115 protein-coding genes, 2 pseudogenes and 2 riboswitches (2 of these 119 running past the window's edge) are annotated in these 110,347 nt (G+C 71.6%); of the genes and pseudogenes, 69 read left to right on the top strand and 48 right to left on the bottom strand.

The window, feature by feature from the left end; genetic code table 11:
* Both OG349_RS01930 and OG349_RS01925 read left to right on the top strand, forming a co-directional pair.
* Positions 1–121, top strand: partial view of a (R)-mandelonitrile lyase gene (locus OG349_RS01930; RefSeq protein ID WP_327232887.1) — the 3' portion only. 275 nt of this gene lie to the left of the window's left edge; the window shows 121 of its 396 coding nt (coding positions 276–396); its start codon lies beyond the left edge, outside the window; the stop codon is at positions 119–121.
* A gap of 286 nt (positions 122–407) precedes the next feature.
* Complete coding sequence (locus OG349_RS01925; protein ID WP_327232886.1) at positions 408–569, top strand: hypothetical protein; 162 nt, start codon at positions 408–410, stop codon at positions 567–569.
* A gap of 380 nt (positions 570–949) precedes the next feature.
* Here OG349_RS01925 and OG349_RS01920 read toward each other — a convergent pair whose 3' ends face one another.
* From OG349_RS01920 to OG349_RS01910, 3 genes are read right to left on the bottom strand one after another with little or no spacing between them, the layout of a single operon-like run.
* Entirely contained in the window at positions 950–1,741 is a 792-nt protein-coding gene (locus OG349_RS01920; protein ID WP_327232885.1) for an AMP-binding protein, read from the bottom strand.
* Positions 1,738–2,115: a zinc-binding dehydrogenase gene (locus OG349_RS01915; protein ID WP_442806183.1), complete on the bottom strand. Its 378-nt coding sequence runs from the start codon at positions 2,113–2,115 to the stop codon at positions 1,738–1,740. Before OG349_RS01915 ends, OG349_RS01920 begins: the two co-directional genes overlap by 4 nt.
* On the bottom strand, positions 2,031–2,726 hold the full coding sequence (locus tag OG349_RS01910) for an acyl-CoA dehydrogenase family protein (RefSeq protein WP_327232884.1): 696 nt from the start codon (positions 2,724–2,726) through the stop codon (positions 2,031–2,033). Before OG349_RS01910 ends, OG349_RS01915 begins: the two co-directional genes overlap by 85 nt.
* A 537-nt stretch (positions 2,727–3,263) precedes the next feature.
* A riboswitch (SAM riboswitch) is annotated at positions 3,264–3,377 on the top strand.
* Between the two features lie 33 nt (positions 3,378–3,410).
* Between OG349_RS01910 and OG349_RS01905 the strand changes: the two genes are divergently transcribed.
* The 8 genes from OG349_RS01905 (at position 3,411) to OG349_RS01870 (ending at position 10,604) form a co-directional block, all read left to right on the top strand.
* Positions 3,411–3,569, top strand: a complete 159-nt coding sequence (locus OG349_RS01905) for a putative leader peptide (protein ID WP_327232883.1) — start codon at positions 3,411–3,413, stop codon at positions 3,567–3,569.
* A gap of 219 nt (positions 3,570–3,788) precedes the next feature.
* A complete protein-coding gene (locus OG349_RS01900) occupies positions 3,789–4,994 on the top strand; it encodes an LLM class flavin-dependent oxidoreductase (protein ID WP_327232882.1) in 1,206 nt (401 codons plus the stop codon).
* Positions 4,995–5,055: 61 nt separating this feature from the next.
* On the top strand, positions 5,056–6,450 hold the full coding sequence (locus OG349_RS01895) for an NtaA/DmoA family FMN-dependent monooxygenase (RefSeq protein WP_327232881.1): 1,395 nt from the start codon (positions 5,056–5,058) through the stop codon (positions 6,448–6,450).
* Entirely contained in the window at positions 6,447–7,610 is a 1,164-nt protein-coding gene (locus OG349_RS01890; RefSeq protein ID WP_327232880.1) for an LLM class flavin-dependent oxidoreductase, read from the top strand. Before OG349_RS01895 ends, OG349_RS01890 begins: the two co-directional genes overlap by 4 nt.
* 15 nt (positions 7,611–7,625) lie before the next feature.
* Positions 7,626–8,762 carry an LLM class flavin-dependent oxidoreductase gene (locus OG349_RS01885; RefSeq protein WP_327232879.1) on the top strand — a complete coding sequence of 379 codons (1,137 nt, stop codon included), beginning with the start codon at positions 7,626–7,628 and terminating at the stop codon, positions 8,760–8,762.
* Positions 8,759–9,298, top strand: a complete 540-nt coding sequence (locus OG349_RS01880; protein ID WP_327232878.1) for a flavin reductase family protein — start codon at positions 8,759–8,761, stop codon at positions 9,296–9,298. Before OG349_RS01885 ends, OG349_RS01880 begins: the two co-directional genes overlap by 4 nt.
* Positions 9,295–10,125, top strand: a complete 831-nt coding sequence (locus tag OG349_RS01875) for a DUF1684 domain-containing protein (protein ID WP_327232877.1) — start codon at positions 9,295–9,297, stop codon at positions 10,123–10,125. The genes OG349_RS01880 and OG349_RS01875 overlap by 4 nt, the downstream gene beginning before the upstream one ends.
* A 209-nt stretch (positions 10,126–10,334) precedes the next feature.
* Positions 10,335–10,604 carry a DUF6059 family protein gene (locus OG349_RS01870; protein ID WP_327232876.1) on the top strand — a complete coding sequence of 90 codons (270 nt, stop codon included), beginning with the start codon at positions 10,335–10,337 and terminating at the stop codon, positions 10,602–10,604.
* A gap of 18 nt (positions 10,605–10,622) precedes the next feature.
* On the opposite strand, the gene OG349_RS01865 is transcribed toward OG349_RS01870, so the two are convergent.
* Positions 10,623–11,015 (bottom strand): hypothetical protein, encoded by a 393-nt coding sequence (locus OG349_RS01865; protein WP_327232875.1) that lies wholly within the window; start codon positions 11,013–11,015, stop codon positions 10,623–10,625.
* On the opposite strand from OG349_RS01865, the gene OG349_RS01860 reads away from it, so the two are divergent.
* From OG349_RS01860 to OG349_RS01850, 3 genes are read left to right on the top strand one after another with little or no spacing between them, the layout of a single operon-like run.
* Complete coding sequence (locus tag OG349_RS01860; protein WP_327232874.1) at positions 11,001–11,480, top strand: TetR/AcrR family transcriptional regulator; 480 nt, start codon at positions 11,001–11,003, stop codon at positions 11,478–11,480. The two genes, OG349_RS01865 and OG349_RS01860, sit on opposite strands and share 15 nt — an antisense overlap.
* Positions 11,481–11,525: 45 nt before the next feature.
* A complete protein-coding gene (locus OG349_RS01855; RefSeq protein WP_327232873.1) occupies positions 11,526–11,990 on the top strand; it encodes a MarR family winged helix-turn-helix transcriptional regulator in 465 nt (154 codons plus the stop codon).
* 24 nt (positions 11,991–12,014) lie between these two features.
* Complete coding sequence (locus OG349_RS01850; RefSeq protein WP_327232872.1) at positions 12,015–12,881, top strand: haloalkane dehalogenase; 867 nt, start codon at positions 12,015–12,017, stop codon at positions 12,879–12,881.
* A 38-nt stretch (positions 12,882–12,919) separates the two neighbouring features.
* Here the strand turns inward: OG349_RS01850 and OG349_RS01845 are convergent, their stop codons facing one another.
* From OG349_RS01845 to OG349_RS01830, 4 genes are read right to left on the bottom strand one after another with little or no spacing between them, the layout of a single operon-like run.
* The gene (locus tag OG349_RS01845; protein ID WP_327232871.1) at positions 12,920–13,729 is read right to left on the bottom strand and encodes a succinate dehydrogenase/fumarate reductase iron-sulfur subunit; all 810 of its coding nucleotides are present in this window, start codon (positions 13,727–13,729) and stop codon (positions 12,920–12,922) included.
* A complete protein-coding gene (locus OG349_RS01840) occupies positions 13,726–15,651 on the bottom strand; it encodes a fumarate reductase/succinate dehydrogenase flavoprotein subunit (RefSeq protein WP_327232870.1) in 1,926 nt (641 codons plus the stop codon). The genes OG349_RS01845 and OG349_RS01840 overlap by 4 nt, the downstream gene beginning before the upstream one ends.
* Positions 15,652–15,682: 31 nt before the next feature.
* Positions 15,683–16,504: a hypothetical protein gene (locus tag OG349_RS01835; RefSeq protein ID WP_327232869.1), complete on the bottom strand. Its 822-nt coding sequence runs from the start codon at positions 16,502–16,504 to the stop codon at positions 15,683–15,685.
* A 52-nt stretch (positions 16,505–16,556) separates the two neighbouring features.
* Complete coding sequence (locus tag OG349_RS01830; RefSeq protein ID WP_327232868.1) at positions 16,557–16,787, bottom strand: hypothetical protein; 231 nt, start codon at positions 16,785–16,787, stop codon at positions 16,557–16,559.
* 210 nt (positions 16,788–16,997) lie between these two features.
* Between OG349_RS01830 and OG349_RS01825 the strand changes: the two genes are divergently transcribed.
* The gene (locus OG349_RS01825; protein WP_327232867.1) at positions 16,998–17,729 is read left to right on the top strand and encodes a GNAT family N-acetyltransferase; all 732 of its coding nucleotides are present in this window, start codon (positions 16,998–17,000) and stop codon (positions 17,727–17,729) included.
* Here OG349_RS01825 and OG349_RS01820 read toward each other — a convergent pair.
* The 3 genes from OG349_RS01820 to OG349_RS01810 form a co-directional block, all read right to left on the bottom strand.
* Positions 17,674–18,558: an ABC transporter permease gene (locus OG349_RS01820; protein ID WP_327232866.1), complete on the bottom strand. Its 885-nt coding sequence runs from the start codon at positions 18,556–18,558 to the stop codon at positions 17,674–17,676. The two genes, OG349_RS01825 and OG349_RS01820, sit on opposite strands and share 56 nt — an antisense overlap.
* An 86-nt stretch (positions 18,559–18,644) precedes the next feature.
* The gene (locus OG349_RS01815) at positions 18,645–19,571 is read right to left on the bottom strand and encodes a M56 family metallopeptidase (RefSeq protein WP_327232865.1); all 927 of its coding nucleotides are present in this window, start codon (positions 19,569–19,571) and stop codon (positions 18,645–18,647) included.
* Positions 19,572–19,638: 67 nt separating this feature from the next.
* On the bottom strand, positions 19,639–20,610 hold the full coding sequence (locus tag OG349_RS01810) for an acetylxylan esterase (RefSeq protein ID WP_327232864.1): 972 nt from the start codon (positions 20,608–20,610) through the stop codon (positions 19,639–19,641).
* 208 nt (positions 20,611–20,818) lie between these two features.
* On the opposite strand from OG349_RS01810, the gene OG349_RS01805 reads away from it, so the two are divergent.
* Entirely contained in the window at positions 20,819–22,120 is a 1,302-nt protein-coding gene (locus tag OG349_RS01805; protein WP_327232863.1) for an alpha/beta fold hydrolase, read from the top strand.
* A 33-nt stretch (positions 22,121–22,153) separates the two neighbouring features.
* On the opposite strand, the gene OG349_RS01800 is transcribed toward OG349_RS01805, so the two are convergent.
* Positions 22,154–22,852 carry an NADPH-dependent F420 reductase gene (locus OG349_RS01800; protein WP_327232862.1) on the bottom strand — a complete coding sequence of 233 codons (699 nt, stop codon included), beginning with the start codon at positions 22,850–22,852 and terminating at the stop codon, positions 22,154–22,156.
* Positions 22,853–23,054: 202 nt separating this feature from the next.
* Here OG349_RS01800 and OG349_RS01795 point away from each other — a divergent pair, with 202 nt between their 5' ends.
* From OG349_RS01795 to OG349_RS01765, 7 genes are all read left to right on the top strand, one after another.
* Positions 23,055–23,312: a DUF5133 domain-containing protein gene (locus OG349_RS01795; RefSeq protein WP_327232861.1), complete on the top strand. Its 258-nt coding sequence runs from the start codon at positions 23,055–23,057 to the stop codon at positions 23,310–23,312.
* 66 nt (positions 23,313–23,378) lie between these two features.
* Positions 23,379–23,963, top strand: a complete 585-nt coding sequence (locus OG349_RS01790; protein WP_327232860.1) for a helix-turn-helix domain-containing protein — start codon at positions 23,379–23,381, stop codon at positions 23,961–23,963.
* A 104-nt stretch (positions 23,964–24,067) separates the two neighbouring features.
* The gene (locus OG349_RS01785; RefSeq protein WP_327232859.1) at positions 24,068–25,111 is read left to right on the top strand and encodes an NADPH:quinone oxidoreductase family protein; all 1,044 of its coding nucleotides are present in this window, start codon (positions 24,068–24,070) and stop codon (positions 25,109–25,111) included.
* On the top strand, positions 25,108–26,292 hold the full coding sequence (locus tag OG349_RS01780) for an acyl-CoA dehydrogenase family protein (protein ID WP_327232858.1): 1,185 nt from the start codon (positions 25,108–25,110) through the stop codon (positions 26,290–26,292). The genes OG349_RS01785 and OG349_RS01780 overlap by 4 nt, the downstream gene beginning before the upstream one ends.
* Positions 26,289–27,422: an acyl-CoA dehydrogenase family protein gene (locus OG349_RS01775; RefSeq protein ID WP_327232857.1), complete on the top strand. Its 1,134-nt coding sequence runs from the start codon at positions 26,289–26,291 to the stop codon at positions 27,420–27,422. Before OG349_RS01780 ends, OG349_RS01775 begins: the two co-directional genes overlap by 4 nt.
* Positions 27,423–27,608: 186 nt before the next feature.
* On the top strand, positions 27,609–28,493 hold the full coding sequence (locus tag OG349_RS01770; RefSeq protein ID WP_327232856.1) for a phosphatidylinositol-specific phospholipase C/glycerophosphodiester phosphodiesterase family protein: 885 nt from the start codon (positions 27,609–27,611) through the stop codon (positions 28,491–28,493).
* Positions 28,494–28,613: 120 nt separating this feature from the next.
* Entirely contained in the window at positions 28,614–28,808 is a 195-nt protein-coding gene (locus OG349_RS01765; protein ID WP_161312375.1) for a hypothetical protein, read from the top strand.
* Positions 28,809–28,903: 95 nt separating this feature from the next.
* Here the strand turns inward: OG349_RS01765 and OG349_RS01760 are convergent, their stop codons facing one another.
* Together OG349_RS01760 and OG349_RS01755 are read right to left on the bottom strand one after the other, a co-directional pair.
* Positions 28,904–30,373, bottom strand: a complete 1,470-nt coding sequence (locus OG349_RS01760; protein WP_327232855.1) for an aldehyde dehydrogenase family protein — start codon at positions 30,371–30,373, stop codon at positions 28,904–28,906.
* Between the two features lie 145 nt (positions 30,374–30,518).
* The gene (locus tag OG349_RS01755) at positions 30,519–31,535 is read right to left on the bottom strand and encodes an acetamidase/formamidase family protein (RefSeq protein WP_327232854.1); all 1,017 of its coding nucleotides are present in this window, start codon (positions 31,533–31,535) and stop codon (positions 30,519–30,521) included.
* A 193-nt stretch (positions 31,536–31,728) separates the two neighbouring features.
* Between OG349_RS01755 and OG349_RS01750 the strand changes: the two genes are divergently transcribed.
* The 3 genes from OG349_RS01750 to OG349_RS01740 are packed head-to-tail and all read left to right on the top strand — an operon-like array spanning position 31,729 to position 33,989.
* On the top strand, positions 31,729–32,187 hold the full coding sequence (locus OG349_RS01750) for a MarR family winged helix-turn-helix transcriptional regulator (protein WP_327232853.1): 459 nt from the start codon (positions 31,729–31,731) through the stop codon (positions 32,185–32,187).
* Positions 32,184–33,668, top strand: a complete 1,485-nt coding sequence (locus tag OG349_RS01745; RefSeq protein WP_327232852.1) for an MFS transporter — start codon at positions 32,184–32,186, stop codon at positions 33,666–33,668. The genes OG349_RS01750 and OG349_RS01745 overlap by 4 nt, the downstream gene beginning before the upstream one ends.
* Before the next feature lie 27 nt (positions 33,669–33,695).
* Complete coding sequence (locus tag OG349_RS01740; protein WP_327232851.1) at positions 33,696–33,989, top strand: DUF1330 domain-containing protein; 294 nt, start codon at positions 33,696–33,698, stop codon at positions 33,987–33,989.
* Between the two features lie 258 nt (positions 33,990–34,247).
* On the opposite strand, the gene OG349_RS01735 is transcribed toward OG349_RS01740, so the two are convergent.
* On the bottom strand, positions 34,248–36,320 hold the full coding sequence (locus OG349_RS01735) for a HelD family protein (protein WP_327232850.1): 2,073 nt from the start codon (positions 36,318–36,320) through the stop codon (positions 34,248–34,250).
* A 633-nt stretch (positions 36,321–36,953) separates the two neighbouring features.
* Between OG349_RS01735 and OG349_RS34750 the strand changes: the two genes are divergently transcribed.
* From OG349_RS34750 to OG349_RS01720, 3 genes are all read left to right on the top strand, one after another.
* On the top strand, positions 36,954–37,343 hold the full coding sequence (locus OG349_RS34750; RefSeq protein WP_442806182.1) for a hypothetical protein: 390 nt from the start codon (positions 36,954–36,956) through the stop codon (positions 37,341–37,343).
* 537 nt (positions 37,344–37,880) lie between these two features.
* Positions 37,881–38,966, top strand: a complete 1,086-nt coding sequence (locus tag OG349_RS01725) for a fatty acid desaturase family protein (RefSeq protein ID WP_327232849.1) — start codon at positions 37,881–37,883, stop codon at positions 38,964–38,966.
* Between the two features lie 70 nt (positions 38,967–39,036).
* The gene (locus OG349_RS01720; protein WP_167022577.1) at positions 39,037–39,219 is read left to right on the top strand and encodes a hypothetical protein; all 183 of its coding nucleotides are present in this window, start codon (positions 39,037–39,039) and stop codon (positions 39,217–39,219) included.
* Between the two features lie 102 nt (positions 39,220–39,321).
* Here the strand turns inward: OG349_RS01720 and OG349_RS01715 are convergent, their stop codons facing one another.
* From OG349_RS01715 to OG349_RS01705, 3 genes are all read right to left on the bottom strand, one after another.
* On the bottom strand, positions 39,322–40,164 hold the full coding sequence (locus tag OG349_RS01715; RefSeq protein WP_327232848.1) for a hypothetical protein: 843 nt from the start codon (positions 40,162–40,164) through the stop codon (positions 39,322–39,324).
* Between the two features lie 166 nt (positions 40,165–40,330).
* Positions 40,331–40,621, bottom strand: a complete 291-nt coding sequence (locus tag OG349_RS01710; protein WP_401764784.1) for a hypothetical protein — start codon at positions 40,619–40,621, stop codon at positions 40,331–40,333.
* A 101-nt stretch (positions 40,622–40,722) separates the two neighbouring features.
* Positions 40,723–41,322: a class I SAM-dependent methyltransferase gene (locus tag OG349_RS01705; RefSeq protein WP_327232847.1), complete on the bottom strand. Its 600-nt coding sequence runs from the start codon at positions 41,320–41,322 to the stop codon at positions 40,723–40,725.
* A 128-nt stretch (positions 41,323–41,450) separates the two neighbouring features.
* Here OG349_RS01705 and OG349_RS01700 point away from each other — a divergent pair, with 128 nt between their 5' ends.
* The gene (locus OG349_RS01700) at positions 41,451–42,284 is read left to right on the top strand and encodes a 4'-phosphopantetheinyl transferase family protein (RefSeq protein WP_327232846.1); all 834 of its coding nucleotides are present in this window, start codon (positions 41,451–41,453) and stop codon (positions 42,282–42,284) included.
* Between the two features lie 12 nt (positions 42,285–42,296).
* Here OG349_RS01700 and OG349_RS01695 read toward each other — a convergent pair whose 3' ends face one another.
* Positions 42,297–42,725: a PPOX class F420-dependent oxidoreductase gene (locus OG349_RS01695; protein WP_327232845.1), complete on the bottom strand. Its 429-nt coding sequence runs from the start codon at positions 42,723–42,725 to the stop codon at positions 42,297–42,299.
* A gap of 142 nt (positions 42,726–42,867) precedes the next feature.
* Here OG349_RS01695 and OG349_RS01690 point away from each other — a divergent pair, with 142 nt between their 5' ends.
* Together OG349_RS01690 and OG349_RS01685 are read left to right on the top strand one after the other, a co-directional pair.
* Positions 42,868–43,281, top strand: coding sequence for a roadblock/LC7 domain-containing protein (locus OG349_RS01690; protein WP_327232844.1), 414 nt, complete (start codon positions 42,868–42,870; stop codon positions 43,279–43,281).
* Positions 43,282–43,378: 97 nt separating this feature from the next.
* Positions 43,379–44,512, top strand: coding sequence for a DUF6397 family protein (locus OG349_RS01685; protein ID WP_327232843.1), 1,134 nt, complete (start codon positions 43,379–43,381; stop codon positions 44,510–44,512).
* 66 nt (positions 44,513–44,578) lie between these two features.
* On the opposite strand, the gene OG349_RS01680 is transcribed toward OG349_RS01685, so the two are convergent.
* Both OG349_RS01680 and OG349_RS01675 read right to left on the bottom strand, forming a co-directional pair.
* The gene (locus OG349_RS01680; protein WP_327232842.1) at positions 44,579–45,550 is read right to left on the bottom strand and encodes an NADP-dependent oxidoreductase; all 972 of its coding nucleotides are present in this window, start codon (positions 45,548–45,550) and stop codon (positions 44,579–44,581) included.
* A 180-nt stretch (positions 45,551–45,730) separates the two neighbouring features.
* The gene (locus OG349_RS01675; RefSeq protein ID WP_327232841.1) at positions 45,731–46,708 is read right to left on the bottom strand and encodes a fibronectin type III domain-containing protein; all 978 of its coding nucleotides are present in this window, start codon (positions 46,706–46,708) and stop codon (positions 45,731–45,733) included.
* 210 nt (positions 46,709–46,918) lie between these two features.
* Here OG349_RS01675 and OG349_RS01670 point away from each other — a divergent pair, with 210 nt between their 5' ends.
* Positions 46,919–47,713, top strand: coding sequence for an SDR family NAD(P)-dependent oxidoreductase (locus OG349_RS01670; protein ID WP_327232840.1), 795 nt, complete (start codon positions 46,919–46,921; stop codon positions 47,711–47,713).
* Positions 47,714–47,776: 63 nt separating this feature from the next.
* Here OG349_RS01670 and OG349_RS01665 read toward each other — a convergent pair whose 3' ends face one another.
* Entirely contained in the window at positions 47,777–48,526 is a 750-nt protein-coding gene (locus tag OG349_RS01665; protein ID WP_327238407.1) for a carbonic anhydrase, read from the bottom strand.
* A 255-nt stretch (positions 48,527–48,781) separates the two neighbouring features.
* Between OG349_RS01665 and OG349_RS01660 the strand changes: the two genes are divergently transcribed.
* Entirely contained in the window at positions 48,782–49,636 is an 855-nt protein-coding gene (locus OG349_RS01660) for a glycoside hydrolase family 19 protein (protein ID WP_401764969.1), read from the top strand.
* Here OG349_RS01660 and OG349_RS01655 read toward each other — a convergent pair.
* Positions 49,579–50,574 (bottom strand): YihY/virulence factor BrkB family protein, encoded by a 996-nt coding sequence (locus OG349_RS01655; RefSeq protein WP_327232839.1) that lies wholly within the window; start codon positions 50,572–50,574, stop codon positions 49,579–49,581. The genes OG349_RS01660 and OG349_RS01655 overlap by 58 nt on opposite strands.
* 349 nt (positions 50,575–50,923) lie before the next feature.
* Here OG349_RS01655 and OG349_RS01650 point away from each other — a divergent pair, with 349 nt between their 5' ends.
* Positions 50,924–51,451 carry a tyrosinase family oxidase copper chaperone gene (locus OG349_RS01650; protein WP_327232838.1) on the top strand — a complete coding sequence of 176 codons (528 nt, stop codon included), beginning with the start codon at positions 50,924–50,926 and terminating at the stop codon, positions 51,449–51,451.
* A 54-nt stretch (positions 51,452–51,505) separates the two neighbouring features.
* The gene (locus OG349_RS01645; RefSeq protein WP_327232837.1) at positions 51,506–52,369 is read left to right on the top strand and encodes a tyrosinase family protein; all 864 of its coding nucleotides are present in this window, start codon (positions 51,506–51,508) and stop codon (positions 52,367–52,369) included.
* A 141-nt stretch (positions 52,370–52,510) separates the two neighbouring features.
* Here OG349_RS01645 and OG349_RS01640 read toward each other — a convergent pair whose 3' ends face one another.
* Together OG349_RS01640 and OG349_RS01635 are read right to left on the bottom strand one after the other, a co-directional pair.
* A complete protein-coding gene (locus tag OG349_RS01640) occupies positions 52,511–52,780 on the bottom strand; it encodes a chaplin (protein ID WP_327232836.1) in 270 nt (89 codons plus the stop codon).
* 130 nt (positions 52,781–52,910) lie between these two features.
* The gene (locus tag OG349_RS01635; protein WP_327232835.1) at positions 52,911–53,375 is read right to left on the bottom strand and encodes a DUF2000 domain-containing protein; all 465 of its coding nucleotides are present in this window, start codon (positions 53,373–53,375) and stop codon (positions 52,911–52,913) included.
* Between the two features lie 103 nt (positions 53,376–53,478).
* On the opposite strand from OG349_RS01635, the gene OG349_RS01630 reads away from it, so the two are divergent.
* From OG349_RS01630 to OG349_RS01620, 3 genes are all read left to right on the top strand, one after another.
* Positions 53,479–53,994: an Lrp/AsnC family transcriptional regulator gene (locus tag OG349_RS01630; RefSeq protein ID WP_327232834.1), complete on the top strand. Its 516-nt coding sequence runs from the start codon at positions 53,479–53,481 to the stop codon at positions 53,992–53,994.
* 100 nt (positions 53,995–54,094) lie between these two features.
* On the top strand, positions 54,095–54,946 hold the full coding sequence (locus tag OG349_RS01625; RefSeq protein ID WP_327232833.1) for an oxidoreductase: 852 nt from the start codon (positions 54,095–54,097) through the stop codon (positions 54,944–54,946).
* Complete coding sequence (locus tag OG349_RS01620; protein WP_327232832.1) at positions 54,943–55,632, top strand: TetR/AcrR family transcriptional regulator; 690 nt, start codon at positions 54,943–54,945, stop codon at positions 55,630–55,632. Before OG349_RS01625 ends, OG349_RS01620 begins: the two co-directional genes overlap by 4 nt.
* A 37-nt stretch (positions 55,633–55,669) precedes the next feature.
* Here the strand turns inward: OG349_RS01620 and OG349_RS01615 are convergent, their stop codons facing one another.
* Positions 55,670–57,457, bottom strand: a complete 1,788-nt coding sequence (locus OG349_RS01615) for an ABC transporter ATP-binding protein (RefSeq protein ID WP_327232831.1) — start codon at positions 57,455–57,457, stop codon at positions 55,670–55,672.
* Between the two features lie 198 nt (positions 57,458–57,655).
* Between OG349_RS01615 and OG349_RS01610 the strand changes: the two genes are divergently transcribed.
* Positions 57,656–59,377 (top strand): SpoIIE family protein phosphatase, encoded by a 1,722-nt coding sequence (locus tag OG349_RS01610; RefSeq protein WP_442806181.1) that lies wholly within the window; start codon positions 57,656–57,658, stop codon positions 59,375–59,377.
* 48 nt (positions 59,378–59,425) lie between these two features.
* Here the strand turns inward: OG349_RS01610 and OG349_RS01605 are convergent, their stop codons facing one another.
* Positions 59,426–59,782 (bottom strand): YciI family protein, encoded by a 357-nt coding sequence (locus OG349_RS01605; protein ID WP_327232830.1) that lies wholly within the window; start codon positions 59,780–59,782, stop codon positions 59,426–59,428.
* Positions 59,783–60,078: 296 nt separating this feature from the next.
* Here OG349_RS01605 and OG349_RS01600 point away from each other — a divergent pair, with 296 nt between their 5' ends.
* Together OG349_RS01600 and OG349_RS01595 are read left to right on the top strand one after the other, a co-directional pair.
* Positions 60,079–63,648, top strand: coding sequence for a phosphodiester glycosidase family protein (locus tag OG349_RS01600; RefSeq protein WP_327232829.1), 3,570 nt, complete (start codon positions 60,079–60,081; stop codon positions 63,646–63,648).
* Positions 63,649–63,759: 111 nt separating this feature from the next.
* Positions 63,760–64,008: a hypothetical protein gene (locus tag OG349_RS01595; RefSeq protein WP_327232828.1), complete on the top strand. Its 249-nt coding sequence runs from the start codon at positions 63,760–63,762 to the stop codon at positions 64,006–64,008.
* Here the strand turns inward: OG349_RS01595 and OG349_RS01590 are convergent.
* The gene (locus OG349_RS01590) at positions 63,979–64,881 is read right to left on the bottom strand and encodes an oxidoreductase (protein ID WP_327232827.1); all 903 of its coding nucleotides are present in this window, start codon (positions 64,879–64,881) and stop codon (positions 63,979–63,981) included. The two genes, OG349_RS01595 and OG349_RS01590, sit on opposite strands and share 30 nt — an antisense overlap.
* Before the next feature lie 61 nt (positions 64,882–64,942).
* On the opposite strand from OG349_RS01590, the gene OG349_RS01585 reads away from it, so the two are divergent.
* Positions 64,943–65,566, top strand: coding sequence for a TetR/AcrR family transcriptional regulator (locus OG349_RS01585; protein ID WP_327238406.1), 624 nt, complete (start codon positions 64,943–64,945; stop codon positions 65,564–65,566).
* A gap of 65 nt (positions 65,567–65,631) precedes the next feature.
* On the opposite strand, the pseudogene OG349_RS01580 reads toward OG349_RS01585, so the two are convergent.
* Together OG349_RS01580 and OG349_RS01575 are read right to left on the bottom strand one after the other, a co-directional pair.
* A pseudogene (locus OG349_RS01580) lies at positions 65,632–67,032 on the bottom strand (cytochrome P450); the annotation flags it as partial.
* A 116-nt stretch (positions 67,033–67,148) separates the two neighbouring features.
* Positions 67,149–67,754, bottom strand: a complete 606-nt coding sequence (locus OG349_RS01575; protein ID WP_327232826.1) for a DUF1349 domain-containing protein — start codon at positions 67,752–67,754, stop codon at positions 67,149–67,151.
* Between the two features lie 172 nt (positions 67,755–67,926).
* On the opposite strand from OG349_RS01575, the gene OG349_RS01570 reads away from it, so the two are divergent.
* The 10 genes and pseudogenes from OG349_RS01570 (at position 67,927) to OG349_RS01525 (ending at position 78,008) form a co-directional block, all read left to right on the top strand.
* Positions 67,927–69,198: an aldo/keto reductase gene (locus tag OG349_RS01570; RefSeq protein WP_327232825.1), complete on the top strand. Its 1,272-nt coding sequence runs from the start codon at positions 67,927–67,929 to the stop codon at positions 69,196–69,198.
* Positions 69,089–70,369, top strand: coding sequence for an ROK family protein (locus tag OG349_RS01565; protein WP_327232824.1), 1,281 nt, complete (start codon positions 69,089–69,091; stop codon positions 70,367–70,369). Before OG349_RS01570 ends, OG349_RS01565 begins: the two co-directional genes overlap by 110 nt.
* A gap of 315 nt (positions 70,370–70,684) precedes the next feature.
* Positions 70,685–71,971 carry an extracellular solute-binding protein gene (locus OG349_RS01560; protein WP_327232823.1) on the top strand — a complete coding sequence of 429 codons (1,287 nt, stop codon included), beginning with the start codon at positions 70,685–70,687 and terminating at the stop codon, positions 71,969–71,971.
* A complete protein-coding gene (locus OG349_RS01555) occupies positions 71,971–72,942 on the top strand; it encodes a carbohydrate ABC transporter permease (protein ID WP_442806356.1) in 972 nt (323 codons plus the stop codon). The genes OG349_RS01560 and OG349_RS01555 overlap by 1 nt, the downstream gene beginning before the upstream one ends.
* A complete protein-coding gene (locus OG349_RS01550; RefSeq protein ID WP_327232821.1) occupies positions 72,942–73,781 on the top strand; it encodes a carbohydrate ABC transporter permease in 840 nt (279 codons plus the stop codon). Before OG349_RS01555 ends, OG349_RS01550 begins: the two co-directional genes overlap by 1 nt.
* A gap of 92 nt (positions 73,782–73,873) precedes the next feature.
* Positions 73,874–74,845 carry an aldo/keto reductase gene (locus tag OG349_RS01545; protein WP_327238405.1) on the top strand — a complete coding sequence of 324 codons (972 nt, stop codon included), beginning with the start codon at positions 73,874–73,876 and terminating at the stop codon, positions 74,843–74,845.
* 2 nt (positions 74,846–74,847) lie between these two features.
* Positions 74,848–75,483, top strand: coding sequence for a carbohydrate-binding protein (locus OG349_RS01540; protein ID WP_327232820.1), 636 nt, complete (start codon positions 74,848–74,850; stop codon positions 75,481–75,483).
* Between the two features lie 254 nt (positions 75,484–75,737).
* A pseudogene (locus OG349_RS01535) lies at positions 75,738–76,294 on the top strand (transposase family protein); the annotation flags it as partial.
* A 167-nt stretch (positions 76,295–76,461) separates the two neighbouring features.
* The gene (locus OG349_RS01530) at positions 76,462–76,752 is read left to right on the top strand and encodes a hypothetical protein (RefSeq protein ID WP_327232819.1); all 291 of its coding nucleotides are present in this window, start codon (positions 76,462–76,464) and stop codon (positions 76,750–76,752) included.
* 587 nt (positions 76,753–77,339) lie between these two features.
* Positions 77,340–78,008, top strand: a complete 669-nt coding sequence (locus tag OG349_RS01525; protein WP_327232818.1) for a Type 1 glutamine amidotransferase-like domain-containing protein — start codon at positions 77,340–77,342, stop codon at positions 78,006–78,008.
* Positions 78,009–79,107: 1,099 nt separating this feature from the next.
* Here OG349_RS01525 and OG349_RS01520 read toward each other — a convergent pair.
* Entirely contained in the window at positions 79,108–79,386 is a 279-nt protein-coding gene (locus OG349_RS01520; RefSeq protein ID WP_327232817.1) for a hypothetical protein, read from the bottom strand.
* A gap of 679 nt (positions 79,387–80,065) precedes the next feature.
* On the opposite strand from OG349_RS01520, the gene OG349_RS01515 reads away from it, so the two are divergent.
* Together OG349_RS01515 and OG349_RS01510 are read left to right on the top strand one after the other, a co-directional pair.
* Complete coding sequence (locus tag OG349_RS01515; protein ID WP_327232816.1) at positions 80,066–80,656, top strand: LLM class flavin-dependent oxidoreductase; 591 nt, start codon at positions 80,066–80,068, stop codon at positions 80,654–80,656.
* Positions 80,638–80,898, top strand: a complete 261-nt coding sequence (locus OG349_RS01510; RefSeq protein ID WP_327232815.1) for a hypothetical protein — start codon at positions 80,638–80,640, stop codon at positions 80,896–80,898. The genes OG349_RS01515 and OG349_RS01510 overlap by 19 nt, the downstream gene beginning before the upstream one ends.
* On the opposite strand, the gene OG349_RS01505 is transcribed toward OG349_RS01510, so the two are convergent.
* From OG349_RS01505 to OG349_RS01465, 9 genes are all read right to left on the bottom strand, one after another.
* Positions 80,899–81,111 (bottom strand): hypothetical protein, encoded by a 213-nt coding sequence (locus OG349_RS01505; protein ID WP_327232814.1) that lies wholly within the window; start codon positions 81,109–81,111, stop codon positions 80,899–80,901.
* A 69-nt stretch (positions 81,112–81,180) separates the two neighbouring features.
* Positions 81,181–81,441, bottom strand: a complete 261-nt coding sequence (locus OG349_RS01500; RefSeq protein WP_327232813.1) for a hypothetical protein — start codon at positions 81,439–81,441, stop codon at positions 81,181–81,183.
* Positions 81,434–82,093, bottom strand: coding sequence for a GNAT family N-acetyltransferase (locus OG349_RS01495; protein WP_327232812.1), 660 nt, complete (start codon positions 82,091–82,093; stop codon positions 81,434–81,436). The genes OG349_RS01500 and OG349_RS01495 overlap by 8 nt, the downstream gene beginning before the upstream one ends.
* Positions 82,094–82,194: 101 nt before the next feature.
* Positions 82,195–82,572, bottom strand: a complete 378-nt coding sequence (locus tag OG349_RS01490; protein ID WP_327232811.1) for a nuclear transport factor 2 family protein — start codon at positions 82,570–82,572, stop codon at positions 82,195–82,197.
* Positions 82,573–82,715: 143 nt separating this feature from the next.
* Positions 82,716–83,600, bottom strand: coding sequence for a LysR family transcriptional regulator (locus tag OG349_RS01485; protein WP_327232810.1), 885 nt, complete (start codon positions 83,598–83,600; stop codon positions 82,716–82,718).
* A gap of 509 nt (positions 83,601–84,109) precedes the next feature.
* Entirely contained in the window at positions 84,110–84,889 is a 780-nt protein-coding gene (locus OG349_RS01480; protein ID WP_327232809.1) for a CbtA family protein, read from the bottom strand.
* A gap of 21 nt (positions 84,890–84,910) precedes the next feature.
* The gene (locus OG349_RS01475) at positions 84,911–85,129 is read right to left on the bottom strand and encodes a CbtB domain-containing protein (RefSeq protein ID WP_327232808.1); all 219 of its coding nucleotides are present in this window, start codon (positions 85,127–85,129) and stop codon (positions 84,911–84,913) included.
* Between the two features lie 296 nt (positions 85,130–85,425).
* Positions 85,426–87,750: a 5-methyltetrahydropteroyltriglutamate--homocysteine S-methyltransferase gene (gene metE / locus OG349_RS01470; protein ID WP_327232807.1), complete on the bottom strand. Its 2,325-nt coding sequence runs from the start codon at positions 87,748–87,750 to the stop codon at positions 85,426–85,428.
* A gap of 162 nt (positions 87,751–87,912) precedes the next feature.
* A riboswitch (cobalamin riboswitch) is annotated at positions 87,913–88,131 on the bottom strand.
* A 105-nt stretch (positions 88,132–88,236) separates the two neighbouring features.
* Positions 88,237–88,878 (bottom strand): ScbR family autoregulator-binding transcription factor, encoded by a 642-nt coding sequence (locus OG349_RS01465; protein ID WP_327232806.1) that lies wholly within the window; start codon positions 88,876–88,878, stop codon positions 88,237–88,239.
* A 475-nt stretch (positions 88,879–89,353) separates the two neighbouring features.
* On the opposite strand from OG349_RS01465, the gene OG349_RS01460 reads away from it, so the two are divergent.
* From OG349_RS01460 to OG349_RS01440, 5 genes are all read left to right on the top strand, one after another.
* Complete coding sequence (locus tag OG349_RS01460; protein WP_327232805.1) at positions 89,354–90,493, top strand: type III polyketide synthase; 1,140 nt, start codon at positions 89,354–89,356, stop codon at positions 90,491–90,493.
* 1 nt (position 90,494) lies between these two features.
* A complete protein-coding gene (locus OG349_RS01455; RefSeq protein WP_327232804.1) occupies positions 90,495–91,748 on the top strand; it encodes a cytochrome P450 in 1,254 nt (417 codons plus the stop codon).
* 69 nt (positions 91,749–91,817) lie between these two features.
* The gene (locus OG349_RS01450; RefSeq protein ID WP_327232803.1) at positions 91,818–92,381 is read left to right on the top strand and encodes a cupin domain-containing protein; all 564 of its coding nucleotides are present in this window, start codon (positions 91,818–91,820) and stop codon (positions 92,379–92,381) included.
* Positions 92,382–92,407: 26 nt separating this feature from the next.
* A complete protein-coding gene (locus tag OG349_RS01445) occupies positions 92,408–93,016 on the top strand; it encodes a hypothetical protein (RefSeq protein ID WP_327232802.1) in 609 nt (202 codons plus the stop codon).
* 103 nt (positions 93,017–93,119) lie between these two features.
* Positions 93,120–94,172 carry a PrsW family intramembrane metalloprotease gene (locus tag OG349_RS01440; RefSeq protein ID WP_327232801.1) on the top strand — a complete coding sequence of 351 codons (1,053 nt, stop codon included), beginning with the start codon at positions 93,120–93,122 and terminating at the stop codon, positions 94,170–94,172.
* On the opposite strand, the gene OG349_RS01435 is transcribed toward OG349_RS01440, so the two are convergent.
* On the bottom strand, positions 94,141–95,121 hold the full coding sequence (locus OG349_RS01435) for a ScbA/BarX family gamma-butyrolactone biosynthesis protein (protein WP_327232800.1): 981 nt from the start codon (positions 95,119–95,121) through the stop codon (positions 94,141–94,143). The two genes, OG349_RS01440 and OG349_RS01435, sit on opposite strands and share 32 nt — an antisense overlap.
* A gap of 379 nt (positions 95,122–95,500) precedes the next feature.
* Between OG349_RS01435 and OG349_RS01430 the strand changes: the two genes are divergently transcribed.
* The 7 genes from OG349_RS01430 (at position 95,501) to OG349_RS01400 (ending at position 101,690) form a co-directional block, all read left to right on the top strand.
* Positions 95,501–96,160 carry a ScbR family autoregulator-binding transcription factor gene (locus OG349_RS01430; protein WP_327232799.1) on the top strand — a complete coding sequence of 220 codons (660 nt, stop codon included), beginning with the start codon at positions 95,501–95,503 and terminating at the stop codon, positions 96,158–96,160.
* A gap of 197 nt (positions 96,161–96,357) precedes the next feature.
* Positions 96,358–97,182, top strand: coding sequence for an AfsR/SARP family transcriptional regulator (locus tag OG349_RS01425; RefSeq protein WP_327232798.1), 825 nt, complete (start codon positions 96,358–96,360; stop codon positions 97,180–97,182).
* Positions 97,183–97,471: 289 nt separating this feature from the next.
* Complete coding sequence (gene fabG / locus OG349_RS01420; protein ID WP_327238404.1) at positions 97,472–98,257, top strand: 3-oxoacyl-ACP reductase FabG; 786 nt, start codon at positions 97,472–97,474, stop codon at positions 98,255–98,257.
* Between the two features lie 81 nt (positions 98,258–98,338).
* The gene (locus OG349_RS01415; RefSeq protein ID WP_327232797.1) at positions 98,339–99,178 is read left to right on the top strand and encodes an NmrA family NAD(P)-binding protein; all 840 of its coding nucleotides are present in this window, start codon (positions 98,339–98,341) and stop codon (positions 99,176–99,178) included.
* 132 nt (positions 99,179–99,310) lie between these two features.
* Positions 99,311–99,964, top strand: coding sequence for a hemerythrin domain-containing protein (locus tag OG349_RS01410; protein WP_327232796.1), 654 nt, complete (start codon positions 99,311–99,313; stop codon positions 99,962–99,964).
* 11 nt (positions 99,965–99,975) lie between these two features.
* Positions 99,976–100,536 carry an anthrone oxygenase family protein gene (locus tag OG349_RS01405; RefSeq protein WP_327232795.1) on the top strand — a complete coding sequence of 187 codons (561 nt, stop codon included), beginning with the start codon at positions 99,976–99,978 and terminating at the stop codon, positions 100,534–100,536.
* A gap of 161 nt (positions 100,537–100,697) precedes the next feature.
* A complete protein-coding gene (locus OG349_RS01400; protein WP_327232794.1) occupies positions 100,698–101,690 on the top strand; it encodes an AraC family transcriptional regulator in 993 nt (330 codons plus the stop codon).
* Here OG349_RS01400 and OG349_RS01395 read toward each other — a convergent pair.
* From OG349_RS01395 to OG349_RS01370, 6 genes are all read right to left on the bottom strand, one after another.
* On the bottom strand, positions 101,617–102,396 hold the full coding sequence (locus tag OG349_RS01395; RefSeq protein WP_327232793.1) for a 4'-phosphopantetheinyl transferase family protein: 780 nt from the start codon (positions 102,394–102,396) through the stop codon (positions 101,617–101,619). The genes OG349_RS01400 and OG349_RS01395 overlap by 74 nt on opposite strands.
* A complete protein-coding gene (locus OG349_RS01390) occupies positions 102,393–103,259 on the bottom strand; it encodes an alpha/beta fold hydrolase (protein ID WP_327232792.1) in 867 nt (288 codons plus the stop codon). Before OG349_RS01390 ends, OG349_RS01395 begins: the two co-directional genes overlap by 4 nt.
* On the bottom strand, positions 103,256–103,744 hold the full coding sequence (locus OG349_RS01385) for an SRPBCC family protein (protein ID WP_327232791.1): 489 nt from the start codon (positions 103,742–103,744) through the stop codon (positions 103,256–103,258). Before OG349_RS01385 ends, OG349_RS01390 begins: the two co-directional genes overlap by 4 nt.
* A 128-nt stretch (positions 103,745–103,872) precedes the next feature.
* Entirely contained in the window at positions 103,873–105,396 is a 1,524-nt protein-coding gene (locus OG349_RS01380; RefSeq protein WP_327232790.1) for an FAD-binding protein, read from the bottom strand.
* A gap of 20 nt (positions 105,397–105,416) precedes the next feature.
* Entirely contained in the window at positions 105,417–106,979 is a 1,563-nt protein-coding gene (locus OG349_RS01375) for a flavin-containing monooxygenase (RefSeq protein ID WP_327232789.1), read from the bottom strand.
* A 10-nt stretch (positions 106,980–106,989) separates the two neighbouring features.
* On the bottom strand, positions 106,990–107,874 hold the full coding sequence (locus OG349_RS01370) for a class I SAM-dependent methyltransferase (RefSeq protein WP_327232788.1): 885 nt from the start codon (positions 107,872–107,874) through the stop codon (positions 106,990–106,992).
* Positions 107,875–108,114: 240 nt separating this feature from the next.
* On the opposite strand from OG349_RS01370, the gene OG349_RS01365 reads away from it, so the two are divergent.
* Genes OG349_RS01365 through OG349_RS01355 form a run of 3 tightly spaced genes read left to right on the top strand, consistent with a single transcriptional unit; the run spans position 108,115 to position 110,123 of the window.
* A complete protein-coding gene (locus OG349_RS01365; RefSeq protein ID WP_161308102.1) occupies positions 108,115–108,375 on the top strand; it encodes a hypothetical protein in 261 nt (86 codons plus the stop codon).
* A 12-nt stretch (positions 108,376–108,387) separates the two neighbouring features.
* Positions 108,388–109,371, top strand: coding sequence for a 3-oxoacyl-ACP synthase III family protein (locus OG349_RS01360; protein WP_161308101.1), 984 nt, complete (start codon positions 108,388–108,390; stop codon positions 109,369–109,371).
* Positions 109,368–110,123, top strand: coding sequence for an SDR family NAD(P)-dependent oxidoreductase (locus OG349_RS01355; RefSeq protein ID WP_327232787.1), 756 nt, complete (start codon positions 109,368–109,370; stop codon positions 110,121–110,123). Before OG349_RS01360 ends, OG349_RS01355 begins: the two co-directional genes overlap by 4 nt.
* Positions 110,124–110,207: 84 nt before the next feature.
* On the opposite strand, the gene OG349_RS01350 is transcribed toward OG349_RS01355, so the two are convergent.
* On the bottom strand, positions 110,208–110,347 hold the final stretch of the coding sequence (locus OG349_RS01350) for an AfsR/SARP family transcriptional regulator (RefSeq protein WP_327232786.1). It continues 724 nt past the right edge of the window; only the last 140 of its 864 coding nucleotides appear in the window; its start codon lies beyond the right edge, outside the window; the stop codon is at positions 110,208–110,210.

Here is a 110,347-nt window from a genome sequence, read left to right as displayed (position 1 = left end):
TCACTGGCACGGCGCCACCCCCGGGTGCTTCCACACCCAGATCGCCTACCAGGCCGCCGACGAGACCGGAAATCACACCACTTGGGGCTCCCACCTCGCCGAGGACGAGTACCCCAGGTAGATCCCACAGCGGCGCCTTTCCCGTCTTTCTGGCATGGAGATCATCGCGGCCGACCACCGGCTCCCGCCAGAGGACCACAGCCGACGCGCGAGGGCCGCCGGGCGAATCGTCCGGCGCCCCCCGTCCGGCGCCCCCCGTCCGGCACCCAAGGTGCGGCCGAGGCCGTACGGAGCGGGGTTGACACCGTCCGCGGCTCGCACCCAGCCCAACCATCACCGGCTGACCGACCACGCCCCACAACTCCACCACCCCACTGGAGAGCACACCATGGGCCACGAGTTCGTGGGTGTCGACGAGCACACCCGCGTCCCGCAGCGCGCGGCCGTCCGCCTCGACCACCAGCACCAGCCGCTCGGCCGCGCCGTCGTCCACGGAGAACGCCGCCGCGCAGTTCGGTTGCAGGGCAGGGCCCGCGCTCTCCGCCGAGACCTCGATGTCCTGCGGGTAGTAGTTGCGGCCCTTGCGGATGATCACGTCCTTCAGCCGGCCGGTCACGAACAGCTCGTTGTCGTGCAGGAACCTGAGGTCGCCGGTGCGCAGCCAGGTCCCCACCTCCTCCTCACCCGCGAGGCGGGCCCCGAAGGTGCGCAGGCTTTCTTCGGGCCGCCCGTGGTAACCGTCCGCCACGCAGGGGCCGTTGACCCAGATCTCGCCGACCGTGTCCTCAGGGAGCCCGGCCAGGGTCTCGGGATCGGCGATACGGACCGTGGTCGTACCGACGGTCGTTCCGCTGCCGGCGACGGGGACGCCCCGGGGCCCCTCCGCCGGTACGACCCGGCCCTCCCGCAGCGCGTCGGAGGAGACCGCAGCAGCGTGGGGTCGCGGTCCTCACAGCTCCCCGTGGCCTTGAGGGTGTTCTCCGCCAGCCCGTAGCCGGGGGACATCGCCCTCGCTCGGAACCCGGCCGGGGCGTACGTCTCGGTGAAGGCGCGGACCGTGTCCCACCGGACCGGCTCCGCCCCGTTGGCCGCCACCCGCAGCGAGGACCGGTCGGGCCCGTCCGGCAAGCCGTTGTCGGCCGCGTCCCGGACGCACATTTCGTACGCGAAGCTGGGCGCGGCGGTGTGACTGCCCCGGAACCGGGAGATCGCCTCCAGCCGGCGCCCCGGCCGGCGGCGCGTGCGGCGCCTCGGTGTCCACCAGGGTCGGCCCGGCCAACTCCCGTGTGTCGCCGAAGTCCTCCAGGCCGCGCGTGACCGCTGTGGTGGTGAGGACGGTGGACGTGCCCGCGTCGTCGGCGATGCGCCGCAGCCGCTCCAGGCCCCGCCGCCTGCTCGGTACCTGTACGGGAGCGCCCGCGACGCCCGCGTACATGCAGGCGAGCAGGGTCGAGACGAACTCCAGTCCGGACGGGTAGAGCAGCACGGCGGAGCCGCCGCCGAGCCCGGCCGCGTCCAGCGCGGACGCCCGCTCCCGTGCGGCGAGGTCGAGTTGACCGTACGTCAGGCTATCGTCCGGGTGCTCCCCGTTGCGCAGGAAGACATAGGCGAGTTCGTCCGGCTGCGTCCTGCCACGCAGGCGCAGGACCTCGGGCAGGCTGGGCAGCGCGGTGGTCGCGGGGTCCAAGGGTGCCGGGGCCAGGGTGGTGGTCCCGCCCGGCAGGGCGCTCACGGCGCTCATCCGACGAGCGCCGGCTGCGGGGACGACCTCAGCGGACCCAGCTGCTCCTCGCCGATCCTGGCGCGGAATTGATGGTCCGTCACCCCGAAGCCCGGTTCCGGCGCCAGGGCGAGGACACCGACCTTGCCGGTGTGGCTGTTGGTCTGCACGAGGCGGGCCGCCTCACCGACCTCCGACAGCGGGAACACGTCGGACAGTACGGGCGAGACACTGCCGAGCTTCAGCAGCCGCATCATCTCCGCCGCCTCGTGCAGGTTCATGCCGTGACTGCCGACGACGCGCTTGAGGTTCATCCAGAAATAGCAGTTGTCGAAGGAGTGGTCGTACCCCGTGCTCGATCCGCAGGTGACGACCGTGCCCCCCCGGCGGGCCACGATGACCGAGATCCCGAAGGTGGCCCTGCCCTGCTCGCCGAACTGCTGGGCTCACAGCCCGAAACACCGGCGACGCCCGCTCTCGCCGTGGCCGACCGACCGGGGCTGGGACAACGAGGGCCTGTTCGACGCCGCCGCGCGGTGGTCGCGGGCAGGCCGCCCCGGGTGGACGACCCCATCTCGGGCTCTGCGCGGGCGTGGTTGAGCAGGGTCGGACGCAGGGCGGACTCTTCCAGCACCCGGGCGTACAGCTCCTCGGGCCACGGGCTCCGGGTCTGGAGGAGATGGGGGACGATGGTCATCCCGGCGATCAGCGCGGTGGACGGATCGCCCCGGCCGAGCGCCAGCAGGATCTTCGTCACGTCGGTGGAACTCACCCCGGACCCGCCGTACTTCGTGTCCGCCCCGGCGGTCGACAGCCCCGCCTCGTGCACCAGTTGGAGCGGAGCGTGCGGGAAGGACCCGGTGCGGTCGTACTCGGCCGCGGTCGCCGCGAGGGACGCGCTCACCTCGTCCAGCCGGCCGAGATCGGCACGTAACAGCCGGTTCCCGGTGGCGGCGGGTCTCGTGAGTCCCCCCACCGGGACGGGGAGGGAAGAAGCGGTGACCATGGGCGTGTCCTCGCGTCTGGGTGGCTGTCCGGACACCGTCGGTGAGCGGCGGTGGGCGGGCTGAGGGCGCGACCGGGGCGCCGGCCGGACGGAACCGGGCACGGCCCGGTCGGCCGCCGGCCGTGGGGAGGCGGAAGGGAGCGTCAGGAGAAGAGGGTGTTCGTGTGCTGTCCCGCGCCGCTCACCGGAGGCCCGGTGGCGGGGACGTGCTCATCGGCTCAACGACAGCCGGTCGACTTGACCTTGCCGAAGTCCACGACTCGGCACTGAGTCAGACGGGGCGTCAGATGACGGTCGAGTCCGTGGCGGCATGCGAGGGCGCAAGCCGGGTACCGGCCGTACTCCGTCGCGATCGCTGGCCTGAACATGGCACTGAGCATGCAGGACGAGGGCACTCTGCGTCCAATGCCGAATACTGATCGAGATCGATCGTGAGCGCTTATCGGTCGCGCGCCGACCGGTACGGGCCCGGGGGACGGTCTGTGGTCATCGAGTGGGGATTGTGCCGGACACCGATGCGGAGTTACCGTTCACGCAGGTTATGAGTGTCAGCGACAAGCCCTGGTTGGCTGACCGGCAACCCTCCTGACGCGGCGGGGTGCTCCAGGTGACGACCCGGCGGAGCCGAAGACGGCAGCGCAAGCGCGAGAGCTCGGACCGGTACGACCGGTCGAGGCGGAGGTGATGGCAGTGCGAGGACGGAACGGCACGCGCACGGCCTTCGCCGTCAGGAGCCACCCCCGCGCCGTCGGCATGTTCTCCCGGCGCCACATCGATCTCCAGCGTGTCGCCGGCGCCCTGTGTCCGGCGTACGTGAACGCCGCGCCGCGGCACACCCCGTAGCGGCACCTCCTCCGCCGCACGGCCCCGACGTACAGCGCCCTCCGACGCACGTCCGCCGACTTCCGCCCGGGACACGACCCGGAAACGGAAGGCACTCGGCATGTCCAGGAGATCTCCCGGTCCAGGAGAACTCCGCGCCCACGTGATGTTCGAGTCCACGCGATGTTCGAGTCCACATTGTCGAGTCCACGAGATTTCCGAGCGGGAAGCGATACCGCCATGCCTTCAGCACCTTCACCCCTCCATCTGGCCGTCGCCCTCGACGCCGCGGGCTGGCATCCCGCGGCCTGGCGCGAGCCGGGGGCCCGGCCCCGCGAGCTGTTCACCGCGCGGTACTGGACCGACCTGGTGACCGAGGCCGAGCGGGGCCTGCTGGACTTCGTGACCATCGAGGACTCCCTGAGCCTCCAGTCCTCGTCCTTCACCGGGCCCGACGGCCGCACCGATCAGGTGCGGGGCCGGCTCGACGCGGTGCTCGTCGCCGCCCGGGTCGCGCCGCTGACCCGGCACATCGGACTGGTCCCCACCGCCGTCGTCACCCACACCGAGCCGTTCCACGTCTCCAAGGCCGTCGCCACCCTCGACTACGTGAGCACCGGCCGGGCCGGCGTCCAGGTCAAGGTGTCGGGACGCGCCGACGAGGCCCCGCACTTCGGCCGCAGGCCGGCCGTCCCACTGCGCGTCGACGAGCTGGACTCGCCCGCAGGGCTGGCCCTGCTCAAGGAGCTGTTCGACGAGGCGGGCGACTACGTCGAAGTGCTGCGCAGGCTCTGGGACAGCTGGGAGGACGACGCCGAGATCCGCGACGCCGCCACCGGCCGCTTCATCGACCGCGACAAGCTCCACTACATCGACTTCACAGGGGAGCGGTTCAGCGTCAAGGGGCCCTCCATCACCCCGCGCCCGCCGCAGGGACAGCCGGTCGTCGCCGCGCTCGCCCACCGTGCGGAACCGTTCCGCCTCGTCGCCACCTCGGCCGACGTCGGCTTCGTCACGCCGCGCGACACCGAGGACACCCGGGCGATCCTGACCGAGATCCGCGACGCGCAGGCCACCGCCGGCCGTGACGGCGAGACGGTCCACGTCTTCGGCGACCTGGTGGTCTTCCTCGACGACGATCCCGCGGCCGCCGCCGACCGCCGGGCACGCCTGGAGGAGCGCGCGGGCGCCCCGTACACCAGTGACGCCCGGGTCTTCACCGGTACGCCCGCCGAGCTGGCCGACCTGCTCCTCGAAGGCCGGGAGGCCGGTCTGACCGGCTTCCGCCTGCGGCCCGCCGCCCTGCCCCACGACCTGGAGCGGATCACCCGGGGCCTGGTGCCGGAACTCCAGCGGCGCGGTGCCTTCCGTACCGCCTACGAGGCGGCCACCCTGCGCGGCCTGCTCGGTCTGCCCCGCCCCGCGAACCGGTACGCCGCGCTCTGAGCGTGCCCCGGCCTCGCCCGCTCCGAAGAGAGCTCCGAAGACACGTAAGGACGCACCCCGCATGAGCAAGCCCGTCAAGCAGATCCACCTCGCCGCCCACTTCCCCGGCGTGAACAACAGCACGGTGTGGAGCGACCCCGCCGCAGGCAGCCAGATCGACTTCAGCTCCTTCGCGCACCTCGCCAGGACGGCGGAGCGCGCCAAGTTCGACTTCCTCTTCCTGGCGGAGGGGCTGCGGCTGCGCGAGCAGAACGGGGAGATCTACGACCTCGACGTCGTCGGCCGTCCCGACACCTTCACCGTCCTGACCGCGCTGGCCGCCGTCACCGAGAAGCTCGGACTCGCCGGGACGATCAACTCCACCTTCAACGAACCGTACGAAGTGGCCCGGCAGTTCGCCACGCTCGACCACCTGTCCGCGGGCCGGGCCGCCTGGAACGTCGTCACCTCCTGGGACGAGTTCACCGGGCAGAACTTCCGGCGCGGCGGCTTCCTGGCCCAGGAGGACCGCTACCTGCGCGCCCGGCAGTTCCTCGCCGCGACCTGGGAGCTGTTCGACTCCTGGCGCGGCGACGAGATCACGGCCGACCAGGACGCCGGGATCTTCCTCACCGATCCGGCGCCCGGCCGGTTCGACCACCACGTCGACCAGTTCGACATCAGCGGCCACTTCAACGTGCCCCGCAGCCCCCAGGGCCGCCCCGTCATCTTCCAGGCGGGCGACTCCGAGGAGGGCAGGGAGTTCGCGGCCTCGGGCGCGGACGCCATCTTCACCCGCCACGGCACCCTGGAGGACGGCCAGGCGTTCTACACCGACGTCAAGCGGCGCCTCGCCCGGTACGGCCGCACCCACGACGAGCTGAAGATCCTGCCCGGCGTCAGCTTCGTGCTCGGGGACACCGACGCGGACGCCAGGGAGAAGGCGGACGTCATCCGCCACCAGCAGGTCAGCGGCCCCACCGCGATCAAACTGCTCGAACAGCTCTGGAACCGCGACCTCGGCTCGTACGACCCCGACGGACCGCTGCCCACCGTCGACCCGCTCGTCGGCGAGAACACCGTCGCCCGTGGCAGGGCCTCCGTACGGATGCACCGCGACCCGGTGGCCACCGCCGCCCGGTGGCGGGCCCTGGCCGAGGAGAAGGACCTGTCGATCCGTGAGCTGATCATCGCGGTGACCGGACGGCAGTCCTTCATCGGCTCCCCGGCGACCGTCGCGGAAGCGCTCAACCACTTCGTCCAGTCCGACGCCAGCGACGGATTCATCCTCACCCCGCACCTGACCCCCGGCGGTCTGGACGACTTCGCCGACACCGTCGTACCGCTGCTCCAGGAGAGGGGCGTCTTCCGCCGCGAGTACGAAGGCGACACCCTCCGCGAGCACTTGGGGCTCGGCGCGGCCGGCGCGGTGCGGTCCGACCCGGCCGGAGCCGCCAACAGGAAGGCCGCGTCATGAAGTTCCTCGCCATCACCCTGATCGTGCACGCGCCCGACCCGGTCACCGGTGTCAGGAAATCGACCCACGACCGTTTCCGGGAGGTGATCGACAACGTCCTGCTGGCCGAGGAGTTGGGCTTCGACGGCTTCGGCGTGGGCGAGCGCCACGAGCGCCCCTTCATCTCCTCGTCACCGCCGGTCGTGCTGAGCCATCTCGCCGCCCTCACCCGCCGCATCCGGCTGTTCACGGCGGTGACCACCCTGAGCCTGCTCGACCCGGTCCGGGCGTACGAGGACTACGCCACGCTCGACCACCTGTCCGACGGGCGCCTGGAACTGATCATCGGCAAGGGCAACGGAGCCGCCCAGCGCGAGCTGTACCACGTCACCGCCGAGGACCAGTGGGAGCGCAACGCCGAGTCGTACGAACTGTTCCGGCAGATCTGGCGCAACGACAAGGTCACCGCCTCGCCCGCGTTCCGTGGTGAGCTGAAGGACGCCGAGGTCTGGCCCCGGCCGTACCAGCGGCCCGTCCGCGTCTGGCACGGCAGCGCGACCAGCAAGGAGTCGGTGGACCTGGCCGCCCGCTACGGCGACCCGCTGTTCTCCGCCAACGTGACCAACCCGATCGAACCGTACGCCGAACTGGTCCGCCACTACCGCGAGCGGTGGGAGCACTACGGCCACGACCCGGCGCTCGCCACCGTCGGCGCGGGCTCCGCCGGGTTCTACACGGCCCGTACCTCGCAGGAGGCGGTGGCGGCCTACCGGCCCGTCTTCGAGGGGCAGTTGGCGTTCCAGAAGCGGCTCGGACTCGAACCGGTCTTCCCCACCCTGGAGGACTTCGTCGCCCGCAGCTCCGCCCTCATCGGCAGCCCGCAGCAGGTGATCGAGAAGGTGCACCGCTACCACGAACAGTTCGGCCACAGCGTGCTGCACCTCCAGGCCGACGCCTCGGGACTCACGCCCGCCCGACACCGGGCGAGCCTGGAGCTGTTCCAGGCCGAGATCGCCCCCACCCTGCGCCGGGACCTCCCCGATCCGCCCTGGACGTGGGGACCGGTCGCGCCCGCCGACGGGACGGCGGACGACGCCCGTTCCGCCGGATCCCCGGCCCGTACGGACGACCCCTTCACCCGTACGGACGACACCGCCGCGCCCGCACGCACCCCGCGCTGACAAGGAGCGATCATCATGGCCCCCCACCGCACACCCCTGGCGGTCCTGGACCTCGTCCCGATCTCCTCCGGGTCCACCGCGGCCCAGGCGCTGCGCAACAGCGTCGACCTGGCCCAGCACGCCGAACGCCTGGGCTACGCCCGGTACTGGTTCGCCGAGCACCATCTCAACCCCGGGGTCGCGGGCACCTCCCCGGCCGTCGTCCTTGCCCTCACCGCCGCCGCGACCTCCACCATCCGGCTCGGATCAGGCGCCGTCCAGCTGGGACACCGCACCGCCCTGTCCACCGTCGAGGAGTTCGGCCTCCTCGACACCGTGTACCCGGGCCGGTTCGACCTCGGCCTCGGCCGTTCGGGCGGCAGAGGAGCCCTCCCCGCCAAGGACGCCCCACCGGTCGCGTCGACCCCCGTCGTCGACGGCCGCACCCCGAACGGGCTGCGGATCCCGGCCCCGTTCTCCTTCGAACACCTGCTGCGCTCCCCGCTCTTCGCCCTGCACAAGAAGCTGCTCCAGCAGCCGGGCGCCGAATCCCAGCCGTACGACGAGCAGATAGCGGACATCCTCGCCCTGCTCGGCGGCACGTACGCGACCGGCGAGGGCGTCGAGGCCCACGTCGTGCCCGGCGAGGGCGCCGACCTCCAGGTCTGGATCCTCGGTACGAGCGCGGGCATCAGCGCTCAGGTCGCGGGCGCCAACGGCCTGCGGTTCGCGGCGAATTACCACGTCAGCCCGTCCAGTGTGCTGGAGGCCGCCGAGGGGTACCGGGCGGCGTTCAAGCCCTCCGCCGAGCTGGACCGGCCCTACGTCGGTGTCTCCGCCGACGTCGTCGTCGCCGAGGACGAGGCCACGGCCCGGGAACGGGCCACCGGCTACGGCCTGTGGGTGCGCGGCATCCGCAGCGGGGAGGGCGCCATCCCGTTCCCGACGCCCGAGGAGGCCAGGGCCCACGTCTGGTCCGACGCGGACAGGACCCTGGTCGCCGACCGTCTCGAAACCCAGTTCGTCGGTTCGCCGGAACAGGTCGCCGACCAGCTGGAGATCCTCCGGGACGCCACCGGCGCCGACGAGCTGATCGTCACCACCATCACCCACGACCACGCGGACCGGGTCCGCAGCTACGAGCTGCTGGCCGGCGAATGGAACCGACGATGAGCGCCAGCCGCGCACAATGCCTCGAAAAGAGGACCGAACGCCACAGCCTGCACCCGACCGATCTGCGGAAGGTCTTCGGCACCTTCCCCACCGGGGTCACGGCCGTCGCGGCGCTCGTGGACGGGCGGCCGGTGGGCCTCGCCGCCAGCTCCTTCACGTCCGTGTCCCTCGACCCGCCGCTGATCTCGGTGTGCGTCGCCCACAGCTCGACCACCTGGCCCGTGCTGCGCGACCGGGCGCGGCTCGGGGTCTCCGTGCTCGGCGCCCACCAGGAACGGGCCTGCCGGCGGCTCGCCGCCCGCGAGGGCGACCGGTTCGCCGGCCTCGACTGGCGCGCCACGCGCGACGGCGCGGTGCTGATCGAGGACACGAGCGCGTGGTTCGACTGCACCGTGGAGCGGCACATCGAAGCCGGTGACCACGACATCGTCCTGCTGCGGATCCATGAGCTGGACGCCGACCACGGGGTCCCCCCGCTGGTCTTCCATGCCGGAGGTTTCCGGCGCCTCGAAGAGAACGTGAGGGAATCCCTGTGACGGTCCAGGACATCGACCGGGTCGACCGGGCGGGCTTCGCCGAGGAATGGCGGCAGTGGCGTGACGCCCATGAGCGGGTGCTCGCCGATCCGCACGGCTTTCTCGCGGTCACCAGCCTGCGCTGGCTGGACGCCGAGCCGGCCCGGTTCCCCGACGCGCCGGGCGCGTGGTCCAGTACGGCGGACGGTGTACGGGTGGAGCTGGACGAGGGGGAGGAGCTGACCGTCGACGGTACGGCCGTGCGCGGCACGTACAGCTTCGGGATCCTCGCCGAGCGCGCCAGCGTGTACGCCGGGGCGGGCGACGCGGTGATCGAGGTCGCCAAGCGCGGCGGCCACGACATCGTGCGCCCCCGCCATCCCGACAACGCACTGCTCACCGCCCACGTCCCCGCTCCCGCGTACGAGCCCGACCCGCGCTGGGTCCGTACGGGACGCTACGTACCGTACGAGACACCGCGCGCGGTGACGGTGGGCGCGGCCGTCGAAGGGCTCCAGCACGTGTACGACGCCCCGGGCCAGGTCGAGTTCGAGCTGGACGGCGGGACACACCGGCTGACCGCGTTCAACGGCCGTGATCCCGGCAGCCTGTTGGTGCTCTTCACCGACGCCACGTCCGGCGTCACGACGTACGCGGCGAACCGTACGGTCTCCGTCGCGGCCCCCGACGCCGAGGGCGGGGTGCGCATCGACTTCAACCGGGCGACCAACCTGCCCTGCGCGTACACCGACCTGGCCACGTGCCCGCTCCCCCCGGCGGAGAACCGCCTGCCGGTCGCGGTCGAGGCCGGCGAGAAGATCCCCCACGAACGGCTCGGGGGACAGTAGAGCACCGGCTCGCGGATGCCTGATGGACGGCCTCACCCCTCACGCGGGGGTGAGGCCGTCCATCACCAGCGAGAAGAGATGCTCGTGGCGGGCGGCGGGGGACGGCGCCGTCGTATACAAGTCCGTGCGCACGGCCCGGTCCTGAGTGGAACCGGCCAGTCCTGTCAGACCCCTGGCGTGGTATCGGTGACCGGGGGCATCCTCCCCCTATGCGTCTCCTTCTGGCCCGGTGCCTGCGGTCCGCGGTTAACGCGCTGGTCGCTTTCGGGCACCTCTGGGTCTACGTCCCCCCGCTGCCCGCTTCGCCCACCGCACAGACGCTGCCGAGTCCCCCCGCCCCGTCCGGACCGCGAGGGCTGACGGGCCCGGCGCCGGGACATCCCGAGCGGCTGTGCCCCGAAGTCCCGCTCAGCGAGACCGAGATGATGCTGCGCCAACAGCTCCTCGGCGCCCGTGGCGCGGAACTGTCCGGCGATTGACCGCTCGGACCGAACCGCTCAGACCGAACCGCGCAGAGCGGCGAGGAGTTCCAGCGTACGGAGCTGCTCCCGCGCGTCACCGACGACGCTGGCCACCAACTCCGTGGCACCCGCGCGCGCGTAGCGCCGGACCGCCCGCTCGACGGTGGCCTCGTCCCCGGCGACGACGGTCTCGCTGAGCCGTGTGCTGCCCTGGCGCTCCAGCTGCGCCTTGTAGTTGGGCAGTTGGGCCGCGCCGCCGAACCGCTCGTCGACGTCACGCAGGATGCGGTCGGGGTCGGCCGTCACGCTCATCAGGACGGTGACCACGACGCGCGGCCCGGGGCGTCCGGCAGCCGAGGCCGCGTCGGTGACGAGCGGCCGGATCCGCTCGGCGACGTCGCGTCCGCCCTGCGCATGCTGTCCGGGCATGGCGCGGACGTGCCGATGGAGCGCATCGCCCGGGAGGCCGGAGTGGCGGTGGGCACGATCTACCGCCACTTTCCCGACCGCCAGGCGCTGTTGCAGGGCATCGCCACCGACGCGCTGCGGGACCTGCTGGAGTTCAGCCGCGCCGCCACGGACGGCGAGGGCCCGCGCGGACCCGTACTGACCGGCATTGTCGGGCATTGCATGGGCCTGCCCCTGGCCCTGGTCAAGTCCCTCGCGGAGGCGCCGGTCGTCAGCCCCGGACTGAGCGGCCTGCAAGGGGAGTTCGACGATCTCCTCCGGCTGACCGTAACGGCCGCCCAGGAAGAGGGCGCCCTGCGGCGCGACCTCTCCCCGGCCGAGATCGTCGACCTGATACAGGTCATGGTCTGCCGCCCGGGCGCCCGCTTCGACGACCCGATGACACGCGTGATGCTCGACGGCCTCCGCCCCGCCACCGGCCCCTGACCGAAACTGATAGCCAAGGCGATAGTAGCCATGTACGCTATATTCATGAGCGGTGAGGCAGAACACGGACCGACCCCCGGCTATCTGGTCTGGAGGCTTTCCACCAGGTGGCGCGTCGCCGTCGACCGGGCGCTCGCGCCGCTGGGGCTCACGCACGCCCAGTACGCCCTGCTGTCCTCGCTGTACGGGATGCGGCGTGCCGGACTGCACCCCAGCCAGCGCGAGTTGGCCGACCACACCGGCCTGGAGGCCCTGTACGTCTCCAAGCTGGCCCGCGCGCTGGAGGCCGACGGGCTCGTCGAACGGGTCCGGGACACCAGGGACTCCCGCGCGGTGCGGCTCACCCTCACCGGGAGCGGGCGTGAGGCGGTACGTCCGGCCATGGCCACCGTCCAGGTACTGATGGACCGCCTCCTGGCCCCCCTGGGCGGCCGGGACGACTTCCGTACGGCCGCGTTGGTGCGGGACCTGACCGCTCTCCTGGACGCCCCGCTCGAACCTCCGTACTGACAACCGGCGGAAGGACCGACGGACATGCCTTCGATACCCGTGCTCGACTCGACCCTCCACTACGAGGACTCCGGGAGCGGAACGCCCTTCGTGTTCCTCCACGGCAACCCCGGCTCCTCCCACGTCTGGCGCAACGTCCTGCCCCGCACCGGCCAGGGACGGCTCCTCGCGCCCGACCTCATCGGGATGGGCCGCTCCGGCAAACCCGACCTCCCCTACCGCTTCGCCGACCACGCCCGCTACCTCGACGCCTGGTTCGACGCCCTCGGGCTCGACCGCGTTGTCCTGATCGGCCACGACTGGGGCGGGGCGCTCGCCTTCGACTGGGCCGCCGAACACCCGGAGCGGGTCGCCGGCATCGCGTTCCTGGAAGCCGTCGTCAAACCGCTGGCCCGGGAGGAGCTGACCCCGCGGGCGCGCGAGCGCGTGGAGCGACTCCGTACCCCCGGCCTCGGTGAGGAACTGGCGCTCGATCAGGACCTCATGATCCGGCAGGCCTTCACCGGGGGAGTGCTCACCCCGGTGGCCGAGAAGGACCTCGCCGTGTACCTCGCCCCGTACCCCACCCGCGAGAGCCGCCGCCCCCTCCTCGCCTGGGCGCGCCAGATGCCGGTCGGCGGCGAGCCCGCCGAACTGGTCGCCCGTATCGAGGCGTACGACGCCTGGCTCGCGACCAGCACGCACGTACCGAAGCTCCTCATGACCTTCGAGGGCTCGCCCACCCTGCTCATCGGCAAGGAACTGGCCGACTGGTGCGCGACCCACATCGCCGCGCTCGAATCCGTCGCCTGCGGCGAGGCGGGACACCACGCCCCCGAGGACCGCCCTGAGGAGATCGCCGCCGCCCTCTCCGCGTGGGCGGACCGGCACGGGCTGCGCCGCGCGGACTGACGGGGGCGATGCGAAGCCGTACCGCCCCCGTCGTCCCCCTACTCGCCCCGCCGCCTGATCCTGTTGCCCAGCCACACCAGCGGGTCGTACTTCCGGTCCACCGCCCTCTCCTTGAGCGGGATCAGGGCGTTGTCCGTGATCCTGATGTGCTCGGGGCAGACCTCCGTGCAGCACTTGGTGATGTTGCAGTAGCCGAGACCGTGCTCGTCCTGCGCCGTGACACTCCGCTCGACACCCGACTCCCCGGCCGCGTCCAGCGGATGCATGTCCAGCTCCGCCACCCGCATCAGGAACCGCGGGCCCGCGAACGCGGTCTTGTTCTCCTCGTGGTCCCGCACCACATGACAGGTGTCCTGGCAGAGGAAACACTCGATGCACTTACGGAACTCCTGCGAGCGGTTCACATCCACCTGCCGCATCCGGTACTCACCGGCCGCCACCCCCGGCGGCGGCACGAACGACGCGACCTCCCGCGCCTTCGTGTAGTTGAAGGACACGTCCGTCACCAGGTCGCGGATCACCGGGAACGCCCGCAGCGGGGTGATCGTGATCGTCTCCTCGCGCGAGAAGACGGACATCCGCGTCATGCACAGCAGCCGCGGCCGTCCGTTGATCTCCGCGCTGCACGAACCGCACTTCCCCGCCTTGCAGTTCCAGCGCACCGCCAGGTCCGTGGCCTGCGTGGCCTGGATACGGTGGACGATGTCGAGGACCACCTCCCCGTCGTGCACCTCGACGGCGAAGTCCTTCAGCTCCCCGCCCGCCGCGTCGCCCCGCCAGACCCGGAACCTCGCCTCGTACACCGTCGACACCTCGGGATCCGCCTTCCGGCTCACATCCGGGCTCACTCGTGCAACTCCTCTTCGGCCAGGTACTTGACCAGCTCTTCCTTGTCGAACAGGGCGAGCAGGTCGGGACGGATGGGCTCGGTCGTGTGCCGCGTGAGCGTGATCTGCCCCGCCGGGGGGCCGCCGGCCGGATCGCCCGGCGGGCCGGTCAGCCGGCAGTGCAGATTGATCCGGCGCCAGGCGGGGTCCATCCCCGGCCAGTCGTCCCGGGTGTGCCCGCCCCGGCTCTCCGTACGCTCCAGGGCCGCCCGCGCGACACACTCGCTGACCAGGAGCATGTTGCGCAGATCCAGCGCGAGGTGCCAGCCGGGGTTGAACTGCCGGTGCCCCTCGACCCCCGCCCGCCGCGCCCGTACGCGCAGGCCGGCCAGCTTCTCCAGCGCGTCCTCCATCTCGTCCTGGCGCCGGATGATGCCCACCAGGTCGTTCATCGCCTGCTGGAGTTCCTGGTGGAGTGTGTACGGGTTCTCCGGCGGCAGCCCCGGCCCCGCGTCCTCCGGGCTGAACGGGCGCAGCGCCTCGGCCGCCGCCGCGTCGATCTCCGCCTCGTCCACGGCCGGACGCCCGTCGAGCCCCGCGGCGTACGCCGCCGCGTGCAGTCCCGCCCGCCGGCCGAAGACCAGCAGGTCGGAGAGGGAATTGCCGCCGAGCCGGTTGGAGCCGTGCATCCCGCCCGCGACCTCACCTGCGGCGTACAGCCCGGTCACCCCCGGGGCCGCGGCGGTCTCCGAGTCGACCGCGATCCCGCCCATCACGTAGTGGCAGGTGGGGCCGACCTCCATCGCCTCCGTCGTGATGTCCACGTCCGCCAGCTCCTTGAACTGGTGGTACATCGACGGCAGCCGGCGCTTGATCGCCTCCGCGGGCATGCGTGTCGACACGTCGAGGAACACCCCGCCGTGCGGCGAGCCGCGTCCCGCCTTCACCTCGGCGTTGATGGCCCTGGCCACCTCGTCGCGGGGGAGCAGCTCGGGCGGCCGCAGGTTGTGGTCCGGATCGTGGTACCAACGGTCGCCCTCGTCCTCCGAGTTGGCGTACTTCTCCTTGAAGACGTCGGGGATGTAGTCGAACATGAACCGCTTGCCCTCGGCGTTGCGCAGCACCCCGCCGTCCCCGCGCACCGACTCGGTGACGAGCAGCCCCTTGACGGACGGCGGCCAGATCATCCCGGTGGGATGGAACTGCACGAACTCCATGTTCAGCAGCGGCGCCCCCGCCAGCAGCGCCAGCGCGTGGCCGTCGCCGGTGTACTCCCAGGAGTTCGAGGTGACCTTGAACGACTTCCCGATGCCTCCCGTGGCGAGCACCACCGCGGGCGCCTCCAGCACGAAGAAGCGCCCGGTCTCCCGGTCGTAGCAGAAGGTGCCCGCGACCCGCTCGCCGTCCTTGAGGATCCGCGTGACCGTGCACTCCTGATAGACCTTCAGCCGCGACCCGTAGTCGCCGGTCTCCCGGAAGTCCTCCTGCTGGAGCGAGACGATCTTCTGTTGGAGGGTACGGATCAGCTCCAGGCCCGTACGGTCGCCGACGTGCGCGAGCCGGGGGTACTCGTGCCCGCCGAAGTTGCGCTGGGAGATCCTCCCGTCGGGCGTACGGTCGAACAGCGCGCCCCAGGTCTCCAACTCCCAGACCCGGTCCGGTGCTTCCTGGGCGTGCAGCTCGGCCATCCGCCACTGGTTGAGGAACTTGCCGCCGCGCAGCGTGTCGCGGAAGTGCACCTGCCAGTTGTCACCGGAGTTCACATTGCCCATGGAGGCGGCGATGCCGCCCTCGGCCATCACCGTATGGGCCTTGCCGAACAGGGACTTGCAGATGACGGCGGTCCTGGCGCCCCGCTCGCGCGCCTCGACGGCGGCCCGCAGCCCCGCGCCGCCCGCGCCGACCACGACGACGTCCCACTGCAGGCGTTCGAGTTGCGTCATGGGTGAAGGCTCTCCCTGTCCCTAGAAGAAGCTAGAAGAAGCGCGGATCGTCGAAGGCTCCGGAGGCGAGCAGATAGACGTAGAAATCGGCCGCCGCGACACTGATCAACGACGCCCAGGCGAGTTGCATATGACGGTGATTCAGCCTGCCGACCCATCCCCACAGCCGATACCGCACCGGATGTTTCGAGAAATTCCGCAGCCGGCCGCCGATGACATGACGGCAGGAATGGCAGGAGAGGGTGTACGCCCAGATCAGCCCCACATTCACCACGAAGATCACACTCCCGAGCCCCATGTGGCCCCAGGCGTATTCCTCGTCCCGGAAGGAGAGAACGGCGTCGTACGTGAGAATGCCCGCGACCACCAGGGCGGCGTAGAAGAAGTAGCGGTGGAGGTTCTGGAGGATCAGGGGGAAACGCGTTTCGCCGCTGTACTTCGCGTGCGGTTCGGCGACCGCGCAGGCCGGGGGAGAGGCCCAGAAACTCCGGTAGTAGGCCTTCCGGTAGTAGTAGCAGGTCATCCGGAAGCCGAGCGGGAAGATCAGGATCAGCAGCGCAGGGGAAATGCCCCACCAGCTCCCGAACACATCCCAGTTGGGACCCTGACGCATTGTCAGACAGTTGTCCGCGAGGCACGGCGAGTAGAACGGTGAGACGTAGGGAGCCGCGTAGTAGTGGGAATGCGCGAACGCCCGCCAGGTCGAGTACACGACGAAGAGGAAGAGGCCGGCCGCCGTCGCGGCGGGCGCGAGCCACCAGCGGTCCGTGCGCAGATGCCGCGCGGCGATGGCGGCACGTCCCGCGCCGCGCACCCCCGCACCGAGTGGGGGAGGTTCCGTACCGGTGGCCAACAAGATCTCCTCGGGAGAAGGACGCCGCCGACAACAGGGACGCGGGCGCGCCCTAGGGAGCCCGGCGGTCGCGTACGCCCAGTCCCTCGTCGTCCGAGTCCGTCCAGAGCGCGCTGTCGTACGGCGTGTCGGGAATCGGGATGAGGTCGGGCACAGGGCCGGGCGCGGGGGGCGGGGAGCGTTGTTCACGCAGCTCGGCGAGGCTGCGCTCCAACCGTTCCACCGCGCGGATGAGGTCGTCCAGACGTTTCCTGACAGCTGCCAACTCGTCCTGCGATGACATCTCACCCTTCCGTCGCACGGCCTTGGGTGGCATGGGATGTACGGTCCCAGCAGTTGAGTATGCGCTTCACATTGCGGATCGTCACGACCTCGCGCACGCCCTTTTCCGCCGAAGACACCGGAGCGGACACCGGAGCGGACATCGGAGCGGACACCGGATCGGCAGACATTCGGCACCACACCGGCACTGCCCTTGGCGCACACTTCCCGGGTGACTGCGTACCCACCCTCCGGTGTGAAACGGACCGTCCCCGCCCACGAGCGGAATTCCGCGATCAGTGATCCGCTGCTCGCGATCCACTTCCTGGGAGGATTCGAGATGCGCCCGCCCGAGATCGAAACGGATCTGTTGCCCGTCGGGGCCGGGGCCGACCGTCATGTCGTCGGTGATCTCACCGCATTGATCAATGACGTCCACGCCGTGCAGGAAAGAGGCTTGTGGGCGGAGGGCACCGTACGGACGACCACCGGGGAAGTGGCCGGAATGATCTCGGCGGGAGAGATCGCCGTCGCCCGGATGGACGGCCGGATCGTCGGCTGTGTCCGCGTGCGGCGGATCGGGGGAACAGGTGAATTCGGAATGCTCGCCGCCGCGGCGGACCACCGGGGGGTCGGGGTGGGACGCGAACTGGTCGCCTTCGCGGAGGAACTGGGCCGGCGCGACGGCCTCACCGAGATGGAGGTCGAACTGCTGGTCCCCTGGGCGTGGTCCCACCCGTCGAAGGACTTCCTGTTCGACTGGTACACGCGGAGGGGCTACCGCGAGGTCGGCTACCGCGAGATCGCCGCGGGCACCCCCGGCGCGTCCCGGCCGCATCCGGCCCCGCTGCTCGCGACTCCCTGCGACGTCCTGATCCTCCGGAAGGATCTCAGGAAGCACCGGGATCTCAGGGGGCGGCAGGATCCCGGGGGGCGGCGGGATCCGGGGCGCGCCTGCGCCTGACCGTCCAGGGGCGCGACCAACGGCTCACCGGGCCCGGCGGCTCGTCCTCGGCGCCCCGCGCCGGACGGTAGAGGTGGTGGCGGGCGACCAGTTCGATCGTCACCGCGACCGCGAAGGACTGCACGGCCATCAGCGCGATCAGGACGAACAGCTGGACCGCCCCGGCGACCAGGGGGCTCGCACCGCCCAGGAGCACACCGACAAACGCGCCGGGCAGCGTGACGAGCCCGACCGTACGGGTCTGGTCGAGGCCCGGCAGGAGTGCGTCCGAGGCTGCCGGGCGGACGACCTCCAGCCGGGCGTCCCGGTCCGGCAGGCCCAGCGCCATCGCCGCCTCCACCTCACCGTGGCGCAGGGCCAGCTCGTCCAGCGACCGGCGTCCGGCGAGCACGGTCACGGTGAGCGCGCCCCCGATGAGGATGCCCGTGATCGGGATCAGCGCGATGCCCTTGAGCGGCACGAGCCCCGTCAGCAGGAGAGCCGCGACCACCGGCACCACCCCGGCGGCGAGGGGCGCGGCCGTCAGCCACCACGTGTGGTTGCTTGTGACGCGCCGGCCCGCGGTCCGTACGGCCACGGCGAACATGACGGCCAGGAACGCCAGCAGCGCCGGGAGCGACTTCACCACCCAGACGATCACGAACGAGACCGCGGCGAGCTGGACCGCGGCGCGCACCCCGGCGACCAGGATCTCCCGGGACCGGCTGCCCTTCGCCTCGGGGGTGAGATGCGCGACGGCCGCGACACCCGCCGCCACCAGGAGCAGGACGGCGAGCAGGATGCCGAGGGTGAGGTTCACCGGTACGAGGGAAGCCGCGCTCGAAGTCACGCGCTCACCCTATGAGCCGCCGCGGTACGGCCGCCCGTAGCCGTAGCCGTAGCCGTAGCCCATTGCCACCGCCCGGGGATCGGAGATCAGCGTCCGGCCGTCGACACCGCCGCGTGCGCGGGCGACGCCAGGTCGAAGAGGTGGTCCATGCCCTGGGCGGACAGCGCCAGGCTGACGCAGCAGACCAGCATCAGCACCGCGTGGGCCACCACCAGGTGGTGACGGAGCCGGGGCGGTGGCGCGAGCAGAGCCCGTACCCGCTGGGGCACAGGCCCGCCGGTCACCGCCAGCGTGTGCCGGGGCGCGTGTTTCGCCGCGAGCGCGGCCCGCGCCACCGCCCGCGCCACCAGCGACCGGTCCGCCACCGCCGTGGCGGCGTCCTCGTCGGCCCACCGCTCCAGCGCGAAGGCACCCGCTCCCGCGACCGGCCGCAGCAGCGGGTTCACGACCGCCGCCAACCGCATGACCAGCAGGAACACATGATGGTGGTGGCGCAGATGCGCCCGCTCATGGGCCAGCAGGGCGCTCCTCTCCCGGGCGTCGAGGGCGCGCAGCATGCCGGAGGAGACCACGATCCGCCCGGGGGAGCCGGGCACGGTGAACGCGGTGGGTACGGGATCGTCCAGGACGGCCAGTTCGCCCCCCGACGGCAGCGCGCGGCCCTCCCGCCGGGCGTTGAGGAGCGTACGGGTCCTGCGGTACGCGGACACCACAAACGCCACCGCGCACCCGGCGAGCACCACCCCGCAGGCCAGGGCCACCGACCGGTCGACCGGGGTGTTCGCGGCCAGGACACCGGGGGACCACTGCCCCTCGGCGGCCACCACCGGGATCTGCCCGACCAGCGTGAAGGCGAGCATCGCCAGCGCCGCCGCCCAGCCGCCGCCCGCCACCACCGAGGCGGACGTCAGCAGCCAGGCCGCCGTCCTCGGGGGCAGCCTGCGCCCGGCCCACGGCGCCGCCGCCCCCAGCAGGGCACTGACGGCGAAAGGCGTGAAGAGAGTGATCCGCACCGCTCGGCCCTTCGTGTGTCACGCGGCGGCTCCGCGAGCGACCGCTCCTCCTCGAACTGGCCCACCGTCAGGCGGTCAGACGCCCGGGCAGCCACTCCAGCTGGACGGCCTCCTGGAACGGACCGCCTCCCTCATGGTCGTTGAAGTCGTACTCCTCGATCGTCTTGTCCGCGCCCGCATACGCGTTGAAGGCACCGAAGACCGTCGACGGCGGGCACGTACGGTCCTCCAGGGCCACCGAGAACAGCGCCGGCGCCCGCCCGCGCGACGCGAAGTGCACCCCGTCGAAGTAGGCGAGCGTCCGGCCCACCCGCTCGGTCCTGCCCCGGTACGTCTTGAGGTAGTTGCCCACCTCACGGTACGGGTCGCGGTCGGTGAGCGTCGTCGCCCGGGGGAAGTCGCAGAGGAACGGCACGTCCGCCGCCACGGCCACCAGGTCGGGCACCAGGCCGCCGACCGCGAGTGTGATCCCGCCGCCCTGGCTGGTACCGACGGCCGCCGTGCGCGAGGCGTCCACCAGCGGATGCGAGCGGGCCGCCTCCACGGCCCGTACCGCGTCCGTGTAGACCCGCCGGTAGTAGAAGGCGTACGGGTCCTCGATCCCCCGGGTGAGGAAGCCCGGGTAGGAGGAGGCGCTGCCCACGGGGTCGGGGGTGTCGCCGCCGTTCCAGCCGCTGCCCTGCCCCCGGGTGTCCATCACGAAGTGCGCGAAGCCGGCCGACGCCCAGAGCAGGTGGACGTGCGGGAGGCCGCGCCCGCCGCCGTACCCGAGGAACTGCACCACGACGGGCAGCGGCTCACGCGTCCCGGCGGGCAGCACGAGCCAGCCCTTGACCGGGTGACCGCCGAAGCCGGCGAAGGTCACGTCGAGGACGTCGAGGGTCCTGAGCGCCGTCGGTACGGGCTCGAAGCGGGCGTCGAGCGCGTGGCCGCGCGCCTCGGTGAGGGTCTTCGCCCAGAACGCGTCGAAGTCCTCGGGCTCCGTGGACGCGCTGCGGTAGGCGCGCAGCTCGTCGAGGGGCAGGTCGAACAGGGACATACGGACCACCTTGGTCGGGAAAAGCCGATGATCACACCGTACGGCCGCCGACGCGGCGGTTGAAGACCGGCCACCGATCCGCCCGGAAGCGCGCCGGTACGCGCGAGGACCCGGTGCGAGGACCCAGGCTGTACGCGTACCGCCCCGGGCCCGGTACTGTCCCGGGCGTGAGCGCCCCGGCGGGGGCGATCGAGAAACAGGAGCGTTCGTGACCAGCTACACCCAGCCCGGAGTTGTCCTCACCGACCACCGCTTCACGGTCCCGCTGGATCACGGCGACCCGTCGGGCGAGCGGATCGAGCTCTTCGCCCGAGAGGTCGTCGCCACTTCGAAGGCCGGGGAGAACCTGCCCTGGCTGGTCTACCTGGAAGGCGGCCCCGGCTTCGGCGCCCGCCGGTTCGTGGGGCGGCAGGCGTGGCTGGGCCGGGCGCTCCAGGAGTTCCGGGTGCTCCTCCTCGACCAGCGCGGCACCGGACTGTCCACCCCCGCCAACCGCCAGACCCTCCCCCTGCGCGGCGGCCCCCGCGAACAGGCCGACTATCTCGCCCGTTTCAGGGCCGATTCGATCGTCCGCGACTGCGAGGCGATCCGCCCCCGGCTGACCGGTGACGCGCCCTGGACCGTCCTCGGCCAGAGCTTCGGCGGATTCTGCGCCACCCACTACCTCTCCGCGGCGCCCGAGGGCCTGCGCACGGTCCTGATCACCGGCGGCCTGCCGTCCCTGGACGCGACGGCGGACGAGGTCTACCGCGCCGCGTATCCCCGTATCGCGCGCAAGGTCGAGGCCCACTACGCCCGCTACCCGCAGGACATCGCCCGGGCCCGCCGGATCGCCGAGCACCTCGCCGAACAGAGCCCCGTCGCGCTGCCCACCGGCTACACGCTCACCCCGGAGGCCTTCCAGTCCCTCGGCCACCTGCTCGGCGGCACGGACGGCAGCCACCAGCTCCACTACCTGCTGGAGAACGCCTTCGTACGGGCGCCGGGCGGCCAGGTGCTCTCCGACGCCTTCCAGGAAGGCGCCGCCGCTGCCCTCTCGTACGCCGCGCACCCGCTGTACGCGCTGATCCACGAGGCCGTCTACGCCCAGGGCGGCGAACCCACCGGCTGGGCGGCCGAGCGGACCCGCGGCGAGTTCGCCCGCTTCGACGCCGCCACCACCCTGGCCGGCGACGGGCCGCTGTACTTCACGGGCGAGAGCGTCCACCCGTGGAACTTCGCGAACGACCCCGCCCTGCGCCCGCTGCGTGAGACCGCCGACCTGCTCGCCGCCCGCACCGACTGGGAGCCGCTGTACGACACCGACCGCCTCGCCGCCAACGAGGTCCCGGTCGCCGCCGCCGTCTACCACGACGACATGTATGTCGACACCGAACACTCACTGCGCACGGCGCGGTCGATCCGGGGGCTGCGGACCTGGGTGACCGACGAGTACGAGCACGACGGGGTCCGTACGAGCGGCCCGCGTGTCCTCGACCGCCTGCTGGCCCTCACCCGTAACGAGATCTGAACCCGGGCTCACAGGCCCCCCGTGTCTCCGTGATCAGCTGCCCGGCCGCTTCGCCGCGTCCAGGGCCACCTTCAGCCCCGCCACGTCGAACGGCGCCCCCGGGTCGTCCCCGGAGGAGCCCAGACCCAGCGGATTCTTCGCGTACGGGATGACATACGCCGGGGTGTCGCGCTGGAAGCGCCAGCTGTCGGCGAGCACACCCGTGTCGAACGTGTCGTACCCGAGCTGATCGATCAGCCGCGCCGCCGTCGCCTTGGCGTCGGCGTTGTCACCGGCGATCGGCAGGACCGACCGGTCCGGTGCGCCGGTGGGCCGGGCGAGGGACGCCAGGTGCGTGTACATGATGTTGTTGAACGCCTTGACCACGTACGACTGCGGAAGGTGGTCCTGGAGCAGCTGGCTCGTGGTCGTCCGCTCCTCGTCCAGCTCCCGGATCGCCCCGTCGCGCTGGGGGTAGTAGTTGTTCGTGTCGATGACCACCTTCCCGGCCAAGGGCTTCACCGGTACCTGGTCGTAGTGCTTCAACGGGACCGTCACCACCACCCAGTCACCCGCTTCCGCCGCCTCCCTCGCGGTCGCGGCACGTGCGTGCGGTCCCAGCTCGGCCACCAGATCCGTGAGGGTTTCCGGGCCCCGGGAGTTGCTCAGGACCACATCGAGACCCGCCGCCACGCCGAGCCGGGCGAGGGTGCCGCCGATGTGTCCACTGCCGATCAGTCCAAGAGTGCTCATACAGGTGCGAGCGGACGGGGCACGGGCGGTATTCCCGTGCCGCGTTCCCTGACCGCGCCCTCCTCCTCCGCCGAGCGGAAGTGCGGCGGCCGAGGGAGAATGAAAGGCCGGGGCGTGAGATCCGCTGTGCGTAGGCAGGCCCCGCCCACCTCATCACTCCGACCCATTACCCCACCGGATTCCGCTGCTGGAGGTGGTCGACATGCTGCTGCCGGACAGGCATCTGGTCGCCGATCTGCTGAGCCGTTACCGGGCCTGGGAACGGCTGGTCCTGGCCGACCCGCTGGACACGACCACACGCGGCCGGTTCGAGGACGTCGCCTACACGCTGTGCGTGCTGATGGGGCAGCGCACGGCACGCGAGGCGATCATCAAGGCGGAGGCGTACCTGCGCCGCATCAAGCCCGTCCCGATCTTCCCGGAGGGTGCGGACACCGTCACGCCGGGCGTGCACGACTGACGGGCACCGGCCCTCCCGCAGAGGGGTGTAATTGACAAACGCTCTTGCTGTTTCTGCAATGGGGGCATGGACGACGACGCGGGCCTTGATGCCGTACTGAACGAAGTGGGGCCCCGGCTGCGCCGGATCAGGCGCGAGCGCGGGGCCACGCTGAACACCCTCTCCACCGCCACGGGAATCTCGGTGAGCACCCTGTCGAGGCTGGAGTCCGGCCTCCGCCGCCCCAGCCTCGAACTGCTGCTGCCCCTGGCCCGCGCCCACCAGGTCCCGCTGGACGAACTGGTCGGCGCGCCGCGGGTCGGTGACCCCCGGATCCGTGCCGAGGCGATCGTGCGCGGCGGCCGGACCATGCTGCCCCTCACCCGGCGGCCCGGTGGCCTCCAGGCGTACAAGGTGGTGCACCGGCCCGACGGTGAGGTGCCCGAGGCCCGCATCCACGAGGGGTACGAGTGGCTCTACGTCCTCGCGGGCCGGCTGCGGCTGATGCTCGGGGAGCACGACGTGGTGCTGGGTGCGGGGGAGGCGGCCGAGTTCGACACCCGCGTACCGCACTGGTTCGGGCCCGCGGCGGACGAACCGGTCGAATTCCTGAGCCTGTTCGGGCCGCAGGGCGAGCGGATGCATGTACGGGCCAAGCCGAAGGTGTCGTGAGGGAGGGCCGGGAGGAAGGCCGGGGAGAGACGGTTCCCAGGTGGGCAAGCGACCGCTTAGTATGCGGGACGTAGCGCTACTGCCCATCGTGTGGAGGCTCTGGTATGCAGGCATGGCGAGTGCACCGGAACGGTGAGCCGCGCGAGGTGATGCGGCTCGACGAGGTGGAGCGGCCGGTGCCCGGCGAGGGGCAGATCCTGCTGCGGGTCCTCGCGGCCAACATCAACTTCCCCGACGCGCTGCTCTGCCGGGGCCACTACCAGGTGCGTCCGCCGCTGCCCTTCACCCCCGGCGTCGAGATCTGCGGCGAGACGCCGGACGGCCGCCGGGTGATCGCGACGCCGAGCCCCGGGCTGTCGGACGGCGGCTTCGCGGAGTACGTGGCCGTGGACGCCGCCGACGTCCTGCCCGCGCCCGAGGCGCTGGACGACGCCGAGACCGCCGCCCTCCACATCGGCTACCAGACGGGCTGGTTCGCCCTGCACCGCCGTGCGGGGCTCCGGCCGGGCGAGACCCTGCTGGTCCACGCGGCGGCCGGCGGGGTCGGCAGCGCCGCCGTCCAGCTCGGGAAGGCGGCGGGAGCCACCGTCATCGGTGTGGTCGGCGGACCCGACAAGGCGCGCGTCGCCCGCGAGCTGGGCTGTGACATCGTCATCGACCGCCGTACGGAGGACATCGTCGCCGCCGTCAAGGAAGCCACCGGCGGCCGGGGGGCGGACGTCGTCTTCGACCCGGTGGGCGGTGACGCCTACGCCAAGTCCACGAAGTGCGTCGCCTTCGAGGGCCGGATCGTCGTCGTGGGCTTCGCGGGCGGGGACGTCCCGACCCCCGCCCTCAACCACGCGCTGGTGAAGAACTACTCGATCCTCGGCCTGCACTGGGGCCTCTACGCCACCAAGGACCCGGCCGCGGTCCTGCGCTGTCACGAGGAGCTGACCGCGCTCGCCGCGCGGGGCGCGATCAAGCCGCTCATCAGCGAGCGGGTACCGATGAAGGACGCGGCGGACGCCGTCCAGCGGGTCGCCGACGGCGTCACCACCGGACGGATCGTCGTGATCCCGGAGACGGTCCCGGGGGAAACACCGGAAACGGCTGCGGAAACACCGGAAACGGCGGCGGAAGCCGTCCCGGAAGGCGGCACCCGATGACCGACGCCGCCGGACTCCTCTCCCGTACCCGCGAGTTGCTCGCCGCGCATCCCCCGGCCACCACGGACAGGACCGACTTCCTCAGGGCCCGCTTCGACGCGGGACTCGCCTGGGTGCACTATCCGGCCGGACTCGGCGGCGTCGGCGCGCCCCGCTCCCTCCAGGCCGTCGTGGACGCCGAGCTGGCCGCCGCAGGAGCACCCGGCAACGACCCCAGGCGCATCGGCATCGGCCTCGGCATGGCCGCGCCGACGATCCTGCGGTACGGCACCGACGAGCAGAAGCGGCGCTTCCTGCGGCCCCTGTGGGTCGGCGAGGAGGTGTGGTGCCAGCTGTTCAGCGAACCGGGCGCGGGCTCGGACCTCGCGGCGCTCGCCACCCGTGCGGTCCGCGCGGACGACGGCGACTGGATCGTCGACGGCCAGAAGGTGTGGACCTCCAGCGCCCACCTCGCCCGCTGGGCCATCCTCATCGCCCGCACCGATCCTGACCTGCCCAAGCACCTGGGCATCACCTACTTCCTCTGCGACATGACCGATCCCGGTGTCGAGGTACGGCCGCTGCGCCAGATCACCGGCGAGGCCGAGTTCAACGAGGTCTTCCTCACGGGCGTACGGATCCCCGACGCGCACCGCCTCGGCGCGATCGGCGAGGGCTGGAAGGTCGCCAGGACGACCCTGATGAACGAGCGGGTCTCCATCGGCGGCGCCCGGCTGCCCCGCGAGGGCGGCATGATCGGCCCGGCCGCCCGGACGTGGCGCGAGCGGCCGGAACTGCGCACCCACGACCTGCACCAGCGCCTCCTGACCCTCTGGGTGGAGGCCGAGGTCGCCCGGCTGACCGGCGAGCGGCTGCGCCAGCGACTCGTCGCGGGCGAACCGGGACCCGAGGGCGCCGGCATGAAGCTCGCCTTCGCCCGGCTCAACCAGGAGATCAGCGGCCTGGAGGTCGAACTCCTCGGCGACGAGGGCCTGTTGTACTCCGACTGGACCCTGCGCAGGCCCGAGCTGGTCGACTTCACCGGACGCGACGCCGGATTCCGCTACCTGCGTTCGAAGGGCAACTCCATCGAGGGCGGCACGAGCGAGGTACTGCTCAACATCGTCGCCGAGCGTGTCCTCGGCCTGCCCGTCGAGCCGCGGAACGACAAGGACGTCGCCTGGAAGGACCTCTCCCGATGAATTCGACGACTTCGACCGTCTCGCCGACCGAGACGCCCGGCACCGCACCCGACCTGCTCTACTCGGAGGCCGAGGACGATCTGCGCGCCGCCGTACGGTCCCTGCTCACGGACCGTGCCGACGTACCGGCGGCGCTCGTCCGCGCCGAGGCGGGCGACCCGTACGACAGCGGGCTGTGGACGGCGCTCGCCGGCGGGATCGGGGCCGCGGGCCTGCTGATCCCCGAGAAGCTCGGCGGGCAGGGGGCGAGCCACCGGGAGGCCGCCGTCGTCCTGGAGGAGCTGGGCCGGTACGTCACCCCCGCGCCCTTCCTGACCGGTGCGGTGGCGGCCACGGAGACCCTGCTCGCCTGTGACACGGACAGCGCGGCGGTGGCCGACCTGCTGGAGTCCCTCGCCACCGGCGGCCGGGTCGCCGTGCTCGCCGTACCCCTCGCCACCGCGCCGGACGAGTCCCTCCCCACCGGTACCGGACCGGTCGCCGGTGTCGCGGAGGCCGCACGCGCCGACATCCTGCTCGTCCTGCGGGACGACGGCCTGTACGCGGTCGGTACGGAGGAGCCGGGCGTCGCGGTCGAACCCCTCACGCCCCTCGACCTGACCCGCCCGCTCGCCACCGTCACCGTGGACCCCGGGGCGGGGACCCGGATCGCCGGCCCGGCGACCGCCGGGGCCGCGGTGCGCCGGGGGCTGCTGGCCGGGGCCGGACTGCTCGCGTCCGAACAGCTCGGGGTCGCCGAGTGGTGCCTGGAGGAAACCGTCAGGCACACCAGGGAGCGCCACCAGTTCAACCGCCCCATCGGCTCGTTCCAGGCGCTCAAGCACCGGATGGCGCAGCTGTGGCTCCAGGTCGTCTCGGCCCGCGCCGCCGCCCGCAACGCGGCCGACGCCCTCGCCACCGGCAGCCCCGACGCACCGCTCGCCGTGGCGGTCGCACAGGCGTACGCCGGGCGGGTCGCGGTCCACGCGGCCGAGGAGTGTGTGCAGTTGCACGGCGGTACGGGCATGACGTGGGAGCACCCCGCCCACCTCTACCTCAAGCGGGCGAAGGCCGACGAGATCGCCCTGGGCACCCCGGGCCACCACAAGCAGACCCTGGCGCGGCTGACGAACCTCCCGGCACCTCGCTGACCCGCCGGCCCGGAGCGCGGGAACGGCACCTCCGGCCCCCGCGCTCCGGCGGCGCGCGTCCCTCCACCGCCCCCCACCCAACGGGCAGTTGTCGAGCGGCCGAACACTTCACGCTCCGTGTTTTCCGCCCCGCCGCCGGAGCCGATACTCACCGGGACCGCCCCACCGCGTCCCCATGGAGCCCCCATGCCCCTCACCACGCGCCGCAGAGCCGTCAGCACGTTCGCCGCCGCACTCACGGCGGTGGTCGCGGCCCCCGCGTACGCCCACGCCGCACCCGCCGCCACGGCGGAGGACACCCCCCGGACCGGCCCCGGGCCACGGCCGTTGACCCACGCCCACGCCCACAACGACTACCTCCACCCGCGCCCCCTCCACGACGCGCTGGACCACGGCTTCACCAGCGTCGAGGCCGACATCTTCCTCGTCGACGGCGACCTGCTCGTCGCCCACGAGGCCACGGACCTCGACCCGGCCCGTACGCTGCGCTCGCTCTACCTCGACCCGCTGCGCTCACGCGTCCGGGCCCACCACGGCTCCGTGTACCGGGGGCACCACCGGCCCGTACAACTCCTCGTCGACATCAAGAACGACGGCGCCGCCGCCTATGCCGAACTGCACCGTCAACTCACCGAGTACCGCTCGCTGTTGACCACCTACGCGTACGGCGTGGTGCGGCCCGGAGCGGTCACCCCCGTCATCTCCGGCGACCGGGCCGCACGGGTACCGATGGAGGCGCAGCGCGTGCGCCACGCCTTCTACGACGGCCGCCTGGACGACCTCGGGACGGCCGCCGGCGCCGACTTCGTCCCGCTCATCAGCGCCAACTGGACCCAGACGTTCAGCTGGACCGGTGTGGGCCCGATCCCCACCGCCGAACGCGCCACGCTCCGCACCCTCGTGGACACCGCGCACCGGCGCGGTCAGCGGGTCCGCTTCTGGAGCACGCCCGACCTGCCGGGGCCCGCCCGGGACGCCGTATGGACCGAACTGCTGTCCGCCGGCGTCGACCACCTCAACACGGACGACCTGGCGGGCCTCGAACAGTTCCTCAGGAACCACCGCAGGTAATCACGGTCACCCCAGGTCAATCACCCGTTCGGCGGGCACGCCGGTCGGCCGTCAGGACCGTCTCCTCCGCCACACTGGCGGCCGAATGCCGCAATCGCGCTGCGGCGGAGGAGGTTGGCCATGGCTATTTCGATCTCACTGGTGCTGCTGCTGGTGGTCCTCGCGGTGATCTTTGTCCGCACCGGCGGACTGAAGATGTCACACGCCGTGACCTGTGTCCTGCTCGGATTCTTCCTGGCGGGCACGAGCATGGCGCCGAGCATCACGGAGGGGATCTCCGCCACGGCGAACGTGGTGGGCGACCTGAGGCCCTGACCGGGGCACGGCGCGGCCCGCGGCCGGGGCACACCCGCATCCGCCCCGGCCGGCGCGCGCCGCCGGGCCCGGCTTCTTCCCGCGCTGCCCGGTGGTCACTCGAACCAACCGAGCGGCCGGGGGTCGAGGTTGCGCCAGACGTGCTTCACCTGCTGGTACTCCGCCAGCCCCGAAGGACCCAACTCCCGCCCGAAGCCGGACTGTTTCATCCCGCCCCACTCCGCCTGCGGCACGTACGGCCGGAAGTCGTTGATCCATACGGTTCCGGCGCGCAGCCGCGACGCCACCCGGTGGGCGCGGCCGACGTCCTGCGACCACACCGCCCCGGCCAGTCCGTACACGGTGTCGTTGGCGAGAGCCAGCGCCTCCTGCTCGTCGCGGAACCGCTCCACCGTCAGCACGGGACCGAACGACTCGTCCCGTACCACCGACATGCCGGGCGTGCACTCGTCCAGCACGGTCGGCAGGTAGTAGAAGCCCGCGCTCAGCTCCGGGTCGTCGGGCCGCTCGCCGCCGCAGCGCAGCACCGCGCCCTCGGCGATGCCGGCCGCCACGTACGCCTCGACCTTCTCCCGGTGCGCGGCGGAGATCAGCGGGCCCGTACGGGCGTGGTCGTCGAAGGGGCCGCCCAGCGGGATCGCGCGCGCCCTGGCCACCACGTCCTCCACGAAGCTGTCGTGCAGCTCCTCCTGGACCAGCAGCCGCGCCCCGGCCGAGCACACCTGCCCCGAGTGGAGGAACACCGCCGTCAGCGCGTAGTCCACCGCCGTGTCGTAGTCCGCGTCGGCGAAGACGATGTTGGGGTTCTTGCCGCCCAGCTCCAGGGCGAGCTTCTTCACCGTCGGGGCGGCGGCGGCCATGACGCGCCGTCCGGTGACCAGACCACCGGTGAACGACACCAGGTCCACACGCGGGTCCTCGCTCAGCGGCGCCCCGGCGGTGGCTCCCGCGCCGAGCAGGAGATTGGCCGTGCCGCCGGGCAGTCCCGCCTCGGCCAGCAGCCGCATCAGCAGGATCGCGGTGTGTGGGGTCAGCTCGCTGGGCTTGAGAACGAAGGTGTTGCCCGCGCCGAGGGCGGGGGCGACCTTCCAGGCGGTCTGGAGCAGCGGATAGTTCCACGGGGTGATCAGCGCGCACACCCCGACCGGCTCGTGCACCACCCGGCTGTCCACCTCCGGGTTGCCGGTGTCCACGATCCGGTCCCGGCCGCCGGCCGCCACGAGGTTGCCGAAGTAGCGGAAGCAGTTCGCCACGTCGTCCAGGTCGAACTCGCTCTCCACGAGCCGCTTCCCGGTGTCCAGGGACTCGGCGCGGGCGAGTACGTGCTTGTCGCGCTCCAGCAGATCGGCGACCCGCAGCAGCAGCCGCCCCCGCTCGGCGGCGGGGGTGCCGGGCCAGGGCCCGCGGTCGTACGCCTCCCGGGCCGCGGCGATCGCCGCGGCGGCGTCCTCAGGACCGCCCTCGTCGACGGTCGCGACCAGGGAACCGTCCGCGGGACAGCGGATCTCGCGTGTCCGCCCGTCGAGGGCGGCGGTCCACCTGCCGCCGATGAACAGCTCCGGCATGGTGACTCCTCCGGTTTCGGGTGGCACGCTGGGTGGCGCCCCAAGGACCGACAGTAAGGAGATCCGGGCGTGACCGCAGCCCGGAGAGGGCGACCGGGGACCGGAGGAACCGTCAGGAATCGCCCGAAAGGCGGCGTTGACGCCGTCACGCGGTGGGCAGGATCGCCGCCGTCTCGCGCAGGTGGCGGTGCAGGCCACGGTGCGGCTCACCCGCGGGCAGCCACTCCTTGCGGATCTTCGCCACGCACGTGTAGTTCGTGTCGCACACGTTGGCCAGCGGCGCCTCACCGGCCTGTGTGACCAACTGGTACGCGTCGAGCTCGGAGAGACCGTAGTCGCGGGCCAGCCAACGCACCAGATCCAGCTGGGAGATGCGGAACGCGTCCTCCAGCGGGCGCGCCGAACCCGTCGAGATGATGTGGGTGTCGGACTCGATGCGCGGCCAGGGCGTCGACACGCCCTTGAGCAGCTCCACGATCACCACGGTGTTCATGGCGCACTCGACGGCCACCCCGCACGTCTCGCCCTCCCCCTGCCGGGCGTGCCCGTCGCCGAGGCTCAGCAGCGCGCCCTCCACGTTCACCCCGAGGTAGCAGGTGACACCGGCGCGCATCTCGGGTGTGTCCATGTTGCCGCCGTGCGCGTCGGGGACCAGCGCGGACCGTACCTCCAGGTTGGCCGGCGCCACCCCGACCGTGCCGTGCATCGGGTCCATCGGCAGCTCGATCCGGATGTCGCTGTCGCGCGCGCTGAACAGACAGGTGCCGCGCTCCCGGTCGAGCTGCCACATCCACACGACCTCCGGCAGCGGCGGCTGGAGGGTCGCCGTCGTGGTGGTGGAGGTCAGTGCGCCGAAGAGCGGCACGGTGGAGGAGGCCGCCCAGTCCCGCGCGGGCCGGATCGACACGAAGTGCACCGCCAGCGTGTCGCCCGGCTCCGCGCCCTCGACGTGGAAGGGGCCCGTCTGCGGATTGAGGAACGGGAACTCGCACACCTGGGAGACCAGATCGTTCACGGACCGGACGCGCCCCGCGAAGCAGTCCTCGGTGAACAGGTCCAGGACCGTGCCCGGGGTGATGCGCGCGACGGGCGCGACGCCGCCGAACGTCCAGGCGTACTCGCCGGTCTCCGGGCGTACGGTCAGGATCCTCGGGTCACTCATGGGGCGCGCCTCTTCCTCTGTCGGACGTGCGGATGTGCGGACATACGTCTGTACGGGTGTGCGGATGCGGCTCCACGGTCCCACCGGCGATCACCGTACGGCGCGGCCCCGGCCGGGCGGAAGACGCGCCCGGGTCACACGTCGCCGAGCGCAGATGCATAAAGAATTAATATAAAACTGCTATACTTCAGGCGTGAGTCGCCGAGACGCCGCCCACGGCGCTTCCGATGCCATCGGGTCAGCCCTCTACGGTCTGGCCACCAGGGCCGTGAGACGCCTTCCCCGCGACATGAGCCTGACGTCCGCCGCCACCTTGGCCACCCTGGACAGGACCGGCCCGCGACGGATCACCGATCTGGCGGTGGCCGAGGGCGTCACCCAGCCCGCGATGACCGTCCTGGTCCGGGTGATGGAGGAATCCGGGCTGGTCGAGCGGAAGGGCGATCCGTCCGACAAGCGGGTCACGCTGGTGTGCCTGACCGAGGCCGGCGCGTCGTACGTCCGGACGCGACGCCAGGCGGGCGCCGACGCGTACGCGCGGTTGATCGACGAACTCACCGGTGACGAGGCCGACGCCTTGGCGGCAGCCCTTCCGGCGCTGCTGCGTCTGGCGGATCTCGAAAGCCGCGCCCGAGAGGAGCCGCACCGGTGAGCGCGGCCCAGGCTCATGACCGGCCCACGAGCACTGCCCTGACACGTTCAGAGGCACGTCTGCTGGTCCCCGCCCTGGTGTTCATCGCCCTGGTCGTGGCGGCGGTCGCCAGCCTCGGGACGCCGCTCATCACCAGCGTGGCGACCACGTTCCACGTCTCCCTCGACAGCGCGCAGTGGACGCTGACCATCGCCCTGCTCAGCGGGGCCGTCGCCACACCCGTCCTCGGCCGGCTCGGCGCCGGTCCGCACCGGCGGGCCACGATTCTCGCCACGCTGGCGATCGTCGTCGCCGGCAGCGCGCTCACCGTGCTGCCCCTGCCGTTCGCCTGGCTGCTCGTGGGCAGAGCGGCCCAAGGCGCCGGACTCGGTCTCACGGCGCTGATGATGGGCGTGGCCCGCGACCATCTTCCCGAGGAGCGCGGCGCGGCCACGATCGCCCTGATCTCCGTGGTCTCCGTCATCGGAGCCGGCGTCGGCTACCCGCTGGCCGCGCTGCTCGCCGAGTTCGGCGGACTGCGGGCCGCCTACGGCCTCGGCCTGCTCGTCACGGCCATCGCCTTCGTGACCGCGTGGCGCTCCGTGCCCGCGGCTCCCGAAGGCCGCTCCGCTCACGTGAACGTGGCCGGTGCGCTCGTCCTGGCGGGTGGACTGCTCCTCGTCCTGTTCCTGGCCGGCGAGAGGAGCCTGTGGAGCCGACACCTCGCCGTGGCGGTGACCCTTGCGGCCGCCGCCGTACTCCTGCTCTGCGTCTGGACCGTTTCCGAACTGCGGACCAAGACACCCCTGGTCGACGTCCGGGCGGTACGGCACCCGGCGGTCGCCGGGGCGAACATCGCCATGTTCGTCGGTGGGAGCGGCATGTACCTCCTGCTCACGCTCATCACCCGCTACGCGCAGACGCCGCACAGCGCCGGCTACGGCTTCGGACTGACCACCTTCGTGGCGGGGCTGGTCCTCATCCCGTTCTCCGTGCTGGGGTTCGTCGCCGCCAAGCTCACGCCGCGGGTCCGCGAACGGATCGACGGCCCCCTGCTCCTGGCCGGCAGCGCAGCCGTCGTCGGCGCCGGGTTCGTCCTGTTCGCCACCGCCCGGTCCAACCTGGCCGAACTGCTCGCGGCCATGGGCGTGCTGGGCTTCGGCGTCGGCAGCTTCTCGGCCGCCATGCCCGGGGTCATCCTGGCCGTCACCCCCCGGAGCGAGACGTCGAGCGCCATGAGCTTCAACTACGTCGTCCGCAGCGTCGGGTACTCCCTGGGCAGCGCCATCGGCGGTCTGGTCCTGGCCGCCGGCACCGCCACGGGCCGCCTCTTCCCGAACGACGACGCCTACACGACCGCGGCGCTGGTCGGCGTCGCCGCGATGGCGGTCACGACGGTGGCCGGCCTCATCCTCGCCCGCCGGCGGTCACCCGAGACCGATCCGATCACAGCCCCGGTCGGTGTGCCGGGCCCGGGCCGGTCGAGCCGAACGGGAAGCTGAGTATCAATTCCGAACACAGGAGGTACCGTGGCCAGGGGCTATTGGGTCAGCGCCTACCGCACCATCGCGGATCCCGAGAAGCTGGCTGCCTACAACAAGCTGGCTGGTACGGCCGTCAAGGCCGCGGGCGGGCGGCTGCTCGCCCGCGGCAGCCGGGTCGTCGCGCACGACGCCGGAATCGCCGAGCGCACCGTCCTGATCGAGTTCGACAGCTTCGAACAGGCAGTCGCCGCGCATGCGAGTGCGGCCTACCAGGAGGCGCTGGCCACACTCGCTGACGGCGTCGAGCGCGACTTCCGCATCATCGAAGGCCTCGACTGACGTTCGAGGCCGTGAGGGCGCCGGGGTCGACGTCGTTGAGGACCAGGCGGTGGTGGCCCCAGGTGCCGGGCGCGCCTCCGGGCCGACCGCGCAGGCTGTACTCGATGACCTCGAAGGCGCCGGCCCGGCCGCGCGGGGGCCGACTGTCCGATCCGCCGTGATCGCCTGATGCGGCGGTCCCGGCGGCGCGGGTAAGTCCGACGGTTCGGTCGTCTCGACGTCGATGTCGTCATCGCGGATCCCCTCGCTGCTCCGCTCTCAGGCGGGCTTGACGGTAATGGTGCAGAGGCGCTTGGTGGCCCGGGTCAGGGCTACGTACAAATCCCTTTCCCCACCGGGGCGGGCCGCGATGATTTCCTCGGGGTCCATGACGACGACCCCGTCGAATTCCAGGCCGCGTGCTTCGGACGCCGGCACGATGCGTGCGTGGTGAGCGACGCCCCGGGCCGTCAGCTCGCTCACCCTGGTGTCCGCGCAGATCACTCCCAGAAGTTCGCCCGGGTGGGCGGTGCTCTGGGCGCGGAGTTCCTGGACGACGGCGCTGACCAACCCGTCCGGAGGTGTGGTCACGGTGCGAGGGCTCTCACCGCTTCGCAGCGACCGTGTGGGCTTCTGGTCCGGAGCGATCCGCGTGAGCAGGTTCCGGACGCTCTCCAGGATCTCCTGCGTGGTGCGGTAGCTGACGGTCAGGTGGTGCAGTTTGAACCGCGGTCCGACGCCGGGGATCAGCGCTTCCTTCCAGTCGCGTGCTGTCGCGACCGGGCCTGCCTGGGCGAAGTCACCCACCAGCGTCATCGCCCTCGCCGGGCAGCGGCGGACGATCATCCGCCACTGCATGGCGGTCAGTTCCTGCGCCTCGTCGACGACGACGTGCCCGTACGTCCGCTGGGGTGGGCCGTCGACCAGGTTCACCGCCTCGTCCAGCAACGGCACATCGGCATCGGTCCACGGGTCGTCCTGACCGCGCAGCAGAAGGGACCGCTCCTGCGCGGTCAGGCGGGGCAGGTGCTCGGCGAGAGCGCCGGCGTTCGTCAGGAGCGCCTTCACGAGGTCACCGGGTGCCAGCCGCGGCCACAACACCTCGACCGCTCGGTCGACGCCGGCGTCGTCGAGGAGATCGGCTCGGATGGCGTCCAGGTCCAGCTCGTGGACCGGCCCCGGGTCGGCCGCGCCTTCGGCACGGTGCTGGTCGGCTCCCGTGAACCGGTCGAGGTTCAGGCCCGTCATCCTTTCGGCATCGGCGTCGATCTGCTCCAGAAGGTCCCCCATGTCTCGCTGCATCCCGTCGGTGACGGCGTCGACCATGAGCTCTTTGAACACCCGGCGCGCGGGGTTGTGCCCCGATGCCGCCGCCAAGGCGGCATCGCGTGCCGTGGCGACTTCCCCGCCGGAAAGGTGAAGCAGTTCCTGTCCGATCCGCACGGTGAAGTCACCGGCGGGGGCTTGGTGGACGCGCAGCAGGCCGGCCAGGGCGTCGGCGAGGTCGGAGCTGCCCTTGAGACGCGCCGTGTCGAACGGGTCCACCGCGTCCGGGGACACTCCGGCCAGTTCCCGGCAGGTCGCCAGAACGACGTCGTTCTCTCCGAGCGAGGGAAGGACCTGGGAAATGTAGTCGAGGAACCGGGCGTTCGGGCCCACCACCAGGACACCCTCCTCCGCGGCGCGCGGGAACGCGTACAGGACGTAGGCCGCCCGGTGCAGGGCGACCACCGTCTTGCCGGTGCCGGGCCCGCCCTGCACCACGGTCACCCCGCGGTGGGCGGAGCGGACGATCTCGTCCTGCTCGGCCTGCAGCGTCGCGACGGCCGCGTGCATCCTGCCCGTACGCCGTGCCGACAGAGCCTCGGCCAACGGGCCGTCCCCCACCACGTCCTCGTCGGTCGGGGCGGTCCCGTCCAGCAGTTCGTCGCTCACCGAGACGACCGTGCGCTCATCGAGGCGCAGGTGCCGGCGCCGTCGCAGGTCCATCGGGTGGACCGGCGTCGCCTCGTAGAAGGGCCGTGCCGCGTTCGCGCGCCAGTCCACGAGCAGAGGCAGGTCGTCCTCGTCCGTATGCAGTCCGATCCGTCCGACGCGCAGGGCCGTGCCGTCCGTCCGGTCGATGCGCCCGAAGACCAGCCCCTTTTCGGCGCCCTCCAGCCGGCCGATCTCCCTGGCCAGACGCGCGGCGGCGATTTCTCTCTCGTACGCCTCACCGGCGCTGTCCGCCGGAGCCTTCAGCACACTCGCTCGGTTTACTCGCGCCTCGGAGAGGCGCTCGGTGAGCAATTCATACAAGGAGGAGACATAACCCTGCTCCGATTCAACCGCACGCACAGCGGAATCATTCATTTTCGACAACAAGGGGCTCCTTCGATTCGAGCTGTACCATACGGTCAAAGTTTCCCGGCGCCTGCCTGGCACATGGGCGGGCCTGCGAGCCTGCTCTTGAATGCCGCGATATTTTTCCGCAGCCGGGAAACATTCGGGAAAAGGGGGCAGCGAATCTCCCGGAAAGTTTTGTCGTCCGAGTCGGAGCATGCGTTGTGCCGCCTGCCTGTGGGGCGAGACGCGATCTCGCGAGGGTGGCCGCGCCACAGGTCGGGGACGGCACTGGCCCGTACGGTCACGGGAGCTACGTGCTCGTCATCGGGACGCGGACGGCTGTGCTGCCTTCCGTGCCACCTGTTGCCCGGACCTCAACGACTCAACATGCTGACTCGACAGGGAGGACCGGTGTGATGGTCCTGGCTCTCCCGGGCGCGCCGTGCCTCGGCGGGGTCGATGAGCGCCCTCCGGTGGCGCGGCCGGCCCACCGGGCGTCCCGCCTCGGCGAGTTGGCCGAGTCCGGCGCGGGTGAGCGGCTGATCGCCCAGCGCGGAGCGTCAGTGGCAGGCGAGGAGCGCGGGCCGCCCGGCGCGGAGCGAGCAGGGCGTCCATCCGCGCACGTGGTCCTAAGGCCGCCGCCGAGCCGCCTCCCGCGTCATGGCCCGCGGCCACCTCTCCGGCCCAGCCCCGGAGTTCGGGGAAGCGCCGGGCGGGCAGGGCGGCGAAGGCGTCACCACCGGCGGCGAGCGGCGCGGCGGGGGTACGCGGCAGGGTGTCGGCCACCGCGTCGAGGAAGTCTCTCAACAGCCCTTCAGGCTCGGGCAGAAGAACAGTTCCGGCCAAACCACCTCCGCCGAGCGGAACGCCATGCGCGGTGGGAGGCGTGGAGGCGGCGAGCGTACGGACCCGCTCCAGGTCCTCGGCCGTCAGTGGTCCGGCCCGCCACGCGTCGTGCCCGGTGCCGGTGGGACCCGGCAACATCCGTCCACGGGACGCCAGTTGCCGGGCGAGCAGCGCCGCCGCGCCCCGGAAGGCGCCGGACGGTGACACATTCTCCGCCACACGGGCCCTGGTCAGCGACGGAAGAGCGTCCCGCAGGGGCACCAGCAACGCCCTGACCATGAGAGGGTGGGCCTCGGTGTCGACGACGGCCAGCTCCTCCACGGAGCCCGGCGCGGACGGCGGTTCCGCGCCGTCGGGATGCCAGTAGGCGATCCGGCCGGCGCGAGCCGGGTCCCCCGGGAGAAAGACCGTGGAACGGCGGGCGAGTTCGGAGACCCGGGAGAGCGTTGCCGCGGGGAGCGTGTGCACAGCGAAGACGCATTCCTCAACTTTGACTACTGCGGGTGAGCCGCCGATGGTACCCGACCGCGAAGCCACGCGGTCCCGGAGCTGCCGTTACTCGACTCATGCCGAAGCGGCGGGGTGTAGCCAGCACCATTGCCGACCCCCGGGAAGCCTCCCCCATTTCCGGGGGGTGGCGCCATGGTCGCCACCTTCGCCGGGCCCGTACGTTTTTCTGCAGGTCAGCGCAGACAGCGCGACCCTTCTTCCCGCACATCGGCCGACAGACCGGAGACCGACATGCCCCAGGCCACCACCGCACCCCCCGCTGTGGAGTCCATACCCGAACCGGCCACCCCCCGCGGCACCGGCAGCGACTTCGCGCCCTTGCTGCGGACGGTCAAGGAACAGGGACTCCTCGAGCGCCGGGTCGCCTGGTACGCCCGGGGCATCACGGTCAACCTGGTCCTCGTCGCCGCCGTCATCACCGGCATGGCGCTCATCGGCCCCTCCTGGTGGACGATGCTCCTCGCGCCCCCGCTGGCGGTCCTGTCGGCCCGGATCGCGTTCATCGGCCACGACGCGGGACACTCCCAGATCACCGGCGACCGCGGCAAGGGCCGTGTCATCCAGCTCGTCCACGCCAACCTGCTGCTCGGGATGAGCCAGGAGTGGTGGAACGACAAGCACAACCGGCACCACGCCAACCCCAATCACATCGACAAGGACCCGGACGTCGCCGCCGACATCTTCGTCTTCACCCAGGGGCAGACGGCGGGCCGTACGGGACTGCGCGGCTGGCTCACCCGCCACCAGGCCTGGATGTTCTTCCCGCTGACGACCCTGGAGGGCATCGCCCTCAAGGTGTACGGCTTCCAGGCCGTCTTCTCGCGCCAGAAGGACACCCGCATGCCCGGCCGCCGCCGCGCGGTGGAGGGACTGCTCCTGGGCGCACACGTCGCCGCGTACGTCACCCTGCTGCTCACCACACTGACCCTCGGCCAGGCCGTCGTCTTCGCGGTGATCCACCAGATGCTCCTCGGCCTGCACCTGGGCATGGCCTTCGCGCCGAACCACAAGGGCATGGAGATGCCCGACTCCGAGAACGGCGCGGGCTGGGGGCACCTGCGCCGCCAGGTCCTGACCTCACGCAACATTCGCGGCGGTGTGCTCACCGACTGGTTCCTCGGCGGGCTGAACTACCAGATCGAGCACCACCTCTTCCCCAGCATGCCCCGCCCCCACCTGCGGCTCGCCCAGCCCCTGGTACGCGCGCACTGCCAGGCGCTGGGCGTCTCGTACGCCGAGACCGGACTGATCGACTCGTACCGCCAGGCCCTCGGTCACCTCCACGACGTCGGCGAACCGCTCCGTACAGGCGCATAGTGGAACTGGCGGACGCTCCTACGCGTTCACCGAGCAGTGAGCGGCCCTTGGCCGCGAAGGAGGCGTCGGGATGTCGACACAAGCAAAGATCGCTGTCGGAGGAGTGGCCGTCGGCCTGATCCTCTGGGCGTTCGTACCGTTCTGGGTGGCCCTGCTGATCGTGGTGGGTGTGCCGGCGGCCACCTACCTGATGCTGGACCCGTCGCAGCGCCGCAGGCTGCGCCGGATCAACCGCAAGCAGATCGGCCGCTGACCCGGCCGGACAGCTGGCCGGAGGGACCGCCGGGTCCCCCCGGTCAGCTCTGCTGTGCGTGGGGGTGCGGCGCTGTCACGTGCAGGTCCGCGGTGTGACGGCTCACGCGGGGCGTACGGCCATGGCGTCGAGGGCCGCGAGAAGCGCCGGGAGTTCCGGGCCACGGGCGATCGGAAGCACCTCGTTGGGCTCGTCGTCCATCAGGACGAAGGCCATGTCGTCGGTCCTGGCGACGAAGGACCAGCCGGGGCCGTCCGCGCGCAGGGTCCGGGCGTCGCCGGGGGCGAAGCTGGAGCGGACCCTGCCCAGGGGCGGAGCCGTCTCCACATAGCCGCGCAGCTCGGCGAGGACGCGCAGCAGCTCTGGAGGGGGCGGCTCGGTCCCGGCGGGGCTCCCGGAGACCTCCGCCGTACCACCGCTCTCCGCGCCCGTCCCACCGGGCGGCTCCTCCGTCGGAGGCGAGCCCTTCACCGCGGCGTCGTACTGCTCCCGCCATGCCGCCCAGTGCGCGGCGACCTCGTCCGCGCCCAGGCGCCGCTGCGCCGGGCCCCAGACCGCGGTGTCGGGCGGGGCGAGCGGCGTCCGCGCGATTCCCCCGGGCTCCCCGTCCTCCGGTACGAGGTCCGGATCCGGGTCGTGAGGGGCGGGCACACCGGGCGCCGACACGGCCAGGTCGAGCGGCCAGCCGGGCAGCGCGCGGACGACGGTCCGCTCCTCCGGCGAGAGGTCGTACTCCATGCCGCAGTCCCAGGAGGCGATCGCGACGGCGACCAGCGACACGTCGTCCACCGCCACGGTCCAGCGCGCACCGTCGCCGTCCTGGCCCAAGACCAGCCCGTAGCCCCGGGTCCACGGTTCGAGCCCGAGGGCGGCGCACGCCTCCGGGTAGTCGTCCCCGAGGACGCCGGGGAACCGCGCCGGGGTCAGCAGAGCGGCAGTGAGCACATACAGGGTGTCATCATCGATGGAATCGTCCGCTACGGACACGACACCTCCCGATTCGAGCGGTTGTCGGCGCACCCTAGCCAGTGGACCACCCGGACGTCGAGAGTCCGCTACGGCCCGGTATCCGCGCGGGCGGTACCGGAACCAGGCCCGACCTGCGGTGTTCTCACGCGGCGGGCAGCCCGAGGAGGCTGCGGGCCACCGTCTGCGGTGACTCGTCGCGCTCCCGTGCCAGGGCGATCACGGCGCGGCACGCCAGCTCGCTGACGCCGAACGAGAGCGCCTCCGGCGAGACCCATCCGGCGGCCTCGTCGCCGCGCTGCTGATCGTCCTCCGCGCACGCCGCCACGTAGGTGGCCGCGGCTTCGAAGAGGTTGTGCTGTCGTGCCCGGGGCTGTGATCCGGACGGTGCGGCGGGGCGGTCCGAGACAAGGATCCTGCGCAGTCGGTCGAACACCGGGTCCACCTTCCCCTGCTGACGGGCGCTGCCTGGCCCTCCAACGTACGGTCCGGGGCCCCCGGGCAGAAGAGGACGTCCGCGCCCGGGCGGCCGGTTGCTCAGTCCTGACGGACCGCCAGCGCGAGAAAACGGGTCTCCTCGTCCACGTACGACTCCAGCCGCCACCCCGAACCGGCCAGCAGCGGACGGAGGTTGGGCTCGGCGCGCAGGTCGTCCTCCGTGATCACCCGGCTCTGCCGGGCGGCCAGGGCCGCGCGGCCGATGGGATGGAACAGCGCCAACTGCCCGCCGGGCCGTACGACGCGCGCCAACTCGGCGAGCCCCTGGGCCGGTTGCGGCAGGTGGGCGATCAGTCCGGCGGCGAACACCGCGTCCAGCGCCCCGTCCCCGACCGGCAGCGCGGCCACGTCGGCGCGTACCAGCCGGCCGCTGCGGTGGCGGCCCGCCCGAACGGCGGCGTCGAGCATCGCGGCCGTCAGGTCGACGCCCAGCACCGTACCCGCCGGTCCCACCGCGTCCCGCAGCGCGGGCAGGGCGCGGCCCGTTCCGCACCCGGCGTCCAGCACCGCGTCCCCGGGCCGCGGCCCGAGGTCCGCGACGGCCGCCGCGTAGGCGGGGCCGTCGTCGGGGAAGCGGCTGTCCCACTGCGCCGCCCTCGCGCCGAAGAACCGCTGCACATGCGTGTGGTCGTGGGCCATGCCCCCATGATCCCCCAAGCAGCGCTCCGAGGCGCCGCAGGTGCACGGGACCCCGGTGCGGGGCCGGACGTGGGGCCGGACGTGGGGCCGGACGCGGCGCCGGGTGTACGGCCGATGCGGCTACGCTGGTGATTCCACCGATCTGCACATCCTGGGAGACCGCCCTGTCCGAGATCCAGCGCCGCGAAGCCCCACCCGCCGGGCCGCCCGGCGCGCCGCGCCCGGGAGTGGTGGACCTCTGGCTGCTGGACATCTCGCGGCAGGCCGAGGAGACCCTCGACCTCTCCGTACTGAACGCCGAGGAACGCCGGCGGGCCGGGGCCTTCGTGCACGGCCGTGACCGGATCCGGTACGGCGTCGCGCACACCGCGCTCCGGCGCGTGCTCGGGGCGTGTGTGGGGCTCGCGCCGGAGGCGATCGTGCTGGGCAGGGACACCTGCCCGTGCTGCGGAGGCCCGCACGGCAGGCCCGTACTGACGGATCCGCCGTTCCCGGTGCACTTCTCGCTCTCCCACGGCGGCGACGTGGTCATGATCGGTGTCGCGTCCGAGGCCATCGGCGTCGATGTCGAGCCGGTGGCCCTGCGGCGCGCGGTCGGCGATCTCGCCGCCGCGCTGCACCCGGCCGAACAGGCCGAGTTGGCGGCGCTTCCCGCCGAGGAGCGGCCGGCCGGGTTCACCCGCGTGTGGACCCGCAAGGAGGCCTACCTCAAGGGCATCGGTACGGGCCTGGGGCGCGACCTGGCCGCCGACTACCTCGGGACGACGGAGCGGGCGGCGCCGCCCGCCGGCTGGACCGTGGTGGATGTGCCCACGCTTCCGGGCCACGCGGCGGCCTGTGCCGTACAGGGCCCCGCGTTCACCGTACGGATGCGGCAGTTGCCGACGACACTCCAGGCGGCCGGGAGTGTGCCCTCGCTCCGTCGGGGACAGAACGAGGACACCGCCGGTCCGCTCGCGTGAGTGACCTTCAGGTCAGCTCGCGATGTCGGCCACGTTCACGACCTTGTCGACCCGTACCCGTACCAACACTTCCCCGGGCCCGGAGTTGCGCTCACCGACCGCCTGCGCCTGCTCCTCGCCCATGTACCGCGCGCCGAGCCGGACCGCCCACTCCCGCACCTCCTCGGGGTCCTCGCTGAGTTCGGCGCGACCCTCGATCAGGACGAAGGAGAACGGCGGCCGCTCGTCGTCCACGCACAGCGCGACCCGGTTGTCGCGCCGCAGGTTGCGGCCCTTCACCGTCTCCTTGCCGGTGTTGAAGATCAGGTCGTCGCCGTCCAGGAGGAACCAGACGGGCGCGATGTGCGGGCTGCCGTCGGCCCGAACGGTGGACAGCTTGGCGGTCCGGGTGCCCTCGCCGACAAACGCGTGCCATTGGCCCTTGCTCATGTGTGATGCCATGACGGCATTTTCGGCCTCCGGGGCGGCGGGAGCGCGGCGACGCCCCGGAGGTGTGCCGATCGCTTGCCCACGTGCGGTGGGTGAGGAAGGCTACGGGCTCAGAGCAGGGCATCGGGGATCACAGGAACGCGGAGGACCGGCAATGCCGCTGGACGAGGGACTCGACGGACTGCTGAGCGATCTGGCCGAGCGGGTGGACCACATACGGCATGCGCTGGTGCTGTCCAACGACGGTCTGGTGACGGGTGCCAGTTCAGGTCTGGCGCGTGAGGACGCGGAGCATCTGGCCGCGGTCTCCTCGGGGTTGCAGAGCCTGGCGAGGGGATCGGGGCGTCATTTCGGCGCGGGCGGGGCCCGGCAGACGATGGTCGAGTTCGACGAGGCGCTGATGGTGGTCACGGCGGCCGGCGAGGGCAGCTGTCTGTGCGTCCTGGCCACGGCCGAAGCCGATGTCGGCCAGGTCGCGTACGAGATGACGCTGCTCGTCAACCGGGTCGGGGAACGCCTCGGGGTGGCCGCCCGGCAGCCGGGCACCGCCACGCTGAGCGGTCTCTGACCTCTCACCGAGAGTTATCCACAGGCTGAGCGGGAGGGGCGCGGGTCGCGCTACGGTCGTCACCGAGAGTAAGCGAAGCTCACGGGGGAGGACCGTCATGGACATCAGGATGTTCGCGAAGCACGAAGCGGCCGCGGAGACGGCTGCGACGGGTGCGACAGGTGCAACAGCTGCGACGGCAGCGGTGGCAGAAGAGGGGGAGCGGGGGAGCACGCCGGACACGGCGTCGGACAGCTCGCAGGACGGGGCGTCGGAGACCGTGGCGGTCGGGCGGGCCGCGCGGGAGCTGGAGTTGAAGCGGGGCGAGTTCGAGCTGGCCGCCCAGCTGGGACACGTCCGCACCACGGTCGTGGTGGGCGCGGGGCGGCGGGCGGTCGGCCGGCGGGAGGTCGAGTGGCGGGAGATCGAGCGGCTGCGGGCCGCCGAAAGGTTCCCGGACGCGTTGCGTGAGCGGGTACGGACAGTGGGCACGGCCGAGGGGGCGGAGCTGATGGCCATCAGCCCCGGCCGCTTCACCCGGCTGGCCAAGGCCGGATACCTCACGCCCGTGAAGTTTTATCTGAACCGCTACCGCGCGGTGGTGTGGCTGTATCTGGCCGACGAGCTGACGGCGTTCGCCGCCAGGGAGGGGACCCTCCTGGTCGGCCGGTTCCCCAGGACGCTCACCGCGGGACGGGACCCGGACGACGACGTACGGCCGCGCAACTGGCGCGGCCGGCGGATCGGCCACCTCCTGCACCTGAGCGAGGACCCCTGGGAGCGGGCGGCGATCACCGGATCGGTGCTCGACCCGGTGCAGCGGGCCGAGCTGGTGGTCGATCCGTACGAGCGGGCGTATCTGAGCAGACTTCAGCCCGACCTCGCCCACGGCCGCTCCGAGTCGGAGGCGGCGCTGGCGGCGGTGCGTCCGTTGCTGCTGGCCGACCATCCGGACGAGATCCGCTGGCACCGCGCCAGTCTCACCGCGCTGCTGGACGAGGCCAGACGCACCCGTCCGGCCCCTCGTCCTGACCCGCAGGGTGACGTCTCACCCCGCCACCGCCCTGAGCCCGCGCCCGGTCCAGGTTCCGGCCCGGTGGCCCCGGGGAGTGACGGCGACAGGGTGCCCTGGCCGACGGCCGCCGACGAGCCGCTGCGGCGGGGCTCCGGGAAACGGCTGCTGACACGGCTGCGCCTCAGGAAGGAGAAGGAGAGAGACCCAGGACGGCCGGTCGGCAGTGAGCGGCGGTGAGCCGCGGTGAACGGCACCGGGACGGCCGGCGGTTGGCGGCCGGCGGCCGGCGGCGGGGCGGCCGTCTCAGGACGTGACGCGCAGGACCAGCTTCCCGCGGGTTTCCCCGGCCTCGCCCCGGCGGTGCGCCTCGGCCGCCTGTTCCAGGGGGAGGATGTCGTCGAGTCCCACGGTGACCGCTCCGCTGTCGATCAGCGCGGCGATCCGGGCCAGGGCATGGCCGTCCGGCTCGACCAGGAAGTCGCTGACGCGGAGGCCTTGCTCGTGTGCCGCCTCGGCGAGGTCGGAGGAGACGCCCGACGGGACGACGACGAGGTGACCGCCGGGGCGCAGGGTCCGGAGCGAGCGGCTGCTGGTGGAGTCGTGTCCGTCCCCGACGAGGTCGATCACGGCGTCCACGTCGTGGACGACGTCCTCGAACCTGACCGTGCGGTAGTCGACGACCTCGTCGGCGCCGAGCGTGCGCAGCCAGTCGTGCTTGGCCGCGCTCGCGGTGCCGATGACATACGCGCCGAGGTGCTTGGCGATCTGCACGGCGAAATGGCCCACACCCCCGGCGGCGGCATGGATGAGGACCCGCTGCCCCGCCTGGACCTTCGCCGTGTCCACGAGCGACTGCCAGGCGGTGAGACCGGCCAGCGGGACCCCGGCGGCCCGGTCGTGGCCGATCGTCGCGGGCTTGCGGGCGAACTGCCGGGAGGGGGCGGTCACATACTCGGCGTAGGCCCCGGCCCGGCGCGGGAACCACGGCATGCCGTACACCGCGTCGCCCACCTGGACGGTGGTGACACCGCCCCCGACCTCCGACACCACCCCGGAGACGTCCCAGCCCAGAACGAAGGGAGGTTCCCCCAGCACGTTCCGCATCCCGCCGCCCGCGCGGGTCTTCCAGTCGACGGGGTTCACCCCGGCGGCGTGGACACGGACCTGGATCTCGGTCGGCAGCGGCCGGGGCGTGGCCACCTCGCCGAGCCGGAGAACCTCGGGGCCGCCGAGGGTGTCCTGGGTGATCGCGCGCATCGTGTTGTCGCTGCTCATGGCTGGTCGCTCCTGTTGGTGCGGGCCGGGTCCGGGACGCCGCCCCGGCCGGTGGCTGATCGACACCGGAAAGCTATCTCCGAGGGCGGCAGCCCCAAGGTGCTGACGCACACCCTGCGGCGCCTGGAGTACCACGGCTCTGTCGACAGGACCGTCTGTCCGGCCGTCCCGTGACCGGGGTCAGGAGGCGTCGCCGGTGACGACGGGGCGCTCCTCGGAGAACCGGCCCCACTTGCCGTCGGGCAGTTTGGCGCGGAGCTTCACCCGGTAGGCGTCGCCCGCACGCTTGCCCACGTACACGCTGTACGTGGCCCGGCCCTTCGGGGTTTCGCCGCCCCAGATGAGGGTGGTGGCGAACTTCCCGTCGAGATAGATCTCGTACGTGGTGACCTCGGCCCCCGTCTCCGGCGCCACCCACGACAGGTCGACGTAGTAGGCGCCGTCGGCGGCGTGGGTCGCGGCGCGGAACGCTGTGGGGGCGGTGTCGGGGTCGTCGCCGGGACCCTTCGGGGTGGTGATCTCGACGGTGCGGCTGACGGGCGAGGTGTTGTCCGCCGCGTCGCGGGCGGCGAGCGTGAAGGAGTAGTGGGTTCCCGGCCGCAGCCAGGTGATCCGCGCGGAGGTCGCGCCCCCGGCGACACTGTGGATCTTCGAGCCGCCCTGGTAGATGTCGTAGGACGTGATGCCCTCGTCCTTGGCGGACCTGGTCCAGTTCAGCTGGGCGCCGCGCGGGCCGGCGCTCTTGCCGGTCAGCCCGGCCGGGCGGGAGGGTGCCTTCTTGTCCTCCGCGACGGCGGCGGGCGTGGTGGCGGACTTCTTGGCACTGTAGGGCGAGTAGGTGCCGTCGCCGTCCTTGGCCCGGACGGTGAAGGTGTACGGGGTGGAGGGGGTGAGGCCGGTGATGTCGACCATGCTCTGGTTCGCCGGGACGTCCTTGACCTTGGTACCGCCCCGGTAGACCTCGTACCCGGTGATGCCGGAACTCTCCGGCGCCTGCCGCCACATGACATGGACGGAGGTGGCGGTACCGGCCTGGACGGTCACCCCGGCCGGGGCGGCGGGCGGGGCCTCGTCGGAGCCGCACGCGGCGAGCCCGAGGGCGGCCACGGACGCGAGCGCGGCAAGGGGGAAGATCCTTCTCAAGGCCGTGTCCTGCATGCCGTGTCCTCCATCCGGGGGGCAATGGTCTAGACATATATGACACAGGTGTCGGGTTCACATCAAGAGGCAGACGCATACCGGTGGCGGGCTGCCCGGTTCCTCCCCCTCGCCGGTCACGACACACCGCCGGAATCCTCCCGGCGGGCGGGGGTAGGCGCCTGACGCACAATGACGTGCTCACAGCGGGCGCGAGGAAGGGCGTGGAGCGTGCGGATCGACCTGGCAGGAAAGACAGCTCTGGTGACGGGGTCCACCCAGGGGATCGGCGCGGCCATCGCGGCCGGGCTCGCCGGCTCCGGGGCGCGGGTCGCGGTCAACGGGCGGAGTGCGGAGTCCGTGGACAAGGCGCTGGAACGACTGCGCGCGGAGGTGCCCGGCGCGGAGTTCGTCGCCGCGCCCGGCGACCTCGCCACCGAGGACGGCGCGGCGCGGGTGCTCGGCGTCCTGCCCGCGGCGGACATCCTCGTCAACAACCTGGGCATCTTCGGGTCCCGGCCCGCACTGGAGATCAGCGACGACGAATGGCGGAGGTACTTCGAGGTCAACGTCCTGGCCGCGATCCGCCTGACCCGCGCGTATCTGGGCGGCATGATGGAGCGGTCCTGGGGGCGCATCCAGTACATCGCCAGCGACTCCGCGATCGTCATCCCCGCCGAGATGATCCACTACGGAGTCTCGAAGACCTCGCTGCTCGGGGTCTCCCGCGGCTTTGCCAAGGCGGCGGCCGGCAGCGGGGTGACCGTCAACTCCGTGCTGGCGGGGCCGACCCATACGGGTGGCGTCGAAGACTTCGTCTACGAGCTGGTCGATTCCTCGCTGCCCTGGGACGAGGCCCAGCGGGTCTTCATGCGGGAACACCGCCCGCAGTCCCTGCTCCAGCGCCTGATCGAGCCCGAGGAGATCGCGCACATGGTCGTCTACCTCAGCTCGCCGTTCGCGTCGGCGACCACCGGCGCGGCGGTCCGGGTCGACGGCGGGTACATCGACTCGATCGTCCCCTGATCCCGGGCCCCGGGACGGCGCCCGGCCACGGCTGCGACGCCGTGGCCGGATGCGGACGTGGGGTCAGATCTGGTGGACGAGCTGGGTGTTGAGTTCGTAGCGGGCGCCGACGACGGCGAGCGAGCCGTCGGCTATCTTCGCGGCCAGGTCGGGATCGGCGGCGAGGCGCCCGCGGATGAGCGAGACGTTCGCGTTGATGGTGGAGTCCTTGCGCGCGGCGCCCGTCTTGGTGCGGTCGATCGCGGGCTTGATCTCGTCCGCGAGGTACTGGATGTGGGCGGGCAGCAGCTCTCCGGACTCGTCCGCGTCGACGGCCGCGGAGACGGCGCCGCAGGACTGGTGCCCGAGCACGACGACGAGCGGTATGCCCAGCTCCAGCACGCCGTACGCGATGCTGCCGCGGACGGCTTCGTCCAGGACCTCGCCGGCGGTCCGTACGGTCATCAGGTCGCCGAGGCCCTGGTCGAAGACGAGTTCCGGCGCGACCCGTGAGTCGATGCACCCGAGGACGATGGCGAAGGGGTGCTGGCCGTCGACGAGCGTGCGGCGCACGACCTCCGTCTCGTGCGGGTGCTGCTCCCGGAAGGTGCGCCAGCGCCGGTTGCCCGCGTTGAGCGCGAGAAGGGCCTGGGCGGGAGTGGACGGACGGGGCTCCTCCGGACGGGGCCGCGCGGCCGGAGCGGCGCCCGCGCCCGGAGCGGCCAGGGCCACCGCGGTGGTGGCCGCGGTGCCGGCGACGGCCGCGCGCAGGACGGAGCGGCGTGTGGTGGCGCTGTGAAGGACAGGGGGCGTTTTTGCAAGTCTGGTGAACATCACGGCCGGAGACTATCCGTGACATCGTTGGCCATTGGTTGGCCTTGGTGTTTTGTTGACCTGCTCTTTAATCAGCCATGCATTTTCAGCCTCGCGGACGGCCGCCAACTCCCCGCCTTGGTCTAGACCTTGACAGGGTGCACGCCCTTCCGCTTTGGTTCCCTCACCCCCCATGACGGCCGGACGGCTCGCGCCGCCCGGCCGTGGACAGGAGTGAGTCCCTTGAAGCAACGCGTCTTGGCACTGCTCACGGCGATGGTCTCGGCCCTCGCCCTCGCGATATTCCTCCCCGCCACCTCCGCGTCCGCCGCGGCCTGCGCCGCCGGGTGGAACGCCTCCACCGTCTACGTCGGCGGCAACGCCGCCTCGTACAACGGCCACAACTGGTCGGCGAAGTGGTGGACCCAGGGTGAGATCCCCGGCACCACCGATGTCTGGGCCGACCAGGGCACCTGTGGTGGCAACACGACTCCGCCGCCGACCAACCCGTCGGGATTCGTGGTCTCCGAGGCCCAGTTCAACCAGATGTTCCCGAGCCGGAACTCCTTCTACACCTACAGCGGCCTGACCGCCGCGCTGAGCGCCTACCCGGGCTTCGCGAAGACCGGCTCCGACACGGTCAAGCGCCAGGAAGCGGCCGCCTTCCTCGCCAACGTCAGCCACGAGACCGGCGGTCTCGTGTACATCGTGGAGCAGAACACCGCGAACTACCCGCACTACTGCGACACCAGCCAGTCCTACGGCTGCCCCGCGGGCACGGCCGCGTACTACGGCCGCGGTCCGATCCAGCTGAGCTGGAACTTCAACTACAAGGCCGCGGGCGACGCCCTCGGCATCGACCTGCTCCGTAACCCCAACCTGGTGCAGACCGACGCGGCCGTGGCCTGGAAGACCGGTCTCTGGTACTGGAACACCCAGAACGGCCCCGGCACGATGACCCCCCACAACGCGATGGTCAACAGCCGAGGCTTCGGCGAGACCATCCGCAGCATCAACGGCAGCATCGAGTGCAACGGCGGCAACCCCGCCCAGGTGCAGAGCCGGATCAACCTCTACCAGCGCTTCGTCGGCATCCTCGGGACCACCGCGGGATCCAACCTGAGCTGCTGAACCCCCGACAGTGCGGGCCGGGTGTCCGCACCCGGTGACCCGGGCCGGTCCGACGACGAGGTCGTCGGGCCGGCCTTCGCACGTGGCCCCGCGCTGCCCCGGGCCAGCTCCGCGTTGAACTGCGCGCCCGCCAGGAGCGAGAGATTCGTGACCCACAGCCAGACGAGGAACACGATGACTCCGGCGAGCGAGCCGTAGAGCCGGTTGTACGTCCCGGCGTGGGCCGTGTAGAGCGCGAAACCCGCCGACGTCAGCAGCCAGAGCACCACCGCCAGGATCCCGCCGGGCAGCGCGCGCCGCAGCCGGCGGGTGCCGGGCGGGCCGGTACGGAACACCAGCAGCACCAGTACGGCGGCCAGCGCCAGCAGCAGCGGCCACTTCAGCCCGCCCCACACCGCGTCCACCGCGCCCTTCATGCCCAGTATCCGGCCCAGCGCCGCCGCGGCCTCCCCGGTCAGCACCAGACTGAAGGCACTGGTCACGAGCAGCGCCAGCAGGGCGCAGGCGGTGAGGGCGATCCGGGGCGCGGTCCGCCACGGCGGCCGGTGGTCCACCGCCCCGTGCATGGCGTGCAGGGCCCGCCGGAACACCCCCAGATAGCTGGACGCCGACCACAGCGCGCCGACCGTCCCGAAGGACGCGAGCAGCCAGGCCGCGGAGCGCTGCCCGGCCATCTCCCGCAGCGCGTCGCTCACCAGGACACGCGACTGCGCGGGTACGAGCGCGGTCACCTGGGCGGCGAGCGTGCCCCCGGCGTCCGGCCCCGCGAGGCCGATGGAACAGACCGTCACGAGCAGCGCCGGGAAGATGGCCAGCACCGCGTAGTAGGTGAGGGCGGCGGCCACGTCGGTCGCGTCGTCGTGCCACATCGCGAGCGGCGTCCGCCGCAGGGCGCGGCCGAACCGGCGCGCCGTCGGTGCGGATTCCTCGGCGGACACGCTGCCTCCTGCGTTCGTACGGTACGACCGTCGTGTGCCGGCCCCCGGCCCATCCTGCCCTGTCAGCGGGCCCGGCCCCGGCGGTCACGACGGTGCGTCGCCGGACCCGGCTCCGCTCCCTCCCGTGTACCCCGTTCCGGCGCGCGCAGGGCCCAGAGGGTGAGACACCTGCCGGGGTGACCGCGAGGGGGCCGAACGGCCGTACCGGCGCGGCGCGAACTCCGTTGCGGGGCGGGGGAGTTCGCCGGGAACGGACAACGCCGGATAACTGTTTTGTCCCCGTCTCGTTGTCCGGGCGGGGCCGTGGCCCGTCTTCTGCCGCGCCCTCACCGACGAGCGGAGGTCCTTCATGCCACGTGGAACCCAGGCCGAACGCAGCCCCTTACGGCAGGCGGCGCCCCCGGACGGGGCCGGCCCGCGCGGCCGCACCCGCCGGAACTTCCTGCGGTCGCTCTTCACGCTGGGCGTGGTCGGCGGCACGGCCACGGTCCTGGCCCCCGTCGTCCGGGCCGGCCGCCGCGCGGACGGCCCGGCGGCCCCCGGGGCCGGGGCGGCCCGCGCCGTGCGGGACGCGGCGGGCCGGGCGTTCGAGGAGATGTACCAGGGACGCCGGATCGAACTCGGCACGGGTACGGGCGCGATGGGCGCGGGCCCGATGGGGGCCGGCGCCGTCACCGCGGCCGCCCCCGGTCTGTCCGCCTTCGACATCCGGATCGACGGCCGTCCCCTGCACGTCATGCGGCGCGCCGACGGCAGCTATCTGAGCGCGGTCAACCACTACGAGTCGTTCCCGACCCTGCTCGACGCCGCCCGCGCGGCCGTAGAGGACCTGCGGGGTGCCCAGTTGTCGCTCTCCGGCCCGGTCCACCACGTCTGACGGCCCGGTCCACCACGTCCGACACCACCAGCGACCTCGGGAGGGCCCCCACCGGTGTACACCAGAAAGAACCAGCGGAATCTCAGCGGCACCGAGAAGAGGAGATTTGTCGGCGCCGTCCTGGAGCTCAAACGCCGCGGCACGTACGAGGAGTTCGTACGGCTGCACACCCGGTACTACGTCTCCGACGCCGAGGGCGGGGTGCGCGCCGGGCACATGGCTCCCTCGTTCCTGCCCTGGCACCGGCGCTACCTGCTCGACTTCGAGCGCGCGCTCCGCACGATCGACGCCACCGTGACGATCCCGTACTGGGACTGGACGACCGACAACACCCCCGCCGCCGCCCTGTGGCGCGAGGACTTCCTCGGCGGCACAGGACGGGAGAGGGACCAGCAGGTCATGACGGGCCCCTTCGCCTACAGCGCGGGCAACTGGAGCATCAAGGGCGGGGTGACCGACGACCGGTTCCTCACCCGGGACCTGGGCCGTCCCTCCTCCCCGATCGCCCTGCCCAGCAAGGCGGAACTGGCCGCGGCGATGAACGAGAAGGTCTACGACGCGGCCCCCTGGGACTCGACCGCCACCTCCGGTTTCCGCAACCGCCTCGAAGGCTGGACGTCCGGCGGCAGAGAGCGCTGGCGCAACCACAACCGGGTGCACCGCTGGATCGGGGGAGCCATGCTGGGCGCGGCCTCCCCGAACGACCCGGCGTTCTGGCTGCACCACGCCTTTGTCGACCTGCTGTGGGACCGCTGGCAGCAGAAGCACCCGAAGGCGACCTATCTGCCGAAGAAGAAGCTGCCCGCCAGGGATCCCCAGCACGGCCGGGCGATCAGCCTGGAGGAGCCGCTGCCGCCCTGGAACGTCAAGCCGTCCACGCTGCTCGACCACCGCAAGATCTACCGCTACGAGACCTGAGGCAGCGGCCAACGGGGCGTCGGCCTGAGCCGGACGGCGACCACTCGCGGCCCGACGGACGACGGCCCCCCGCGCCGCGGCGCGGGAGGCCGTCATTCAACGGGAACGTGTGGCCCGGGGGCCGGACACGTCAGTCCGTGTTCAGCCGCCGTAGCCGCCGGTCTGGGGTGCCGAGACGTTGGCGCACGTGTTGCCGAACGCCGGGTTGAGCAGGCCGATCACGTCGACGGTGTTGCCGCAGAGGTTGACCGGGACGTGCACGGGCACCTGGAGCAGGTTGCCGGACAGGACACCGGGCGAGCCGACGGCCGCAGCCTCGGCACCGGCGTCGGCAGCGGCCATTCCGGCGCCACCGGCCAGCACGGCGCCCGTGCCGGCGAGAACAGCAGCTGCCTTCGCGATACGCGACATCAAGTTTCTCCTTGAACGTTTCGAGCACAGCCGCACGTTGTGCGGCCTTCACGCACGTTCAACGCCGCGACTCACACCGGGTAACGGATATCGGCCCAATGGATGCGGAATCCACCGGATCAACCCCCGGTCAGCGCAGTAGAGCGAGCCCGCCGACCAGTTTGTCCACCCGGTTGCGGGGCCCGACGAGGCTGACGCCGCAGTAACCGAGGGTGTCCTGCCCGGTCGCGGCGAGCACTCCGAGGTAGTCGTCGTACACCCGTGCGGTCTGCGCCGGTTCGGGCATGTCCACGATCAGGATGTCCTCTCTCGTGGCGGCCTTGGCCCGCAGCGCGCGCAGCGCGTCCGCGTCCGTGGCCAGGACGGTGCAGCCCGCCCACGGCAGGCCCGCGTGGGGGACACCCGACGCGTCCTCGCCGCCGGGGCCGAGGAGATCGGGCAGGGCCTTGCCGACGGCGGCGGCCATGCAGGCGGCGGCGTTGGCCGCCCGGCCCGCCGGGAGGCTCTCGTCCACGACGACGACCCACTTGAGCCTGGCCTGCCGCGTCGGCCGGTGGGTGGTCACGTCGTCGCCGGTCAGCTGGGGGAGGGACATGGTGCTCCTGCTACTCGTTCGTGTACGGACACCCCGATACGCTAGGCACACGTCCCGGGTCTGTCGCCAGGTGCCGTACGTCATGCGGTCTGAGAGGTGTTCCATGAAATTTGATGCGGTCGATCTCGCCCTGCTGCGGGAGTTGCAGAACGACGCACGGCAGACCAACCGCGATCTCGCGGCCAAGACCGGCGTCTCGCCGTCCACCTCGCTGGAGCGCGTGAAGCTGCTCCGCGAGCACGGAGTGGTCACCGGCTACCACGCGGCCGTCGACCTCGACGCGATCGGCCGACCCGTCCAGGCACTGATCTCGGTCCGCATCCGCCCGCCGGCCCGGCCGGTCATCGAGGGGTTCCGGGAGTGGGCGGCGCGGCTGCCGGAGGTCATCGGCCTGTTCGTGACCTCCGGCGCCCACGACTTCCTGCTGCACATCGCCGTCCCGGACGTGAACGGCGTCTACGCCTTTGTCATCGACCGGCTCACCGAGCGCCGCGAGGTCGCCGACGTCCAGACGACGATGGCGTACGAACATGTCAGGCCGCGCCGGATCGACCCGGCCCCCGGTGACGAGGGTCAGGGGCGCTCCACGGCCTCGTCCCCGGTCCGGCGGCCGCGCTGACCGGGCCGCCGTGTTAGCGTGAAGTGAGAGATGGTCTATCGCTTATCGCTTATCGCTTATCGCTTATCGCTTATCGCTTATCGCTCATCGAGGAGCCGACATGTCACAGACCTGGCTCATCACCGGAAGCTCCCGCGGATTCGGGCGGGAGCTGGCCCTGGCCGCCCTGGAGTCCGGGGACCACGTCGTCGCGACGGCGCGTCGCCCCGAGCAACTCGACGACCTCGTCCGGAAGTACGGGGACCGGGTGCGGGCGACCGCGCTCGACGTCACCGACCCGGCGGCGGCCCGTGCGGCCGTACAACTCGCGCTCGACGCCTTCGGCCGGCTCGACGTGGTCGTGAACAACGCCGGGTACGCCAATTCCGCGCCGATCGAGGAGACGCCGGAGTCCGAGTTCCGCGCCCAGATCGAGACGAACCTGTTCGGCGTCATCAACGTGACCAAGGCGGCGCTGCCGGTGCTGCGGCGGCAGCGGTCCGGCCGCTTCGTCCAGTTCTCGTCCGTCGGCGGACGGGTCGGCGGTTCCCCCGGGCTGGGCCCGTACCAGACCGCCAAATTCGGCGTCGAAGGCTTCTCCGAGGTGCTCAACAACGAGGTGAGGCCCTTCGGCGTGCGGGTGATCATCGTCGAGCCCGGCGCCTTCCGCACCGACTGGCAGAGCACGACCATGCACCGCGCCGAGGTGGGCCCGGACTACGAGGCCAGCGTGGGCGCGATCCACCGCTACCGCGACGGCACCGACGGGGTGCAGGAGGGCGACCCGGCGCGCGGCGCGCGGGTGATCCTGGACGCCGTACGGCGGGACGAGCCGCCGCTCCGGCTGCTGCTCGGGGCGGACGCGGTGGAGGCCGTGGAGAAGTCGACCGAGGCGCGGATCCGCGAGACGCGGGAGTGGGCCGAGGTCAGCCGGTCGACGGCCTTCCCGGCGGAGTCAGGGCAGCCGGAATGACGGGCGACCTGGGGACGGCCGGGAGACACGACGACACCGGCGACCCCACCGCACCGTCCAAGACGCGCCGGCCGGCGCTGCGCCGCGACGCCGCCGAGAACCGTGCCCGCATGATCGACGCGGCCGGCCGGGCCTTCGCCGCGCAGGGACCCACCGCCGGCATGGAGGACATCGCCCGCCTCGCCGGAGTGGGCCCCGCGACGCTCTACCGCCGCTTTCCCACCAAGGAGGCCCTGGTCGCGGAGCTGGTCGAGGTCTTCTACGACAAGCTGGTCACCCTCGCCGAGGAGGCCGCGCGGCAGCCGCCCGGCGAGGGCCTCGACCGGTTCCTCCGTACCGTCGGCCGGCTCATCGCCGGCAGCCGGGGCCACCTCCCTGGCGCGTGGGGCGAACTGGCCCGCCCCGCGCAGGTGGCGCACCTGCGCGGGATCACCGACCGCCTGCTGTCCGGGGCACGGCGGGCCGGCGTGGTCAACGACCAGGTCACCGTCACGGACATCGCGATGGTCGTGTGGGGGATACGCGGGGTCGTGGAGACGTCGGGCGCCGCCGCGCCCGACGCCTGGCAGCGCCACCTCGACCTGGTCATGGCCGGGCTGCGCACCCCGCACATCGCCTTCACCCAGCCGCCCCTGGACACCGGCCAGGTGGACCGGATGACGTCGGAGCCGCACGACTCCCTCTGAACGGCGTCACCCAGGACCGCACGACTCCCCTGAACGATCACCCCGACCTCCGGGGCTGGAGCGTCGTCGCGTACGACCCGCCCCGCGCCAGCAGCTCCTGATGGCTGCCCGTCTCCACGATCCGGCCGTGCTCCATCACCACGATCCGGTCCGCGTTCTGGATCGTGGACAGCCGGTGCGCCACGACGAACACCGTCCTGCCCGCCACCAGCCGCGCCAGCGCGTCCTGGATCAGCGCCTCCGACCGGTTGTCCAGCGCGGACGTCGCCTCGTCCAGCACCAGGATCCGCGGATCCCTGATCAGCGCCCTGGCGATCGCGAGCCGCTGCTTCTGGCCGCCCGACAGCCGGGCGCCGCGCTGCCCCACCACCGTGTCCAGGCCGTCCGGCAGCCGGTCCACGAACTCCGTCGCGTTCGCCGCGTCCAGCGCGTGCCGCAGCGCGGTCTCGTCCTCGCCGCCCGCCAGGCCGTACGTCACGTTCTCCCGGATCGTCCCCTCGAAGAGGATCGACTCCTGCGGCACGACCGACAGGAAACGCCGGTACGTCCGCAGATCGAGCGACGCCATGTCCGCGCCGTCCAGCAGGATGCGCCCCTCGGTCGGCCGGATGAAACCGATCAGCAGGTTCAGCAGGGTCGACTTGCCCGCACCCGACGCGCCGACCAGGGCTATCGTCTCGCCGGGCCGCACCGTCAGGTCGAAGCCGCGCACCGAGGGCTCCGCCGCCTCCGGGTAGCGGTATCCCGTCCCCTCGAAGTCGATCCGCCCCTCGACACGGTCGACGGACGTCTTGCCCTCGTTGCTCTCCAGGTCCGGCGCCTGGAGCACCTCGCCGACCGAGCGCACCGACTCCAGTCCCTTCGAGATGATCGGCGTCAGGTTCATCAGGGTCATCAGGGAAGCGGTCAGCGCGGTGAAGAACGTGCTGATCATGACGACGTCACCGGCCGATATGCCCATCCAGCCGTAGTACGCGACCACCGCCGAGCCCGTCAGACAGCCGACCGCCAGCGTGTTCAGCAGGATCCAGGACAGCGAGCCGAAGCGCCCGTTGAGCACGTCCAGCCGGAATCCGGCGGTGAGCACCCGCTCCAGCGTGTTGTCGACGCGGTGCAGCGCCGTGCGCTCCAGGCCGTGGGCGCGGGTGATGGGGATCAGTGTGGTCATCTCGCCGACGCGCGAGGACAGCCGCTCGATCTCCAGCCGGAACTCCTCGTTGTTCGTACGGATCCGCGAGCGCAGCCGCCGTACCAGCAGCGCGGCCAGCGGCACGACCACGAGGAACACCGGCAGCACCACCGGCGTACGGAACCCGATCACCACCAGGCCGCCCAGCAGCGTCATGATGGCGCCCAGCCCCAGGTCGCCGCTCTGCTGGGTCATCTGCTCGACGGCCTCGACGTCCCGTACCACCTTGGTCTGGAGGACACCCGCGCTGACCCGCGCGTGGTAGCCGAGGGACAGGTACTGCATCCGGCGGCAGAGCGCGGACCGCAGCTCACGCCCCATCCGGCGGATGCTGGCACTCATCAGGCGCGCGTAGAGCAGCGCCATCGGAAAATTGAGGGCGAGGACGAAGACGAGGGCCCCGGCGTTGTACCAGAGCTCGGAGACGGGCCGGTGCTCCACGACCACGTCGATGATGTTGGCCGTGATCAGGGGGAGCAGCCAGACCGGGATGTGCTTGACGGTGAACACCGCGACGACGAGGAGGAGCCTGCGGCGGTCGGGACGAAAGAGGTAGGCGAGGGTACGGAGCGGATGCTCCCCCGAGTAGTGGTGGTCCAGCGGACCGGGACGGTGAGCGGTTTCGGGTTTCTGCATGGAGAGCGGAGTCCTTTTCGGCAGCGGTCGCACGCGCTCGACGTGCGGCCGCAGTCTCCTCCGGCCGGCCCCCGGACCGGAAGCGCTTTCCGGACCGTGGACGCGGGGGCGGGCGCTGGGCCGGGCGTGGACCGTGGACACGGGTCCTCACCGGCCGCTCGGCGCGTGCGAAACGGCGATCGGTGAGAGGGTGGCTGCATGGCTGATCAGGGCGCTCGGCCGGGCGCCGGGTCGCTGCCGGACGACTGGCCCGCCGATCCGGGACTGGGACTCGCCCTCAACCGCATGGGCGGTTTCGACTGGAACCTCGTCAGCGGAGCACTCCATCTGGACGGCCCCGCCCTCGAGGTGTTCGACCTGCGCGAGGACGAGTACGACGGCAGGGGCGAGTCGCTGCTGTCCCGCATCCCGGCCGACGAGGCGGCGCGGGTGAACGCCGTCGTGGGACAGGCCGTGGAGCGGGGCACGGACCGCTACGCCACGTACTTCCAGATCCGCTGCCGCGACGGGGCGATGCGGTGGACCCACACCCAGGCGCGGATCCTCCGCGACGAGCGGACGAACGCCGTCCGGGTCATCGGCATCGTCCGGATCGCCCACCACGACCTCGCCGACGCGGCCGCCAGGAACGAGCTGGACGCGGGCCGGCGGCGGCTGACGGAGATGGTGGAGCGCACCACCACCCTGCTGTCCCACGCCGAGACCGTGCACGACGTCATCAAGGTCCTGGAGGACGAGGAGGCGCTCGGTCACCTCAGGGCGGAGAGCGTCTCGCTCGGGGTGGTCGAGGGGACACGGATCAGGCTGGTCGCGCAGGGGCGTAACGGCCCCTTCGCGACGGAGCTCCAGTACACCCGGATCGACGAGCCGTACCCGATGAGCGAGGCGGTACGGAACGAGCGGCCCCGCTTCGTCACCTCGCGGGAGGAGTTCCGCAACGCCTACCCGCTGCTCTGGCCGCACATCGAGCCGCTGGTCGTCTCCTCGGGGGCGTATCTCCCGCTGATCGCCCAGGCCAGGCCCATCGGCGTGCTCGCGATGCTCTACCCCCGGCACGGCGACTTCAGCGACTCGGAGCGCGCGCTGCTGGTCGCGCTCGGCAGCAGCATCGCGCAGAGCCTCCAGCGGGCCATGCTCTACGACCAGGAGCACGACCTCGCCGAGGGCCTCCAGCAGGCGATGCTCCCGCGCCACATCCCCGACATCCCTGGGGCGCTGACGGCCGTCCGCTACCGCCCCGCGCGGATCGGGCGGAGCGTCGGCGGGGACTGGTACGACGTGCTCCAGCTGCCCGGCGGGCGGGTGGGCCTGACCATCGGCGACGTCCAGGGCCACGACACGGACGCCGCCGTGGTCATGGGCCAGCTCCGGATGGTGCTCTGGGCGTACGCCGCCGAGGGCCACCCGCCCGCCACCGCCATGGCCCGCGCCGCCGCCTTCCTGCACGAGCTGGACACCGACCGCTTCGCCACCTGCACGTATGTGGAGGTCGACCTGTCGACGGGAGGCTTGCAGATCGTACGGGCGGGGCATCTGGACCCGATGGTGCGGGTCGCCGGCGGAGCCTGCGGCTGGATCACGACGACCGGCGGGCTGCCGCTCGGCCTCGCCGCCGAGTTCGCCGGGGACGGCGGGATCGACTACCCGGTCACCACCGGGACGCTGGGCCCCGGCGACACACTGCTGCTCTGCACGGACGGCCTGGTGGAGGAGCCCGGCACGGACCTGGGGGACCGGATGAAGGTGCTGGCGGAGGCGGTCAGGACGGGCCCGGAGGAGCTGCCGGACCTGGCCGACATGCTGTTCGACCGGCTGGGCACCCAGGGCGGCGGTGACGACATGGCGCTGCTGCTCCTGCGGAGGGAGGCCAGGCCCGGGTCGTCGCCCCGTTCCCGTACGCGGATCGACCCCACCCCGTAGGAGCGGCGGGGCAGGGGCGATCCGCGTACGGGACGGTGGGCGGCCGTGTCAGCCCTCGACGATCTCGCGGACCTCCGCGGTGACGGTCCAGTGGGCCGGGTGGATCTCCAGGAAGCGCCTGGCCCACTCCAGGGCCTCCGCCTTGTCCCTGGCCTGGATCAGCGAGTAGCCGCCGATGACCTCCTTGGTCTCGGTGAAGGGCCCGTCCGTGTAGCGCACCTTGCCGTCGGCCCAGGTGACCCGGGTGCCGTCGGAGGTCGGCGCCAGGCCGGCCGTGTCCAGCATGACCCCCGCCTTGGTGATCTCCTCCAGCAGCGCGCCCATGCGCTCGTCGAACTCGGGGCCGGGAGCCTCGGTCGGCGTGTTCTGCTCATCGATGCGGATCATGGTCAGGAAACGCGGCATGGTGACTCCGTCATGTGGTGGCCGGCCCTGGCGGGCCGGAGCGGGGCTTTCCCCGCCTCTCACTTGTACGTCGAACGGGAGAGGCCCGGATCGACACCTCCCCCTGAAATTTTCCAAGAGATGTCAGTGCGCCGCCTGGGGGCCATGACCGGCTGGTCCAGCGGGTGGCGTCCGGCGCTGTCACCGCGTGTTCTTCCCGGCGTTTCCCCGAACTCCTGGTTCATTGGTGTGTGCACGGCAAAGCTGGCGGCAGACAGTGCTCACCCGAACGAATTCACCGTCTCCCAGGAGAAGTTGTGGGCCCAGGCAACGCCTGGCGGTCCGTCGTGCTGTTCACGGCGGCGACCGCCCTGACGGCGGGGGCGGTCTCCCCGTCCTTCGCCGACTCCACGCCCGACCCCCGGCCGCTGACCGCCGCCGGGATCCTGCGGCCGGTCGCGCCCCCGCCGGCGAGCGCGGGGGGCGGGGCCCCGGCGACGGTCACGGCCGGTGGGGACGGAGAAGGACTGGAGACGTCGCGCTCCTCCCGGCCCGTCGCCCCCGGTGTCACCCTCACCTCGTACGACCGGCTCGAAGCCGCCGCGTGGCTGCGGGTCGACACACTCTCCGTGGACCTCGACGGTGGCGCCCGGGCCGACTACCTGTCCTCCGGCCAGGTCTCCGACCGGCGTACGGTCTCCGAACTCGCCGCGCTCCACGACCCGGGCGCCGGGCGCCGTACCGTCGCCGCGATCAACGCGGACTTCTTCGACATCAACGAGACGGGCGCGCCGCAGGGACCCGGCATCAGGGACGGCCAGGTCGACCACTCCCCGGCGGCCGGCGCCGAACGGGCCGTCGGGATCGGCCCCGGGAACGCGGGGCGGATCCTCCGGCTCTACTTCGAGGGGACGGTGACCCTGCCCTCGGGACCGCACCCCCTGGCCGCGTACAACGCCGCGAACGTGCCCGCCGGTTCCCTCGGCGTCTACACGGCGGGCTGGGGCCGCGCCGACCGCGCCCTGACCGTGGACCGGGCGGCCCCCGTCGCGGAAGCGGTCGTCCGGGACGGCGAGGTCGTCTCCGTGACGGACCGCCCCGGCACCGGGCCCATCGCGCCGGGCACCACCGTCCTGGTCGGGCGGGAGGCGGGGGCCGAGGCCCTCGGGGCGCTGCGCCCCGGTGAGCCGGTGACGGTCGCGTACCGCCCGCGCACGGACAGCGGGCCGGTGCCCCCTACCGCCGTCGGGGGGCGGGAACTGCTCGTCGTGGACGGGGTCGCGCAGAACCACGACGGCGAGGGCAACAACACCGCGGCCCCGCGTACCGCCGTCGGGTTCTCGCGGGACGGCTCCACGATGCGGATCCTCACCGTCGACGGGCGGCAGGCCGACAGCGGCGGGGTGACCCTCACCGAACTCGGCCTGATGATGCGGCGCGCCGGGTCGTACAGCGCCCTCAACCTCGACGGCGGCGGCTCCTCGACGCTGGTCGCCCGCGTCCCGGGCAGCGACACGCCGAAGGTGGAGAACAGCCCTTCCGACGGCAGCGAACGCGCCGTCCCCAACGGCCTCGCCCTCACCGCCCCCGACGGCAGCGGACGGCTCGACGGGTTCTGGGTCTCGACCCGTACGCCCCCGGCCGGCGCACCGACCGTCGACCCGATCAGGGGCGGCCACCCGGAGCGCGTCTTCCCCGGTCTGACCCGGCAGTTGACCGCCGCCGGCTACGACGAGACGTACGGGCCAGCCGCCGGTGCGCCCCACTGGCGGGCGGTACGGTCCTCCGTCGGCCGGGTCGACGCGCGCGGCCTGTTCACCGCCCGCGCGAGCGGCACCACCGAGGTGAGAGCCGAGCGCGGACCCGCCGGGGGCGGGACGGAGCTGACGGTCCTCGACCGGCTCGACCGGATCCGCCCCACGACCCAGCGGGTCGGACTCGCGGACGCGGCGGCCTCCGGCACCTTCGGTATCGTCGGGCTCGACGCCCATGGCACCAGCGCGCCGGTCGAACCCCGTGATGTCACCCTGGACTTCGACCGCTCCCTCTTCTCCGTCACCGACGACGGCGCCGAGAACTTCACCGTCCGCTCCCTCACGGGCGCGGGAGCCGGCCGGATCACGGCCACCGCCGGTGGGGTCACCACCGCGCTCGCCGTCACCGTCGGACTGGAGGAGCGGCCGGTCACCGGCTTCGACGACGCCGCGTCCTGGACCTTCTCCCAGGCGCGGGCGAGCGGCTCGGTCGGCGCCGTGCCGGACGGCCGTACCGGCACCGGACTGCGCCTCGGCTACGACTTCACGCAGTCGACGGCGACCCGCGCCGCCTACGCGCTGCCGCCCGTACCGCTTCAAGTCCCCGGCCGCCCGCAGTCGTTCGCACTCTGGATCAAGGGGGACGGCCGGGGCGCCTGGCCCACGCTGCATCTCAAGGACGCGGCCGGCTCGGACCAGTTGCTGCGCGGTCCGTACGTCACCTGGACCGGCTGGCGGCAGGTGACCTTCACCGTGCCCGAGGGCGCCGCGACCCCGCTGAGTGTGTACCGCTTCTACCTCGCCGAGACCGCGGCCACGAAGCAGTACACCGGGGAGGTCGTGCTCGACGACCTGACGGCGCAGTTGCCGCCCACCGTGGACCTGCCCGAACAGCGGCGTCCCGCCGACCCGTTGATCGCCACCGCGGCCCGCACCGAGGGCCGGGACTGGCGGTTCGCGGTGATGTCCGACGCCCAGTTCGTCGCCCGCGACCCGGACAGTCCGATCGTGGACCAAGCCCGCCGTACCCTGCGCGAGATCAGGGCGGCGAAGCCCGACTTCCTTGTGGTCAACGGGGACTTGGTGGACGAGGGGGCGCCCGAGGACCTGGCGTTCGCGCGCCGGGTGCTGACCGAGGAGCTGGGGGACACGCTGCCCTGGTACTACGTGCCGGGCAACCACGAGGTGATGGGTGGGACGATCGACAACTTCACCGCCCAATTCGGCCCCGCCCACCGGGTGTTCGACCACCGGGGGACCCGGTTCCTCACCCTCGACACGTCGAGTCTGTCGCTGCGTGGCGGCGGTCTCGCCCAGATCGAGGAGGCGCGTGCGCAGTTGGACGTGGCGGCGGAGGACGACGGGGTGGGCTCGCTCGTGGTGATCGAGCACGTACCACCGCGCGACCCGACCGTCCAGAAGGCGAGCCAGCTGGGCGACCGGAAGGAGGCGGCGCTGCTCGAAGGGTGGCTCGCCGACTTCCGCCGTACGACCGGCAAGGGCGCGGCGCTGATCGGCGGCCACGTCGGGGTCTTCGACGCCTCGCGCGTGGACGGTGTGCCGTATCTCGTCAACGGCAACGCGGGGAAGGCCCCTTCGGCCCCGCCGGGCGAGGGCGGCTTCACCGGGTGGTCGCTGGTCGGTGTGGACCGGGTGTCCCCGGGCGAGTGGACCGCCGCCCGGGGGGCGCCGTGGACGGGCGGCCCCGACTGGATCTCGGTCCAGACCCGCGCGCACACCGACGCGCTGACGCTGGACACCCCGGCGGTGCTGACCCCGGGACACGACGCGAAGGTCGCGGCGTACGTCACCCAGGGGAGCAGGCAGGTGCCGGTGGCCTTCCCGCTGAGCGCGGACTGGACGGGCTCGCCGAACGTGCTGATCGGGGACGGGCGGCAGGGGGTGCGGGACCTGCGGGACCGGCCGGGGGTACGGGACCGGCAGGGTGTACGGGACCGGCAGCGGCTACGGGACCGGCACGCGGCCCTCTTCGACCCGGCCACGGGCACGCTCACCGCCCTGCGGCCGGGGACCGTGACCCTCGCGGTGACGGTCAACGGCGTGACCCGCTCGGCCCGGACGGTCATCGAGGCCTCGGCGGCCTCGGCGGCCGTCCGTACGGGCACGGGGTGACGCGGGCGAGACTTCGGTAGGCCGGCCGGCGGCCCGCCCGCGACTTTGGTCAGGGTGGCCGCTCCCGATGACCGATGGTCCCGCGCCGCCGCTCTCCCTACCCTCGGAGAGGTGAAGACCTTCTTCGGTTTCCTCTGCTTCGTCCTGCTGGCCCAGGGCGTCGGCGGCCTCCTGTACGAGCTGACCGGCGGGTGGTTCAGACTCTGGTCCCTGGTGGCCAGGTTCGACGTCTTCGACGGCTACGAGATCTATGTGTCGGTCGTGCTGATCGTCGCGGGTGTCGCCATGGGCGCGGCGGCGGAGGCGGTCGGGCGGCGCGTGGTGCCCTCGTCAGGGGACGAGGTGAGGAAAGGCGGTTGAGGTGAACCGCTCCGACGCCTCCCACAACTTCCGGGCGAGGACGGGGTCCTGGGCCACCGCGCTCCGCCCGACGAGCGTGGGGTGGCCGCGCTGCTCCCCCCGTCCGTCGGGGCCGACGTAACTCCCCCCGGCCAGCGGCTGGGTGGCCGCGAAGAGCGTGGGCAGGGCCCCCGCCGAACCGCTCTGCTGGACGATCCGCCCGACGGTGGCGGCCACGAACGTCATGGCGGGACCGAGGTGACGGTTGAGCCCGGTGGTGGCCGCGCCCGGATGCGCGGCCACCGCGAGGACGGCCGATCCGGCCTCCGTCAGCCGCCGTTGCAGCTCCAGCGTGAAGAGCAGGTTGGCGAGCTTGGACTGCCCGTAGGCGGCCGGGGCCCGGTACGGGCGGCGCCGCCAGTTCAGGTCGGTGAGGTCGAGCGCGGCCCCCTTGTGCGCGTTGGACGCGACGGTGACCACACGCCTGGTGATCCGGGGCAGGAGGAGGTTGGTCAGCGCGAAGTGACCGAGGTGGTTGGTGCCCAGGTGCGTTTCAAAGCCGTCGGCGGTCCGCCGCAGTGGCACGTTGGCCACCCCCGCGTTGTTGACCAGGACGTCGAGGGGCCGGTCCCAGGCCGCGGCGAACCGCCGTACCGAGGAGAGATCGGCCAGGTCCAGGGGAAGCACCCCGGGGCGGCCGGGCAGGTCCGAGGCCGCCGCGCGCGCCGCGTCGACGCTGCGGACGGCCAGGGTGACCCGGGCTCCGGCGGAGGCGAACGCCCGCGCCGTCTCCAGCCCGATGCCGCTGCCCGCGCCCGTGATCAGGACCGTACGGCCGGTCTGGGCGGGTAGGCCGGAGAGGGACCACCGTGGGGCGCGCGAGGAAGGGCTCATACGTCCAATGTAGACAATGGATACAATGTAGTCAACGACAACATTAGGATAGGGTGAGCCGATGAGCACCCCCCGGCCCTACCACCACGGCGACCTGCGGACGGCCCTGCTCCGGCAGGCGGAGCGGACGCTGGCCGCCCACGGCGCCGACGGCCTCTCGCTGCGGGAGCTGGCGCGGGAGGTCGGGGTCAGCCATGGCGCCCCGAGACGCCACTTCGCCGACAAGCAGGCCCTGATGGACGCCCTGGCCGAGGACGGGTACGAACGGCTGGGCCGCCGCCTGGACGCGGCGCTGGGCGGATCCCCCGACGTGTACGAGGACGGCGATTTCACGGCGCGGCTCGTGACCTTCGCGCAGGCGTACGTCGCGTTCGCGGTCGAGCACCGCGCCCTCCTCGGCCTGATGCACACATCGAAGGACGCGACCCGCGCCGCACGGCTCCGGGAGGCCAATGACCGCGCTTTCGCCGCCCCTGTCGCCCTGCTCGCCCAGGCACGGGCCCGGGGCGACATCGACGCCGACACCACCGGCCGCGTGGACCTGACCGTCCTCGCCGTCCTCCAGGGCCTCGCGGTCCTCGCCACCACGGGCGTGAACGGTGACCGGCCGCTGGAGGAACTGGTGTCCCGGACGGTCGGCACGCTGGTGGAGGGCCTGCGCCCGCGCGAGGGCGGTTCGTCCTGAGCCTGCCGCACCCGGGGGCCGGGCGTCCGCTCAGGCCTGCGGGCGGTCGTCCCGGCCGGGACGACCGCCCGCAGGGTCCCCCGTACCGGCAGGGAGGGCTGGAGCGTGAGCCCGGTCTTCGGCGGATTCTCGCCCGGCTCCACGTCGACATGGAAGCGCTGCGCGAGCGTCGCCAGGACGAGCACCGCCTCGACCATCGCGAACCGCGCGCCGAGGCACGCCCGCGCGCCGCCCCCGAACGGGAACCACGCGTGGTCCGGCACGGCGGGTGACGCGTCCGCGTCCCACCGCTCCGGGCGGAAGGCCTCCGGGTCGGGGAACCAGCGGGCGTCACGGTGGGCGCTCCACTGGCTCGACCACAGGACCGTGCCCTCCGCCACCGGCCGTCCCCCCAGCGTCGAATCCTGCTTGGCGATCGCCGTCATCAGCCAGACCGGCGGATAGAGGCGCAGGGTCTCCTTCACGATCTGCTCGGTCCAGGGAAGATCCTTGACATCGTCGTGCCCCGGCGTCCGGCCGGCGAGAACGTCCGCCAGCTCCCGGTCCAGGCGCGCCCGCGCCACAGGATCGCGGGCGAGGAGGTACCACGCCCAGGTCAGCGTCGTGCCGGTCGTCTCGTGGCCGCCGATGTAGAGCGTCACCGCCTCGTCGCGGATCTCCTTGTCGCTGAGCGGCCTGTCCTCCTCGTCCCGCGCGGCGAGCAGCCGGCTGAGCAGGTCGTCCCTGGTCTCCCCGTCCCCGGCGCGCCTGCGGTGGTCGGTGACCCGCGCGACCTCGCGGTCGATGACGGCCACGGCCCTCCTGAGCTGGCGGCGGCCCGGAGTGGGCACCCAGGGCGGCAGGAAGAGGGTGAGCCCCCGGAACTCACTGCCGATCTCCCGCTGCGCGATGTCCATCGCCGGACCGATCGCGCCCTCGCGCCCCGCCGTGTCGGCCCCGAACAGGGTGCGTACCGCGATGCGCTGGGTGAGGCCGAGCATCTCCTGCCGGACGTCGACACGCTGACCGGGCCGCCAGGAGACGGCCAGGGTGGCCGCGCAGTCCGCCATCGTGCCCGCGTGGCCCCGGACCTGACGGGGACGTACGGCCGGCTGGACCAGCGCGCGCTTGCGGCGCCAGGCCGGCCCCTCCGAGGTGACCACCCCCTCGCCGAGCACCAGCTTGAACGCCCAGCCGAGTTCGGGGTGGCGGTACCGCGTCTCCACGCCGGTGAGCAACTCCCCGATGTGCTCGGGCCGGGAGAGGAACAGGGCGCGCTGCGGCCCGAGTTTCCACTCGACGAGGTCGCCGAGCCCCCGTAACCGGGTGAAGAAGCCGAGCGGGTCACGGGCGAACGCGGGCAGGTTCCCGAGGAGGGGCACCTGGCGAGGGCCGCGTACGGGCACAGGTGCGGGGACGGTGGCGGCGGGAGTGGCGGCGGGAGCGGGAGTGGCCACGGGGTCGACAGGATCGGTCGGGTGCGTCATGGCGGGTCCTCGGCGGTGGGAGCGACGGGGGGCCCATCCAGCAAAGCGTCCGGCCGAGGCTTGTGCCAGAGGGCCTGCGGCAGCCCCGTGGCCACCGCCCGCGGCCCCCCGTCACCTCACGTGAGCGCGTCGAGACTCAGCGCGGTGAACCGGGCCGTGAAGCCCTTCCCGTCGGGCGACGCGCACATCGGCCCGGCCTGGGCGGGTACCTCCGGCGGGAAATAGGCGAGCCGCAGCATCGTCTCGGGTGCGCCGCCGAGGCCGTACAGGATCGTGACCGTGTCGCCCTCGCGCCGCAGCTCGACGGTCACCGGCCCCGGGGCGTCGGTGAGATACGCGAGCGGCACGACGTTCCAGTCGGACACCTCGCGGGTCACCACCGCGCTCAACTGCTGCCTGCCGTCGACGTACTCGATCCCGGTCTTGATCCAGTTCTTCCCGTCGATCCGCAGCAACAGCCCGGCCTGATCGTACTGTTCGTGGTACTCGCCACTGAACGTCGCCCGCAGCCGGAACTCCGCCGGCACCGGGCGCAGCAGCGCGTGCCCCGTGTCCCGTACGAAGCCGTAGTGCGTGGTCACCCAGAAGTCGGTGTCCGGGTCCGTCGTGACGTCGAGCGCGTCGTCGTACGGGGCCCAGCGGGCGGGCGGGTTCAGCCACGTCCAGTCGTCGAAGCCCAGACACGCTTCCGTGCCGGTGGTGTCGGTGGTGCTCTCGCCCATGGTGCCTCCTCGCGTCCGCGGTCGGCACACACCCTGCCACGTACCGTCCCGGCGTGCACGAGAGGTGCGGCTTGCCCCGGAGCGCGCTCCAGGGTGGAAGCTGGACACATCGGTCACTACCGACCGGACCCGTCGCTCGCCACCGAAAGGGCGCCACCTCTCCATGAAGAACGTGAAACTCGGATCCCAGGGCCTGACCGTCTCCGCCGAAGGTCTCGGCGCGATGGGGATGAGCGTCTGGTACGGCCCCCGTGACGAGCAGGAGGCCATCGCCACGCTCAACCGGGCGGTAGACCTCGGCGTCACACTCATCGACACCGCGGAGGCCTACGGCCCGTTCACGAACGAGAAGCTGATCGGGCGGGCCCTCGGCGCCCGCCGCGACGAGATCACCCTCGCGACGAAGTTCGCCACCGAGTTCGACGACGACGGAACGGCCCACGGGCCGAACGGCAGCCCCGCGTACGCCCACCGGTCGGTGGACCGCTCCCTGAAGCACCTCGGCACGGACGTCATCGACCTCTACTACCTGCACCGGGTGGACCCCGGCGTGCCCGTCGAGGAGACGGTCGGAGCGATGAGCGAGATGGTGCGGGCCGGGAAGGTCCGCTATCTCGGCCTGTCCGAGGCGACCCCCGACCAGCTGCGCCGGGCCCACGCGGTCCATCCGCTGACCGCGCTCCAGTCGGAGTACTCCCTGTTCAGCCGCGATGTGGAGCAGAACGGCGTGCTGGACACCGTACGGGAGCTGGGCATCGGATTCGTCGCGTTCTCACCGCTCGGCCGGGGCTTCCTGGGCGGTACGATCACCCGCCGCGAGGACCTGGCCCCGGACGACGCCCGGCGCGGCCTGAAGCGCTTCTCGGAGGAGAACATCACCGCGAACGCCGCACTGGCCGACCACGTCGGCGCCCTGGCCAGGGCCAAGGGCGTCACCTCCACCCAGCTGGCACTGGCCTGGCTGATGGCCCACGACGCCGTCCCGATCCCGGGCACCAAGCGCCGCACGTACCTGGAACAGAACGCCGGCGCGGCGGACATCGACCTGACGGCCGACGACCTGGCGTCGATCGAGGTCTTGGGCCCCCCACGGCAGCGCGGCGGGCGACCGCCACTAGGGCGTGTTTCTCGATCGGATGTCTCCGTCCGGTCAGTGATCACTGATGCGATGTGGCACCGGATCGGTGGGAGCGAGCACGGTGAACTGCGGTTTGATACCTTCTGGCAGTGCGCCCGTGAAGGGACGAACCCGCGGGTTCGCCGGGCCGACGGGTACAGGGAGGACCGAGGTGGCAAGGCGCACGAGCACGCCGTCAGCGGCGCAGATCCGCTGGATGAACGCCGCCGCGGTCTACGACGCCATGCGGGACGGCGAGTCCAGCACGGCGACGGACCTGATGACGCTGACCAGACTGTCGCGCCCGACCGTGCACACCACCTGTGACTGGCTCATAGCCCAGGGCCTGGTGGTCGAGGTGTCCGGCGACCCGGCGCAGGAAGCGCAGCCCGGCCGCCCGGCGCGCCGCTACCGCACCGATCCGCGGGCCGGCTTTGTGGTCTCGCTGGAAATCCGTGAGCGCCGGGTGACCGCCGCCGTCGCCGATCTGACCGGGCGGGTGTGCGGGGAGCTGTCCCACGAGGTCGACACCGACACCAGCCTGCGCTCGCAGGTCACCAGGCACGGCCCGGCCATCGCGCACGAGGTGATCGCACTGGCCGGACTCGTGCCTGAGGCGGTGTGGCAGGTGTGCGTGAGCATCCCGGCGCCGGTGCAGTCGCACGCCTACGACACGGCGACCGCGGCGGAGTACCGCGAGGGCAGCCGCGATGTGATCACCGAACTCGAACACACCCTGCCCTGGCCGGTGGTCGCGGAGAACGACGCCAACCTCGCGATGATCGGCGAGCATTGGCAGGGCGCGGCCCGCGGCCTTCAGAACGCGGTACTGCTCGACGTGTGCGAGAACGGCTTCGGCGCCGGGCTGATCGTCAACGGCCGCCTGGTGCGCGGCAGCAACGGTGTGGCCGGCGAGATGACCGCGGTGAATCTGCTGGCCGGCATGGGGCCGCCCGGCGGAGTGATGCGCAAGGCCGCGCAGTTGGGCGCGGAGGCGGTCCGCGAGGCGGTCGGCGGGGCGACGGCGACAGCGGATGCGAGTGCGGATACCTCCGCGGTGCCGGGTCCCGGGCGGCTGGTGGAACTCGCCGCGGGCGAAGCCGAGCAGGTGACCGCCGACATGGTCTTCGCGGCCTACGACGCCGGCGACCCGGTCGCCCGGCGGATCGTGGACCGGCTCGGCTCGATCGTGGCGCGCCCGGTCGCGATGCTGGCGACCATCCTCGACCCCGAACTCGTGGTGATATGCGGCCTGCCGGCCGCCACCGCCGCACGGCTGATGCCGGTCCTCGACGAGCGCACGCTCGACCTCTGCGAGCGGCAACTGGGCGCGCCCGCACCGCGGTTGTCGCCCGCCGCGCTGGGCGGGCGGGCGACCGTGCTCGGCGGGGTGCGCCGGGCGCTCGACGAGGTCGAAGGCCGGCTCTTCGGCGCCTCGCACAGCGACCGGTGGTCCACCTCCGCGGCGCCCTCGGCACGTACCGCCGACACCCGCTGACCGAAACTCGCCACACCCTCCTTCGCCACACCCTCCTTCGCCAGGCTGGAATCCGCCTCGTCGGCCGCGTCGCGATCCGCCGCGTCGACTGACCTCTGTGGGGCGCGCCGCTCGTATACGGCCCGTCACCGGTCCCTTCTGTCGCGCCGGCATCACCCACCCCCTGCCTCACGCCGCCCGCGCGCCGGGAACCGCAACTCCCGCGCATATCGCGGCGCGCGAACCGTTGACGGGCGATAGCGCCGTGGCTACGGTTGCGAAAACTCTTTAATAAATGCCCTTTCGAAACATCGGGGCATCGACAGAAGGACCCTCGTGAGACATCCCAAGGTGAAGATTGCCCTCGCCCTGCTGTCTGTCACGCTGTTGACCGCCGCCTGCGGGCGATCGTCGGACAGCGGCAGCGGAGCGGATTCCGGCCAGTCGGCGGGGCAGAACGCCGCCGCGCCGAAGACCGCCGAACTGACCATGTGGGCGATGGGCAGCGATGGCGACAACCTCCCTAAGCTGCTCAAGCAGTTCGAGACCGAGAACCCCGGCTACAAGGTCAAGGTCACCTCGATACCGTGGCAGGACGCGGCGGCCAAGTTCCGTACCGCGGAAGCCGGCGGGGTCACCCCCGACATCGCCCAGGTCGGCACCACGCTGATGGGCGGCCTCACCGACGGGTTCCAAACGGTGCCCGCGGGCACGGACACCAGCGTCTACTTCCAGGGGCCGCTCAAGTCGGCGCAGGTGGGGAGCCAGACGGTCGGCGTGCCGTGGGCGGTGGACACGCGGGTGCTGTTCTACCGGACCGACCTGGCGAAGGCGGCGGGCTTCGACGGGCCGCCGAAGACCTGGGACGACCTCAAGAAGCTGGCCAAGGGCATGCAGACCAAGGGCCACGCGGAGTACGGCATCAGGATGTCGACGACGCCCGACCAGGATCTGCAGAACTCCTTCGCCTTCCCGTGGTCCAACGGCGCCCAGATCATCAGCCAGGACGGCGGAAAGTGGACCTTCGACACCCCGGAGACGGTCGAGGCGTACCGCTACTTCCAGAGCTTCTACACCGACAAGATCGCCGACCCGAACCCCTCGGCGGGCGCGGGCGCCGCGGAATCGGCCTTCGTCAGCGGCAAGCTGGGCATCCTGGTGGCCGGCGCGGGTGAGCAGAACGCGCTGGACGAGGCGGGCGGTGCGGACTTCAAGAAGAAGTACGCGCTGGCCACCTTCCCCAAGCAGAAGTCGGCGACGTCCTTCGCGGGCGGCTCCGACCTGGTGGTCTTCAAGAAGTCCAAGAACAGCGCGGCGGCCTGGAAGCTGATCCAGTGGCTGTCCAAGCCCGACGTACAGGCCAAGTGGTACCAGATCGACGGCGCGCTGCCGGCCGTGCAGAGCGCCTGGCAGCAGCCGGAACTGGCCGCCGACCCGCGGCTCCTGGTCTTCGGCGACCAGCTCAAGGACACCAACGCGCCGCCGCCCAACGCCACCTGGCTGGAGGTCGCCGACGCGGTGGGCCAGCAGCTGGAGCAGATCGTCAAGAACGGCAAGGACCCGGCCGCGGCGATGAAGGCCGCGCAGTCCGCCGCCGACGGCATCGGCACCGGCGGCAGATGATGGCTGTCCTCACCGGAGGAGCGGAGAAGGGTGCCGCCACCCGGCCTGCGGGCCGCGGTGGCGGCGCGGGCCGGGCTTCCGGCGCACCGCGCGGCCTGCGGCGCCGGCAGAGCCTGATCGCCTGGGGTTTCTCGCTGCCCTTCGTCCTGCTCTTCGCCTCGTTCACGCTGATCCCGCTGCTGTCGTCCTTCCTGATGTCCTTCACCGACTTCAAGAGCGCTGACGTCGACAGCCCGTTGGCGGTGAACTTCGTCGGCATCGACCAGTACCACACGCTCTTCGGGAGCGCGCAGTTCCTCAAGTCGCTGCGTAACACCGCCTACTTCGTGGTGGTCGGCATCCCGCTCACCATGGGTATCGCGCTGGTCCTGGCGGTGGCGCTGAACAGCGGCATCAGCCGCTTCCGCACCGCCTTCCGGGTCGGCTTCTACACCCCGGTGGTCACCAGCATCGTGGCGGTGGCCGTGGTGTGGCGCTTCATCCTGCAAAGGGACGGCCCGCTGAACGCGGTTCTCGGCTGGGTCGGGATCAGCGGTCCCGACTGGCTGGCCAGCACCACCTGGGCGATGCCGGCGATGATCGGCCTCGGTGTGTGGCGCAACATGGGCACGCTGATGGTGATCTTCCTGGCCGGGCTCCAGACGATCCCGGCCGAGGTCACCGAGGCGGCCATGATCGACGGCGCCGGGCCGGTCAAGCGCTTCCTGCGGATCACCGTTCCGCTGATGCGGCCGACGCTGCTGTTCGGCGCGGTGCTGCTGTCGGTGTGGTATCTGCAGTTCTTCGAGGAGCCGTTCGTCATGACCCAGGGCGGCCCGCTGGACGCGACGCTGTCGGTCAGCTACTTCGCGTTCAAGCAGTTCGGGTTCGGCAACTACGCCTACGCGTCCGCCGCGAGTTATGTGCTCTTCATCGCCATCGCGCTGCTCAGCATGGTGATGTTCCGCGCCCTGAGATCCAAGGAGGACTGATGCGGGCGACCTTCGACCGCCTGTGGGCGCGGCGGCGGCTGCTGACGTATCTCGGCCTGGTGGTCGCGGTGGTGATCACGCTGCTGCCGTTCCTGTGGATGCTGCTCGGGTCGTTCAAGACCCAGGGCGAGATCCTGCGCGACCCGTCCGGCTTCCTGCCGCAGCACCCGACGTCGGGCAACTACAGCACCTGGTTCGACCGGCTGCATCTGGGCCGGTTCTTCCTCAACAGCCTGATCGTGGCGCTGGTGACGGTGGCCGGCAATCTGCTGTTCTGCTCGATGGTCGGCTACGCGCTGGCCAAGTTCCACTTCGCGGGCAAGCGGCTGGTGTTCACGCTGGTGATGATCACCTTGATGGTGCCGGGCGTGGTCACCTTCGTCCCGCTGTTCGTACTGGTCACCAAGCTCGGCCTGACCAACACCTACACGGCGCTGATCCTGCCGTTCCTGACCTCGCCCATGGGGGTGTTCATGATGCGGCAGTTCATCTCCGGCATCCCCGACACCCTGCTGGAGGCGGCCAGGATCGACGGCGCGGGCGAGCTGCGGATCTGGGCGCGGATCGTGATGCCGCTGTGCGGGCCGCCGCTGGCGACGCTGGGCATCCTGACCTTCCTCGGCTCCTGGAACAACTTCCTGTGGCCGCTGGTCGCCGCGCAGAGCCAGGACATGTACACCCTGCCGGTCGCGCTGTCGCTGTACTCGACCGGCCAGATCGCCACCCAGTACGGCCTGCTGCTGGCCGGCTCCGTCCTGGTCATCGCGCCCATCGTGCTCGTGTTCGTCTTCGTCCAGCGGTATTTCACCCAGAGCATCGCGACCATCGGCGTCCGCTAGGGCGTGTCCGCCTCCCCCTCCCACCCGAAAGGAAGCACCCCCCAGTGCAGCCAAGCAGCACCTTCACCGCCGCCGCGGCCCGGTACGACGAGATGGCGTACCGCAGGCTCGGCGCGAGCGGACTGCTGATACCCGAGATCTCGCTCGGGCTGTGGCAGAACTTCGGCGACGACGTCGGCGCGGACCGGCACCGCGCGATCATCACCCACGCCTTCGACCGCGGTGTCACCCATTTCGACCTCGCCAACAACTACGGCGAGCCGGCCGGCTCCGCGGAGGCCAACTTCGGCGAGGTGCTGCGCCGCGACCTGGGCCGCTACCGCAACGAACTGGTCGTCACCTCGAAGGCCGGCTACCGCATGTGGCCCGGCCCGTACGGTGAATGGGGCTCGCGCAAGTACCTGACGGCGAGCCTGGACGAGTCGCTGGCCCGGCTCGGCCTGGACTACGTCGACATCTTCTACTCGCACCGCTTCGACCCGCACACCCCGCTGGAGGAGACCGTCGGCGCGCTGGCCGATCTGGTGCGGCAGGGCAAGGCGCTCTACGTCGGGGTGTCCAACTACGACGCCGAGCAGACCGCGCGGGCCATCGCGCTGCTCGACGAGCTGGGGGTGCCGCTGGCGGCGCACCAGCCGCGGTACTCGATGCTGGACCGCACGCTGGAGGACGGGCTGCTCAAGGTGCTCGACGACGGCGGGGTGGGCTGCGTCTGCTATTCGCCGCTCGCCCAGGGCCTGCTGACCAGCCGTTACCTGGCCGGCACCCCGGCGGAGTCCCGGATGGCGCGCGGCGGGACCCTGAGCCGCTCCAGCCTGAGCCCGGAGCTGGTGGCCGCGCTGCGCGGTCTGGACGCGGTGGCGCGGGAGCGCGGGCAGAGCCTGGCGCAGACGGCGCTGTCCTGGGCGCTGCGCGACCGGCGGGTGACGTCACTGATCATCGGGGCGAGCAGCGTCGGGCAGTTCGACGAGAGCCTGGACGCGCTGCGCGGCCCGGCCTTCACCGACGCGGAACTGGCCGAGGTCGACCGGCTGCTGGCCGGCACCGAGGGAACGGAGATCTAGCCGTGCCGCTGCTGCCTCCTCCCCGTGCCTACCAGGGCCGTCCGTTCGGTGGTGACGTCGGCCCCGCAGGGGCGCAGCTGATCCCGGGACGCCTGATGTGCGCGTACTACGACATCGGCGGCGAGGGCGTCGCCTTCCATGACGCGGCCCACCGCAACCAGGGCAGCGGGCTGCTCAACCCGCCGGACGGCAGCTACCTCAACGGCTTCCGGGCGGACGAGGCCGTCGGCATCAGCTACACCAAGGGCAACGGCATCGACGACCACCCGTTCAACGCCGCGCAGCCCGCCCTGGGGCTGCTCTACGTCGGGTGGACCTCGCCGGGCAACTGGCTGCGCTACACCTTGGACGTCACCGCCCCGGGGCCGTACACCGCGACGCTGCTGTACACCGCGCCGCAGGGCGGGGCGATCGCGCTGACCCTGGACGACGACCCGGTCACGGAGGTCGTGGAGGTGCCCTCGACGGCGGACGACGCCGACGAGGTGCCGTGGCGGCAGGCGCACCACTGGGCGGAGCTGACGTTCCCGCTGCCGGCGACGGAGCCCGGCCGGCACGTCCTGACCCTGCACACCGTGCGGACCGGGCTGATGAATTACGCCTGGCTCGACGTCCGGGGGCACGAGCGGGCGGTCTGAACGGGCGGCCCGTTCCCGGACGGACCCGCGCTCAGGGAGCGGGTCCACCCGGGGACACGCGGCCGGGCGGCTGCCGGAACGATCCTGCTGGTCAGGATCCTTCCGGCAGCCGTGCGCCGATCGCGTCGTCCCTCACCGAGGAGTCCGTCGGCGTCGTGACGTCGCCGAGTCCGCGCTTCTCCGCCGCGGGACTTTCCCGCCGTACGATCCTGGAGCTGCTGCCCTGCGTGGAAGGTTGTCGCACAACGTCTGGGATGGGGGATTCCTCTTGTAGGGGTGGGGTGTTCCGGGCTGAGGCACTGTGGGTGGAGGCGTTCACGGGTTGGGGGGGATGGGCCGGTTCGAAGGGTTGGTGGGGGTGGTGCGGGGGCGGGGCGACGGGTCGGGCCGTGGTGTCTGTCGTTGCCGGACCGGCTTCTGGTGGTGGCGGCGGTGTACTACCGGACGAATCTCACGATGCGGCAGTTGGCTCCGCTCTTCGGGATCTCCCCGGCCAGGGTGCCGGATCATCCAGCGGTTGGGTCCGCTCCTCGCGCTGGATGATCCGGGACCGCGGCCGGTGGCCGATGTGGAGCGGTTGTGGATCGTGGACGGCACGCTGATCCCGGTCCGCGACCGCACCGTCGCAGCATCCGGCCGGAACTACTGGTTCTCGACGAACGTCCGGCCCTCTCCTGCGTGCCCAGGAGGAGGACAACGCCGAGCACCGACGCGTCAAAGCCCGCGTCGAGCACACCTTCGCCCGCATGAAGAACTGGAAAGAGACGGCCTCCACCACGCCGTCCAAGCCATCGCCACCATGCACAACCTCACCCACCCTCACCGGCTGAAGCGGCACACCAGAAACCACATCACCCTGCCCTCACCGAACCTTCTGCAACAACCTTTGGCGGGGTTCCACATCCTCCGTGCGAGGCCGACGCCCTCATGGGCAAAAGCGGAAGGGTGACTTCCGATTTTGCCGGTCGTTGTCCGGGCATGAAGAAACTCACGCTGCTGGTCGCAGCATTCGCCACCATCCTGACCGTCGCACCCGCCGCCGCCCACGCCTCGGAGGCCCAGCTCAGGGGAACCGCGCCGGCCTGCGTCAAGCGAGACGTCATCAAGCACCGGAAGTACGTGAAGGTCACCAACTCGTGCACTGAGACGATGCACCTCAAGGTCGTCATCGACCTGGGTTCCGACTCGCCGTGTCTCACGTACCAGCCGGGCGAACAGTGGGAGTGGACCTGGGGCCGCGGCTCGTACGGCAAGGTCGTCACCTGCTGATCCTGTCTCCTCCCCGCTGACGGCGCGGGGTTCCAACCTCCGCCGGAACCCCGCACGGTCGACACCCCGCATGCGCGGGGAGCAGGTTAAGACCGGGATGGCCGGAATCCCGACCGGGGGACCATCCCCGCATGCGCGGGGAGCAGATCTGGGTCGTCGGCGACCAGCTGTCCGACGCGGGACCATCCCCGCATGCGCGGGGAGCAGACGGGCATCAGTTCGGCCGCCGTGTGCGCGCCGGGACCATCCCCGCATGCGCGGGGAGCAGCCAGCAGCAGCGAGCGGCGGGTCGTGAGTCGCGGGACCATCCCCGCATGCGCGGGGAGCAGACTGCCTGACCTGCGGTGTTAGTGCAGGAGGTTGCCGGTCTCGTGCAACTTCACCGGATCCGGCAAGAGGTGCATTCGTTCCCTTTTGGTCTGGAGTAGTCGTGAAGCGTGTTTGATCGTTCCGTCTACTCACCCGATCGTAGCCCGCCCGCAGGTGTTGGCCAGCTGGACGGTGCCGCTCCTGATGCGGCCGTGCATGATCGTGGCGAAGAGTCTGGGTTCGTTGCGCGTGCTTGGTCGTCGTGATTGGCTCGCCCGATGGAGCTTCTGTTGACGGCGAGTGGTCTGCGTAACGAGACACTGCGGGACGCGCTGCGGGACATGCTGGGAAAGCCGTTCGGGTCGGCGAACCTCGTGTACGTTCCCACGGCGTCGGTCGCCGAGCCCGGGGATCACGGGTGGCTCGTCGCGGACATGCATCGGCTCCTCGGGCTCGGCTGGCGTGAGTTCGACGTTCTGGAGCTGAACGGCCTGCCCCAGCAGATGGTGCTCGACCGGCTGTTCCGCGCCGACGTCATCTATGTGGGCGGCGGCAATCACTACCACCTCGCGCGCAGCATCACGGGCAACGGCCTGGTCGACGGCTTCCTGGAGGCGCTGGAGAGCCGGGTCTACGTGGGATTGAGCGCGGGATCGATGATCTTCAGCCGGAATCTCACCGGGCACTCCGCCGACGTCATCGGGGACGTCGCGGACATCCACGTGCTCGGCGCGACGACCGTGGAGCCGCCGTTCGGCCTCTTCGACTGGTACCTCAAGCCCCACCTGTACTCGCCGGACTTCCCCGAGCGGGACGACGCCTGGGCCGATCGCATCGCTGCGCGCGCGGACTTCCCCATCTACTTCATCGACGACGAGACGGCCGTCCGCGTCCGGAACGGCGAGGTAGATGTGGTGTCCGAAGGCCGGTGGCGGTTCCATCCGTGACTCAACGCGTGGTGGGGTCGCGGGGCAGGGCGTACAGCGCGGCCCCTTGGGCCTTTTCCGGGACGGATGCCCCGCCCCAAGGCTTTCGGAGACGGCACCGAGTACACCGCGTCCGACCCGCGACAACGCGCTCCACACCTGGGCCTGTTAGCGGCACCGTCCCGCAATGCGGGTGCGATCGGGCGGCCCGCGCCCACGGCTCCTGAACTCCCACGGCCTACGTTGTGCGCATGAACGAAGGTTCCAGTGACATGCCGAGCGAGCTCCATCCGGAGTTGACGGTGCCTGGCGGCCTGGCGGAGGCGTCGGCTCGCGAGGCGGCTCGTCGCGGGTTTGGTGGCGAGCCGGTGGATCCTGTTGGCGGGTTCGATCCAACCCTCGCCGCCTGTTACGCGCGTGGGGAGGCACGGTGCAGCACCGATGACCTCGCGGTGGTCGCCGACATCCTGCATGCCTGGCGCGATGGCGCGTCCATCGCCCCATTGCGAACCGAGTGGACGTGGCTCGCGGCGACCCCGCTGGACGCGGCACCGCCTGGAAGGGCGGTGTCGACCGCCTGGCGGCTGACTCTGGAACGCTCGCCGGAGATCAGGCTGGGTGACGCCCGAACTCGCCGAGGCCCTGTACGCACGCGCAGCCGACCCTGTGCGTCTTCTTCCCGTGGCCGTCGCACGGCCGGTTCAGCCTGCTCAGCGGCAGTACGACCTGACCCGTGCTCGCACGAACCGGCCTATCGGTCGCCACCTCGGCAGCCGTCAACGGAGCTGTGAGCGATGGGGTTTCCTGGGGCATTGACGAAGCCGACTGCCAACTCACCAGCCCTTGCGCCCTGGTGGTCGGCGTCGCTGGCCGGGCGGGCTCCGGTCTCCTCGGCTCGGTTTCAGCTGGCTGATAGGCAAACTGACCCCGGCACTGCTCTGTCCTCCCCGCGACGTTTCGGCCCGAGAGCAGCAGAGGTTGCTGTCCGTACGGACCGGCTCTGCCCGGACGCTTTGCCGAGGAGCCGTCGGGTCCCGCTGCCGCCGCCGTTGTTCCAGCGGCCCGCCCGCTCCGCGCAACACCCGGAAGCCCCCGACCGGGTTGCCTGTGAGGTCCACCGTCACGGCGACCGCGTGGTCGCCCACGTACGGCCGCTCACCGCTCGGCTCGTCACGGAAAGAGCACCACCCCCTGAGGGGTCAGACGTTCGCAGCCACGTGCCGACCGCCTCCCGGACCGTCCGGCCGAACTCCTCCTCCTCCTCCTCCGCGTACGGACGGGTCATCCACGCGCTCCCCGCGGCCGGGTCGATCACACCGTGCCGCATGCGGTACGTCGCCGTGCAGTACGGGCGCCTCGACAGCGCCGCCAGCAGCGCGGGGTCGGTCAGACGCGTCATCGTGGGGGGATTCGCCCCCACCGGTGGGGCGTTCCGCAGTGACGGCCGGGTCGACCAGGTGCACCGACAGCAGCTGTTCGGCCACGGGCGCGCCGTTCTCCTCCGGGACCGGGGACCACTCCCGGACCCCCGTACCGACCTCCGCGAGCACCCGCGTGATCGTGGCGTCGGTGGGCGCCGCCGCGATCCAGGGCGTGGTCCGGCCCGGACTCACCGCGAGGATCCCGTATCCACGTCTCTCGAACGCCGAGATCACCCGGCGCAGTTCCCGCGCCCCGGCCCTGCCTCGCGCGACGGCCTCGTCCAGCGCGTCTCCGCAGGACCGGCCCTCGCAGGACCGCCCCTCCAGGTACCCGCCTTGCCGTCGATACGGAGCCGGACCACGGCGCCCGGGTCGTCGGCCGGCGCGAAGCTCACCTCGGAGCCACTGGTCTGCGGGAACAGGGGCACGCCGCCACCACGTCGAGCAGCCCCGGATACCGCCGCTCGGCCGGCTCCGCCGCGCGCCCGCGGTCCCTCCTCGTGCTGAGAACACCGCGAGGCGCACGGGTTCGCGAACCTCGGTGGCGCCGCCGACATCCGGACGTTGGCGGTTGGCTTCCGGACAGGCCGGAGTCTTTGGGGCTGCTGGTCTTCGCACGTCACTACAACGGAAGTCCCACGACCAGGAGGGCTTCTCATGAATCTCGGGGCTACGGGCGTCCGGAGCTTGGCGTTCACCCACGGAGACCGCGCTGAGGCGCGGGATGCCGCGGCTGAGCTGGAAGAGCTCGGCTATGGAGCCATCTGGCTCGGCGGGAGCCCGGGGGGCAATCCTCGCGGAGACCTCGTCACGGCGGCCGAGGTCCTGGCCGCGACCGACCACGTCGCTGTCGCGACCGGGTGCGTGTCCATCTGGGACAGGACGCCGGACGAGCTGGCCGCCGCCTACCACGCGCTGCCGCAGGGTCAACGGAAACGGCTCTTGGTCGGACTTGGCGTCAGCCAAGCCGATTTCGTCGACCGGTACAGCAAGCCGTACCAGGCGTTGCGCTCGTACCTGGACGCGTTGGACGCGGTGACTCCTTCCTTGCCGTCGACCGCGCGCATCATCGGTGCGCACGGTCCGGAGATGACCCGGCTGGCCGCGGCACGATCCCTGGGTGTGCACCCGTATCTGGTCAGTCGGGCTCATACCGGCTGGCACTGGAGCAGACCGTCCTCCTGGACGCCGACGCCGACGCCGATACCGCCCGTTCCAGGGCCAGGACCATGCTCGCTTCCCACCTGAACCTGGCCAACTATCGGGCGGCCTGGCTACGGGCCGGCTTCACCGCCGAGGACCTGGTCGGTGGTGGCAGCGACCGGCTGATCAACGCGCTTTTCGCCTGGGGACGGCCGGAGGAGATTGCTGTCCGCTTCGCCGAGCACCGCCGGGCCGGCGCCGACCACGTTGCCGTGCGGGTGGTCGCCGACCAGTCGGCCGTCTTCACCCGTCGGGCCTGGCGGGAGCTCGCACCAGCGCTGTTATGACTACCAGAACGTGCCTCCGTCGGAGCGCGTCTGCGAGTGCACTCGGGCTGTGAGCGGAACGTTCTCTCGCATGTCCGTTCCGGGACGGGCTGCGGCGATGTACCGCGTCGCGGTGCCGTCGCTCACTCCGAAGAGCCGCATCAGCGGGAGCGGGTCCTCGCGCTCGCGGGCTTCGTAGAGGATCCGGTCCTGGCGTACCTGCTGCATGGTCAAGTCGGCCCGTCTGAAGACCTTCCCGAGCATTGTGGCGCTGATGGCGGGGTTGTTGATGTCGAACGCGGACTACGGGCTGATCAGGAGGCGGGTGTTGGTGGCCGCTGGCCACCGGCGGTACCGCTCGGCAAGCCACTCGGATGCGAAGCGGTGGGAGAGTTCGTCCAGGTGGACGGTGTGCTTCAGCAGTCCCTGGCCGGCCGTGAGGCGCCCGGAGGACAGGTCCGGGCCGGTCAGCGGCAGCTTGTCCGGATGGCGGCCTTGATGTCCTCGGTGGTGGTGGCCGGCGTCCAGCGCCGACGCGGGGATCGGATGGGTACGGCTACTCAACCGTGGTCGAGCGGCCGAGATACGTGAGGGGACCCGGATCCGGCACCTCGATCGGCCGGAAGCCGAGCCGGTCGTAGAAGGCGCGGGCGGCCGTGTTCGCCGTGACCATCGAGAGATGGGCCGCGCCGACCCCCCTGTCCCGCAGCGCCCCGAGGAACCGGAACATGAGGGCCCGGCCGTGGCCCTTCCGCTGCCAGTCGGGGAGCAGGTCGATGTGGAGATGGGCGGGGTACGCGGCCAGCTCGGGCAGGACCAGCCGTTCCGGATCGTGCATGAGGGCGATCATCTCCTCGCTCGGTGTCCGGGGCGGGCCGGCCGGCGCCGGATAGCGGCCGGTCAGCGTCGGCAGCCAGACCGAGCGGAACGCCCGCGCGAAGGCCGCGGTGTCGGCCGTGCCGAGGACGTATCCGACGGCCTGACCGTGCCCGTCGTCCAGGACGAAGGTCAGCTCCGGCTCCAGTACGGCGTAGGGAGCGGCGAAGATGCTCGGCATCAGGTCCGGGTCCGGGTAGAGGTGTCGTGAGTCCTGGCCCTCGTACGCGGTCCGTACGCAGATGTCGAACAGCGCGGGCAGATCCTCGCGGCGATAGGCGCGGACAGCGGGGCGCGGGGCGGAAGGGGCGGAAGGGGCGGAAGCGGAAGGCACGTTCATACGGAGCATGCTGACGCCCTGGGAGCGCTCTCACAAGACTCCGGGATGAGGCACGTTCCTACGGCTCCCGCCCGTCCTGGACCTCCCGCCCCCCGCCCCGGTCACGCGCCGGCCGGCACCCGGTCCAGGAAGCCGTACACCCGGTCGATCCTGCCATCCCCGGCCAGCGTGAGGACGTCGGAGCCGGTGACGGGGACGGAGCTGTCCGCGTCGGAGACCAGCTCCCAGCCGAAGCGTGCGACGCCGTGGTGGCCGTCGACCGCCCCGGCGAGCCGGAACGTGAATCCGGGGAACTGCTCCCTGGCCCCCGCCACGACGGCCGCGATCGCCTCCTGCCCGCTGACGTCCACCAGCGGATCGGTGTACCCGCCGTCCTCGCTCCAGGCCGCCGCGACCGCCTTTGTGCGCGCCTCGGCGGACGGGGCGTTCCAGGCCTCGAAGTAACGGGTGACGGCGGTCTCGTAAGGGGTCACGGACATGGGAAATCAGCCTCCATCGAGGTTCGGTCGGTCGGGGACCCGGGCCCCGGGCGGAGTGCGCCGCCCGGGACCCGGTGAACCCAAGCCTGCCTCGCGTCCCGGACAGCGTCGATTACGCCGGAGGTAATGGGTGGGCGGAACGCTCAGGAGACAGGGTCAGGACCGTCCGCGTAGATCTCCACCGCCAGGTCGGCGAATTCCAGGGTCAGCGGACCCGTGTTCCGGGCGCTCCAGGCCAGGCAGACCTGGCCGGGCTCGATGTCGGTCAGGGTGACCTGGCAGAGGTCCGGGCGCGTGTAGTAGAGGGCGGTGGAGCGCGGCAGCACGACCACCCCCTGGAGTGCGGCCACGTATTCCAGTTTCTCCTCGACCGTACGGACGACAGGGACCGGCCGCGGGTCCTCGTCCGGCGGCCGATGGGGCAGATCCCGCCACTCGGGAACGGCGTCGGGGTCCTGGAGCAGCCGCTCGCCTGCCAGGTCGGCGATGCCGGCGGCCTGCTTCCCCGCGAGCCGGTGCCCGCGCGGCAGGACCGCGACCCGTGGCTCGTGGAACAGCGGGCGCAGGCACAGGTCCTCACGGTCGGCCGGCATCCGTACGAAGCTGAGGTCGACCCGCCCGTCGCGCACCGCCCGGGTCTGGTCGTCCCACGACGTCCGCAGGACGTCGACCGTCAGCCCCGGGTGGCGCGCGGTGAGCGCCTGGACGGCGGCGGTGACCGTGATGCCGGGCATGAACCCGACCGTCAGCCGGTCCGTGCCGCCCGCGACCCGCAGCGCCCGGCGCCGCAGACCCTCGGCGGAGGCCAGCAGCGACACGGCGTCCTTCCGCACCTGCTCCCCGGCCGGGGTGAGCGCGGTCGAGCGCCGGTCCCGGGTGAGGAGCTGGACGCGCAGCTCCTGCTCCAGCGCGCGGATCTGGCGGGAGAGGACCGGCTGGGCGATGTGGAGCCGCTCGGCGGCCCGCCCGAAGTGCAGTTCCTCGGCCACCGCGACGAAGTAGCGGAGCTTCCTCAGATCGACGTCCACGGCTCTCCCAGGTCGGACAGGTCGGGCAGGTCGGACGGGCCTGACAAGTCGCACGGTCCGGACAGGTCGAATCGTCCTGATGCCCCCAGGGTATGACGACCCCGGGGCACCTGGCTTACGAGACCGACGTCCCCTCCCGTGATCACGATCGCGATCAGCCGGCCCCGCCCGGCCGCCCGGCGACACCGCGTGGCGGCGGACGCCCCAGGCCCGCGCGGCGAGTGAGGTCGTACAGGTCAGGACCATGACCACCGCCATGGCGATCAGGGCGTCGGTGAGGGCGCCGGCGGTTACCTGGTCGTCCGCCATCCACGACCCCAGCGGCCCGCCGATCCAGTGGACCGACCCGCGCCGATCCCGACGAGTTCGCGGGTGAGTCCGGCGCCGCGCGTGGCCACGTACTTCAGGTAGAGGGGGACGATCACGCACCGGTGGGTCGTCAGGGCGAGCGTGCCACGCCCCGGACCGGAGCTCCCGGCGGCCTGACCCGCCGGGACGCCCCATGGCCCTCAGCCCGCGGCGGCGGTGGCCTTCGGCTCCACCCCGGACGTACCGGCGGGGACGGCGACCCGGTCGGTCCTCGGGACGAGGAGCCGCTCGGCGAGGTGGCCGAAGAGCAGCCCGAACGTCGTCCACAGGGTGACCTGGACGGCGAGCGAAGACAGCCGGAACTCCCAGATCAGCGTGGCCGGGAAGTCCTTGGGCACCTCGTTGATCGTCGGCAGGAAGCCGTAGGCCAGTCCGACGGCGACCACGAAGGCGGCCCCCGCCGCCACCGTCGCGTTCCAGTTGCCCAGGCGCGGCGCGAGCCGCCGGCCGAGCAGGAGCGCGCCGGCCGCGAGCAGGAGACTCAGCACGATCATCAGGAAGTAGAGCGTCGTCCGCTTCCCGATGGTGTCGCCGTTGCCGACGGCGGGCGGGTTGGCCGGGTACTTGAGGAACGGTACGACGTACACCGTCAGCAGCGCGCCGACGGCCAGCAGGACAGCGGTCGCCCGCGGTCCGAACCGGCCGACGCGGCCCAGGGCGTAACAGAACACCAGGGCGGCGATGCCCCCGACCGCGATGCCGAAGATGAGCACACCGGTGGCGAGGCCCGCGGTGGACTGGAGGGAACGGCTGACGAGTTCCTCGCCGCCGTGCTCGTGGCTGTGCGCCTCCTCGAACGCGATGGCCGCGTCCACGGAGGGCTCACCGAGCAGATAGGCGACCACGAGGGCGAGCACACCGGCGGCGAGGCCGGCGAGCATGCCGCGCACGAGCAGGGCGCGGACAGATACGGAGTTCATGAGAAAGGGTCTCCCGGCCGGTCAGTGGCAGGGGAAACCGAGCAGATGGCGTCCGTCGTGGACCCATTCGTGCACGCTCTCACCTGAGATGACGGACAGGGCACCCTGTTCCGCGCCGACGAAGTAGAGCAGGACGAGCATCAGCACGCCGAAGAAGAGCGCCCACGGGGCTATCTCCTTGAGCGAGAGGGGAGTGAGAGCCGGTGTTGCGGCTGTCGTGGGGGCAGCGGAGTGTGCCATGGCCGAACCTCCTGGGGAACACGCGTCCCGATCGTGGTGCTTGAGACGAAGGTGCCGGGTCTGACTTCCCGCAGAGGTACGGGTACACAGTGGCGCGACCGTGCCGGATTCTCACCGGACTTCCGTCACACCGTCGTCATGTCCACGCGACCGTACCGTCTGCGGACCTGGACCGCCACAACGCCTGACGGCGGCCCGAGCGGAACAGTTGGCCGGATGTCAGGAAACATCCGGTCTGTCCGCCCCGGCCGCCGCCGGGTCGTTCCGGTTCCGGGGCCGGCCGGCCCCGGCTCGGGTCAGGAAGTGCGGGTGGGCAGGGTGCCCCGGACCTCACGGGCGGCCTCGACCAGGTTCTCCAGCGAGGCGCGCACCTCGGTCCAGCCGCGGGTCTTCAGCCCGCAGTCCGGGTTGACCCACAGCCGCTCGGCCGGCACCGCCTCAAGTCCCTTGCGCAGCAGGGCCGCCGCCTCCTGGGCGGAGGGCACGCGGGGGGAGTGGATGTCGTAGACCCCGGGGCCCACCTCGCGCGGATAGCCCGCCGCCGCCAGTTCGCCGGCGACCTGCATGTGCGACCGCGCCGCCTCCAGGCTGATCACGTCCGCGTCCAGATCCTTGATGGCCTGGACGATGTCCCCGAACTCCGCGTAGCACATGTGTGTGTGGATCTGGGTGGCCGGGAGGACCCCGCCGGTGGTGATACGGAAGGCCTCGGTCGCCCAGTCGAGATACTCCTGGCGGTCGTCGGCACGCAGCGGCAGCGTCTCGCGCAGCGCGGGCTCGTCCACCTGGATGACCGAAGTCCCGGCTGCCTCCAAGTCGTTCACCTCGTCGCGCAGCGCGAGCGCGACCTGGAGGGCGGTGTCGCCGAGCGGCTGGTCGTCACGGACGAAGGACCAGGCCAGCATGGTGACAGGGCCGGTGAGCATGCCCTTGACCGGCCGGTCGGTGACCGACTGCGCGTACGTGGTCCAGCGCACGGTCATCGGCTCGGGGCGCGAGATGTCCCCGGCCAGGATCGGCGGGCGCACGTAACGGGTGCCGTACGACTGCACCCACCCCTGCCGGGTCGCGAGGTAGCCGGTCAGCTGCTCGGCGAAGTACTGGACCATGTCGTTGCGTTCGGGCTCGCCGTGCACCAGCACGTCGATGCCGGCCTTCTCCTGGAAGGCGAGGACCTCACGGATCTCGGCCTCGATGCGCTCGTCGTACCCCGCCGTGTCGATACGTCCCGCGCGCAGGTCGGCGCGTGCGGTGCGCAGTTCGTTCGTCTGCGGGAACGAGCCGATGGTGGTGGTCGGCAGCAACGGCAGCCCGAGGTGGGCACGCTGGGCCGTCGCCCGCTCCGGGTACGGTGCGGCGCGGTGCCCGTCGGCGTCGGTGACCGCCGTGGCGCGGGCCCGTACCGCCGGGTCGTTGGTGAGCGCGGAACCGGCGCGCGAGACCAGGTCGGCGCGGTTCGCGGTGAGTTCGGCGGCGATCGTGTCGGTGCCCTGCGCGAGACCGCGCGCCAGCGTGACGACCTCCTCCGTCTTCTGGCGCGCGAAGGCGAGCCAGCGGAGGATCTGCGGATCGATGTCCCGCTCCGCCGTGACGTCGAGCGGGACGTGCAGGAGCGAGCAGGAGGAGGACACGTCGACGCGGTCGGCGAGCCCGAGGAGCGTACCGAGGACCGACAACGACTTCTCGAAGTCGTTGATCCAGATGTTGCGGCCGTTGACGACGCCCGCGACCAGGCGCTTGCCCGGCAGGCCGCCCACGGCGCCCAGGGCGTCGAGGTTCGCGGCGGCCGGTCCCGTGAAGTCGAGGGCAAGCCCTTCGACGGGTGCCTTGGCGAGGACGGGCAGGGCCTTGCCGAGCCGGTCGAAGTACGACGCGACCAGCAGCTTCGGCCGGTCGGTCAGCGCGCCGAGGTCCCGGTAGGCGCGGGCCGTGGCGTTCAGCTCCGCCGGGGTCCTGTCCTCGACGAGCGCGGGCTCGTCGAGCTGCGCCCACTCGGCGCCGGCGGCGCGCAGGTCGGCCAGGACTTCCGCGTACACCGGGAGCAGCCGGTCGAGCAGCGTCAGCGGCTCGAAGTCCGGGGCGACACCGGGGGCGGGCTTGGCCAGCAGCAGATAGGTGACCGGGCCCACGAGCACGGGCCGCGCCGCGAGGCCCAGCGCGAGGGCTTCCCTCAGCTCGGCGACCGGCTTGGTGGAATCGGCGGTGAACACGGTGTCCGGGCCCAGCTCGGGGACGAGGTAGTGGTAGTTCGTGTCGAACCACTTGGTCATCTCCAGCGGCGCGACGTCCTGCGTGCCGCGCGCCATCGCGAAATACCCGTCGAGGGCGTCCGCCGCGACGGCGGCGCGGTGGCGTGCGGGGATCGCGCCGACCAAGACGCTGGTGTCGAGGACGTGGTCGTACAACGAGAAGTCGCCGGTGGGAACCTCGTGGATGCCGGCGTCGGCGAGGCGGCGCCAGTTCGTACGGCGCAGTCCGGCGGCCGTGTCGCGCAACGCGTCGGCGCCGACGGTGCCTTTCCAGTAGCCCTCGACGGCCTTCTTCAGTTCACGGTTCTGGCCCTGGCGGGGGTAGCCGTGCACGGTCGCCCGTGCTGCCGCGGCTGCGGACTTGTCTGTCACAGAACTCTCCTTCGCGAGCGGTTCTCTGCCGTCCCGGGGACGGTCGAGGGCACGAGAGGAGCCACAGACCGGACGGATCACGTCCCGGGTGTCCGGGTGCGCGTGACCGCCTGATATGTACGCCGACCCGCCCACGAGGTCACCGGGATCTCCGCGCACGGTGTTCGCGCGCGGGCAGTGGCAGGTCTTCGGACTCGTGGGCGCGTCTCTACGGACGAGACACCTACTGGCCGTCGCTTCCCAGACCCGATCCGGGCCCAGTGCTGATGACGGCGGTCGTTCCCACTCACCGCTGCGGGGCAGTCCCGGATTCCCACCGGGTTCCCTCTTACGACGCCGCTGTCTGGCTGACAGGGCGAACCAACTGCACTCGTCACCCTATGCCCTCAGCTGAAGCGCCGGGAGCCCCTTTCCTTATTCCGGAAGGGGGAGGGGTTCCGGACGGGGGAGGGCCCGCTCACCAGGTGGGAAGGCCCGCTCACCGGATCAGGCCGCCATGATCGCCTCGGTGACCCGTACCCCGCGGTCGGGCGCGGTGTCGATGCTCGGCATCAGGCCCGGGACCGCGATGCTGGGCAGGATGTGTCCCCACAGTATCGATATCCGCCGCCCGAGATCCTCGCGATTCGTCAGGGCGCGGGACATCAGCTGGATGCCGGCGAAGGCACCGACCAGCAGTTCGACGGTGTCCTGCGGGCGCACGCTGGGGAGCAACTCACCCTGCGCGCGTGCCTCTTCCATCAGCGACACCAGATGGACGGGCCACTGGCGGAAGGGGCCGCTGTGGTCGACGCCGGGGGGAGCACCCTGGTCCACGGTGAGCCGGACGCTTCCCCTGAGCAGTGCGTTGTCCAGGAGCCGGTGGGCCACCGCGAAGGTGATGTCGATGACTTCCTGGAGCTTGGAGGCCTGTGGGGGTACGGTGCCGAGCTGTACCTGCTCGTCCAGGACCGCCTGCGCCAGAGCTTCCTTCGACTGGAAGTGGAAATACAGGGCACCCTTGGTGACCTCAGCGCGTTCCAGAACCATGGTGAGGGTCGTGGAGGAGTAGCCGAACTCGTCGAAGACCGCGCCGGCCGCCTCCAGAATCGCCATGCGCGTCCGGATGGCGCGCTCCTGTGTTGCCATGAATGACCCTTCCGCGCAGCCGGGTTGACCAGCACAAAACAAACCGCCCAGCCCGTACTATAGGGCTCAACGACTCCCCGAATGTCTCTCCCGCGCCAAAACGTTGGGACGCGAAGGGGTCTCCGGGACCTACGAGTCCCGTGGTGACACCGGTACAGGATGGCCGGTTTTCGGCTTCCGACCCGTTCGGTGGACGGGTCGTGACCCACGGTCGCCGGGCCGGTGGGGTCCCGGCCGTCGGAGCGACGCATCGGGGACCGGGCGGCGCGCCCACGAACGGACGATGCGCCCCTTTTGTGCTTACTTTCCGTAGTCATGGGTAAGATCCCTCACGGTCCTTCGGATCCCGCCCCCTCGCTCCCCTGACGCTCCTCCCAGGGGCCAGTTCCCGGCAGTTCCCCAGGTTGCGGGGTGGTGGGCCACCACAGAGTGTGGGCCGCAGTTCACAGCGAACACGAACGAAGGAGAGCGCGTCGTGGCGACTCTGTGTAAGCCCGATGTGTCGGTTCCCGAGCATGTGATCACCATGGAGGACACCCTCGCCCTGGCGCGGTCGCTCCACGCCGGCCACCCGCAACTTCCCCTGGCGCTCCGGTTGATCGAGAACACCGGGGTGGCCAAGCGCCACCTCGTCCAGCCCATCGAGGAGACCCTCAGGCACCCCGGCTTCGAGGACCGCAACCGGCTGTACGAGTCCGAGGCGAAGGCGCGGGTGCCCGCCGTGGTGAACCGCGCCCTGGACCACGCCGAGCTGCGTGCCTCCGACATCGACCTGATCATCTATGTCTCGTGCACGGGCTTCATGATGCCGTCGCTGACCGCCTGGCTGATCAACACCATGGACTTCCCCAGTCACACCCGGCAGTTGCCGATCGCCCAGCTCGGCTGCGCGGCGGGCGGCGCCGCCGTCAACCGGGCGCACGACTTCTGCCAGGCGTACCCGGACGCGAACGTGCTCATCGTCGCGTGCGAATTCTGTTCGCTCTGCTACCAGCCGACCGACCTGGGGGTCGGCTCGCTGCTCTCCAACGGCCTGTTCGGTGACGCGGTGGCCGCCGCCGTCGTCCGGGGCAAGGGCGGCACCGGCATCGCGCTGGAGCGCAACGGCTCGCACCTCGTGCCCGACACCACCGACTGGATCGCGTACAGCGTCCGCGCGACCGGCTTCCACTTCCTGCTGGACAAGCGGGTGCCCGGCACGATGGAACCCCTCGCCCCCGCGCTCCGCGCGATGGCCGTCCAGCACGGCTGGGACGCGGCGGCCCTCGACTTCTACATCATCCACGCGGGCGGCCCGCGCATCCTGGACGACCTCAGCCACTTCCTGGAGGTCCCGCCCGAGGCGTTCCGGTTCAGCCGCGCCACCCTCACCGAGTACGGGAACATCGCCAGCGCCGTCGTCCTCGACGCGGTGCGCAGGCTGTTCGACGAGGGCCGGGTCGAGGACGGCGCCAGCGGGATCATCGCGGGCTTCGGGCCCGGCATCACCGCCGAGATGGCCCTCGGACGCTGGTCCACCGACTCCCTCGCCGGCCTGGAGCTGTCCGAACGGCACGTCCTGACCACCCCGGTCCACACCGACCGGCCCTCTCCCGCGACGGAACCGGTGAGCTGAGATGACCACCAACACACCGGAGACGGCGGCCCCCGCGCAGGACACCCCCGACACCGGGAGGGACGCGCATCCCGTCCGGTTCTGGGCCGTGCCCCACCTGTCCGGGCTGGACTTCGACCCCTTCCTCGCCGAACGGCTGCGCGAGGACCCGGTCAGCCGGGTCCAGCTCCCCCACGGCGAGGGGTTCGCCTGGCTGATCACCCGGTACGAGGACGTCAAGCTGGTCACCAACGACGCGCGCTTCAGCCGTCAGGCGCTCGTGGGCCGTGCCGTCACCCGGATGACCCCGCACTTCATCCCGCTCGACGCGGCCGTGGGATTCGCCGACCCGCCCGACCACACCCGGCTGCGCCGCTCGGTCGCCAAGGCGTTCACCCCCCGCGCCGTCGCCGGGGTGGAGGAGCGTGCCCGGCGGATCATGGACGACCTCATCGACGGCATGCTGCGCGCGGGCGCGCCCGCCGATCTGATGGCGCGGATCCACGGGCCGTTCCCGCTGGCCGTGATCAGCGAGATCATGGGCGTGCCCGAGCACGACCGGCCGTTGATGCGGAAGTGGACGGAGTCGCTCCTGACCGCCGCGCACAGCCGGGCCCACAGCGAGCGTGCCAAGGCGGAGATCGGTGCCTATTTCACCGACTTCATCGGCCGGCGGCGTACGAACGGCGGCGACGACCTCGCGGCGGTGCTGGCCGAGGCGGTGGAGACGGACGAGCTGAGCCTCGAAGAAGCGGTCGCGATCGCCGTCCTCATCCAGATCAGCGGCGCCCACGCCGTCACCAACAACAGCGCCAACATGCTCTACGCGCTGCTCACCCACCCGGACCACATGGCGCGGCTGCGCGCGGAACCCGAGCTGCTGCCCGCCGCCGTCGAGGAGCTGCTGCGCTTCATCCCGCACCGCAACGGCGTGGGCATCGCACGGATCGCCACCGAGGACGTGACGGTCCGGGGGGTACGGATCCGGGCCGGCGAGGCCGTCTACGCCTCGTACCTCACCGCCAACCGGGACTCGGACGTCTTCGCCGATCCCGGCCGGCTCGACTTCGACCGGGGCCCCACCCCGCATCTGGCCTTCGGACACGGACCGCACTACTGCGTCGGCCCGATGCTCGCCCGGCTGGAGTCCAGGATCATGATCGCGAGCCTGCTGGAGCGGCTGCCGCGCCTGCGGCTCGCCGTGCCGCGGGACGAGGTGCGCTGGCGGCGCGAGGCATTGATCCGCGGCCCCGAGGCGCTGCCCGTCCTCTGGTGAGCGACCCGTCCGTACCCGTCTCCGCCTTCCTCTGCCGCCTTTCCCTTCCGTCTCTTTCCGGAGGACCGCATGACCCTGATGACCCAGCGGGCCGGGCTCGCGCGCACCGAAGGCCTGGTCGTCCCGCCGGGCGGGGGCACGACCGTCCGTACCGCCTCCCAGGAGGTGACCTTCAAGGTCACCGGCGAACACTCCCGGGTCTCCTCCAGCTTCGAGGTCGTCGTCCCGCCGGGCTTCGACGTGGGCGCGCACCGGCACGCGCACAGCGAGGAGCTGTTCTACGTCCTCGACGGCGAGCTGGACGTGCTGGCGTTCGAACCACGGGTGCTCAGCGAGGACTGGCGGCACTGGGAGTCCGCGTCGGGCCGCACGGTCGTACGGGCGACGCCCGGCACGGTCATCGTCGTCCCGCCGGGCTGCCCGCACGCGTTCGCCAACGCCGGCGACGGACCCGCGCGCATGTTCTTCCAGTCGTCCCCGCCCACGGACCACGAGCGGTACTTCGAGGAACTGCTCGACATCCTCAAGCAGGAGGGCGCACCGGACCCCGACGCCGTCAACGAGCTGCGCGTGCGCTACGACATCCAGCAGCTCACGCCCCTGCGGCACGACGCCCGGAAGGAAGCGGTCTAGGGGACGACGGGTACGGGCACAGAGGCATGGCGGACGCACCGGTCACGCGACACCCGCCCGCGCGGCCGTCCCGGCCGACGCGGTGGGCCGTCGCGGGGGTCCTGTGCGTCGTGCTGGCGCTGACCGTCGGCTGGTCGCTGATCGACGGCGCCCTCGACGACGACGAGCCCGTACGGGACAACACGGAGCTGGTGCTGGGGCCGGGCGACGACACGCTCGTCCTGCGGGTGGTGGGCGGGGGCTGGCAGCTGAGCAAGGCGGGGAGCGACTCCGGCAGCGGCCTGTCCCTGTCGCGCGACGGTGTCGACTTCGTCGCGAGTTACGTCGCCGTCCCCGTCACCACCACCGCCGACGCCGGGGAGCTGTGGCCGGGGCTGCGCAGGATCCAGTCGGCGGTGGACAGCGACATCGTGCTGGGCGCGCCGACCCGGGCCACCAGTGCCGGGGGAGCACCGGGCGCGACCGGGACGCTGCGCAGGGGCGGCCGCGCGGGCCGGGCCGCCGTGTGGGTGTCGCCGGGGCAGGACTACGCCGTCGAGATCACCGTACTGGCGGAGCCGGACGCGGACCCCGACGCCCTGGCGGACGGGCTCGCGCAGGCCCGCGAGGTCGCCTTCCCCGGGGGCGTCCTGTGAGCCCGGCCCCGGCGCGGGTCCGCGAAGTGGTGTCCGGCTCGCGACACCGGGCACGCGCGCCCCGCCCTCCGGGCGAACGAGCCCACGGCGCGGACACACCCCGGTGACCACCCTCGGCGCGTCCGCCGGGCGCAGGGTCGTGGGCCTGATGTGGGCCGTCCTCTGCGCGGCCGGCGCGGCGCTGATCCTCTACGACTTCTCGGGCCTCGTCCGGGTCTTCCCCGGCTCCGCCCTGCTGGCCGCGGCGCTGCTGCTGCTCACCGTCCTCGTCGGGGTGGGCATTTTGGAACAGGCGCGCCCCGTCCGGCCGCCGTCCCGCCCCTGGGCCTGGAGCGGCGTCGCCTGGGGCGGCACCGCGGCGACGGGCAGCGCCATCGTGGCCAACACCGGACTCCAGGGGGTCTGGTTCAAGACCGGCGGGATCGACTTCGGCTCGCGCTGGGGCGCGGCCCTCACGGCCCCGCTGAACGAGGAACTCCTCAAGGTGTCCGGTGTGCTGCTGATCGCCCTCGGGTCGCGGCGGCTGGTCCGCGGGCCGCTGGACGGCTTCTTCCTGGGCGCCTTCACCGGACTGGGCTTCCAGGTCGTCGAGAACTGGACCTTCGCGATGAACTCCCTCGTGATCGCCGGGGGGATCGACGAGGGCGCCGCCGTCGGCCAGTCCTTCACCACCCGGGTGGTGCTCACAGGCATCGGCTCGCACTGGGCCATGACGGCGGTGGCGGGCACCGGGGTCGGGATCCTGCTCGCCCACCGCTCCCCGCCGGCGCCGCGGCGCCACCTCGCGGCCCTGCTCTGCCTGCTGACGGCGATGGGCATGCACTGGTTCTTCGACTCGCCGTTCCTCCAGTCCGTCGCGGGCATCGCGGGCAAGGCGGTCCTCAACTTCCTGGTCGCCCTCGGCTTCTACCTCGTCCTGCGGCGCGGGGTACGGGACCGGGCCCGCGCCTTCCTGCTGTCCCCGGAGACCGGCCTGTCCCCGGACCTGCTCACCCGGGGATCGCGGCGGCGCGCGCTGCGCGGGGTGCCTCCCGCGCAGCGCGCGGACGCGGCGGCGCGTGCCGCCCTCTACCTGGACGAGGTGGAGGAACACGCGGCGGTACGCCCCCTGCCCGGCCGGGACGTCAGTCCCTGGACGCGCTCACCACGCAGCTGAAGACCTGCTCACCCTCCTGATGGCCGGTCACCAGGACCGACGCCAGGCCCGCGAAGTCCTCGGGCAGGACCCGGGCCTCGACCCGGCACGGGAGGTCCAGCTCCGCGTAACGGTCGAACGAGCCGGTGAAGCTGGTCAGGACGCGGTCTCCCGCGCCCAGCGTCACCAGAGTGGCCTGCCGGGCCGCTTCGAGCAGCAGCATGCCCGGTATGTGGTCGACCGGGTGGTCGAAGAGCACCGGGTGGGTGGTGTCGGTGCGCAGCTGCCATACGCCGGCGCCGTCGTCGGTCGGGGAGAGCACCACGTCGAACGGCGCGGAGCGGCCGACGTCCGGCGGCGGTACGGGTGTCCCCAGCGGGTGCCGGTGTGCCGAGGACTCCGTACCGGCCCGCCCGCCCCGCAGGCGCCGGTAGACGGCGGGGGAGGCGCACGCGAAGGACGCGCCCCCGGTGGCGACGATCTGGCCGTCCCGGTGGACCACGGCCTCGTAGCGCATCGAGGCCAGTTCGGAGCCGCGTCTGCGTATCTCCGAGCAGCGGACGTCGAGTTCGAGGTCCGCGGGGACCCCGGTCACCGCGAGGTGCCGCGGGTCGACGGTGAACGACAGGTCCCGCATGAGGAACTGATGCCCCAGAGGCACGCCGAACTCGGCGTGGGACAGCAGGGAACCGACCTGACGAATGGTTTCCGCCGTGAGCAGCGGGTCGTGCCGGCCGAGGACGGCGCTGTAGAAGCCGTGCAGCCGGGGCCACTGGGCCGTCACGGCGAAGTGCGTGGCGTCGACGCGGCGCCAGCCGGTGAGCAGGACCTCCGCCACCGCCGCGCGGTGCACGAACTCCTTCGGAACCGTGGTGGTCAGCGGTGGTGCCGGCGGGCCGGACGGGCGGGACGGGCCGTAGAGACCGGCGGAGCCGGACGTGTCGTTCATCCGGAATGTCGTTTCGGACATGGAGCCTCCCCAAGGAGCACGGATCACGGGTGAAGGACGAGAGCGGTACAGCTCCCCCGAAGCGGGAAATATACATACCGACCGGTATAGTCGACAGGCTTCTGGGCGGCTTCCACGTAAATACTGGGTCGCCACGCCGAGTAAGCGTAAGAACACACGTGTCACTGGCGAACTGGCGTCCAGGCATGGTTCATTCGGTCGAGTGGATCTCCAGATGTTCTCCGGCCAATCTTGAGCGGGCCTTGAGCCGGTGGCCGACCAGGAGCGCCTTCAGCTGGCGGAGTTGTGTATTCCATATACAAACCGCCCCGGCGGTTTGTTAATGTCGTGCCGCAACGTGCGCGTCGCTGCCGGTCCTCCCGACACCTTGGAGATGTTGATGGTCAAGCAGGAGCGCGCCGCCCGTACCCGGCGGTCGTTGATCCTCGCCGCCGCGGAGGTCTTCGCGGAGGAAGGATTTGTGTCCGCCTCACTCACGGCGATCAGCCGCCGGGCCGGGGTGAGCAACGGGGCCCTGCATTTCCACTTCGACAGCAAGAGCGCCCTGGCCGGCGGGGTCGAGGAAGAGGCCGTGCGGCGGGTGCGGCGGCTCACCGTCGTGGCGGGTGCCGACGGGCCCGCCGCTCTCCAGCTTCTGGTGGACAGTACCCACGCACTGATGTGCGGACTCGACGACGATGTGGTCGTCCGCGCCGGATTCGAGCTGAGCGGCGACATCTCCCGCGTCGGCGGCGTCGATCTGCGGCGTGAGTGGCGGTCCTGGATCGAGACCGTACTACAGCGGGCGGCGGCTCAGGGCGCTCTGGCCGACGGGGTGTCGCACGACGACGCGGTGGGCGCGATCGTGGCTGCGACGGTCGGTTTCCAGGTACTTGGCTCAAGGGACGACAAGGACTGGATCTCTCAGCGTACGCTGACCGGGTTCTGGGAGCTGATGCTGCCGAGACTGGCGGCGCGGGACGCGCTGGACACAGTGGTGACCTGCGGCTCCCGCTGTGTTGTCGGTGCGCCCGGAATGCCGGTCGAGGAGCCCGTGTGACGGGCGCGCGCTGACCGATTTCCGCCCGTACGGTGACGAAGGGGCGAGGTTGGTGTACACAGCGTTAACAAAAAACAGTCTGGACGGTTTGATATTGACAAACCGTCTGTCCTGTTTTTGAATCCATGCGCAGCAATCGCACCCCGTGAGCGGCCTCGAACGGCACTGACTTCACCTTGCAGGGATAGGGGAGACGCGTGGACATCGACGTACTGGGCGCATTGGCTGTGAGACAGAACGGGAAATCGATCACTCCGACGGCGCCCAAGCCCCGTCAGGTGCTCGCCGTCCTGGCCCTCCACGCGGACCAGGTGGTGCCGGTGGCCGCGCTGATCGAGGAGCTGTGGGCGGGCGAGCCCCCGCGCAGTGCCAGGACGACCCTCCAGACGTACGTCCTCCAGCTGCGGTCCCTGATAGCGACGGCACTCAAGGCCGAGCCGGAGGGCGGGGGCGAGCGTACCGCCAAGGACATCCTGATCACGCTCCCCGGCGGCTACCGGCTCGACACCGGCGGCGGGACGAGCGACGTCAAGGAGTTCGACCGGCTCGCCGGGCTCGGGTACCGGGCGGCCGACGCCGGCGACTACCCGCGCGCCGCCCGGCAGTTGAGGGAAGCGCTCGCCCTGTGGACGGGCCCGCCCTTCGCCGACGTCCAGTGCGGGGCGCAGCTCGACATGGAGATCAAGCGCCTGGAGGAGTCGCGCCTGTGCGCGCTCGACCAGCGCATCGAGGCGGACCTGCGGCTGGGCCGGCACCGCGAGCTGCTCGCCGAACTGACCGTGCTGGTCAGCCGCTACCGCACCCACGAGAACCTGCACGGCCAGTTCATGCTCGCCCTCCACCGTTCCGGCCGCCGGGGCGAGGCGCTGAGCGTCTATCAGCGGCTGCGCTCGACGCTGGTCAAGGAGTTGGGCCTGGAGCCCTCCGCGGGCGTCCGGCGGCTCCAGCGTTCGATCCTGATGGCGGGCCCCGAGGCGGCCCCGGCGGAGACCTCCCGCGAACCGCTCGTCCGGGTGAGCTGAGTACGACCCCGGCGCGCGCCCGCGATAAATGTTTCCGGCGTGTAAGTGAACGGCATATGCCGACAGGGAATTCTGGGTTGTCGGCGCTGTCCGGCGGGTGCGTGGAATGGGTGGGTGCCCTGGTCGAAAGCATGGAGACGTGCTCGACAGGTACTCAAGAATTCAAGGAAAGCGATCCCTGCGCGGATAACGTCTCCGAGTCGAAGAGCGGTTGTCCGACGGAGATTCGACGACGCGGAGGGAAGCCGTGGGAATTCAGGTACGGGGGGCCGGGCACCGGCCGGGAGCGATGGGGGCGCTGGCCGGCCCGGTCGCCCTGATCACCGGTGCGACCCGGGGAATAGGCCTGGCCATAGCGCGGGAACTGGGGCGGCGGGGACATCGTGTCTTTGTCTGCGCGCGCACCGCGCACCACGTCAAGCAGACGGTCGAGGATCTCCGCGCGGAGGGGCTGCGCGCCGAAGGCGCGGCGGCCGACGTACGGGACCGGAGGTCGGTCGCCGCTCTGGTGGCCGCGGTGGTAGGGGAGTTCGGTCCGGTGAACGTCCTGGTGAACAACGCGGGCCGGGGTGGTGGCGGCCCGCTCGCCGAGATGACCGACGAACTCTGGTACGACGTGATCGACACCAATCTCAACGGTGTCTTCCTGCTCACCCGTGAAGTGCTGCGCAGCGGCGGCCTGATGGAGGCCGGCCACGGCCGCATCATCAACATCGCCTCGGTCGCCGGGAAGCAGGGCGTCCTGCTGGGCTCCCCGTACTCCGCGTCCAAGCACGGAGTGGTCGGCTTCACCCGGTCGCTCGGCAAGGAGCTGGCGCCGGCCGGGGTCACCGTGAACGCGGTCTGTCCCGGCTATGTGGAGACCCCGATGGCCGAACAGGTCAGACAGGGGTACGCCGCCGCCTGGGACACCACCGAGGAGTTCGTCCAGGAGCAGTTCGAGGCGAAGATCCCGCTCGGCCGCTACACCACCGCCGAGGAGGTGGCGAGCCTGGTCGGCTTCCTCGCGAGCGAGGGCGCCGCGTCCGTCACCGGCCAGGCGATCAACGTCTGCGGGGGGCTGGGCAGTTCCTGAGCGCGGGATGTTGGACGCACGCGTATGGAACTGAGCTTTGCGGCTATGTACCGTCTCAGCCGGGTGCACTTGACTGGAGCCATGACACAGACCACGCAGGACACCCAGGCAGACAAGAAGACGACACTCGTCATCGGCGGCACCGGCAAGACCGGCCGCAGAGTCGCCGAGCGGCTCGCCGCGCTGGATCTCCCCGTACGCGTCGGTTCGCGCAACGCCGACCGGCCCTTCGTCTGGGAAGAACCCGCCACCTGGGAGGGCGCGCTGGAAGGCGTGGGAGCCGTCTACGTCACGTACTACCCCGACCTCGCCTTCCCCGGCGCGGCCGAGGCCGTCGAGGCCTTCTCCGCGTTCGCCGTCGAGCGGGGCGCCCGTCGGCTGGTGCTGCTCTCCGGGCGCGGCGAGGAGGGCGCGCAGGTCAGCGAGAACAAGCTGAAGGACTCCGGCGCCGACTGGACGATCGTGCGGTCGAGCTGGTTCAACCAGAACTTCAGCGAGAGCTTCTTCCTGGACCCCGTCCTCTCCGGTGAGCTGGCCCTGCCGACCGGTGACGCCGTCGAGCCGTTCACGGACGCCGACGACATCGCGGACGTGGTCACCGCCGCGCTGACCGACCCGAAGCACATCGGCAAGACCTACGAACTCTCCGGGCCCCGGCTGCTGAGCTTCCAGGACGTGGCCCAGGAGCTGTCCAAGGCCACCGGGCGGGAGATCACGTACATCCCGGTCGCCCTTGACGACTACCGCGCCGTCCTGGCGGAGAACGGGCTGCCGGTCGAGTTCGCCGACCTCTTCGGCCTCATCCTCGACGGCCGCAACGCGCACGTCGTGAACGGCGTGGAGGAGGCCCTGGGCCGCAAGGCCCGCGACTTCTCCGACTACGCCAGGGACGCCGCCGCCACCGGCGTGTGGAACGTCTGACCTCGCGTCACACCGTCCTGTGGTCGCGGCCCGCACCGAGCGGGCCGCGACCGCGGGCCGCGCGCACCGGCGCGTGACGACGCCCACGACGAGACGTATCGGACGAGTCGTATCAGCCACGAGGAGGCGGCCATGAGTAGTCCCATGTCGAGCGAGCACGGCCTCGGTTCCCTGCCCGGTCACTTCCACGGGTTCGCGCTGATGCACATCGCGATGCGCCGCGACGCCCGGCGGCTGCTGGCCGCCGCGCCCCTGCTGACCCGCGCCGGGCTCGGGCCGGCCGGCGCCTGGTGGCAGCAGCTGCGCGACATCATCGACTGGCACCACCGCAGCGAGGACGACGTCCTGTGGCCGGGACTGCTCGCCAGGGCCCCGCAGTTCGCCGCCGAGGCGCGGCTGCTCGGCGAGGACCACGCGGTCCTCGACCGGGCCATGGAGGCGGTTTCGGCCGTGCTGCGCCCCGGCGGTGACCCCGCCGCGGTGGAGCAGGCGGCCACCCGCTTCGACTCCGTGCTGAGGGACCACCTCAAGGACGAGGAGGCGGTCTCGTTCCCCGTCTTCGCGCGGCTCTCCCCCGAGGAGTACCTCGCGGTCGAGCGGAAGGTGATCGCCAGCGCCCCGCTCAAGGTCATGACGGCGCTCCAGCCCTGGATGTTCGACGGCGCGGACAAGCGGTCGGTGGCGCAGGTCGCCGCGACCATCCCGCCGCCCGTCCGGGTCATCGGCAACACCGTGCTGCGCCGGCGCTACGAACGGACCCTCACCGGGGTCACCCGCCCGTCCTGAGAGGAAGCCCGATGCACTCCGTTCCCCCCGAGGTCCCCGGCGTACCGGCGGCCGTACGCCCCCGTGACCTGGCGACCCGCCCCGTGCTCGTCGCCGCGACCATCGGCACCGGACTGATGGCGGGTCTCTACCTCGCCTTCGACGTGTCGGTCATGCCGCGCCTCGCCCGGCGGGACGACGAGGCGTACGTGACCGCGATGCGGCGGATCAACGGGGTCCTCGACAACAGCGGGCTCTTCGGGCTCCTGTTCCTCGGGGTGTTCCTCGCCACGGGGCTCGCGGCGGTCCTCCAGCGGCGCCGGGAGCGGCCGGAGGCGGCGCGCTGGACCGGTGCGGCCACCGCGCTCTACGCGCTCTCGGTCGCCGTCACCGTGTGCGTGAACCTGCCGCTCAACAGGCGGCTGGCGCGGGCCGGTTCATCCTCCGGCGCCGACCTCGCGGCCGTACGGAAGGCATTCGACCTGCCGTGGCGGTCCGCCAACGTCGCGCGCACGCTGGCCTGTACGGCGGCCCTGGGCGCCCTCGGGCGCGCGCTGGTCCTGCACGGCAGGGGCCCGGCGCGGAGCGCCTGAGAGCCGTTCTCTCTCTCCCCCCCCGAACTGCGCCCGCCCTCCTTCTCGTTCCCCCGCGAGGAGGGCGGGCGCATACCACCCGGCGCGCCCACCGCGTGCCGAGTTGAGACGGATCATGTGGAACCGGTGTCTTTTCATACGGCGTCGTCTAAGGTGATGACATGGACACTCTGACCGGTCTCCTCGAAGGTCCCAAGGCCCGCGGCGCGTTCCTCCTCAAGTCCGTCTTCAACCCGCCGTGGTCGCTCCGGGTCGAGGACCGGGCCCCGATCTCCGTGGTCACCATGGTGCGCGGCGACGCCTGGGTGATCCCCGACAACGGGGACCCGGTGCTGCTGTGTCCCGGGGACGTCGCCGTGATGCGCGGCCCCGACGCGTACACCATCGCCGACGACCTCGACACGCCCCTCCAGATCGTCGTCGGACCCGAACAGCGCTGCAACACCACCGAGGGCGAGGACGTCACGGAGACGATGGCCCTCGGGGTACGCACCTGGGGCGACGACAGCAGGACCGGCTCCTCGGTCATGCTCAGCGGCACGTATCAGGCGCCCAGCGAGATCGGCCGGCGTCTGCTGGCCGCGCTGCCGGTCCTGCTCGTACGGCCCGCGGAGGCGGGACCCAACCCACTCGTGGCGCTGCTCGCCGACGAGATCGGCAAGGACGAGATCGGCCAGGAGCTGGTCCTGGACCGGCTGTTGGACCTGCTGCTCGTCAGTGTGCTGCGCACCTGGCTGGCGGTCCCCGGGTCCGGCGCGCCCGCGTGGTACCGCGCGCAGAGCGACCCCGTGGTGGGTCCCGCGCTGCGGCTGCTCCACGAACAGCCCGGGAAGGCCTGGACGGTGGCGTCGCTCGCCGACACCGTCGGCGTCTCGCGCGCGGGCCTCGCCCGCCACTTCACCCACCTCGTCGGAGAGCCCCCGATGGCGTACCTGACGGGCTGGCGCCTCACCCTCGCCGCGGACCTGCTGAGGGAACCGGACGCGACGGTGGCCACGGTGGCGCGCCGGGTGGGCTACAGCGGGGCGTTCGCGCTGAGCGCGGCCTTCAAGCGGGTGCGGGGCGTGAGCCCGCAGCAGTTCAGGAAGGGCAGCGGGTCCCCGTCGGCGCACCGGCAGGGCGCTCCGGCCCGTATCGTCGTGCTGGACCGCTGACCGGGGCGAGCGGACCGGCCGGGGGGAGCGGCGAGGGCCGTACGGCCCTCAGGGCCACCGCCGTCAGCAGCAGCTCCCCACGCACCAGCCAGCGCCCCGCGTAATGCGTAGGGGCGTGTACGGGAGGGTCCGCCGGGTGCAGACACGCCAGGAACGTACCGTCGGCGGCCGGCTCGACGCGGGCGTCCGCGAAACCCAGCCACCGGCCCGTCGCCGGGAACCACGCCTTGTACACCGCTTCCTTCGCCGAGAACAGCAGCCGGTCCCACGGCACGCCCGGCTGTGCGGCGGCCAGTTGCTCCACCACCGCCCTCTCGCCGTCCGACGTCACCAGGCCGAGGACCCCGGGCGGCAACGGCTCGGCGGGCTCCGCGTCGATGCCGAGCGCCGCGATGTCGGTGGTCCTCGCCACCACCGCGGCCCGGTAGCCGTCGCAATGGGTGATGCTCCCCACCACCCCCGCCGGCCACTGCGGCGCACCGCCCGCGCCCGGCAGCAACGGCGCGGGCGCCAGGCCCAGTTGGGACAGCGAGCGGCGCGCACAGGCGCGGGCGGTCGCGAACTGCCGCTGCCGCCGCTCCCACCGGCCGGCCATCAGCGCGGCCTCCTCGGGAAACAGCGGCGCGGGCGCCAGGTCGTCGAACGCTTCGGCCGACCTGACGCCCGGAGGCAGGATCTCGTCGATCACGGTGGTGGACGGCGTCACGGCCGGGGTCGGGCCAGCAGCCCGGCCACGGCCCGTACGACATCTCCGGGACGCTCCAGCGGCAGCATGTGCCCCGCGCCCGGCAACTGTTCGAACCGCGCGTCCGGCAGCGAGGCCGCCACCGCCTTGCCCAGCGCCGGAGCGATGACCCGGTCGTTCTCCCCTGCCAGCACCACGGCGGGCGTGGTGACGGCGGCCAGCTTCGCCCGCAGGTCCATGCCGCGCGACGAGCTGAAGCAGTCCGCGCGCACCTGAGGCGACGCCGCCGCGAACATCTGCCGGTTGACCTCCAGGGCGCACGGGTCGACCTTCTTGCCCATCGTCTGGCCCAGCAGCCGCCGGCCGAGCGCGGGCCGCGCCAGCGCCCGGGAGAACAACGCGCTGCCCATCATGCGTACTTCACTGTCCGGGGTGTCCTGGTCGTGCGCGGCGGTGCCCAGCAGCACCAGCCCGCGCAGCCGCCGCGCGAGGGAGGGCTCGGCGGTGGCGTACTCCATCGCCGCGAAACCGCCACCCGAGTGCCCGACCAGTACCGCGTCCCGCGAGCCCGTCTCGCCCAGCACGGCCGCCAGGTCGGCGCCGAGCCGCCGGATCGAGATGGGCTCGGTGCCGAGGCCGGACGCGCCGTGCCCGCGCTGGTCGTACAGCACCACGCGGTGGCCGTCCCTGATCAGCCGGTCGGCGACCGTGCCCCAGACCCGGCGCCCCGCCGCCCAGCCGTGCGCCAGCACGACCGTGGTCCCGCTGCCGGGCCCGGGGCTCAGGGGGCCGAGGACGGTGACGGCGAGGGCGGCGCCGTCGTCGGTGCGGACCGTCGTCTCCTCGGTGAGCGAGCCCGCGGGAAGCTTCGTGAGGGCGCTCATCGGGACGCGCCGTCCCGGGCCCCGGCCAGCCGCCGGTCCAGCGCCGCGAAGGCCGCGAGGGTCGCCTTGGAGTGCTCGGCGCCGATGTCGGCGAGCTTGGAGATGACCTTCAGCTTGCCGTGCGGCCGGCCCTGGAAGTGCATGCGCACCCGGGTACGGTCCCCGCCGTCGAGCGGCTCCAGGACAAACGTGGCAGGACCGCGGAAGACCCCGTCGACGTATTCGACCGCCAGCCGGCGGCCCGGGTCCACGGACAGGGTGCGCGAGGTGAAGCGGAGCTTGAGCCCGCCCTTGTCGACGCCCTTGGTGTGGACGGTCACCGCGACCTCACCCCCCACGACGTCGGGCGCGCCGGTCACGGTCTCGAAGGTGTTCGCCGGGACCCACCAGGCGGCGGCGCCGCGGAACTCGGCGACGAGCGCGTCCCAGACGGCGTCCGCGGGGGCGCCGACCACCGCCTCGTCGATGATGTCGTATCCGGTCATGGGATCTCCCTGTGCGGTCCTGCGGATGGGGGAGCGGGGCGGGGTCGGTGCGGTGCGGTGCGGTGCGAGGAAAAGAGCGGGAAGAGCGGGCAGGGGCGGAGCCGCGGAGAGACCCCGCCCCCGGTCGGTCAGCCGAAGAAACCCTGGCCGGGGGTGAGGATGCCCGCCGGGTCGTAGCGCCGCTTCGCGGAGCAGAACTCGGCGTAGCGGTTGCCGAAGTGCTTCTTCCAGTCCGCCTCCGTCATCCTCGGGACGGCGCCGACCAGGTACCGCTTGGCGCCGAGCGCCACGGCCTTGTCGTACAGCCGCCGGTTCTGCTCCAGCATCCCCTGGATGTCCGGCTCGCCCGGGTGGGGGAAGCGCAGCAGGTCGAAGAGGTAAGCGACCGGCTCGTTCGGCTGGACGGCCAGCGGGCGCTTGAGCTTCGACGTGCGGTACGGGTACGTCAGCAGGAAGCCGGCGCCCAGGTCGTTCGCCGTCAGCTCGGCCTCGGCGATCTTGAGGAACTGCTTGGCCTTGGACGCGGGCAGGAACATGGACAGCCAGGGCTTCGGCTGGAACCAGTACCCCGTCTCCTTGAGGTACGCCTCCGCCGCGTCGAGACGGAAGTTGTAGTCGCGGTACGCCATGTCCTCGATGACGGCCTCCGCCCGGTTGTCCCGCAGCCCCGCGAGCAGCGCCGCGCGGTTCGGGACGGCGGTGCCGTTGTAGACGGCCCCGACCTCCAGCTTGTAACGCCAGCCCGTGTCGTCCGGGGTGCGCTGCAACTCGCCCGCCTGGACCTCGAACCGGCCGTCGGCCAGGACCTTCTCCGAGTCGGCCATGTAGGTCGCCACGTCGTTGTAGTACAGGCTGAAGATGACCGCCCGCTCCTTGAGCGGGACGACGTCCACCGTGGCGCGCAGGATGATGGCGACCTGACCGCCACCGCCCAGGACGGCGTTGAAGAGGTCGGGGCGGACCGTCGGCGAGGTGGTGACCAGCTGGCCGGCGCCCGTGACGACGTCCAGAGACCGGACCGTGTCGACGAGCAGGCCGTACTTGCCCGCCGTACCGCCGATCCCGCCGACGCTCAGCGTGCCGCCGATGGACAGGTGGAGGTAGTCCGGCACCGCCGGCGGCATCTTGCCCTTCGGCGCCGCCGCGTCCGTCAGCTGGCCCCAGGTGACACCCGCGCCCACCGTCGCCGTGGTCGAACCGATGCTGTAGATCTTCGCGAGACCGCGCGCGTCGACCGAGATACCGCCCCGGACCGAGGCCTGGCCGTAGCTGGAGTGCGACTCGATGTCGTCACCGGTGCCGCTGCGCCCGTTGACGGCGATCTTGAGGTTGTTCGCCCTGGCGTAGTTCACCATCGTGACGACGTCCCGGTCCGATCCGGGCACCAGCACCGCCCACGGCACGGCGTCCGTCACCAGACGGCCGAAGTCCCGCCCGAACGGCGCCAGTTCGGCCCCGGACGTCTTCAGCGTCCCGTCCAGCGGCGGTACGGGGGACACCTGGCCGCCGTGCCCGCCGTGCCCGCCGTGGCCCCGGCCGGACTCCGCCGCGGTCGCCCACGTCTGGGTGGTGGCGTTCCAGCCCACCACGGTGGCCGCGGTGGCGGCGATCCCGCCCAGGACCCTGCGCCGAGAAGGAGTGCTGTTGCTCATCTGGTCCGTTCTCCCGTTCGTCATACGTGCTTCACAGCCGGTCTTCCGGCGCCGACAGTGGTGGCGAGCTGGTACTCGCCCAGATCGAAGTGCTTGGTCTGGCGGCGGAACCGCCAGGTGTACGTCGGCCAGATCGACGGGTTGCGGCCGCTGCTGTCGAGGTACCAGCTCTTGCAGTTCCCGGCGTTCCACACCGTGCCGTCGAGCCGCTCGTCGAGCGCCGTGTTGTACGCCGCCTGCGCCTCCTCGCGGACCTCCACGCTGGACAGGCCGCGCCGGTCCATCTGCTTCAGCGCGCTGAGCACGTAGGCGATCTGGGCCTCGATCATCACGACCTGCGAGGAGTGCCCGAGGGTCGTGTTGGGGCCGAGCAGCATGAAGAGGTTGGGGAAGCCGGCCACGGTGGTGCCGCGGTGCGCGGACATGCCCCCGCTCCAGGCCTCCCGCAGCTGGACGCCGCCCCGGCCCCAGATCCGCCCGGCGACCGGCCGGTCCACGGCCTTGAAGCCCGTACCGAGGATGATGGTGTCGACCTCGCGCTCCTGGCCGTCCTTGCCCACCACCGACTTGGCCCTGATGTGGTCGATCCCGTCGGTGACGAGCTCGACGTTGGGCTGCTGGATCGCCGGGTACCAGGTGTTCGAGAACAGCAGCCGCTTGCACGCCATGACGTAGTCGGGCGTCAGCCGCTCGCGCAGCGCCGGATCGGCGACGCTCTTCTTCAGATGGTCCGACGCCATCTTCTGCATCTTCCCGGCGACCTTGGGACGCGCCATCACGAAGGCCAGGATCTCGCGGCCCCACATGTTGAAGTTGCGCCGGAAGTTCTGGTAACCGGGCAGTCCGCGCAGCAGCTTCGCCTGGAGCGGGCTGGTGGCCTTGTCGTTCTTCGGGCCGACCCACGGGGGAGTGCGCTGGTAGAGGTCCAGGTGCCCCACCTCGGGCTGGATCTTCGGGACGAACTGGATGGCGGAGGCCCCCGTGCCGATGACGGCGACGCGCCGGCCCGCCAGGTCGTGGTCGTGGTCCCAGCGCGAGGAGTGGAAGACCTTCCCCTCGAAGTCCGCGAGACCCGGGATGTCCGGCAGCGCCGGCTCACTGAGATACCCGGTGCCGGTGACCAGGACCTGAGCGGTGTACTCCCCGCCCGAGGTCTCGATGTGCCAGTGGCGGGTCGCGTCGTCCCAGCGGGCGGCGATCAGCTCGTGGCCGAAGCGGATGTGCGGCCGTACCCCGAACCGGTCGGCGCAGTCCCGCAGATACGCGTACAGCTCGTCGCGCTTGCCGAACGTGCTCTTCCAGTGCGGGTTCTGCGCGAACGAGAAGGAGTACAGGTGGGACATCACGTCACAGGCGCACCCCGGGTAGGAGTTGTCGCGCCAGGTGCCGCCCACCTCGTCGGCCCGCTCGAAGACCAGGAAGTCGTCGATGCCCTGCTGGAGCAGCCGGATGGCCGTACCCAGGCCCGAGAAGCCACTGCCGATGACCGCGACCCGCAGATGACGGGTCGGCCCCCGGCCGGCCGCGTCCCGCGCCTCACCGCTCACTCCGCCGCCGTGGGCGGGTTCGAGAATGCTCGTCACGGTGGCCTCCTCAGCCCCTGCGCGCGATGGTGACGCGGAAGTTGTTGAAGAACTTGTCCTCGAGGGTGTACGCGAAGATGTCGAGGTAGCGCTCGAAGCGGGCCACCACGTCCTCGCCCTCAAGGGCGACCGCGGTCTCACGGTCCGCGGCCAGCCGCTCCAGCCAGGCGCGGCACGCCTGGGCGAAGGACTCCCGCTCGTTGACGATCTCCACGACCTCGAAGAGACCCTCCGCGGCGGCGGTCAGCTCGTGCAGATGCGGGATGTGCATCCCCTCGAACTCGCTGCGCTGGAGGAACTTGAGGTCCGCGAGCAGCTCGCGGCTCATCGGCTGCGCCTCGGCGGTCATCGTGTGCAGGACGAACTTCGCCCCCGGATTGAGCGCCTTGGAGACCTGGTTGAAGAAGAAGCGGTAGCGCTTGGTGCGCTCGCGCGGCGGCAGGTTGGAGGAGACGAAGTGCTCCAGCGCGTTGATGCAGAACGCCGCGTCGTACTTTTCTTCGGTCGTGTGGTCCGCCCAGCTCTCCACCCGCGTGGTGATCCGCGGGTTGTCCAGGCCGGTGATGAACGCCTCCTGGGTACGGCTCAGGGTCAGGCCGACGGCCTCGCGCACCCCGTGGACCGTCGTCAGCCGGTTGAGCATGGTGCCCCAGCCGCAGCCGATGTCCAGCACCCGGCCCGCGTCCTTGGCGCCGGCCAGCTCGGCGAACGTGTCGAGCTTGCGGAACTGCGCCTCGTCCAGGGCCCCGACGAGCGTCTCGTCCGGCTCCCAGTAGCCGCCGGAGTACATCATGGACGGGCCCAGCAGGAGAGCGTAGAAATCGTTGCTCACCTCGTAGTGGTGCCTGACCGCGTCGACCTCGGGGTCCACGGATCTGGGGGCGACCGTTGTCATCCTCGACCTCTTTCCTGGTGTTGGTTCCGCGATCCGCTCGTACCGACCACCGGTGCGGCGGCCGGTCCGACCGCCGATCCCGCCGGGCGATCCGGTCCTGCGATCCGGTCACGAGGAAAGCGGTTCGCTCGCAACAGACGCGCAACACGGCCGTACGGCACCGGTGTTGCGCGCCGGTTGCGCGGCCCGCGCTTGCATGCCTCTCGAAACCGGATGCACCGCGAGAGAGGACCGAAGCTCATGACGCTGCCCACCATCGAAGAACTGGCGAGCCAGCTCGAGGCCGTGTCGGGCGCCCAGGAGGTCAGCCCCGATGCACCGCTCCAGCACATCGCGGACGTCGACTCGCTGGACCTGATGGAGTGGCTGTACGGGTTCCAGAACCAGTACCCGCACATCCCCGCCGACGAGTCGCTGTTCGCGGACCTCGATGACACCACGACGCTGCGCCATGTGTACGAGCGGATCCTCGCGCTCGTGCCGCAGCCGGCGCAGGCGTAGCGAGAGCGCCCCGTGAACGGCTTTGACATCACTGGGTGGGGCATGTCCGTACCCGAGCGCAAGGTCACCAGCGCGGAGCTCGCGGAGCGCTTCGGTGTGGACGAGAACTGGATCGTCAGCCGGTGCGGTATCCAGGAGCGCCGGGCCGTGGGTCCCGGCCAGACGACAGCCTCACTGGCGGTCGAGGCCGGCCGGCGCGCGCTGGAGAAGGCCGGGCTGACCGGTGCCGACATCGCCCATCTGATCGTCGCCACCGCCACCCCGGAACAGCCCTCACCGGCCACGTCCGCGTTCGTCCACCACGACCTCGGCATCGCGGGCAGCGCGCACGACGTCAACTCGGAGTGCGCGGGCTTCGTCTACGGACTGGTGTCGGCGATGGCGCTCATCGCCATCGACCCCCGGCCCATCCTGCTGATCGGCTCCGACACCCACACCCTGACGGCCAATCCCGACGACCGGGACCTGTCGATCCTCGTGGGCGACGGCGCGGGCGCCGTCGTCCTGACGCCGGGACCCGAGAACCGGGTCAAGGCGTGGAACCTGGGCGCCGACGGCTCGTGCGCCGGCAGCCTCAAGGTACTGGCGGGCGGCAGCAGGATGCCCACCACCGAGGAGACCGTGCGCGCGGGGCTGCACTACGCCCAGATCAACGGCAACGAGATCTACCTCAACGCCGTGCGCTACACGGTCCGTACGGTCCGGGAGACGCTGGAGAGCGCCAAGGTCGACGCCGCCGACGTCGACCACATCATCCCGCACCAGGCCAACATCCGGATCATCAACTCGATCCTCAGCCACACAGGACTCCGCAAGGAGGCCCTGGTCACCAACCTGGAGCGGTACGGCAACACCGCGTCCGCGTCCATCCCGATCGCCCTCACCGAGGCGCTCGACGACGGCCGGATCCAGAACGGCGACCAGGTCCTGCTCGCGGGCTTCGGTGCCGGCATGACCTGGGGATCGATGCTCCTGGAGTGGGGCGGGGAGAAATGAGCCGTAACAACACACCGGGCAGCCGCCCGGAGCAGCCGGTCGCCCTCGTCACGGGGGCGTCCGGCGGTCTCGGCCAGGCGCTGGCACTCGAACTGGACGCCCTCGGCTGCCGGGTCGCCGTGCACTACAACAGCGCGGAGGCACAGGCCAGGGCCGTCCAGGACAAGCTGACCAACGACTCGGTCGTGGTGACCGGGGACGTGGGCTCCTGGGAGGCCGTCACCGCCCTGTACGCGGAGATCAGCGAGCGCCTCGGACCCGTCGACGTGCTGGTCAACAACGGCGCGATCCGCAAGGACTCGCTGATGGCGATGCAGTCGCCGGCGGACTGGGCGCAGGTGATCCAGACCAACCTGGTCGGCTCGTTCCACACGACCAGGGTGGCCGTGCCGTACATGCTCAGGCAGCGGTGGGGACGGATCATCAACGTGGTCTCGCCCTCCGGCCTGATCGCGACGGCGGGGCAGACGGCGTACTCCGCGTCCAAGGCGGGGCTCATCGGCTTCACCCGGACCCTGGCCGCCGAGTGCGGCCGGCGCGGGGTGACCGTCAACGCCCTGTCGCCCGGCTTCATGATCACCGGTATGACGAAGAACCTGTCCGACCGGGTCATCGAGGGGATGGAGGACAAGGCCCCCATCCCGCGTTTTGTCACGGTCGAGGAGGTGGCGCGCAGTGCGGCGCTCTTCCTGGACCAGGACTGCATGACGGGCCAGGTCATCAGCATCGACAGCGGCGTCTCCATCACCTGACGCCGTGGCGCACGAAGAGAGGCGGTCCGGAATCCTCCGGGCCGCCTCTTTCTCATGTCCTTCCCGTGTCCCCCGTCGACAGGCCTAGGCCACACGCCGGCGGGGTGCGGCCGGCCGCGGGTACGGAGCCTCGAACATGCCCATCAGGACAGGGTCCAGCTGGGTGACCGCCCGGGGCTCCGGGCGCCGCCGCGTGCCGGGCGTACACAGCAGCTCCAGGTACG

This window comes from Streptomyces sp. NBC_01317, assembly GCF_035961655.1.
Classification (GTDB): Bacteria; Actinomycetota; Actinomycetes; order Streptomycetales; family Streptomycetaceae; genus Streptomyces.
Note: the sequence above shows the minus strand (reverse complement) of the source record. Positions and strands in the feature narration are given on the sequence as shown.

Excerpts from the sequence above, each read along its gene's own strand:
- OG349_RS01755 (WP_327232854.1), bottom strand. The coding sequence starts at position 31,535 with ATGAGTGACCCGAGGATCCTGACCGTACGCCCGGAGACCGGCGAGTAC.
- OG349_RS01390 (WP_327232792.1), bottom strand. The coding sequence starts at position 103,259 with ATGAGCGCCCTCACGAAGCTTCCCGCGGGCTCGCTCACCGAGGAGACG.
- OG349_RS01550 (WP_327232821.1), top strand. The coding sequence starts at position 72,942 with ATGCGGGCGACCTTCGACCGCCTGTGGGCGCGGCGGCGGCTGCTGACG.
- OG349_RS01765 (WP_161312375.1), top strand. The coding sequence starts at position 28,614 with ATGGCTATTTCGATCTCACTGGTGCTGCTGCTGGTGGTCCTCGCGGTG.
- OG349_RS01480 (WP_327232809.1), bottom strand. The coding sequence starts at position 84,889 with ATGAACTCCGTATCTGTCCGCGCCCTGCTCGTGCGCGGCATGCTCGCC.
- OG349_RS01660 (WP_401764969.1), top strand. The coding sequence starts at position 48,782 with ATGGTCTCGGCCCTCGCCCTCGCGATATTCCTCCCCGCCACCTCCGCG.
- OG349_RS01635 (WP_327232835.1), bottom strand. The coding sequence starts at position 53,375 with ATGTCCCTCCCCCAGCTGACCGGCGACGACGTGACCACCCACCGGCCG.
- OG349_RS01800 (WP_327232862.1), bottom strand. The coding sequence starts at position 22,852 with ATGAGCACTCTTGGACTGATCGGCAGTGGACACATCGGCGGCACCCTC.
- OG349_RS01520 (WP_327232817.1), bottom strand. The coding sequence starts at position 79,386 with ATGACGCGTCTGACCGACCCCGCGCTGCTGGCGGCGCTGTCGAGGCGC.
- OG349_RS01885 (WP_327232879.1), top strand. The coding sequence starts at position 7,626 with ATGGCCCCCCACCGCACACCCCTGGCGGTCCTGGACCTCGTCCCGATC.
- OG349_RS01735 (WP_327232850.1), bottom strand. The coding sequence starts at position 36,320 with ATGAATGATTCCGCTGTGCGTGCGGTTGAATCGGAGCAGGGTTATGTC.
- OG349_RS01465 (WP_327232806.1), bottom strand. The coding sequence starts at position 88,878 with ATGGCAACACAGGAGCGCGCCATCCGGACGCGCATGGCGATTCTGGAG.
- OG349_RS01610 (WP_442806181.1), top strand. The coding sequence starts at position 57,656 with ATGGCTGATCAGGGCGCTCGGCCGGGCGCCGGGTCGCTGCCGGACGAC.
- OG349_RS01860 (WP_327232874.1), top strand. The coding sequence starts at position 11,001 with ATGCTGTCCGGGCATGGCGCGGACGTGCCGATGGAGCGCATCGCCCGG.
- OG349_RS01515 (WP_327232816.1), top strand. The coding sequence starts at position 80,066 with ATGAATCTCGGGGCTACGGGCGTCCGGAGCTTGGCGTTCACCCACGGA.
- OG349_RS01565 (WP_327232824.1), top strand. The coding sequence starts at position 69,089 with ATGAACGCCGCCGCGGTCTACGACGCCATGCGGGACGGCGAGTCCAGC.
- OG349_RS01895 (WP_327232881.1), top strand. The coding sequence starts at position 5,056 with ATGAGCAAGCCCGTCAAGCAGATCCACCTCGCCGCCCACTTCCCCGGC.
- OG349_RS01355 (WP_327232787.1), top strand. The coding sequence starts at position 109,368 with ATGAGCCGTAACAACACACCGGGCAGCCGCCCGGAGCAGCCGGTCGCC.
- OG349_RS01920 (WP_327232885.1), bottom strand. The coding sequence starts at position 1,741 with ATGAGCGCCGTGAGCGCCCTGCCGGGCGGGACCACCACCCTGGCCCCG.
- OG349_RS01665 (WP_327238407.1), bottom strand. The coding sequence starts at position 48,526 with ATGTTCACCAGACTTGCAAAAACGCCCCCTGTCCTTCACAGCGCCACC.
- OG349_RS01705 (WP_327232847.1), bottom strand. The coding sequence starts at position 41,322 with ATGGCCCACGACCACACGCATGTGCAGCGGTTCTTCGGCGCGAGGGCG.
- OG349_RS01530 (WP_327232819.1), top strand. The coding sequence starts at position 76,462 with ATGAAGAAACTCACGCTGCTGGTCGCAGCATTCGCCACCATCCTGACC.
- OG349_RS01575 (WP_327232826.1), bottom strand. The coding sequence starts at position 67,754 with ATGGGCGAGAGCACCACCGACACCACCGGCACGGAAGCGTGTCTGGGC.
- OG349_RS01415 (WP_327232797.1), top strand. The coding sequence starts at position 98,339 with ATGACACAGACCACGCAGGACACCCAGGCAGACAAGAAGACGACACTC.
- OG349_RS01475 (WP_327232808.1), bottom strand. The coding sequence starts at position 85,129 with ATGGCACACTCCGCTGCCCCCACGACAGCCGCAACACCGGCTCTCACT.
- OG349_RS01690 (WP_327232844.1), top strand. The coding sequence starts at position 42,868 with ATGCCGCTGGACGAGGGACTCGACGGACTGCTGAGCGATCTGGCCGAG.
- OG349_RS01490 (WP_327232811.1), bottom strand. The coding sequence starts at position 82,572 with ATGTCCGTGACCCCTTACGAGACCGCCGTCACCCGTTACTTCGAGGCC.
- OG349_RS01675 (WP_327232841.1), bottom strand. The coding sequence starts at position 46,708 with ATGCAGGACACGGCCTTGAGAAGGATCTTCCCCCTTGCCGCGCTCGCG.
- OG349_RS01620 (WP_327232832.1), top strand. The coding sequence starts at position 54,943 with ATGACGGGCGACCTGGGGACGGCCGGGAGACACGACGACACCGGCGAC.
- OG349_RS01555 (WP_442806356.1), top strand. The coding sequence starts at position 71,971 with ATGGCTGTCCTCACCGGAGGAGCGGAGAAGGGTGCCGCCACCCGGCCT.
- OG349_RS01435 (WP_327232800.1), bottom strand. The coding sequence starts at position 95,121 with ATGTCCGAAACGACATTCCGGATGAACGACACGTCCGGCTCCGCCGGT.
- OG349_RS01625 (WP_327232833.1), top strand. The coding sequence starts at position 54,095 with ATGTCACAGACCTGGCTCATCACCGGAAGCTCCCGCGGATTCGGGCGG.
- OG349_RS01905 (WP_327232883.1), top strand. The coding sequence starts at position 3,411 with ATGGCAGTGCGAGGACGGAACGGCACGCGCACGGCCTTCGCCGTCAGG.
- OG349_RS34750 (WP_442806182.1), top strand. The coding sequence starts at position 36,954 with ATGGCCCGCGGCCACCTCTCCGGCCCAGCCCCGGAGTTCGGGGAAGCG.
- OG349_RS01410 (WP_327232796.1), top strand. The coding sequence starts at position 99,311 with ATGAGTAGTCCCATGTCGAGCGAGCACGGCCTCGGTTCCCTGCCCGGT.
- OG349_RS01865 (WP_327232875.1), bottom strand. The coding sequence starts at position 11,015 with ATGCCCGGACAGCATGCGCAGGGCGGACGCGACGTCGCCGAGCGGATC.
- OG349_RS01615 (WP_327232831.1), bottom strand. The coding sequence starts at position 57,457 with ATGCAGAAACCCGAAACCGCTCACCGTCCCGGTCCGCTGGACCACCAC.
- OG349_RS01680 (WP_327232842.1), bottom strand. The coding sequence starts at position 45,550 with ATGAGCAGCGACAACACGATGCGCGCGATCACCCAGGACACCCTCGGC.
- OG349_RS01900 (WP_327232882.1), top strand. The coding sequence starts at position 3,789 with ATGCCTTCAGCACCTTCACCCCTCCATCTGGCCGTCGCCCTCGACGCC.
- OG349_RS01400 (WP_327232794.1), top strand. The coding sequence starts at position 100,698 with ATGGACACTCTGACCGGTCTCCTCGAAGGTCCCAAGGCCCGCGGCGCG.
- OG349_RS01545 (WP_327238405.1), top strand. The coding sequence starts at position 73,874 with ATGGCGTACCGCAGGCTCGGCGCGAGCGGACTGCTGATACCCGAGATC.
- OG349_RS01720 (WP_167022577.1), top strand. The coding sequence starts at position 39,037 with ATGTCGACACAAGCAAAGATCGCTGTCGGAGGAGTGGCCGTCGGCCTG.
- OG349_RS01370 (WP_327232788.1), bottom strand. The coding sequence starts at position 107,874 with ATGACAACGGTCGCCCCCAGATCCGTGGACCCCGAGGTCGACGCGGTC.
- OG349_RS01650 (WP_327232838.1), top strand. The coding sequence starts at position 50,924 with ATGCCACGTGGAACCCAGGCCGAACGCAGCCCCTTACGGCAGGCGGCG.
- OG349_RS01850 (WP_327232872.1), top strand. The coding sequence starts at position 12,015 with ATGCCTTCGATACCCGTGCTCGACTCGACCCTCCACTACGAGGACTCC.
- OG349_RS01605 (WP_327232830.1), bottom strand. The coding sequence starts at position 59,782 with ATGCCGCGTTTCCTGACCATGATCCGCATCGATGAGCAGAACACGCCG.
- OG349_RS01445 (WP_327232802.1), top strand. The coding sequence starts at position 92,408 with ATGGCGGACGCACCGGTCACGCGACACCCGCCCGCGCGGCCGTCCCGG.
- OG349_RS01910 (WP_327232884.1), bottom strand. The coding sequence starts at position 2,726 with ATGGTCACCGCTTCTTCCCTCCCCGTCCCGGTGGGGGGACTCACGAGA.
- OG349_RS01795 (WP_327232861.1), top strand. The coding sequence starts at position 23,055 with ATGCTGCTGCCGGACAGGCATCTGGTCGCCGATCTGCTGAGCCGTTAC.
- OG349_RS01890 (WP_327232880.1), top strand. The coding sequence starts at position 6,447 with ATGAAGTTCCTCGCCATCACCCTGATCGTGCACGCGCCCGACCCGGTC.
- OG349_RS01365 (WP_161308102.1), top strand. The coding sequence starts at position 108,115 with ATGACGCTGCCCACCATCGAAGAACTGGCGAGCCAGCTCGAGGCCGTG.
- OG349_RS01770 (WP_327232856.1), top strand. The coding sequence starts at position 27,609 with ATGCCCCTCACCACGCGCCGCAGAGCCGTCAGCACGTTCGCCGCCGCA.
- fabG (WP_327238404.1), top strand. The coding sequence starts at position 97,472 with ATGGGGGCGCTGGCCGGCCCGGTCGCCCTGATCACCGGTGCGACCCGG.
- OG349_RS01785 (WP_327232859.1), top strand. The coding sequence starts at position 24,068 with ATGCAGGCATGGCGAGTGCACCGGAACGGTGAGCCGCGCGAGGTGATG.
- OG349_RS01870 (WP_327232876.1), top strand. The coding sequence starts at position 10,335 with ATGCGTCTCCTTCTGGCCCGGTGCCTGCGGTCCGCGGTTAACGCGCTG.
- OG349_RS01880 (WP_327232878.1), top strand. The coding sequence starts at position 8,759 with ATGAGCGCCAGCCGCGCACAATGCCTCGAAAAGAGGACCGAACGCCAC.
- OG349_RS01830 (WP_327232868.1), bottom strand. The coding sequence starts at position 16,787 with ATGTCATCGCAGGACGAGTTGGCAGCTGTCAGGAAACGTCTGGACGAC.
- OG349_RS01775 (WP_327232857.1), top strand. The coding sequence starts at position 26,289 with ATGAATTCGACGACTTCGACCGTCTCGCCGACCGAGACGCCCGGCACC.
- OG349_RS01685 (WP_327232843.1), top strand. The coding sequence starts at position 43,379 with ATGGACATCAGGATGTTCGCGAAGCACGAAGCGGCCGCGGAGACGGCT.
- OG349_RS01450 (WP_327232803.1), top strand. The coding sequence starts at position 91,818 with ATGACCCTGATGACCCAGCGGGCCGGGCTCGCGCGCACCGAAGGCCTG.
- OG349_RS01630 (WP_327232834.1), top strand. The coding sequence starts at position 53,479 with ATGAAATTTGATGCGGTCGATCTCGCCCTGCTGCGGGAGTTGCAGAAC.
- OG349_RS01455 (WP_327232804.1), top strand. The coding sequence starts at position 90,495 with ATGACCACCAACACACCGGAGACGGCGGCCCCCGCGCAGGACACCCCC.
- OG349_RS01430 (WP_327232799.1), top strand. The coding sequence starts at position 95,501 with ATGGTCAAGCAGGAGCGCGCCGCCCGTACCCGGCGGTCGTTGATCCTC.
- OG349_RS01840 (WP_327232870.1), bottom strand. The coding sequence starts at position 15,651 with ATGACGCAACTCGAACGCCTGCAGTGGGACGTCGTCGTGGTCGGCGCG.
- OG349_RS01780 (WP_327232858.1), top strand. The coding sequence starts at position 25,108 with ATGACCGACGCCGCCGGACTCCTCTCCCGTACCCGCGAGTTGCTCGCC.
- OG349_RS01405 (WP_327232795.1), top strand. The coding sequence starts at position 99,976 with ATGCACTCCGTTCCCCCCGAGGTCCCCGGCGTACCGGCGGCCGTACGC.
- OG349_RS01790 (WP_327232860.1), top strand. The coding sequence starts at position 23,379 with ATGGACGACGACGCGGGCCTTGATGCCGTACTGAACGAAGTGGGGCCC.
- OG349_RS01590 (WP_327232827.1), bottom strand. The coding sequence starts at position 64,881 with ATGAGCCCTTCCTCGCGCGCCCCACGGTGGTCCCTCTCCGGCCTACCC.
- OG349_RS01585 (WP_327238406.1), top strand. The coding sequence starts at position 64,943 with ATGAGCACCCCCCGGCCCTACCACCACGGCGACCTGCGGACGGCCCTG.
- OG349_RS01495 (WP_327232812.1), bottom strand. The coding sequence starts at position 82,093 with ATGAACGTGCCTTCCGCTTCCGCCCCTTCCGCCCCTTCCGCCCCGCGC.
- OG349_RS01380 (WP_327232790.1), bottom strand. The coding sequence starts at position 105,396 with ATGAGCAACAGCACTCCTTCTCGGCGCAGGGTCCTGGGCGGGATCGCC.
- OG349_RS01385 (WP_327232791.1), bottom strand. The coding sequence starts at position 103,744 with ATGACCGGATACGACATCATCGACGAGGCGGTGGTCGGCGCCCCCGCG.
- OG349_RS01640 (WP_327232836.1), bottom strand. The coding sequence starts at position 52,780 with ATGTCGCGTATCGCGAAGGCAGCTGCTGTTCTCGCCGGCACGGGCGCC.
- OG349_RS01510 (WP_327232815.1), top strand. The coding sequence starts at position 80,638 with ATGCTCGCTTCCCACCTGAACCTGGCCAACTATCGGGCGGCCTGGCTA.
- OG349_RS01810 (WP_327232864.1), bottom strand. The coding sequence starts at position 20,610 with ATGTCCCTGTTCGACCTGCCCCTCGACGAGCTGCGCGCCTACCGCAGC.
- OG349_RS01695 (WP_327232845.1), bottom strand. The coding sequence starts at position 42,725 with ATGGCATCACACATGAGCAAGGGCCAATGGCACGCGTTTGTCGGCGAG.
- OG349_RS01525 (WP_327232818.1), top strand. The coding sequence starts at position 77,340 with ATGGAGCTTCTGTTGACGGCGAGTGGTCTGCGTAACGAGACACTGCGG.
- OG349_RS01855 (WP_327232873.1), top strand. The coding sequence starts at position 11,526 with ATGAGCGGTGAGGCAGAACACGGACCGACCCCCGGCTATCTGGTCTGG.
- OG349_RS01725 (WP_327232849.1), top strand. The coding sequence starts at position 37,881 with ATGCCCCAGGCCACCACCGCACCCCCCGCTGTGGAGTCCATACCCGAA.
- OG349_RS01760 (WP_327232855.1), bottom strand. The coding sequence starts at position 30,373 with ATGCCGGAGCTGTTCATCGGCGGCAGGTGGACCGCCGCCCTCGACGGG.